Origin of the sequence: Faecalibacter macacae (assembly GCF_003687725.1) — a bacterium.
In the GTDB taxonomy this organism is placed as follows: Bacteria; Bacteroidota; Bacteroidia; order Flavobacteriales; family Weeksellaceae; genus Empedobacter; species Empedobacter macacae.
The window spans coordinates 58,920-174,262 of sequence record NZ_RDOJ01000002.1 but is presented as its reverse complement, the minus strand read 5'-3'; the positions used below and the strand labels follow the sequence as shown (position 1 = coordinate 174,262).

The following is a 115,343-nucleotide window of genomic DNA, read 5'->3' as shown; positions in this document are numbered from 1 at the left end:
TAAAATTAAAAGATATCTGCTTTGGTAAGGTGGGTAAAATAACACAAATACAACATATATATAAGGCTGATAGCTTCCAAGAAAATTGATATGATTAAATACAAATACTTGAGCTAAAGCTAATAATATAATTGTGAAAATATTTATAAAAAAATCCTTATTGTACATTGTTTATAATTGTGTCAGATTTTTCAACTTGTTTGATTTCGATTTTATTAAGATTCGTAACGACGTATGCATGAGATAAATTACCAAAATCTTGTTTTAATTTAACTTGAATTTTTAATTCACCTGTTACGTTGTCATTAGTTTTACTAATTACAGTACCAATCATTAATCCTTCTGGGAATACTGGAGATTTACCATCAGTTTCGATTGTATCTCCTTTGTTTACTTTAATATATTTAGGAATTTCAGTTAGTTGTGCATAACGTGCATCTTTACCATCCCATAATAAAGTACCAAAATATTCATTTCCTTTGATACGTGCATTTACACGAATATCTTTATTTAGCAATGAAATCGCTCTCGAGTAGTTTTGTCCAGCAAAAGTAATAATACCAATTACACCTTTATTGGTAATGATACCATCACCTTTCTCAATACCATTTTTACGACCTTTATCTATCGTGATGTAGTTCTGAGTTTTAGCTAACGAATTATTGATAACATCAGCAGGTATAAATGAAAAAGTTTGTTGATATCCTAAAGAATCAACTTTTGTAAATTTCTTTGTGCGGGCGTCTTTAATACCTAAGTGTACTAAACGTTCACGAAGCATAGCGTTTTCTTCCTGTAATTCTTGATTTGTTGTAGGTAAGTTAACAAAGTTTGTAACAGCAGCTATTTTATCGTTAGTGAAGCCTGTAAAAGATGTACTTGCTTCAGCTAGAATAGTTTCGTGATAGATGTTTTTTCTAAAGACTAAAAACAATGCTATAAATTCCAAAAACACGAAAATAATAAATACACCATTTTTTCTAATAGCATTTAGAATATATTGCATTGCTCTAGATCTTTAAATATTTTTATTTCATTAAGAAAGTAAACTTGTCAATGTTTTTTAAGGCAATTCCTGTACCACGTACAACTGCTCTTAAAGGATCATCAGCTAAGAATACAGGTAATCCTGTTTTTTTAGATATACGTTGATCTAAACCTCTTAACATAGAACCTCCACCGGCCATATAAATACCTGTATTATAAATATCGGCAGCTAACTCTGGCGGAGTTTGAGATAATGTTTCCATAACACCATCTTCAATACGTAAGATAGATTTATCTAACGCACGAGCGATTTCTTTATAATTAACTGTAATTTCTTTTGGTTTACCAGTGATTAAGTCACGCCCTTGTACAGGCATATCTTCTGGTGCGTGCTCTAATTCTTCTACAGCAGCTCCAACTTCAATTTTAACACGTTCAGCAGTACGTTCACCAATGTATAAATTGTGGTGCGTTCTTAAATAGTATGCAATATCATTTGTGAAAACGTCACCAGCAATTTTAACTGATTTATCACAAACAATACCTCCTAAAGCTACAACAGCAATTTCTGTAGTACCACCACCTATATCAATAATCATATTACCTTTTGGTTGTTGGATATCAATTCCAACACCAATTGCAGCTGCCATTGGTTCGTAAATTAAACGAACGTCTTTGGCATTTACTCTAGCACATGAATCTTTTACGGCACGTTTTTCAACCTCAGTAATACCTGAAGGAATACAAATTACCATTCGTAAAGATGGAGAGAATAATTTTCCTTGAATTCCAGGAATTTTTTTAATGAACTCTGTAAGCATAAACTCAGACGCTTCAAAATCTGCAATTACACCATCTTTTAATGGTCTAATAGTTTTAATATCGTCGTGTGTTTTACCTTGCATGTGCTTTGCTTGGTCTCCAACAGCAATAACTTTGTTAGTTCTTCTATGTATAGCAACAATCGATGGGCTGTCAACAACTACTTTATTATTATGAATAATTAATGTGTTAGCAGTACCTAAATCAATTGCAATTTCTTGCGTGAAAAAATCGAATAATCCCATTTTAAGATAAAGATCTGGTATTTATTTAATGAATTACAAAAGTATGATAAAATTTAGTCAAAATAAAAGATAAATATTCATTTTATGACGCTAAACTTTTAGCTAAAGTAAAAAGTTTTCAACAAAAAAAAGGGTTAAAAAATTTTTTAACCCTTTTTTAAGTTTTTAATTAGTTTTTATGTCAAAAGGAAGACGCGCTTGAACTCCTTTTTGTTGATTCATAGTTTTAAGGCTTGAATAGATTTTAGCAGCATCTGTTCCTAATTCTTTTTTGATTTTAGATTCAATATTATTACCTTGAAGTTTATCCATTAATTCTTCAATACTTTCTTTTCTTTTTGGAAATGATTCTGTACTGTATTCTTCAATTTTAGCCAATTTAGCTGCTTCTTTTAACGCATCATTTAATCCACCAAATTCATCAACTAAACCTATTTGTTTAGCACTTGTTCCTGACCATACACGACCGCCACCAATTTTATTTACTTGTTCAAAAGTCATTTTTCTATTTCTTGCAACGTGGTTTACAAATTTTTCATATACTAATACAACAGATCTGTTCATCATTTTTTCTGCATCAGAAGATAATGGATTGAAAATAGATTTTAATTGATCTGCATTAGCATTCGTTTTTACACCATCAGTTGTTATACCTATATTATTAACTAATTCTTTTGCATTTGGAATCATTCCGAATACTCCAATCGAACCTGTAATAGTATTTGGTTGAGCGAAAATTTTGTCAGAATCCTGAGCGATATAATATCCTCCAGAAGCTGCCACATCACCAAAAGAAACTACAATAGGCATTTTAGCTTTTAATCTTCTTAACTCAAATAAAATTTCTTCAGATGCATTAGCGCTTCCCCCAGGAGAATTTACACGTAATACTAATGCTTTAATATTTTTATTTTTCTCGATATCACGTATTGCTTTTACATATGTTTTAGATTGGATTCCATCAAAACCATCACCTTCAGTAATTTCTCCAGAAGCATATAAAACAGCAATCTTATCAGAATTTGAATCTTCAGAGTATGTATTATAGTACTCTTTTATACCAATTGTATGTTTTGCTAAAATTTCTCCATTAGTTTTGTTACTTTTAGCTTTTAAGTTTAATTTTTTGAATAATATATCTTCATATTCAGCTTCATGAATGATTTTATCATAGATTTTATGCTTTAAACCAACTTCAGGAATATATGAATATAGACTATCTGTAATAGTTTGAAAATTTAATGGATTAATTTTTCTTGATTTAGCCATATCATTTGAAATATTCCCCCAAATGTCACCCAATAAAGAGTTTAATTGTAATTTATTTTCGTCAGATAAATCGGTTCTGAAAAAAGGTTCAACAGCACTTTTGAATTCTCCGTATCGAATTACCTGAAAATCTACACCATATTTATCTCCTGCATTTTTGTAGAACATAACTTCTGAACTCATACCTTGTAATAAAGTACCTCCAAGTGGATTTTGATAAACAGAATCTGCCACAGTATTTAAATAATATGATAATTGAGATGCGTTATTAGAGTAGGCGTACACAAATTTTCCAGAAGTTTTAAAATCTTCTAAAGCTTTTCTAATATCACTAGCTTGTGTTAATCCACCATTAAAATTTTCAATTTTTAAACTGATACCTTTTATATTATCATCAGTTTTTGCTTTTTCTATGGCTTGAAGAATGTTTTGTAAATAAAATTTTGTAGGTGTAGATAGATCAAAAAATGAAACTTCGTTATCCATATCACTTTCTAAAATAGCATCTTCGAAGGTCAATTCTAATACAGATCCATCTTTTACAGTCGGACTTGGTGAATTTATAGAAGAAACAATGATTAATAAAAATAATAGTATTCCGAAAATACTTAATGTTGCGATGTTACCTACGATTGTAGATAATACTCTACCTAAAAAACTTTTCATTTGGTCTAAATATGTAATTTTGCCTATATGTCGAATAATATAGTCACTTTGTTACTAGGAACAAACCTAGGAGACAAAAATAATAATTTAGAATTAGCAAAAAGCCTGATTAATAAAGAAGTTGGTGATATTTTAAAATATTCAAATATTTTAGAAAATGAAGCTGTAGGTTTTACAAGTTCTAATAGTTTTCTAAATCAAAAAATTGAAGTTTATACAACTTTATCTCCGATAAAAGTTTTAAAAACTGTGAAAAGTATTGAAAACTTAATGGGAAGAACATATACGCAACCACTGGAAGGCGAAAATTATGTTGATCGCATAATAGATATTGATGTTTTACTTTTTAACAATATATCCTTCTTTAGTAGTGGTTTGATAATTCCTCATCATCAGGTTGTTACAAGGGAGTTTGTAAAAGAATTATTTTTTATTTAAGATTTTATTAGAATATTTTATTATTTTTGTTCTTGAATCCAATTAATTTATTGAGTAAACAATTATACCTATGAAAAAATATCTATTGACTTTTTCATTTTTAAGCTTATTTGCTTCGGCTTTTGGACAGACTGATAGCAATCAAAAGAAGCATTTTACAAATGAAGACAGAAAATTTAATGATTGGTCTCTATCCATTTATGGTGGAGGTAATCTAGTGCAAAATACAGATCTAGTAAGTTGGTCAGATGGCTTTTTTACACCTGGATATGATTTACAATTTTTAGTTAACAAGCAAATAACACATGCATTTGGTTTATCATTACAATATCAATACGGAAGTACTAGACAAAAAGGTTTAGTAGATGATATGTACCTTTCTAATCATTACGGTAATGCATGGGGAAAAACTAAATATCAAGGAATTTCTATTTTGGGAGATTTAAATCTATCTAATTTATGGAGAAGAGTTGATAATACATCTCAATTTAAATGGTCACTTCACGCTTATGCTGGGGTAGGGTTATTAGGATACGAAGCTGAAAGAAACTTTTATAATGGGAGTGGAACGGACTTTATTACTGTAACTGATCAAAAAATTGCTGATAAATCTGTTTATACTCAAGTAGGTGCTGGTCTTCGTCATAAATTATCTAATCGAATCGATTTAGAGCTTAAAGGTATGTACGTTATGACAGGTGATGAAGAGTTTGATGCTTCAGGAAAGCCTGTGCCAGGTTATTGGACTGCTGCAGATACAGAAGAAGGACGTGATGATAATATGTTAACTTTATCTTTAGGTTTACACTTTAAAATTGGGAAACATCCAGAAGCATTACAGTGGTATCCACCAACAGGAGGATCTGGAGTTCTTGGATTAACATCAGATTCTTTATTCGAGTGTGTTGATGCTGATGGAGACGGTGTTTGTGATCAATGGGATAGATGTTTAGATACACCTGCTGGTGTAAGAGTTGATGGATCAGGATGTTCATTAGATTCAGATGGAGATGGTGTTCCAGATTCAGAAGATAAATGTCCTACAATTCCAGGACCTCCAACAAACGGTGGTTGTCCAGAAAAATTAGTTCAAATTTCAGGTGATGAAGTTGCAATGTTAGTTTCTTCTGCATTAGAAGGAGTTGAATTCGATTATGATTCAGATCGTATTCGTGAAGCATCTTACGGAAAATTAAATAACGCTGCTGAAGTATTAAAAGCAAATCCAAACTACAAATTCTACGTAGAAGGACATACAGATGCTGCAGGTGGTGTTGAATATAACCAAAAATTATCTGAAAGACGTGCTGCTTCAGTTATTCGTTTCTTATCGAATAAAGGAGTAAATACTGATAATTTAACACCAGTTGGTAAAGGTAAATCTGAGTTAAAACACGTAGAGTGTAATCCAGTTTCTAACTGTCCAGCATGGAAAAATTTAGAAAACAGACGAGTTATCTTTAAAGAAATTAAATAATATCGTTTTAAAATAATAAAAAAAGCCTGAAGATTTCTTCAGGTTTTTTTTACGATTGTATATTAAAAAAGGGAATCAATTCATTTTGATTCCCTTTTTAGATTATTTATGATTTAATCGGATTATTTCATAAATCCTTCATACCATTTCCATAAAATAATTCCTGTACATACAGAAACATTTAATGAATGTTTAGTACCAGATTGAGGTATTTCGATGCAAGTATCACATTGGTCAATGATAGATTGTTGTACACCATCTACTTCATTACCCATAACAATTGCGTATTTTTGAGAAGAGTCTACTTTAAATTCATTTAATAATACAGAACCTTCAGTTTGTTCAATTGTAACGATTTTGAATCCGTCTTCTTTTAATTTTGCTACTAATTCATTCGAATCTTGTACATATTCCCAATCAACAGAATTTTCAGCTCCAATCGCAGTTTTATGAATTTCTTTGTGTGGAGGTGTAGCTGTAATTCCACATAAATAAATCTTTTCAATTAAGAATGCATCAGAGGTTCTGAAAACAGCACCAACATTGTGCATACTTCTTACATTATCCAATACAACCACAATTGGGTGTTTTTCAATCTCTTTATATTCATCAGCCGAAACACGACCTAATTCGTCTAATTTAAGTTTTCTCATCACTTCGAATTTAATTAACTTAGCCTTTCTAAAAGCATAATAATTGGCAAAAGTAATAAAGAATAAGGAAACTCCTCTAATGAAACAATATAACGATATCAAGGCAAAGTATCCTGATGCGCTTTTATTGTTTAGAGTTGGTGATTTTTATGAGACATTTGGACAAGACGCCGTAAAAAGTTCTCGTATTTTAGATATTGTTTTGACTAAAAGAGCAAATGGTTCTGAAAATAGTGAATTGGCAGGTTTTCCACATCATTCGTTAAACACTTATTTACCTAAACTTGTTAAAGCTGGACTACGAGTTGCAATTTGCGATCAACTAGAAGATCCTAAAACAGTAAAAGGAATTGTTAAACGTGGAGTTACAGAATTAGTTACACCAGGAGTTGCTTTACAAGATGAGGTTTTATCTTCAAAATCGAATAACTTTTTAATGGCTGTTCACCAAGGGGATAAAACTTTTGGTATAGCATTATTAGATGTTTCGACAGGTGAATTTTTAGCTTCGGAAGGTCCGGAAGATCATGTCGCAAAAATTATTCAATCTTTTCGTCCAAGTGAGGTAATTTACCAAAAACGTGTGAAATATAATTTTTCTGATGTTAAGAGTAAATTTTTGTTGGATGATTGGGCTTTTCAATACGATTATGCAATCGATAAATTAACGAGTCTTTTTAAAACTAAAAACTTAAAAGGATTTGGAATCGAAAATTTAAAAGAAGGGATTATTTCTGCTGGTGCCATTTTAGCTTATTTAGATGAAACGCATCATTTCGATATCCAACATATTACATCAATCCAACGACTTAGTCAAGATAGTTTTGTCTGGATGGATCCATTTACGATTCGAAATTTAGAATTGGTTTATTCTCCTCATCCAAAAGGTGTAACACTTTTAAATATTTTAGATGATACATCAACTCCGATGGGTGCTCGTTTACTAAACCGTTGGATGGTGATGGTTTTAAAAGATTTGAAAGCGATTCAAAAGCGTCAAAATATCGTTGAATATTTTTATTCAAATGCAGATATTCGTTATGATTTGCGCGAGAAATTAGGTCAGCTAACTGATTTAGAACGTTTAGCTGGTAAAGTTTCTACAGGTAAAATTACACCTCGCCAATTACAACAATTAGCACAAAGTTTAGAGATTTCTAAGGAAATTAAAGAAATAGCTCTTAATTCTAATATAAAGGAGATTTCAGATTTATTTCTTAAGATTGAAAACATTGAAGCATTAACGCAAAAGATTTTTGATACGTTATCAGACGAGCCACCACATCAAATTGTAAAAGGAAATGTGATTCGTGAAGGTGTTTCAGAAGAGTTAGATCAATTACGTAAGATTCAATTTTCGGGTAAAGATTATTTGGATCAAATGTGTCAGCGTGAAACTGAACGTACAGGAATTTCATCACTAAAGATCGCTTTTAATAATGTTTTTGGATATTATATAGAAGTAAGAAATACACATAAAGATAAAGTTCCGGAAGAATGGATTCGTAAACAAACGTTAGTGAATGCGGAACGTTATATAACGGAAGAATTAAAAGAATATGAAACACAGATTTTAGGTGCTGAGGAAAAAATTTTAGCTATAGAAAATCAGTTGTTTATTGATTTGATTCAAGAAATTATTACTAAATTATTACCTATCCAGCAAACAGCAAAAGCAATTGCATTTTTAGATGTGTTATCGACTTTTGCCGAAATTGCTGAAAAATATTCTTATACAAAACCTACATTAAATGATGGCTTTGATTTAAAAATTAAAGAAGGTCGTCATGCTGTTATCGAGCAACAATTACCTCTTGGAGAACAATATGTTTCTAACAATGTTGAATTGAATCAGATTGATCAACAGATTATTATGATTACAGGACCTAATATGTCTGGTAAATCTGCTTTGTTACGTCAAACAGCGCTTATTGTGTTAATGGCTCAGATAGGAAGTTTTGTTCCTGCTTCATATGCAGAAATTGGTATTATCGACAAAGTATTTACTCGTGTTGGTGCTTCTGATAATATATCTTCTGGTGAATCTACGTTTATGGTCGAAATGAATGAAACTTCTAGTATTTTAAATAATATTTCGGAACGAAGTTTGATTCTGTTGGATGAAATTGGGCGTGGTACTTCAACTTACGATGGAATCTCGATTGCATGGGCTATTGCGGAGTTTTTACACCAAAGTAAAATGAAACCAAAAACATTGTTTGCAACGCATTATCATGAATTAAATGAAATGACAAAATCAATGGAACGAATTAAGAATTTTAATGTAAGTATCAAAGAAACAAAGGATACGATTTTGTTCTTAAGAAAATTAGTTCCAGGAGGAAGTGAACATAGTTTCGGGATTCATGTGGCTAAAATGGCCGGAATGCCAAAAGTAGTTGTTAATCGTGCTAATGATGTTTTAAAGGTTTTAGAGCAATCTAAATCTGATGAAGGATTATCAAACAAAACTGAGAAAATTACGCAAGATAATATGCAATTGAGCTTTTTTCAGTTAGATGATCCAATTTTAGAATCGATTCGTGAGGAAATTATGAATACAGATATTAATACTTTAACACCTGTTGAAGCTTTGATGAAATTAAATGAAATTAAAAAGAAACTAGGAAAATAAATACTATGAAAAAAATATTAATCGCTTTTAGTGCAATTGTTTTAGTATCAGCGTGTACAACCAATGCTGTTACAGGAAGAAAAGGAATCAATTTAGTTTCTAATGCTTCTATTTTTCCACAATCTTTTGCTCAATATAAAGAAGTTATTGGATCTGCAAAAGTTGAAACAGGAACTACTAATGCAAAATTAGTGCAAACAATAGGAGAGCGTATTAAATATGCTGCTGATAAATATTATGCAGAAAAAGGAATTTCTTCTCAATTAGATGGTTATGAGTGGGAATTCAAATTGTTACAAGCAAACGAAATTAATGCATGGTGTATGCCAGGAGGAAAAGTAGCTGTTTATACAGGAATTTTGCCTATTACACAAAATGCAAATGGATTAGCTGTAGTTATGGGACATGAAATTGGTCACGCATTAGCAAATCACTCAGCAGAACAAATGTCTCAACAATACGGAATGAGTGTTTTAGGATCTGTAGTTGGTTCGGCAGCTGGAAATGCATCTTGGGGAACAGCTTTCGAGAAATATTACCCGGTTGTAGGGCAAGTTGGATTATTATCTTACTCTCGAAAAATGGAATTAGATGCTGATTTAACAGGATTATATTTAATGGCAATGGCAGGTTATGATCCATCAGCTGCAATTCCTTTTTGGGAACGTATGTCACAAGCTGGATCTGGTGAGCAAGTTGAGTTTTTAAGTACTCACCCTTCTGATGCAACTAGAATTCAAAAAATAAAAGAAGCTTTACCAACAGCATTACAATATTATAATGCGAGTCCTTATAAAGGAAAATAAGAGGTAATTTATTTATTTATAAAATATTAACGGATTAATTTGATAAATTAATCCGTTTTTTTTATTTTTAAGTTAAACCACAATAAAGTAAAAAATGAATAAACTTCGTATTAATTCATTTTCCGAGTATAAAAAAGCATACAAAGAAAGTGTAGATAATCCTGAGGCTTTTTGGGATCAAATTGCCGAACAATTTGTTTGGAAAAAAAAATGGGACAAAACACTTGAATATGATTTTTCTAAACCAGAGTTTAAATGGTTTCAAGGTGGGAAATTAAATATTACAGAAAATGTTTTAGATCGTCATCTTCAGAAAAATGGAAATAAAACAGCTATTATTTGGGAGCCAAATAATCCATTCGAAGAAACCAGAATTATTACTTATCGCCAATTACATGCTAAAGTATGTCAATTTGCGAATGTTTTAAAAAGAAATGGAGTTCAAAAAGGTGATCGTGTATGTATTTATATGCCAATGATTCCAGAATTAGCAATTGCAATGTTAGCCTGTGCACGTATTGGCGCGGTACATTCAATTGTTTTTGCAGGTTTTTCTTCTTCGGCAATTGCATCTCGTATCAATGATGCACAATGTAAATTAATAGTAACAGCTAACGAAGTTTATCGTGGAGATAAGCCAATCAACTTAAAAGCTATTGTAGATGAAGCATTGAAAGATTGTCCTTCTATTCAAACATGTATTGTTTATCGTCGTGCGATAGAGCCTACAATGATGGTTGGTGGTCGTGATCGTTTTTGGATTGATGAAATGTCTAAAGTTGATGCTAATTGTCCTGCGACAGAAATGGATGCAGAAGATCCTTTATTTATATTATATACTTCAGGTTCGACAGGAAAACCGAAAGGAATGGTGCATACAACGGGAGGATATTTGGTGCAAACAGCTTATTCTTTCGAGAATATTTTCCAAATGGATAAAGATGATATTTATTGGTGTACAGCTGATATTGGTTGGATTACAGGACACTCTTATATCATTTATGGTCCGTTAGCTTGTGGAGCGACTACTGTAATGTTTGAAGGTGTTCCAAGTTATCCAGATTTTGGACGTTTTTGGGAAATTGTTGAAAAATTAAAAGTAACACATTTCTATACTGCTCCAACTGCAATTCGTTCTTTAGCAAAAGAATCTTTAGATTATGTTGTAAAATATGATTTATCAAGTTTAAAAGTTTTAGGATCTGTTGGCGAGCCAATTAATCAAGAGGCTTGGCATTGGTATAATGATTATATAGGAAAAGGAAATTGTCCTATTGTTGATACATGGTGGCAAACAGAAACAGGATCGATTTTAATTTCGCCATTGGCTGGAATCACATCAACTCGTCCTACTTTTGCAACATTACCTTTACCTGGAGTACAACCCGTTTTAATGGATGAAAATGGGAAAGAAATCGAAACTGGAGCAGAAAAAGCTGAAGGACGTTTAGCAATTAAATTTCCTTGGCCGTCGATGGCTCGTACTGTTTATGGAGATCATCAACGATATAAGGACACGTATTTTTCAACTTTTGAAAATGCCTATTTTACAGGTGATGGAGCGTATCGCGATGCGATGGGATATTACAGAATAACTGGTCGAGTAGATGATGTAGTAATTGTTTCAGGTCATAATTTAGGAACTGCACCAATAGAAAATGCGATTAATGAACATGAAGCTGTTGTAGAAAGTGCAGTAGTAGGTTTTCCGCATGATATCAAAGGAAATGCATTGTATGCTTATGTGATTTTGTATGATAATTTTCAACCTTCTGAAGATTTGATAAAACAAATTAAAGAGGAGGTTTCAAAATCGATAGGAGCAATAGCAAAACCAGATAAAATCCAGTTTGTAAAAGGTTTACCTAAGACACGAAGCGGAAAAATAATGCGTCGTATTTTACGTAAAATTGCTGCAGGAGAATCAGATTTTGGTGATATTTCAACATTACTTAATCCTGAAATTGTTCGTGTTATACAGGAAGAAAAAGTATAACAATCGATATAGAATAAATTTCAAACCAAAAAGCATTACTCAATAAGTAATGCTTTTTTGGTTTGATTTTTTGTAATTTAGGAACTTAAACGTTTAGCTAAAACTATATGAACCAAAATTTATCTAAAATTATATTTCTACTGTTATTAATTTGTTGTCAAAATATTTTTGCTCAGAATTTAGAACTCAAAGCTGTAAAAGATAATAAAGGAAGTCGTGTTAGTTTTAAAGAAGTGAAATCAGATTCAAGTTCTTTAGATTTAAATGATTTAGATGCTTTTGATATGGAAAATTATAGAAAGCAGCTTATAAATGAATTAGATTACGAAATTCTTCAAAAAAATATTATTGGTAAATGGAAACTTATTTCTAATGTATCTATTACAGGCGAAGAAAGTTCAATGTATACAATTTCTGAAATGACATTTAATTCAAATAATTCTTGGGAAAATATTTCAGATAAAAAGCACATCTTAAGAGGTAATTGGGAAATTAAGAAAGAAGATTTTGGAAATTTACTGATTACTTTAGATAATTCTCAACCTCTTCCATTCACCAAAAAAATGAAAAAAGACTGGATAAAAATTCATGGTATAGAAGTCTTTAATGAATTATTTAGTGAAGAAAATAGAAAAAAAATTCAACTTCTTGTCCAGGGAATTACAGAGAATAAATTAGTATTAGTAAGTTTTGAACCTTATGAAAATGATAATAATGAAATTACTAATAAATTAATTTATAAGACATATATAAAAGTTTACTAATTATAATTAAAATGCAATTTTTCTCATTGAAACTCTTTCGAGATAGCCATAGTTTGTAGCATTTTTTTTATTTTTGTAGACTTTTTTAGACGGAATGATCAATATCTCACCAATTTTAGAAACATATTTAGATAACCACACCAATCAAGAACCTGAAATTTTATCACGTTTACGTGTTGAAACATATCAATGTACAACACAACCGCACATGATTTCAGGCGAATATCAAGGTCGATTATTAAGTTTGTTATCGAAGATTTTATTTCCTAAAACTATTTTAGAGTTAGGAACTTTTACCGGTTACGCGACACTTTGTTTAGCGGAAGGATTGGTAGATGGTGGAAAAATTATTACAATGGATAAAAATGATGAGTTAGAATATTTATGTCGTAAATATTTTGATGAATCTGATTATGCAGAAAAAATTGATTTTCGTGTAAATGATGCGCGTGAAGAATTAAATACGATTGAACCAAGTACGGTTGATTTAGCTTTTATCGATGCTGATAAAGAATCATATCCCTATTACTTTGAAAAAGTATTAGAACTTCTACGTCCGGGCGGAGTAATGTTAGTTGATAACGTGCTTTGGTACGGTAAAGTGATGATGGAAGAAGAAGATAAAAAAGATCCTTCGACTAAAATCTTAAAAGAATTTAATGACATGTTAACTGCCGACGAACGCGTTGAATCGTTGATTTTACCAATTAGGGATGGTATCACTTTAATACGAAAGAAGTAATGAAGTTTGCAATTTGTCAAGTAAGTGTTTCGCCTTTACGTTCTGCGGCTGCCGATTCTTCGGAAATGGTTTCTCAAGTTCTTTTTGGAGAAAAAGTTGAGGTTTTAGAAGAATTAGAAAAATGGTCAAAAATCAGATTAGCTTATGATGGTTATGAAGGTTGGGTTGATCCTAAACAATTTTTAGAAGTTTCTGAAGAGGAATACAATCAAAATTTAGACGAAAAATTTGCAATTAACGCCTATAATCAAGCTTCTGAAAATGGACTACCTTTCACATTAACTTTAGGTGCTGAATTACGTGCGTTAAAGGAAAATAAAATCAGAATAGGAGAGAAGTGTTTTGAATATTATGGCGTTTATACTTCAACAAAAAAGTCGAAAGAACAATTAGTTGAGCTAGCTAAATTATATTTAAACGTGCCGTATTTGTGGGGAGGAAAATCGACTTTCGGGATTGATTGTTCTGGTTTAACACAACAAGTATATAAATTAGGAGGATATGAATTACCACGAGATGCGTATCAACAAGCTGAGTTAGGTGAAGTTTTAAGTTTTGTAGAAGAAGCTGAACCAGGGGATTTAGCTTTCTTTGATAATGCGGACGGAAAAATTATCCATGTCGGAATTATTTTAGGTGATTATAAAATAATTCATGCTCACGGAAAAGTTAGGATTGATCCTTTCGATTCAAACGGAATATTTAATACTGATTCTCAAAAATATTCTCACAAATTAAGATTTATCAAAAAAGTTATATAAAATAAAAACCACTTCTCTTGAAGTGGTTTTTTTATTTTTCAATACTGGTTTCCCAACCATCATATTCTCCATTATAAGTTTTAGCTAAATTCATTAAATCAATTGTAACATCATTTATACTTTTCCAGTCGATAAAATCACTTCTTGAAATGTTTAATGAATAAGATAAATCTCCTAATTTTTTATCTAAATTTTCAGCAATAATTTTAAAATTATTTGATTTAGCTTTCTTTATAAATTTAGTTCGATCTATTTTCGAATTAAAATAAATCCAATGAAAAACTTCTCTTTCCTTTGATAAATCATCACCTTGTTCTTCGATATAAGTAATCAAATCTAAATTCTGAATCATTTGCATTTCATTTTCATCAGGAAACAAGAAATTTAAATATTGATTCCAATCTTTATCTGTTTGTAAAGATATATCTAAAGTATAATTAGGAATAAAAGAGGATAATTGTTGTTTATTTTTAGCTAAATTGAAATTGAAATTCGTGTAAAAAAATAGATTCTATTCCCATTTCCAGTAGTTCTTCCAGCGTAATAAATTAAATTATCTCTAAATAAAATTTCTAATAATTTATCTTCTAATTTAACTAAATCATCATGTTCATCGAAGCTTGATAAGCCATCTTCTTGTGGTGATTTTAGTTTTATTTTTATCGATAATAATTGATCAGCTTCAGAAACAGGAGCAACTTTCGCTAATTCTAAATCTAAAAAATTAGAGTATAAAAGTTCTTCGTAATTAGAAATATAAAAACTCCAATTTTCTACTTGTTGATTATTTTGAGCAAAACTATTAAGTGATAAAAAACAAGAAAAAAGTAAAATAAAAATCCTCTGATTAATTGATTTCATAAACTACTTTTTCACCTTGTAAAGGTTTTACAGAAGCAATTAAGATTTCGTCTTCCATTGAATTTTGAGTTGTGTATCTAATTCCGATTTCGCAATTTTCATCGTTATTATTAGCATAATTAACTAAAATTGATTTTGAAGAATTAGCAGCTATTGTCTGTACTTCAAAATTCTGACAACCCGTAATGAAAATATTTTTAATTTCAGAATCAAGATTATTTTTCACTACGATTTTAGCTGAATTTAATAAGTTATATCCAATTAAAGTAAATATTGCTAAAACGATTAATGTAATTGCATTCCATATTATTGTAGTACTTTTTTGCTTACTGTCCTGATTTTGTCTTGAAGCAGCTATTAAAGCACTCGTTAAAATTGTAATTGCAATAGCAGCAATTCCTAATCCAAAAAATGCTCCGCCATAAGCGTAACTTGTGTTATATGTGAAATAAAATGCAGCTAAAAAAATTAAACCACTTATAATTGTTCCGATAGCAATTTTTTTTGCTATTCTAACATTGTTACTATACATGTGCATCATAACGCGTATTCTTTTATAAATTCTTTTGTTTTTTCTAATGTAAAATCTTTTTGTTCTTTATGCGGATTATGTCCACAATTTGGAATCAAATAATCAATAACTGTAGCAGAAACATTTTGTTTAATTTTTTCTACTTGTTGCATTGTTCCAAATTCGTCATTTTCGCCCTGAAAAACTAAAACAGGTGTTGTTATATTTCTTATCTCTTTATAGATGTTCCAATCACGGTAGTTAGGTTTTAACCAAGTTTCTATCCATAGTTTAAAAAGCATATCTGTTTTATTACCGTGGTATTTAGTAACTCTTTCTGCTAAATTAGTTGTTTCAAGTGCTTGTTTTGCATCTCTAATTCCTTGTAAAGTCTCTTCTTCAACAAATACGTGCACACCTTCTACAATTGTTGCCAAAATATTATTTGGGTATTTTGCAGCATAATGTAAAGAAATTGTTGCACCATCACTATGACCAAATAAAATGATTTGTGTTAGATTTAGTTTTGTTATGATTTTATTTAATATGTCAGCACCTAATTCTAAATAATTAATAGGTCTTTCTTTAATTGTAAATGGAGATGAGTCGCCATGACCTTCTCTGTCATATATCAAAACATTATAATTAGTGATTTCGCCTAATTTTTCTGGAAAATCTCGCCATAATTTAACAGAACCTAACGAATCGTGTAAAAAGATAATTGTGGGTAAATTTACATCTTTTATGATGCGCTGTATATGGTATGAAAGTCCGTTGATTTCTATAAAATCAGTTTGTAACATCTTTGTTTTTTTGTGGTGATTAAAGATATAAAAAAAGCCTAAATCTTTATCAGATTTAGGCTTTATCTATTTTGAATAAAAATTATTTAATAAAGTTTTCAATAATTTTTAAGGTATCTTTTTTTGCTGCGTCTAAATCATCGTTTAATAAAATGATATCAAATTGCGGAGCTGTTTCCATTTCGATTCCTGCTTTATCAATACGTTGTTTTAATTTATCTTCACTTTCAGTATTGCGAGAAATTAAACGCTCTTTTAAAATTTCTAACGAAGGCGGATTAACAAAAACAGTTAAACACTCATCACCATAGATTTTTTTAATATTTAAAGCACCAACAACATCAATATCAAAAATTACTGAATTTCCGTTTTTAGTAATTCGTTCAACTTCTGATTTTAATGTTCCATAAAAGTTATTAGTATAAACTTCTTCGTACTCTACAAACTCGTCATTTGCAATTTTAGCTTTAAACTCTTCTGGTGTGATATAATAATAATCTTTACCATGTTCTTCACCCTCTCTCTTTTCACGAGTCGTACATGAGATAGAAAATTGGATGTTTTCCATTGTTTCTAAAGCATGTTTTACCAACGTAGTTTTTCCTGCTCCTGAAGGTGCCGAGAATACGATTAATTTTCCTTTAGTCATTTTAGTATTATAAAACGTTTAATGATTGTTCTTTGATTTTTTCTAATTCATCTTTCATCTGAACAACAAGTTTTTGCATATCAGCATGATTAGATTTAGATCCTAACGTATTAATTTCACGACCAATTTCTTGAGAAATGAAACCTAATTTTTTTCCGTTAGATCCTTCTTCATTTATTTGTTGAATAAAGTATTCGCAGTTATTTTTTAAACGAACTTTTTCTTCCGTTACATCTAATTTTTCTAAGAAATATATCATTTCTTGTTCGTAACGATTTTGGTCAATTTCAACTTTTAAGTCTTCTAATTTTTTTCCAAAACGTTCTTTTATTGTAATGATACGCTCGCCTTCGTATTGCTCAACTTCAGTTAATAAACTCATGATATTATTAACGTAGCTTACCAATTCTTTCTCTAAAACATTACCTTCATCATTACGATATTGGTTTAAAGCGTTTACAGCTTCAAGAATTGTATTACGAATTGCATTCCATTCACCTTCAGTTAAATCATCTTGCGAAAAATTCATAACATCTGGCATACGCATAACAACAGGTAATAAGTCAGCTTCTGAAACATCAGGAGTAATTTCTTTGAAATCAGCGATGTATTGTTTGATTAAATCTGCGTTTAATTTTTGAGTTCTTGCAGCTGGATTTAATTCAACTTGCATTGCGAAATCAACCTTTCCACGCTGAATTTTTTCAGAAATTATATTTCTTACTTCTAATTCTTTTTCACGGTAAAAAGAAGGTATTCTTGTGTTTAAGTCTAAAGTTTTACTGTTTAAAGAGCGAATCTCTATAGTAATTTTTTTCTCTGGTAATTCTAAAACAGATTTACCATAACCTGTCATTGATGCGATCATAGAATCGAAATATTATAAGGCGTAAAATTACAATATTTTAACTTATTGTACAGCTTATCTGACTGATTTATCTTACGTCTTAATTAGAGTTAAATAATAGGTAATAAAAAAAGACCTCGAAAGGTCTTTGATAATTTATATTGAATGAATTAAATTTCCATTTTTCCACACATTACACGGTTGCATTTGTCCTTGGTAATAGATGATATTTTGAAATGATGAGGTAGGGAAGCTAATAAAATCAGCTTTTTTACCTTTTGTTAAAATTCCACGATCTGAAAGATTTAAAGCTTTTGCAGCTCTAAAAGTAACAGCGGCTAAAACTTCTGCCATCGATAATTTTTCGAATGTGGCTAAAATTGAAGCTTGTGTTAGTAAATCGCCCATTGGTGCCGAACCAGGATTCCAATCTGAAGCGATAGAGACGCAACAACCTGCATCTAAAAGTTTACGGGCTGGAGAATACTGCATACCTAATCCGATTGATGCGCCTGGTAAAACAGTCGCCACAACATCTGAAAATGCTAATTCATGTATTTCTTTTTCACCAGAAAATTCTAAATGATCGGCACTTAATGCATTGTATTTTATTGCTAATTTACTTCCTCCAGGAGTAAACTGATCGGCATGAACAGTGATTTCAAAACCTTGTTTTTTTGCTTCATTTAAAAAATAATCACCTTCTTCGACTGAAAATGCAGATTGTTCTACGAAAATATCTACTCTGTTTGTTAATTCTTTTTCTTTAATGATTGGAAAAACTTCATTTACCAAAACCTCTAAATATTCTTGATTGGATCCTTCAAAATCTTTGGCTTTCATATGAGCACCAAGAAAAGTCGGAATCAAATCAATTTCGCATTCTTGGTTTGCCAGATTAATTCCTTCTAACATTGTAATTTCACCATCAACAGAAAGTGCATAACCACTTTTTACTTCGGCAGTCGTAGTTCCTTTTTTTGCTAAAATTTCAGCTCTATCTAATGTAATATCTTTTAATTCGTCTGCGGTTTTAGCTCTTGTTTGTGTTACGGTAGACCAAATTCCTCCACCGCTTTCTGCAATTTCTAGATAAGTTTTTCCGTTTAAACGCATTCCGAAGTCTTTGGCTCTATTTCCCCCAAAACAAATATGTGTATGCGAATCTACAAATCCAGGAAGTACAACTTGATCGGTTTCTATGAATTGTATTTCAGCATCAGAATAGTTTGATTTTAAGTTTTCGAAAGTATCAATTTCAAGAATTGAATCATTTTCAATCAATATTCCACCTTCAGCTATAATTTCTAATTGTTCGTCTTTTAAAGCTCCTTTTAATGGTAGATTAGCTAATGTAAGTAATTGTCGGAAAGGTCCAATGATTTTCATTTGTGTTTGTTTTGCGTTTATAGGTTAAAAATACAAATAAAAAACCTGCTTATAAAAGCAGGTTGTGAGATTATTGTGAAACTAAAATAGTTTGAGTTAATATTGGATCTTTTTTTAATTCGTAGTTCGATACAATTTCTGTCGTGTTTATTGAATCATTATTTATTTCTTCATCAATCCTATTAAAAGCGGAAGCTTCTTGTTTAACTTCTTCTTTTGGTTTGTTATCAAATTTATACGTAAATCCGATTCCTAAAGTTTGCTTAACCTGAGTTTTCATAATTTGATTTTCGTCGTATAATAAATTCACAGCAACTTGTGCAGATATAAATTTATTTACTTTAAAATCTAATTGTCCCCAATATGCTATATCCATATTCTGAGGTTTATCTAAATAATTAGCAAAAATACCTAATCGATTATCGTAAGTAATACCTTCCATAATCTGGAATTTATATCTCGCACCTAAATATGCACCTAATTCGAAAAAAGTACTATCTCCGTCATTTTTTAAACCATAATTACCTTTGTATTGTAATTCATCATCTAAAACAAATGTTACACGAGCAGTAATAGGATGGATGTTTACCTGAAAATTGTCGCTTGGTTTGTAATCGACCCCTAATCCAAAACTTAAATATCCTGGCGCCATAAAGTTTGATATTTTCTTTTTGGGATCTAAACTGTAATCATAACCAGAAGTAAATTGTGTCTTGAAATTCATCGCAGCAGCTAAGTACCAGTTCTTTTTAAAATTGTATCCGTAAGATGATGTTAAGTCGATGATATCATTATTTTTGCGAGTTTCTTCTCCTTGGTTTGATTGTACGCCATATCCTAAAATGATACGATTGTCCCAAATATTTTTTCCGTTGGTTAAATTGAATTCGTAATCTACATTTCCGTTTAAGGCTATAGCGTTTACTCCACCAGCCATCCAATTAGAAAAAGCACTTTGAGAAAATAAAAGTGAATTATTTCCTGAAATGAACCACCCTTCGGTACGACCATCAAATTTGTTATCTTTTAAATAACGTTGGCTGTCTGTAGATACTTTTCCGTCTTTTACCGTTTGGCCAAAAAGTAGAGAAGTAGATACAAACGATAAGGTTAATAATATTTTTTTCATAGATAGGGTTGATTTATAGTTCGTCTAATATAGTTTCAGATTTTAGGTAAATTGATGTTTCGTCTACTTCGTCTTTTTCAAATACTTTTTGAAAATGTTTCATATCGATTGGTTTATATATGATTTGAAGTGGCGATTTTTCAAATACTGAAAAAGGTTGTATGATATCTTTTCTGTTATTTTTTTTCTTTTCGTTCTTTTTTGTGCTATCAAATTTATAGGTTAAACCTATTCCTAATGTTTGCTTAAACTGAGTTTTTTTAATTTGATCTTCGTCATAAGCAAGATTTAGAGTAAGTTGCGTAGACATAAAGTTATTAATTTTCATGTTTAAAACACCAGAATAAACTAAATCAATATTTAAAGGCTTGTGCGAGTAGTTAGAAAATAATCCAATATTATTATCGTAGGTAACATTTTCAAAAACTTTAAACTTATATCTTGCGCCTATGTATGCACCAATTTCAAAATAAAGTGCATCTCCATCTTCACGAAGACCATAATTTCCTTTTTTCTGTAAATCTTTATCTAAAACCATAGTTGTTCTAGATGTGATAGGATGAATACTTAAAGACAAATCTGCAGTTGGATTATAATTTGCCCCGACTCCGACTGTTAAATACGCAGGAGCAAATAGGTTTGATTTCTTCGTCTTTGGTGTTGTTCCGAAATCATATCCTGGTGCAAATTGTGAGCGTAAATTAACTGATGAGGTTAAATACCAACTTTTTTTCCATAAATATCCATACGATGAAGTGATGTTAATATTATCTGTAGTTTTTCGTGTTCCGTTCGTTTTATTATCAAGAAAACCATATTCCATAATGATACGATTGTCCCATAAATTTCTTTTTTTACGATAATTTAATTCGTAATCAACTTTAGCAATAAACGAAACCGAATTTTCACCTCCAGCGATCCAATTAGAAAAAGTATTTTGATTGACTGTTAAAGTATTTGTTCCGTAGATTTCCCAACCAGATTTTCTTCCAGTAGTATCAACTTTCGATTTTAGGAACTTTCTACCGTCAATAATTAGATTACCATTTGTATCTAAAAATTGAGCAGAAGTAAAGACTGATATGAAGATGAATAGTATTGAAATTAAGAATCTCATTCAAAAAAAATATCTTTGTTTAAAATCGGAATAATTTCAAACAAAGATATCTAATATTTTTACTTATGGCTTTTAAACACTTAATTATTTTGCCATCCTTTGAACCATTTAACTAAAGTGTTAATCCAATCTTGGCGATCATTAATGCAAGGAATGTAAGTGAATTTTTCTCCTCCAGCTTCTAAGAATTCTTCTTTTCCTTCCATAGAAATTTCTTCTAATGTTTCTAAACAGTCAGCTACAAAGGCTGGTGTACAAACTGCTAGATTTTTAACACCATTGTGTTTAGGGAATAATTCTAAAGTTTCATCAGTGTAAGGACGAATCCAAGGATCTCTTCCTAAACGAGATTGAAAAGATGTGTAATATTTGTCTTCTGGTAATTGTAAATATTCAGCAACTAAACGAGAAGTCTCGATACATTGGTTACGGTAAGTTTCAATAGGTAATCCACTTTTAGTTGCCGCTTTTAATGCTTTTTTGTCGTGACGTTCAGGAATTCCGTGGTAAGAAAATAATAATTTATCGTATCCTTCAGGTAAATTTTCTTTGATAGAATCTCCTAAAACTTTGATATAATCTGGATGATTGTAAAATGCTTTAATAAATTGAATATTTACATCACTAAATTTATTTTTCTGAACTTCTAATACCTTATCTGCAACAGTTTCTGTTGTAGACATAGTGTATTGTGGGTATAATGGAACAACTAATATATCACGAACACCTTGGTCGTATAATTGTTGCATTCCAAATTCGATTGATGGATTTTTGTATCTCATAGCCAACCCAACTGGAATATCCATTTGTTCCTGAACTTTTTGTTGTAAGATTTTTGAATAAACAATTAAAGGAGAACCTTCATCAGTCCAAATTTTCTTGTAAGCTTCTGCCGATTTAATTGGTCTTTTAGGTAAGATAAAAAGCTCGACGATCATTTTACGAATAAGCCATGGAGAGTCAATTACTTTACCGTCCATTAAAAATTCTCGTAAATACGTTCTTACATCTTCAACATTAGTAGAATCTGGCGAACCAAGGTTCACTAATAATATTCCTTTACTCATAATTTATTTTTATCTAAAAAAATATTGCGTTCTTTGTAGATGTAAAATTACGAAGGAATAATTAAATTCTATCGAAAAAGGTTATCATTATAATTTATATCATTATTTATGTCTGATTTATTAAATCCAGATAAAGAATTTTATCCTGATGATGATTTAAACCACGAAAATACCGTTCGTCCCCAAAGTTTTGATGATTTTGCAGGACAAGGACATATTTTAGAAAATTTAGAAGTTTTTGTAAAAGCATCTAAATTACGTGGTGAAGCACTGGATCATGTGTTATTACATGGACCTCCAGGTTTAGGAAAAACAACTTTAGCAAATATTATAGCCAACGAATTGGGTGTTGGAATTAAAATTACTTCGGGTCCAGTTTTAGATAAGCCAAGTGATTTGGCAGGTCTATTAACTAACTTAGAGGAAAATGACGTGCTTTTTATTGACGAGATTCACCGTATGTCACCTGTTATTGAAGAGTATTTATATTCGGCAATGGAGGATTTTAAAATTGATATTATGATTGATTCAGGGCCAAATGCGCGTTCAATTCAGATTGGTTTAAATCCTTTTACTTTAATTGGAGCCACAACTCGATCAGGATTATTAACTGCGCCTTTAAGAGCTCGTTTCGGAATTAATTTCCGTTTTGAATATTATAATGTTGAACTTTTAAGTTCAATTGTTGAGCGTTCTTCAGGTATTTTAGGAGCACCTATTGATTTTGAAGCAGCGATAGAAATTGCAGGTCGTAGCCGTGGTACGCCACGTATTGCAAATGCATTATTACGTCGTACACGAGATTTTGCACAGATTAAAGGGAATGGAATAATCACCAAGGATATTGCAGATTTTAGCTTAAAGGCTTTAAAAGTTGACGATAACGGACTAGATGAAATGGATAATCGAATTTTATCTACTATTATCGAGAAATTTAAAGGTGGTCCGGTAGGTATTACGACTTTAGCAACTGCAGTTGGAGAGAATGGAGGAACATTAGAAGAAGTGTATGAACCTTATTTAATTCAAGAAGGTTATTTAATGCGTACTTCTCGTGGTCGAGTAGCAACAGAAAAAGCATATAAACATTTAGGAATAAATTATCGAGGTCAAAATCCAATGCAAACGGATATTTTTGATTTGTAAATTTGTTCTAAGTTCTAAGTTCTAAGTTCTAAGTTCTAAGTTCTAAGTTCTAAGTTCTAAGTTAACTGTCATTTTGAATTTATTTCAGAATCTCATCAAGTTTGTACTAATGATGAGCTGTTGAAACGAATTCAACATGACTAAAATGTTGTTATTCTGAACTTATCGAAGAATTTTCCTTTTATATTATTGTATTAGTCGGAAAATAAAACTCAAAAATTCAAATTAATAAAAAAAATGCATCTTCCAACAGAAGAACATATCAAAATAGAAAGAACCCAACGCATTAAAGCAAAAGCCGAAGCGTTGGGTTTTATTTCTTGTGGAATTGCCAAAGCTGATTTTTTAGAAGAAGAAGCGCCTCGCTTAGAATCTTGGTTAAAAAATAATTACCAAGGTGAAATGAATTACATGGCGAACCATTTTGATATGCGATTAGATCCTCGTTTGTTGGTTGAAGGTGCAAAATCGGTAATTTCTTTAGCGTACAATTATTACCAAGATTTAAATCGAAATCTAGATTCTTACAAAGTTGCAATGTATGCACAAGGCGAAGATTATCATTTTGTGGTAAAAGAAAAAGTGAGAGAACTTTTAGATTTTATTCAAGATGAGATAGGAGAGGTCGTTGGCCGTGCTTTTACTGATTCAGCTCCGATTATGGAACATGCCTGGGCTACAAAAGCAGGAATTGGTTGGGTTGGAAAAAACTCGTTGACATTATCTAAACAAAAAGGATCATTTTTCTTTTTAGCTGAATTAATTCTTGATTTAGATTTAATGTACGATAACCCAATGGAAACTGACCATTGCGGAAAATGTACTAAATGTATTGATGCATGCCCAACAGAGGCTATTTTACCAAATCTAGTAGTGAATGGAAGTAAATGTATTTCTTATTTTACAATCGAATTGAAAGATCAGATTCCGTCCGAAATGAAGGGGAAATTTGATGATTGGATTTTTGGTTGTGATATTTGCCAAGAAGTTTGTCCTTGGAATCGTTTTTCATTGCCAACAAAGCAGGAACGTTTTATTGGTCATGAAAGCATTAATCAGTTTTCAAAAAATGATTGGGAAGAAATTACAGAAGATGTTTTCCGAGAAATTTTTAAAAAATCGCCCGTTAAACGAACAAAATACGTTGGATTATTACGTAATATAGATTTTGTGAAACAAAATTAAATGATTGGTTTACATTTTGATGTATAAAATGTTAAAATCAAATTACTATGAAAAATATAATCAATCTTTTCGCACTATTGTTTTCAACATTAATTTTTGCACAAGTTTCTACAACACGTATTAATGAATTTCGTTTAGGAATGAAAAAATCAGAGGTAGAAAAAGTTGTTGGAAAATCCATACAATTAAAATTAAATGGAGGTTATCCTACAGAAGCATCTAATTTTGTGTATAAAGGAATTGTTTATGAAGTTTTTTTCTTTAAAGCTTATGATGATAGTGGAAATGAGTTAAATGATTTTGTAATTAATTCAATTAGATCTCGAGATAAAACTCTAAAAACTTTATCAGGTATTTCAATCGGAAGTACTTTTGATGAGGTATTGAATCTTTATAAAAACAATAGTATATCTATTTATAATTCTTGGAACGAAGATGGAACTAGAGATAAAACTACTCGTATGTTTTCTATAAATGATGATGATGCAAGAACTCAATTGATTTTAACATTAAAAGAAGGAAAGGTTATTGAATTCTTTATTAGTTATTTTGAAGGTTGGTAAATTAAAATATAAAATAAAAAAATCCTGACTTTTCGGTCAGGATTTTTTAATTTTAAATATTCTAAGGAATTTACTTCTTTAAATTTTGGCGAACGTCTTAAAAAGTCTTTAAAAAATGCGGTGTGAGAAGCGCCCATTATTATAAATACTCGATCATCTTTAGAAATAGGAACATTATTCATATTCGCAAACATCATCAAATTTCTATTATAGTATTTCGAAGCTTGTTCTGTACCTAAAGGATATCCATTTACAGAAACTGTTGTTAATAAATCGGCATTTATATTGATTAAAGCGTCTAAATATTCTGGCTGATTGTTAAAATAAAGCATTTCTTTTACCGTCATTTTATCCTCATTAATTTGATTGACTTTTTGATTCTGATTAAATAATTCAAAATATTTATTGTAAGTAATCGAATCTTGTTGCTGTTTTAAAACAGCAGGCATTTGGTAAAAATATTCTTGCTGATAATCGATTCCGTAAATTTGTTTCGTACCACTTAATCTACCAACTTCAAAAGCTAATAATTCTATTTCAGAAGGATTATCAAATTTAATTTTAGGATTATTTAAGTAGTTTTGATATTGCGTGGCTAACTTTTTATTGTAATAAGGTTCACGTTCCACTAAAATAATTGTAGGTTTAAATGCAGCAATTTGTTTTGCTAAAGCATGTACTTGCTTGATATTTTCAGAATTATGTTCATCAAATTCAGTTTTATTAGCATCCGAAGTATATCCCATATGAAATGTTCCGATATTTAGAACAGGTATAGCATCGTCAAATTTTGTTTGGAAATTATATTTTGTTTGTCCAAAACCGATTAAACTTATAAAAGTAAAAAATGTGATTAAAATTGTTTTCATTGTTATAATTTTAATCAAAGTTCAGCCAAGATTAATTTTGTAAGGATTTTAATCGACGCAAAGGTTTAAATAATCGACGAATCAGTAAACGAAAGATTACAAATGCTTTTAATTTTACAAAAAACATTAAAATGAAAAATTATTCATTATCCAAAAGAAATGGAATTCTAATAATTATAGCCTTTTGGTTGGTTTATTTTTTGATTGATTTTATAAGTAATGGATTATTAAATTTAAGTAATAAGAAATCTTTTTTTGCTACTTTTTCATTGTTTGTGTATACAATGTATATCGTTCAGCTACTAACGATTTTATTTAATTATTTTGTTTTAGTTCCTAAATTTCTCAAACATATTACCTGGAAAAATATCTTTATTACGGTTTCTTTATCGTTTACATTTTTCATTTTAGTACGTTATTTAATAGAACAAATACTTACAAATATTTTCTTTAATTCAGTTAATTATTACGATTCAACGCCTTTTTTATATTACGTAATAGATAATTTTCATTTTGCAAGTTTTATCGTTTTCTCGTCGTTGTTTTTATGGATTGTCATTCATTTAATTCAAACAATAGAAGCTAATCGAATCATAGAAAAAGAAAAAAAGGATGCAGAAATTAATTTTTTAAAGGCTCAAATCAATCCTCATTTTTTATTTAATACGCTTAATAATATTTATAGTTTAGTGAATTTTAAACCAGATTTAGCTTTAAAATCGATAGAGAATTTAGGTTCGATCATGAGATTTACAACATATGAAACCAATAAAACTAAGATTGAAATTAGAAAAGAAATAGAATATATTGAGCAATATTTAGCGCTAGAAAAAATAAGATTTGGAGAGAAGTTTTTTATTGAAAAATTAGTAAAAATAGATAATGAAAATCAATTGATATATCCATTTTTAATTTCACCTTTAATCGAAAATGCGTTGAAACATGGAGTTGTTAAAGATCAAGATTTTCCAATTATTATTGAAATAAATCAGAATAATAATCAAATAGATATTCGAGTAAAAAATAAAATTAATTCGTATCAAAAAGATACCTTAACCGGAATTGGATTAGATAATTTAAAAAAGCGATTAACGTATTATTTTAAGAATGATTATCAATTTATTATTAATAATGATGACGATTTTTTTGAAGTGAATTTAAAATTTCCCTTGTATGAATAAATTAAAATGTATCATTATAGATGACGAGCCATTAGCAGTTGAACTATTGGAAAACTATGCGAGAGAAAATCAATATTTGGATTTAGTTTTTTCGACAACAGAAGTTTTTGAAGCAATTAATTTTTTAAAATCAACAAAAGTTGATTTGATTTTTACAGATATTCAAATGCCAGATTTAACCGGAATTCAGTTAATGAAAGTGTTAGATCAAACTCAAAAATTTATATTAACAACAGCTTATCCAGATTATGCTTTAGAAAGTTTTAATTATAATGTTATTGATTATTTATTGAAACCAATCTCGAAAGAAAAATTTGATCAATCTGTCATAAAATTTATGGAGTTGTTTTCGATAAAGAAATCAATTGAATCGAATTATATTTTTGTGAAGTCGGATGGAAGGCAGGTTAAATTATTTTTTGATGATATTTTATATATTGAAGGTTTAAAAGATTATTTAAAAATTTATACAAAAACATTTAAAATTTTGGTGCTTGAAACAATGAAAAGCTTTGAAGAAAAATTACCTCAAAATTTTCAACGAATTCACCGTTCATATACAATTAATACCGATTGTATAAATGCTGTGGATGGAAATTCAGTTTATATTTCTGATCAACTTTTACCAATTGGAGAAACTTATCGAAAAGATTTTAAAAAGATATTTTTATAATCAAAAAATCCTGACTTTTCGGTCAGGATTTTTCTATTTTAAATATTTCTTGTTCTTTGAATTAAAACCATATCTGCAAGTGTCATTGCAGCTAAAGCTTCCACGATAGGAACGGCTCTTGGAACTACACAAGGATCGTGACGACCTTTTCCGTGCATTTCTACCATTTCACCTTCACTATTTAATGTAGTTTGCTCTTGCATTAAAGTAGCAACCGGTTTAAAAGCGACTTTAAAATAAATATCCATTCCGTTTGAAACTCCACCTTGGATACCTCCAGAGTGATTTGTTTTTGTTGTTCCATCTGGATTGAATTGATCATTCATTTCAGATCCTTTCATTGCGGTAGAAGCAAAACCTTCACCGTATTCAAAACCTTTAACCGCATTGATTGATAACATTGCTTGTCCTAAACGAGCATGTAATTTATCAAAAATAGGTTCGCCTAATCCAACAGGAACGTTTTGAATAACACAAGTTACTTCACCACCAATTGTATCTCCTTCTTTACGAATTTGCTTAATTTTTTCAATCATTTGTTCGGCAATTCCCAAATCAGGACAACGAACAGCAGTTTCTTCAATTTTAGAGAAATCGTACATAGAATAATCATTATCTAATTTAATTTCTCCAACACCACTTACATAAGCAGTGATTTTTATTTCTGGGATAAAATGTTTTGCAACTGCTCCACCAACTACCCAATTGGCAGTTTCGCGCGCTGAAGTACGTCCACCACCACGATGATCACGAACACCGTATTTTTTAGAATAGGTGTAATCAGCATGTGAAGGACGGTAAACACCTTTTATATGATCGTAATCGTGAGATTTTTGATTGTCGTTTGGAATAATAAAACCAATAGAAGCTCCTGTTGTAAAACCATCCATAATACCAGATAAAAATTGTACGGTATCTGGTTCTTTGCGTTGTGTTACAATTGACGACTGTCCAGGTTTTCTACGGTCTAATTGTTGTTGTATCCACTCAAAATCCAATTCAATTCCGCTTGGTACTCCATCAATTACACCGCCTATAGCAATTCCGTGGCTTTCGCCAAATGTTGAAATTTTAAATAATCTTCCGAAAGAATTCAAATCTATTTTATTTTTCGAATTGGTAAATTACCGCATTGATATTCATCGTTGCTCCAACAGAAGCCATGATGATTTTATCATTTGCGTTAAAATGATGAGGTTGTAATTGTCCTTTTGCAATCAAATCGAACATTGTAGGAACGGTTGCTACAGATGTATTTCCTAAAAACTGAACAGTCATTGGATCTACATTTTCAGGAGCTTTTTTTCCGTATAATTTATATAGACGCTGAATCATTGCATGATCCATTTTTGCATTAGCTTGGTGCAACAAGATTTTATCAATCTCATCAATATCCAAATTGGCTTCGTCTAATAATTCTTTAATTGCTGGTGGTACATTTTTTAATACGAATTCGTATACTTTACGACCTTTCATATTAATATTTTTGATTGATCCTTCGTAATCAGGATTTAATGATTTACCGTTAACTAAGTATGTCATTTCATCACCAGTATAACTTAAAGTAGCATGGGTAAGTACGCCATACTTATGCTCATCTTCTTTTGCTTCTAAAACTACAGCTCCAGCTCCATCTGCAAAAATCATAGCTGAACGATCGTGTGGATCAGAAGCTCGAGACAAAGTATCAGAACCTATTACTAAAACTTTTTTAGCAATTTTAGCTTGTATGAATTGATGTCCTAAAATAAAACTTTCTACCCAACCTGGACAACCAAATGTCATGTCGTAAGGTTTACATTTTAAGTTTTGGATACCTAAATTATGTTTAACTTTAGCAGATATTGAAGGCATAATATCAATTTGTCTTCCAATCGGATCAATATCCCCAAAATTGTGACCTACAATGATGTAATCCAATTCTTCAGGATTAATTCTTGCGTCTTCAATTGCTTTTTTAGCGGCAAATGTTGCAATGTCTGAATTAAGTAAGTCGTCTTCTACATAACGACGTTCTTTAATTTCAGTAATATCTTCAAATTTTTGAGTTATTTCGTGACCTGGTTTTTCTATTTTTTCTCCATTTTCGTCAAAAAATTCATAATTATGAAAGTGTGAATTTTTAATGATACGATTTGGTAAATAGTGTCCTGAACCAGTAATTACAGAATTTATCATAATAATGAATTCAAGTCTTATATTTGAGCAAAGGTAAACAAAACATTAAAATAGAAAATAAAAATATGCCTTAACTCATTTTGAGTTTTACAAAGTAAACGTAATTTAGCAGAATGAAAAAGAATCCGTCATTAATTGGTCTTTTAATGATACTAGCAATTCTAGGTGTAATTGTATTAGTATATAATTTTGTTTTAAGTAAATCTGATGGTTATGTGATTGATAATCCAAGTGATCAAACAATTAGTTTGAAAATTGATGAGAGTGATTATACAATTGCACCACAACAATTTGTACGAATTGATTTAGAAAAAGGAAAACATACGGTAAAGTATGATATCAACGGGAAAAAAGTTGATACGGTAATCCAAGTACATAGAGCGTCAGGATTATTTAACCCAATTCGTCAAGATTATTACGTTTTTACACGTCCTTATGGACACAGAGAAAATGTAGATTCAATTTTTGCGTCAAGAAATATAGCAATCGACGATAAAGCTTATTTAGGATTAATCACGAAAGAGCAAGGATTGTATATCGAAGATTTTTATTATAATTTAGATCAAGATTATCCAAGAATATTTTTGAAAAGTGGAGAGAAGAAGACAGACTTATCTAAGATATTTAATAAAGAAGATTTTAAACAGTTTTATTTCGAAAATTACCAATAAAACATACAATTTAGAAAACTAAAAATGGCAAAACACGATAATGTTACTCCATACGAAGCGTCTGATTTAACAAAGAAAAAACAAGTTGAACAGATGTTTGATAATATTTCTCCGAAATATGATTTATTAAACAGAATTTTATCTGGAGGGATCGATATTCAATGGAGAAAAGATGTAATTAAAATGGTGCAATCTGCAAAACCAGCAACTATTTTAGATATCGCAACTGGTACTGGAGATTTAGCTATTATGATGGCTAAAAATACGAACGCACAAATTACTGGTTTAGATTTATCAGCTGGTATGTTAGAAGTTGGTCGTAAAAAAGTAGAAGCTGAAGGTTTGAACAATCGCGTTACAATGATCCAAGGTGATTCTGAAAATTTACCATTCGAAGATAACTCTTTCGATTGTATTACAGTTTCTTTTGGTGTACGTAATTTTGAGAATTTAGAAAAAGGTTTATCAGAAATTCGTAGAATTTTAAAGCCAGGTGGGACATTTATTATTTTAGAATTTTCTTATCCTACTTCTTTTCCAATGAAGCAATTATATACTTTTTATTCAAAAAATATTTTACCTGCAATTGGGAAATTAATTTCTAAAGATCAGAGCGCTTATACATATTTACCAGACTCTGTTGCTGCATTTCCGCATGGAGAAGAGATGAAAAATATTTTAAAAAATGTAAATTTTACACAACCAATCGATAAAAAACTTACATTTGGAATTGCAAGTATTTATAAAAGTGTAAAATAATATTGCTTGTAATCCGTTGAACACTAACTATGAGAAAGAATTTACTAACTGCAATAGCCTTATCTACAACCACTTTAGTATGTGCACAATTTAGACCTAATTCCGAGCGAGAATGGAATCGTGTAGAGCAAGATGAGAAAAAATTCTCTTTCGGATATTTTTTAGGTACTAATGTTATGTCCTATAAAGTTTCTCCTAAAGCACAAAATAATCATTTACAGAATGGTACTACTGAAGATGATGGGGTTAATAGTAATGGGCTTGTCTATTTAGACCAAGAAAGTAAACCAGGTTTCTCAGTTGGTTTAATAGGTAAATTAAAAATGAATGATTATATAGCTGTTAAAACAGAACCAACCATTCATTTTACACAAAGAACACTTATATTTAATAATATTGAAGTATTATCTAACCAAGATCCTGATGTTCATAAAAGAGAAGTGAAATCTACATATTTAGAAATTCCTTTACTATTGAATTTTTCAGGAGATCGGTGGTTTAATACAAAACCTTATATACAAGGAGGTGTAGCTTATGTTAATAATTTACAATCGAATGAAGATAAAGAAGATGATAACGAATTAGGTGTTTTTAGAACAAATACACATAATTTCAGCTGGCAAGCAGAGATGGGAATCGAAATTTATTTCAAAAGATTTAAATTAACTCCATCAGTTAAAGGATTATTTTTCTTTAATAATGAACTTGTTCCAGATAAAGAAACAACTATTGGATATTCGAATACACTAAATTCGTTACAAACAAGAGCTGTTGTTTTTTCATTGAAATTTGAATAAGAATTATATTTTAAAACCATAAAGAAATAAATTTAATAACCATGAATTTTGAACTTAACGAAGAGCAAGTAATGATCCAACAAGCGGCTCGTGACTTTGCTAAAACAGAATTATTGCCAGGAGTGATTGAGCGTGATGAAACTTCTACTTTCCCTTACGATGCTGTAAAGAAAATGGGTGAGTTAGGATTTTTAGGTATGATGGTTGATCCAAAATACGGTGGTTCAGGTTTAGATAGTGTTTCTTACGTTATAGCGATGGAAGAAATTGCTAAAGTAGACGCTTCTGCCGCAGTTGTAATGTCTGTAAACAATTCGTTGGTTTGTGCCGGAATGGAAAAATATTGTTCAGAAGAACAAAAAGAAAAATATTTAGTGCCATTAGCTACAGGAGAAGTAATAGGAGCTTTCTGTTTATCTGAACCAGATGCAGGATCTGACGCTACATCTCAAAAAACTACAGCTGTAGATATGGGAGATTACTATTTATTAAACGGTACAAAAAACTGGATTACAAATGGAGGTAATGCTTCAACATATTTAGTTATTGCACATACGCACCCAGAAAAAGGTCATAAAGGAATTAATGCTTTCATCGTTGAAAAAGGATGGGAGGGATTCGAAATTGGACCTAAAGAAAATAAAATGGGAATTCGCGGATCTGATACACACTCTTTATTCTTTAATGACGTAAAAGTTCCTAAAGAAAATCGTATTGGTGAAGACGGATTTGGTTTCGCATTCGCTATGAATGTTTTAAATGGTGGACGTATCGGAATTGCATCTCAAGCATTAGGTATTGCACAAGGAGCTTACGAATTAGCATTAGACTATGCTAAAATCCGTAAGGCATTTGGTACAGAAATTATTAATCACCAAGGAGTTTCTTTTAAATTAGCAGATATGGCGACTAATATATCAGCAGCACGTATGTTATGTTACAAAGCAGCTTCTGAAAAAGACGCAGGTCAAGATATTTCTGTTTCAGGAGCGATGGCAAAATTATTTGCTTCTACAACAGCAATGAATGTAACGACTGAAGCCGTACAAATTCACGGTGGAAATGGATATGTTCGTGAATATCATGTAGAACGAATGATGCGTGATGCTAAGATTACTCAGATTTATGAAGGTACTTCAGAAATTCAGAAAATTGTAATTTCGAGAGGAATTGCAAAATAATTTTAAACTGAAATTTATCATATAAAAAGGGATTCTAATTTAGAATCCCTTTTCTGTTTGTATATTTGCCCCTTGGAAAAAATTTATCAAAATCATGAAAATCTTTAGATTCGGACCGAAAGGTCAGGAAAAATCAGGAGTTATTATAAATGACAAGAAGTATGATGTGTCAGCTTCAGGAATTATTTATGATGAAGATTTCTTTGGAAATACTGAAAAACAAACACAATTAGAAAATTATATTACAGAAAACGCTACTCAATTAACTGAAGTTGCTGATGATGTACGTATTGGCACACCATTAACAAGACCAGGTAAAATTGTTTGTGTTGGATTAAACTTTGAAGATCACGTAAAAGAAACTGGTTTAGAACAACAACCAGAGCCTATTATGTTTATCAAAGCAAACCAATCTTTCAATGGGCCACAAGATGGAATTATGCATCCAAATGGTTCTACAAAAATGGACTGGGAAACAGAATTATGTTTAATTATTGGTAAAAAAGCAAACAATGTTTCTGAAGAAGAAGCAATGGATTATGTATATGGTTATGCTTTAATTAATGATATTTCTGAAAGAGCTTTCCAAACTGAAAGAGGTGGGACATGGGATAAAGGAAAAGGATGTGATACTTTTGCACCTGTAGGTCCTTTTATTGCCACAAAAGAAGAAATTGAAGACGTAGATAATTTACGTGTTTGGTTAAAATTAAATGGAGAATTAATGCAAGATGGAAATACGAAAGATTTTATTTATCGTATACCAAAATTAATTTCTTATTTATCTCAATTTATGTCATTCTTACCAGGAGATATTATCTCGACAGGATCTCCAGCAGGATCAGGAATGGGTAAAGAACCACAAATTTGGTTAAAACCAGGAGATGTAATTGAGTATGGAATAGATGGTTTAGGATCTACAACTCAAGAGATTTTACCATTTAGCAAAGATTAATCTTCATTATTCAAATAAAAAGGTTAATTTTGCATTCGAATAATTCGTAATTGGCGTAAAGTGTCTAAAATCTAAAGTTTATTTAGATAGTTCTTTTGTATTTCGAAAGGAAATTGTACATTTGCACCCCGATCGGATTGTCGGTAATTTATAAAATATTAAAAATCAAGATAGTGGACACGTTAAGTTACAAAACTACATCAGCCAACAAAGAAACTGCTCAGAAAGAATGGGTAGTTGTGGACGCATCTGACTTATCATTAGGTCGTTTAGCGTCAGGTGTTGCGAAGCTTATTAGAGGAAAGCACAAAACGAACTTTACTCCTCACGCAGATTGTGGAGATAATGTAATCGTTATTAATGCTGAAAAAATTCAATTAACAGGAGGTAAATGGGATGATAAATTATACATCCGCCACACTGGTTACCCAGGAGGTCAAAGATCTTTAACTGCAAGAGAAGTTTTTGCTAAGGATCCAGCTCGTTTAATTGAAAAATCAGTTAAAGGGATGTTACCAAAAAACAAATTAGGTAGCAAGTTATTAACTAATTTACACGTATTTGTAGGTGCAGAGCACAATCACGAAGCTCAACAACCAAAACAAATCGATATTAACGAATACTTATAATTAATTCCATGGCAATAGTTCATAAAATCGGTCGTAGAAAGACTTCTGTAGCTCGTGTATATTTACAAGAAGGTAATGGAGAAATCTTCATTAACGGACGTGAGTTAGCAAACTACTTCCCAACTGCAGTATTACAATACAAAGTTGAGCAAGCTTTTATCTTAACAGGTACAAAAGATAAATACAATGTAGATATCAAAGTATTTGGTGGAGGTATTACAGGACAAGCTGAAGCAATTCGTTTAGCTATTTCTAGAGCTTTATGTGAAATTGATGCAGATTTCCGTTTAACATTAAAACCAGAAGGGTTATTAACTCGTGATCCTCGTATGGTTGAACGTAAGAAATTCGGTCAGAAGAAAGCACGTAAGAAATTCCAATTCTCTAAACGTTAATTTATTCAATTTATTAAAAAATCCATTTTCCGTTGGTTTAGCATCTAAACAGTTAAGGCGAGATCTGTTCGACCACTTTTCTGTTGCTTGTTGAGATAACGGAATGTAAACTAAAAAAAAGAAAATGGCAAAAGTAAATGTAAAGGACTTATTAAATGCAGGTGTGCATTTTGGTCACTTAACAAGAAAATGGAATCCGGCTATGGCTCCTTATATCTTTATGGAGAAAAACGGAATCCACATCATCGATCTTCACAAAACTGCAGTGAAGTTAGATGAAGCATCTGAAGCTTTAGGAAAAATTGCTGCATCTGGACGTAAAGTTCTTTTCGTTGCAACTAAAAAACAAGCAAAAGATGTTGTAGCTAAGCATGCTGAAGAAATCAACATGCCTTATATTACAGAACGTTGGCCTGGTGGGATGTTAACTAACTTTGTTACTATCCGTAAAGCAGTTAAAAAAATGAACTCAATCGATCGTATGAAAAAAGACGGTACTTTTGAGACACTATCTAAAAAAGAAAGATTACAAGTTGATCGTCAAAGATTATCATTAGAGAAAAACTTAGGTTCTATCGCTGATATGACTCGTTTACCTTCTGCTGTATTCATTGTTGATATTGTACGTGAGCACATCGCGGTTGCTGAAGCTCAAAAATTAGGTATTCCTGTATTTGCTATGGTAGATACTAATACTGACCCTCGTCAAGTGGATTTCCCAATCCCTGCAAATGACGATGCTTCTAAATCAATCGATATCATCTTATCTACTGTAGCTGATTCTATTAAAGCTGGTTTATCTACTCGTAAAGCAGAAAAAGAAAAAGCAAAAGAAGATAAAGGAGCTGAAACAACTGAAGCTTAACATTAACTTGATGATCAATTCATCGATATAATATAAATTGTAGCTCCTACGTCTTTTTGATGTATGAGCTACTTTTGTTTGAAATTCAAAGAAAAAATAATAAATAAAAAATATTACTATGAGCTACAAAGCAACAGCCGCTGAGGTAAGTAAATTAAGAAACGCAACTGGTGCGGGAATGATGGACTCTAAAAAAGCTTTAGAAGAAGCTGCTGGAGATTTTGATAAAGCAGTAGAGATCTTACGTAAGCAAGGTCAAAAAGTTGCGGCTAAAAGAGCTGACCGTGATTCTACAGAAGGTGCAGTTATCGCTAAAGTTAATGGTGACCAAACTAAAGGTATCATCATCGCTTTAAACTGTGAGACTGACTTCGTAGCTAAAAACGAAGCATTCGTAGCTATGGCTAACGAAATTGCTGATTTAGCATTAACAGTTTCTACAAAAGAAGAATTATTAGCTTTACCATACGCTGGAATTACTGTAGGTGAGAAATTAATCGAGCAAACAGGAGTTATCGGTGAGAAAATTGAAGTTGGTACTTACCAAGTTTTAGAAGCAGCTTTAGTTAACGCTTACATCCACGCAGGAAACAAAATTGGTGCTGTAGTTGCTTTATCTGCAAACGTAGAAGGTGCTTCAGAAGTTGCTCGTGACGTTGCTATGCAAGTTGCAGCTATGAATCCAGTAGCTTTAGATGAAACATCTGTTGCTCAATCAGTAATTGATACTGAATTATCTATTGCTCGTGAGACTTTAGCTGCTGAAGGTAAACCAGAAAACATGATCGAAAACATCGCTCAAGGAAAATTACAAAAATTCTTCAAAGAGAATACATTAGTTCACCAAGCTTCTATTAAAGATGGTAAAACTTCTGTTAAAGATGTAGTAAAAGCAGTTAACGCTGATTTATCTGTTACAGGATTTATCCGTTACAGCTTATAATATTTAGATATTATATCTTAATTATATCATAAAGTGGTGCTTTTTTAAGCATCACTTTTTTTATTGGAACGGGTTTTGTATTTGTATAATTAATATAATTTGTTATATTTGTTAGGATTACAGGCTTATGAAAAGAACTTTACTATTTATTACATTATTAACTTTTTCAATATCGGGAGTTAAAGCTCAGCAAAATAGTTTGAGCAATTCTGTTATTGAACAGTCATCAGTGTCAATATATCCGAATCCTGCTACTAGCCAAGTAACGGTTAAATTAGCGCAACCAAATAAGGTATCTTATATTGCTATTTACTCAATTATCGGAAACGAAGTTTTAAATAGAAAAGTAGATCAATCAAGTAACTTTAAATTAAACGTACAAAACTTTAAAAAAGGTAAGTATATTGTACGTATATTCAATGTAGATGGTTCAACAGAATCTATGTCATTAATTAAGAATTAATATTTCAATTGAAATTATATAGTATAAAATGGTAAATTTAGGTTTACCATTTTTTTTGTTCTAAAATTTTTTGTTCAGGATAATAACTTTTATATCATTAATTCTTTTATTGTTTTCATGTCAGAAACAAAACATAAAAGAATCGACTTATTCTTCAGATATTTTAATGACTTTAATAGATTCAGAAATTAATTTATTAAAAAAGTATAAAGATTATGGTGAATATTTTATCGTGATACAATCCAAAGATTTATTATATGTTTTAAATGAATCTTCAGTAGAAGGTTTAGATTTATATTATAAAAAATTAGGTTGTTATTTGAATAATGAACAAAGAGTATATTTTTAAAGAGATACAATCCTAAAATTGATTTATCGTCATATTATCAATATAACGTAGATAATTGTAATATAAATTATAGGATTTTTGCCTATGGAGAAATTCTAGATGATAAGTATGCATTGGGTTCAATTTATAAAGTAAAAAAAGATGGTTTACATTTTGTAAAACGAGGAAATATTTATGAAGAAAAACGTAAGGATAAAATTTTTTGGTTTCGAAAATTTAGAATGAAAGAGCCTAAACCTGAACCTTCAATTAGAGAGAATTTAGAACAATAAAAAAAGCTGTCAAATTTTGACAGCTTTAATTTTATAGCATATAATCAAATTACTTTTTGATTACTTTCTTTGTTACAATTCTTCCATCTTCTAAATGAATAACTAAAATATAAACCCCAGCAGGATATTGAGCAATACTGAATTTATTTTTTAAATCTGACTGAATTAACATTCCTTCAATATTATAAAGGTTTGCCGATTTAAATTGTTTAGCATTAATATTTACAAAATCAGAAGTTGGATTAGGAGTTACTTCAACCGTAATTTCTTCTTGTACATAGTTTGTTGTATTTAAGAAGTCACCCCAAGTATTATTAGCTACTTCTCCACCCCAAGCCAAAGTTGCTAAATATGGGTTGTCAATGAATGGATTTCTATTTCCTTGAACTTCAGAGATAACTTCGTTACGAACCAATTCGTATTCTGAAGGCGGATCCATAGCATTCCATTTTAAGAATAAATCAGGCATATTTGGATTAGCGGTATTAGTACTATTCCAAGCAACAGAATTTGCACTAGCTAATGTTCCAATAGCATCATTAGGTTCATTATATCTTATGTGCATGTACATAATTATACGCGCAACATCACCAATCCATTCATCTCCTGGGTAAAATCCAGAACCAACAAGTGCAGCATTACCGTTAGAATCGGTATAAGGATAATTACTTCTAGAACTATTCATTTGGCGATCTACAGCTCTTAAATTGTGTGCATCCGTACCAGGTCCACGAGGACTTGTACTCATTCTAGGAACAGCTAATGATTGTGGGTAAACATGTTCTCTTTCCCAGCGACCTATACAACTACCACAATTTCCTGTATTTCTTAGATCGATACTTCTAGTACGATCATTTTTAGGATCATTATCTGTATCATTATTTCCATAAATCAATAATACAGTTGTTGAATCTGCAGGATTTAAATCAGATTGCAACAAGGTATTCCAAACGCCTGGTGTATAATTTATTAATGTAGTGTGTTTAGCAATTGTTAAATCTGATAATTCAGATTCAATATCTTCTCTTATAGAGAAATTAACACCATCATAATAAGAAGGAATTTGTGCAATACCTATAAAGGGTAGTAAAAAGAATAAAAGTTTTTTCATTAATTAATTTTTAAAGCATCCAAAAATAACCAATTATAAACTGCTTTAAGCATATTATAATTAAGTATTAAATGTTAAAATATCCTTAATGAATAAATTCTATATATTTTATTCTAATGTTTTAGTGAATTGTTTTGGTGTAATTCCGTATTTCTTTTTAAATGCAGCTATGAAGTGTGATGGATTTTCATAGCCAAGTTCAAATGCTATTTCTTTAACTTTTAGTTCTCCTTCTTCTAAGCGTGCTTTGGCAATTTCTAATTTTTTATCCAAGATTAATCCATAAACTGTATTGTTATACAATTTTTTAAATCCATCTTTTAATAAATATTCGGAAATAGAATAACGTTGTACGATTTCTTTGATAGATGGTGGATTAGTAAGGTTTTCAAGCAGCATATTCCTTATTTCTTTTATTTTCTTAGCCTGCACAACATTTGATATAAATGGATTCTGTTCCGTTTCTTCTATTGTAGGACTTGAAAAATACAAAGTAAATAACTCGTACATTTTTCCAATTAAATATAATCGTTCAAACTGAGGAGCCATATTATTTTCTTCAATTTGATTTAAAGCTAATTGAATTTGAGGTGTAGAAATTTTCTCTTGATAAAACTGTTTCAGGTTGATATTTGATATAAAATTATCCTGAATTCCATGTTCAGCAAATAGTTGATATAATTTTTCAATGGATAAAACCACAATACAAACTTTACTATCTGCATGTATATTTAAACTTAATGGTAAATCTAAAGATGGATAATAAAATAGAAAACTACGTCCTTCGGTTAAATTGATTTTATAAATACCATTATTAAAATTAAATGTAAGTGAACCCTTTGTACAAAAGTAAAATTGTATATATCGCTTATCAATTCCTTTCAAAATCGTATCAGTGGCTGCTGTATTATTGTCTAATAGAGCGATATATACATCCTGAGAAACTTTATATTCTTTTATTATACTTTTATGGGTATTTTTTATATTCATGGTATTTAATGAGATTAGTCATAAAATCGAGTAATAATTTTAGGAAATCACTCTTAATAATGGATTTAGCTCAAATTTAAGTATTAATTTATAATAATTCTAAAAAAGCATAAATTAATTTTTAGCGTTATTTTTTTCTTTTATAGGTATTTTCTGTTCTATGTTTTAGAGTATTTTTGTATCAGTTTTTACAGAGAATGACAATTAGAGGAAATAAAGAGGAACAAAAATTTTACGTTATCGGAATTAGCTACGAAAAAGCTGATGCCGTAACACGTGGTAAATATACGTTTTTTCCAGAGCAGGTAGAAGCATTTACAAAAGATTCTCAAGCCAATGGTCTTGATAATTTCTTTGTTGTATCAACTTGTAATCGTACAGAGTTTTATGGTTTTGCAGATAGCGAAGACCAAATGGTAGAACAATACTGTAAGTTTACAGAAGGTAATGCGAATGAATTCCGTCAGTTTATGATGGTAAAAGAAGGTGAGGAAGCAATTTCTCATTTATTCCGAGTTTCATCAGGATTAGAAAGTCAAATTTTAGGAGATTTTGATATTATTGGTCAAATTAAAATTTGGTTTGTGCGCTTCAAAAAAATGGGAGCATCTAATGCCTTTTTAGAAAGATTAGTAAATACTGCTATTCAAATTTCTAAAAAAGTAAAGAATGAAACATTCTTAAGTAACGGATCAGCATCTGTTGCTTACTCTGCTGTAAATTTCATTCAACAAACTCAACCAGATTTAACTGATAAAAACATCTTACTTTACGGTATTGGTAAAATTGGGCGTAATACATGTGCTAACTTAGTTAAGCAATATCCTACAACTAATATCACTTTAATCAATCGTACAAAAGCGAAAGCAGAAGCGATTGCATTAAAACACCATGTAAAAGTAAAAGATCATTCTGAACTTCAAGAAGAATTAAAAAATACGGATATCTTAATTGTAGCAACTGGTGCGTCTGTGCACACAATTACAGAAGATATGATTCCTTACGATAAACAGCTTACAATTATTGATATGTCTGTTCCAGAAAACGTAGTTCATACATTAGCATCACGTGAGTCGATTCAATTAGTGAATGTCGATGGACTTTCGAAAATGGTAGATGATACAATCGCTCAGCGCCGTAATGCGGTGCCTGAAGCGATTGCCATTATCGATGAATATTCTAAGGATTTCTACGAATGGTTAGAAAATCGTGAATTTGTTCCAGCAATTCAATTATTTAAAAATAGATTAGATTTCTTACAGCAACACGAATTAAATAACCTTAGAAAAGATAATATCGAGGTATCTGAACAAGAAATCATGTTAACAAACAAGTTAATGCAAAAGATTACAAATCAATTTGCATCATTCTTGATTGAAAACCGTGATGATTCTAAAGAAACAATCGAGTTAATCGAGAAAATGTTTCATTTAAAACAAGCTTAATACAAGATGAAAACGATAAAAATTGGTACTCGTCAAAGTCCTTTAGCACTTTGGCAAGCCAATAAAGTTGCTTCGTTATTAGAGGCAAAAGGATGTGCAACAGAAATTGTTCCTGTAACTTCAGAAGGAGACGATAACTTAAAACAACCAATTTATTCTTTAGGATTAACAGGTGTTTTTACTCGTTCTTTAGATATTGCTTTATTAAATGATAAAGTAGATATCGCTGTACATTCATTAAAAGATGTTCCTACTGTTTTACCAGAAGGTTTAGAATTAATTGCTTATCCAGAGCGTGCAAATTCTAACGATATTTTGGTTTATAAATCAGAAGAAATCTTCAATAAAGAAAACCGTACAATAGCTACAGGTTCTTTACGTCGTAAAGCTTTCTGGAATCATAAATATCCACAAGATACAGTTGTTGATTTAAGAGGTAACGTGCAATTACGTTTACAAAAATTAATTGATAACAATTGGGACGGAGCTGTTTTTGCTTTCGCAGGATTAGATCGTTCTGAAATTTTAGAAGAATTAAAGGAAAAAAATCTTCATTATAAAATTATCGATTGGATGGTGGCAGCACCTTCGCAAGGAATTTTAGGAATTGTTGCAAAACAAGGTTTTGAAATGCCAAGCTTAAACGATGAAGAATGTGAATTATTCGCTACTGTAGAACGTCAATTCTTAAATGTTTTAGAAGGAGGTTGTACTGCGCCAATTGGAGCTTTAGTAGAGAAGAAAGACGAAAATACATATACTTTTAAAGGAGCAGTTTTATCGATTGATGGACAGGAAATGTTAACAATCGAAAATGAATTCCAAAAAGGAGAATACTTAAATAAAGGACGTGAATTTGCTGAAGAATTAATAGCAAAAGGAGCGGCTGAAATGATTACAAAAATTAAACAAGAAATAGGACAACGTTAATGATACAATCCGTATTGTTTACAAAAGAGATTAATAAAGAATGGTTGATGGAACAATTAGGAACTAAAGTTCAGATTGATTGTCGACCAACTTTAGCGATTGAACTATCAGACGAAAGTTTAATTCAAAATCAAATCAATCCAAATTGTAAACGATTTATCATTACAAGTCAAAATTCAGTAAGAGCGATTCAAAATATAGAATTGGATGGTGATTTCTATGTAGTAGGTAAGAAAACTGCAGCAAAACTGAGAGAATTAAATTTCAATGTGGTTTTAGAAACGGATTATGCGAAAGATTTAGCACCCGAACTTCTAAAAATTGAAGCTGATAAGAGTTGGAACTTTTTCTGTGGAAATACACGTCGAGATTTATTGGTTGATGAATTAACAAAGAATAATCACACAGTAAACGAGATTATTACTTATCAATCGTCACCAGTTTTTTATGAAGTAGAACAAGACTATGATGCATATGTGTTTTTTAGTCCTTTATCGTTCCAAAGCTTTGTTAAAAACAATTCAATTCCAACAAATTCAACTATTTTTACAGTTGGAAAAACAACGACTGCTGAAGTCGAAAAAGTGTATACAAATCACAACATTATTACCGCAGATATTCCATTGGTAGATGTTGTTGTTAACAATATAAAACATTGCATTAATGATTAAAAATGATTTGCTTTTAAGAGCATTAAGAGGAGAAGAAGTAGAGCGTCCACCAGTATGGATGATGCGTCAAGCTGGTCGTTACTTACCAGAATTTATCGAATTAAGAGATAAATACGACTTCTTTACACGTTGCCAAACGCCAGAATTAGCAGCAGAAATTACTGTTCAGCCAATTCGTCGTTTTCCATTAGATGCGGCTATTATCTTTTCTGATATTTTAGTTGTTCCTCAAGCAATGGGAATGGATTTCGAAATGAGACCAGGGGTAGGACCATGGTTAGAGAAACCAATTCGTACATTACAAGACGTAGAAAATATTCCAGTAGTAGATGTTGAAGAAGAATTAGGATACGTATACGCTGCAATGGATTTAACTAAAAAAGAATTAGACAATAATATTCCATTAATCGGATTTGCAGGATCTCCTTGGACAATCTTATGCTACGCAGTAGAAGGACAAGGGTCTAAATCTTTCGATAAAGCAAAATCTTTCTGTTTCAAGAACCCAATTGCGGCTCATATGTTATTAGAAAAGATTACACAAACTACGATTGATTACTTATTAAAGAAAGTAGAACACGGAGCTAATGTAATTCAGATTTTTGATTCATGGGGAGGAATGTTATCTCCAGCAGATTACGATGAATTCTCTTGGAAATACATTGAAAGAATTGTGAACGAACTTTCTAAAGTAGTTCCGGTTACAGTTTTTGCAAAAGGATGTTGGTTTGCTTTAGAGAAAATGGCAGATTCTAAAGCTTCAGCTTTAGGAGTTGATTGGACAATTACTCCAGAATTAGCTCGTCAATTTACAGGAAACAAGAAAACGTTACAAGGTAACTTTGATCCAGCTCGTTTATTATCTCCACCAGAGAAAATTCAAGAATTAGTAGTTGATATGATTGACCGTTTTGGTACACAAAAATACATCGCTAATTTAGGCCACGGAATTTTACCAAATGTACCTGTAGAAAATGCACAAGCATTTATCGAAGCAGTAGTAAATTACAAGAAATAATATTCATATTTTTCGATATATTGTTAAAGAGCTCATAATTGAGCTCTTTTTTTATGTATTTAACAAAATATTGATAATAAATCCTTTCATAGTCAAGTAAAATTACTATATTTTAGCTTTAAATAATATTACAACATAATTCTCAAAATGAAAAAGCATATATACATAGCAGCAATCTTAGGAACAGCGCTATTTTTCCAATCGTGTGATAATTCTAAGAATGGAGGTACAACAGAATCACCAACAAATATGGGAGATTCTATCGTTGAGGTTGATACATTAAAAGTCGTGGAAAAATTAGGAAGCCCGACTGATGTAAAAGCTGATCCAGGTATATATCAAATTAAAACATTGAAATATGCATACGATGAATTAAATCAATACATCGATGCTAAGACAATGGAAACGCATTATGGTAAACATTATTTAGGATACATTAATAATTTAAATACAGCTTTAAAAGAGGCTAATAATAACGAAAGTAATATCGTTAAGTTGTTAAAGAGCGAAGAAGCGATGAAAAATAATGCAATTCGTAATAATGCAGGTGGATATTATAATCACTTATTGTATTTTGATATTATGTCGCCAAATCCTGTACAATTAGACGAAAAGAGTGCTTTATTAGCTAAGATTAATGAAACTTTTGGTTCTTTAGACGAATTAAAATCAAAATTAAAAGAAGCAGCTACTAAAAGATTTGGATCTGGATGGGCTTGGTTGATTGTTAAAGAAGATGGTACTTTAGCAGTAACTTCAACTCCAAATCAAGATAATCCATTAATGTCTGTGGTAGAAGAGAAGGGTACTCCTATTTTAGGAATTGATGTATGGGAACATGCTTATTACTTAAAATATAAAAACTTAAGAGCAGATTATGTTGATGCTTTCTTTAGTGTTTTAGATTGGAAAGAAGTAGAAAATAACTACAGTAAAGTAGCAAAATAAAATAATAATATTTATATGTTTTTTAAAGCGATTTCAATTTTGAAGTCGTTTTTTTTTATACTTTAAATTCGTATAACGAAAGTATATGGTATAAAAAAAAATCCCCAATCAAATGATTGAGGATTTTGAAGTATGTTGAATAATAAATTATTCTTCAGTTTGTGCTTCTTCAGTAGCAACTTCTTCTTTAGCTTGTTTTTTCTTATCCATTGCGTAGATAGGATTGTCAAAGTTAAAGATAGAACCTTCTTCTTTGTTAGCGTTAGCTGCTTTTTGAGCATCTAATTTAGCCATCTCAGCTCTAGTTTTAGCTGCTTCTTCAGCTGCTTTGATAGAATCTGCATCTGGAACAATTGCGAAATCGAAATCAACTTCAACAGTTCTGTGGAAACGTACTTTAGCAGTATATTTTCCTAGACGTTTAATAGTGTTTCCAGGGATTTTGATGTTTTTCTTCTCAATCTCAACACCAGCTTTAACTAATGCTTCAGCTAAGTTAGCATTGTTAACAGATCCAAATAATTTGTCTCCGTTTCCAACTTTAGCTTCTAAATTAATTACTAAACCTTCTAATTTAGCAGATTTAGCTGTTGCATCAGCGATTAATGCAGCTTCTTCAGCTTTACGAGCTTCTAAAACTTCATTTAATGCTGTTACGTTTTTAGGAGTAGCTACAGTAGCTAAACCACGTGGAATTAAAAAGTTACGAGCGTATCCAGGTTTTACTGAAACAATTTCGAATTCAAAACCTAAACCATCTACATCTTGTTTTAAAATTACGTTCATGATAAAATTTCTTTTAGGTTTTTAATTATTTTAATTGGTCACCGATAAATGGCATTAATGCTAAGTGACGTGCTCTTTTAATAGCTTTAGAAACTTTTCTTTGGTATTTTAAAGAAGTTCCTGTGTAACGACGAGGTAAGATTTTACCTTGCTCGTTTACGAATTGTAATAAGAAATCAGCGTCTTTGTAGTCAACGTATTTGATTCCGAATTTTTTGAAACGACAGTATTTTGTGTTAGATTGTGTTTCAATATCTAATGGAGATAAGTAACGGATTTCTGATTCGCTACCTCCTGCTGCTTTTTTTGCTAAATCGTCGATTGCCATAGCTTTGATTACTTGTTAGAGTTAGACTTTAATTTTGTTCTACGCTTTTCAGCCCATTCGATACCGTGTTTGTCTAATTTCACAGTTAAGAAACGGATAACACGCTCATCACGCTTGTAAGCAACCTCTAATTGAGATACTAAGTCAGCATTTTCAGATTTAAACTCTACTAAGTGGTAGAATCCATTTCTTTTGTTCTGAATTGGGTAAGCTAATTTTTTTAGTCCCCAATTTTCAGCAGCAACGATTTCACCTCCGTTAGAAGTAACGAAATCATTGAATTTATTAACTGCTTCCTCTACCTGAGAGTCAGATAGAACGGGAGTTAAAATGAAAACAGTTTCGTAATTTGTCATTTTAAAATTGTTTTATTATGATTAATACTTTTTTTACGAGGTGCAAATATAAGAACATTTATTTGAATTATCTTAATATTGATTAAAATTTTATATAGCAATATTTTATAATCTATTTGTGTTTAAACATTTTTTAAATAGATAATTTTTTATAAAAAAAAATATCAAATGCTTGTTTTTATTAAAAACTATGTTACTTTTGTGTCTATAAAAGGCTAATGGCTTTTTCATAGGTTTAGGTTGGTTAAGGTTAAAGCCCTCACTTTTGTGAGGGCTTTCCTTTTTTATATATCTTAAAATGTGCTTAGAATTAATATTTAAACTGATTATATATAAAAAAAAGAGAGTGAATATATTCACTCTCTTTCTTTTATTGATTTACTTTTAGTTTAAAATAATTGGTAAGATAATCCCCAAAAGATTGGTAAATTAAATAAACCATTATTTCTACCATAGCTTGGTATGACTAAAGGATCTATATCTTCTTGTTTTTTACTTCCAATATATACCGCTGGGTGAATGGAGAAATCTGCGTATAATTTTTTGTGTAATTGTAAGCGACCTCCAATAACAACTTCAACCCAATATGAGCTTACAGAAGCTTTTTCTTTAGAACCTTCTCCAATCATTTGATTTGTATAAATGTCCTTGATAGGATATAAATCAATTTTTTGGTTATATGCTGAATAAGCTAATCGCCCACCAACATAAAATCCATTTTCAGGATTTTCAGACTCTTGAGTAAAAAAATAGTTAACACCAACTTTTCCGAAGAAACCATCAACGTTTACATCCCAATGATTTTCTTTAAAAGTATTCTTTTCAAAACCAAATTCAGCTATTGCATGTATTTTTGGTTTAATTTGATAACTAACAAAAGCTTGACCACCTTGTTTATCCGAGAAAATTGATTGTGCAGGAGTAGATAAATCGACTCCAATATATAGATGTCCTGGATTTTTTATTTTAACAATACTATCTTTTGCTATTGTATCTTGACCAAAAGCAAAATTAATAGCTACGAGGTTCAGCAAAAATGTTAAGATTAGTTGACGTTGCATCATCTATAGTTGTATTAACGATTTCTAAATTTTGTATCCAATTGTTTGATGTTGTAAATGTAGCATCTTTAAAAAATACTCCAAATCCACACGCTTTAGAATTGTATTTATTATCTATTTGATAATTTACATAAATTATATCTTGCGGTGCTTGATGTGTTGTAACAACAGTATCATTTCCGTTAATAAATTTAGTTTTGTAAGTAGATCCTTGTTCCAAGATATATTTTATAGTACGATTTTCTGTAGTTAAAATTGGTAAATTTAATACAGTTAAATCCTTTTCATTACTTCCTGATTCGATTAAAAGCGTATCATTTACATAAGCTTTATAGAAAATAGTATCTTCTAAATCTGTATCAGAATTTGGATAATACATCTTTAATGTTACAAACGGAGCTTCTTCCGCTAAACAGATATCATCAGGCTCGCAGCTTGTAAGTGTAAACACTCCAAGTGCAAGACCTAATGTAGTTATATTTTTAATGTAATTACAATTCATTTGGATAATGAGTGGTTTTAAATTCTCTCTAAAACTACGATATTTTCTACGTGATGTGTTTGTGGGAACATATCAACTGGCTGAACTTTAACAATTTTGTATTGATCTTTCATCAATTCTAAATCACGAGCCTGAGTTGCAGAATTACAAGAAACGTAAACAACACGCTTAGGATTCATGAATAAAATGTTTTCAACTACTTTTTTGTGCATACCATCACGAGGTGGATCAGTAATGATTACATCTGGAATACCGTGTTGTTCGATGAATTCTTGGTTTAATACATCTTTCATATCACCACAGTAAAAATCACAGTTTGTAATTCCGTTACGCTCTGCAGCAGCTTTAGCAGCTTCAATAGCTTCTGGAACGGATTCAATACCAACTACTTTTTTTACTTTTTTCGAAACGAATTGTGCAATTGTACCAGTACCAGTATATAAATCGTAAACTAATTCATTTCCTTCTAATCCTGCAAAGTCACGCGTAATTTTGTATAACTCATATGCTTGCGCTGGATTTGTTTGGTAGAATGATTTTGGACCAATTTTGAAGTTTAAATCCTCCATTTGTTCCATGATGTGATCTTCTCCAGCAAAAACTTGAATGTCTAAATCGTAAACAGAATCGTTTTGTTTTGGATTGATTGCATATAATAAAGAAGTAATTTCTGGGAACTTATCTTTTAAGTTCTGTAAAAATGCTTCTCTGTTTTCTTTTTCTTCACGGTAGAATTGAACTAATACCATTAATTCTCCGTTTTGAGAAGTACGAATCATTAAAGTACGTAATAAACCTTCTTGATTTTTTAAATCAAAGAAATCTAAATTATGTTCTAAAGCAAAACGTTTAGCTTCTACACGGATTGCATTAGATGGGTCACGTTGTAAGTGACATTTTGTTACATCTAAAACTTTTGACCATGCACCTGGTATATGGAATCCAACGACGTCGCGATCATCAAAATCTTTCCCAGATTGTATTTCTTCTAATGTTAACCAACGTGCATTAGAAAAAGTAAATTCTAATTTATTTCTGTAAAAATATTGTTCTTTAGAACCAACAATATAATCAGTTTCGTTTTCGATATCTTTAAATCCACCGATGCGAACTAAATTGTTTACAACTTCGTCGTGTTTAAATTTCAATTGAGCATCATAGCTCATATCTTGCCATTTACAACCACCACAAACTCCAAAATGCTCACATTGTGGTTCAACTCTATATTCAGATTTTTTATGGAAAGCTACCGCTTGTCCTTCTAAATAACTACTTTTTTTCTTTAAAACGTGTACATCTACAACATCCCCAGGAATAGCACCTTTAATTAAAACTGTTTTTCCTTCCTCTGTTTTTCCAACAGAAACACCTTTCGCACCTGCGCGTAAAACTTCGATGTTATTTAAGATGATTTTTTGTTTCACTTTTCTTCCCATGCTGCAAAGATAATGATGTAATTGAAATATTGAATCAATAAAAAAATAGAATCAATTTATATAATGTTTATGAAATAAAATAGTTAAAATATTGATATTCAATATTGGAATAAAATTAATATTGTATTTTAGATAAAATTAAATACTTAATATTATGAAATACACTTTATTACTTGGGATTTTTTTATGTTTTAATTCGTTGATAGAAGCACAATATGTAGAGCCAGAAAAAAAGGATAAAGAAGCTATGTTGAAAAAACAAAATGAAAAAATTATTTATCCTAAACAACAATTTGATTCAATAGCTGCAAAAAATATGTTAGCGATGGGTAAAGGTAAAATTAAAGGGGTCGCTTTTACTAGAGCAAGAGAAAATAAAAATTTTGGATTAAAAACGGGAGAGAAAATTTTCGCAAATAAAATAAAAGTTATTTTGTTCCCAGTAACGCCTTATTTTGAAGAGTATTATGCTTTATGGAAAGATAAATCAAAAAACAATCCAAAAAAGAATACGTATGTTTTAATGAGTAATGATGCGACTCGTTATCGTTTAGAATCGATCACAAATAGTAGTGGCGAATTTACTTTTCCTGATATGAAACCAGGGAAATATTATATTTATGGAACATTAGGTTATACGACAACTTATACAGGAAATCAATATACAGGAAGTGGTTATAATGGTTACGGAGGTCGTACAGATTATTACACGCCTTATGAATATTATAAAGATAGTAGTGAATTTCTTGAATTATTTGTTGAAGTAAAATCGGACGGAGAAGTTGTAAATGTAAAATTGAGATAATCAAATTATAAATAAAAAATCCACTTTACTCGTAAAGTGGATTTTTTATTTGAAATTTATTCTTCTAATAATTTCTTTATATCTTCAATAACCATTGTAACATCTGGATGATAAGTTCCGTTTAAGGAAGGGTTAACACCAGCTGCATCAGTATAATTTAAGCCAGAATAATATAATTTAGGAATTCCATGTCCATTAACTCGCGAACGTATTTTTCCTTGTTTATCAACCAATGCAAATTGACCACTGTGGTCTAAACTTTTAGCATCATCTTTTGCATCACCCAAATAAATATTAAACTTTTTGCTTACTTCTTGGATATAATCACGTTCAGCAGTTAACATATACCAATTCGGAGATTTAGCCTGAATTTGTTTATAATGTTGTAGTAAACGTTCAGGTGTATCACGTTTAGGGTCAATTGTTATCGAAACAATACCAAATTGTGGATCGTTGATTGAATCCTCGATAATCCTAAGGTTCTGTTTCATTACTGGGCAAATTGTAGGACAACTTGTAAAGAAAAATTCAACTAAGTAAACTTTTCCTAACATGTCTCGTTCCGTAAATTTTTCACCGTATTGATTGGTCATCTCAAAACTAGGAACATCCATTATTTTAACTAAATCACTTTCAGATTTGGACTTGTTCCAAAAAATAAAACCAATAACAAGAGCAATTATCGCAATTACTCCAATCAGTTGTTTATTCATTAATATATTGTTCTGGATTTTCTAAGAATTTTTCTTTACACATTGTGTTACAAAAACCATATGTTTTTCCTTTATAGTCTGCTGTGTCTTTTAAATGATCTGCAGTTGTCATTCCACAAATAGGATCTAATTCATTTACAACTTCTACATTTAAAGCATTACCAGCCGACATTTCATTATGTGTTTCTTCAACAACATGTACTTCAACTTCATTTTCAGTTTTAGCTTCTTTAGAGCAAGAGATTGCTACGATAGATAAAGTGATAACTGATAATATTTTAATTATTTTCATTTGTCAAATGTTTTAGAATTTGATGCAAATTTATGAGCTATTTATGGATAAAAAAATGATTTACTACATTCTGAATCAAAACATTTCTTAAATTCTTACAAATGATTATTCACTCTCAAAAAGTTTAAGTAAATTTAATTGAAGTAAAACCAATTTAAATGATAAAGAATAATGGCCGAATTTGATTTAAAGGATTTAGAAACAATTAGTAATAAACAACAAGTTATTGACTTTTTAGTTGAACATGATATAATTAAAGAAAAGAAATTTAGAAAACAATTAGAGTATGATAAATTGGTAGCCGAATTACAAGTAGAATTGGTTCGTTTACAATCATATGTTGTAGATAATATTAAGCGTGTACTTGTAATTTTAGAAGGTCGTGATGCGGCTGGGAAAGGAGGAACAATTTCTCGTGTTACGCAGAATATGAATCCAAAAAAGTATAGAGTAGAGGCTTTGCCTAAACCAACGGCAATAGAATCTGGGCAATGGTATTTTCAGCGATATTTTAAGAAATTACCTAATGAAGGTGAAATCGTTTTCTTTGATCGTTCTTGGTACAATCGCGCGGTAGTTGAACCAATTTTTGGTTTTTGTACTGATGAACAATATGACAAGTTTATGAAACAAGTTAATGAAGTTGAACATTTACTGATTGAAGATGGAATCGAAATCATCAAAATTTATTTATCTATATCAAAAGAAGAACAAGCTGCAAGATTAGAAGAACGCAGAACAGATCCTCTTAAACAATGGAAATTAGGAAGCTTAGACAAACAAGCACAAGAAAAATGGGACGATTACACGAAATATATTAGTTTACTATTTGAGAAAACAGGTACGAAAGAAAATCCTTGGATTGAAATTAAAACTGACAGTAAAAAAGAAGCTCGCTTAGCGATGATGAGGTATTTATTATGCAATATTAAAGGCTTTGATCCAAAAGGAACAACAGCAGATGATGAAGTAATTATAAAATACGAATAATTATGTTTAAGATTTTAGCACGATTTAACACAGTAATTGAAGCTGATATTATTAAATTATTATTAGAATCTGAAGGGATTGAAAGTACAGTTCTTGACGAGAATCTTTCTTATACCATAGGTTCCACCTTTTCGCAAGGTATTCGCTTGCAAGTGAAGGATGAAGATTACGAAAAGGCTTTAAAAATTTACAGAAAAAGTCAAGATTTTCACGACAATGATTTGGATTGTTAATAAAAATAATTAATTTTGCATTCGCATTGCTCAACCTCTGGCGAAAGACGTTTAAGTTGGTCAATCTAAATAAATTCGATTATTACAATGGAAAATTTAGTTAAATACGTACAAGAGAAATACGTAGCTAAAAAAGAGTTCCCAGCTTTCGCAGCAGGTGATACTATTACAGTTTATCAAGAAATTACAGAGGGTGGAAAAACTCGTGTTCAGTTCTTCAAAGGTGTTGTTATCCAAAGAAGAGGTCAAGGAACAACTGAGACTTTCACAATCCGTAAAATGTCTGGAGATGTTGGTGTAGAGCGTATCTTCCCAATCAACATGCCAGCTTTACAAAAAATTGAAGTTAACAAGAAAGGTAAAGTTCGTAGAGCTCGTATCTTCTACTTTAGAGCATTACGTGGTAAAAAAGCACGTATCAAAGACGCTTCTTACAAATAGTAGTTACTTTCTTGAAAAGTATAAAAGCCGTTCGATTAGTCGAGCGGTTTTTTTTATACAAAATATTTGGGCGTTCGGGCGGGCTTTTCGTTACAATCTTTGCTTTGTCAGCAAAGGATTTTCACTGCAATTCCTAACGCGTCAAACAAAAAAGAGCAAGTTGTAAAACTTGCTCTTTTTTGTTTAGCCTAATCACTATGGCTTAACTTTTATTGTTCCTAATAATTTAGGTAAAACTGTATTTTCAAACTCTAGTTTAGCTTCATCTAATAAAACACTATAATCGTGATATCTGTTAGAGAAATGACCTAAAACTAATTTACCAACTTCTGCATCTCTGGCAATAATACCAGCCTCTTTCGCAGTTGTATGACCTGTGTAATTTGCTAAATCTTTTGCTTCGTGTAAGAAAGTACTTTCATGATACAATAAATCAACACCTTTAATAATCGGAATAATGTTACGTTTATATTTCGTGTCCGAACAGTAAGCGTAGCTTAAAGCACGTGGACCATCAAAAGTTAAATCTTCATTGTCGATAATTGTACCATCTTCCATCACGTAATCACGTCCATTTTTTAGATTTTGATAATCGCAAATTTCAATTTCTTGATATTGTTCAATCGCATCCATGTTTAGTTTACGTTGTTTTGGTTTTTCTCTAAAAAGATAACCATTGGTGTAAATTCTGTGGTTTAATGGAATTGAAAATACTTCGACTTTATCATCTTCAAAAACTAATACAGATTCTTTTCCTGATAATTCGTTAAAAACAATATCGTAGCTACAATTAGATTCAGTTAATCGTAATTGTGTCATAATAAATTCCTCGATACCTTTTGGACCATGAATATTTAAAGGAGTATCGCGACCTAATAATTGTAAAGTAGAAATTAAACCAACTAAACCAAAAACGTGATCGCCGTGTAAGTGCGAAATGAAAATGTTATTAATTCGGTTAAATTTAGCTTTAGCTTTTCTTAATTGTACTTGTGTTCCTTCGCCACAATCAATTAAAAAGTACCGTTCAGCAATGTTTAATAATTGGGCAGTAGGATGTGAAAACGCTGTGGGGACAGCAGAATTAAATCCTAAAATTGTTACTTCTAAACTCAATTTTATGCTATTTTAGTTAAGAATTCGTTTAATTGTTCAACAGCACGACCACGGTGGCTCATGCTATTTTTTTCTTCGGCAGTCATTTGTGCAAAAGATTTAGTGTGTCCTTCTGGAATAAAAATTGGATCGTATCCAAAACCATCAGCTCCTAAAATTTCTTCAGAAATTGTTCCATTTACACGACCTTCGAAGAAATATTCTTTTCCATCTAAAATTAAACAGAAAACAGCAATAAAATACGCTTTTCTATTTTCGTTTCCTTTTAATTCTTCTAAAACTTTAGCAATATTGTCTTCAGATTTTCCGGTTCCAGCATAACGAGCTGAATAAACACCAGGCGCGCCGTTTAATCCTTCGATCACTAAACCAGAATCATCAGCAAAAACATTAACTCCTGTTTTTTGGAAAATTGTTTGCGATTTAATTGTCGCATTTTCTATAAATGTTGTTCCTGTTTCTTCAATTTCGTCGTGAAAATTAATTTCAGTTAAAGATTTAAATTGAAGGTTTTGAGGAAGCATTTGTTTTACTTCTTCTAATTTATGTTGATTATGTGTGGCGAAAATTAATTCCATTGTTGTTAAAGTTTTTTTGAGTGATACGATATAAGATAAAGCTTAGTACGATTGCGAAAGCTGTGAAAATACCTATTGATACAAAGTCTGTCGTATCAAAAATATTTTCGTTCATCGAGTTATCTTGCATCATGATAAAATAGGATAAACTATTGTTTAGCGCATGTAATATAATTGGCAATGCTAAAGATTTTGTACGGTAATAGACATAACCAAAAATGGCTCCTAATAAACCAGCACCTACAAATTGCCATGGATTTAGATGAGCTGAACCAAAGATAAGTCCACTAATCGCAATAGCTACAATTGGGGTAACTTTGGCATTTAGCATTCCACGAAGAATAATACCACGAAAGATAACTTCTTCGAAAATAGGAGCAAAAATACAAACCATTAAAAATCCTGCTAATTTATAGTTTAATAACATTTCGAAAGATGATTCGAATTGTTTATAAAGCTCTTCTAAAGGACCGTCAGTTGGTATTAGAGTTGTGAAGTATTCACAAAGTGGTAAAAATCCAATCCAGATAAAAACAGCTAAAACCATTTCAGTTATTGAAACTTTATGTTTTATTTCTGCAATAATTGGTTGTGCGTTTGTTTTTAAAATAGCTAACAAAGCTCCAATTGCAGTGCAAATACCAACTAAGAAACTAAGTGGTAGTAATACATGGTTAAGAATTGGATAAAAAAATGCTGGTAGCTGTATAATTCCACCAATTATTTGCATTGTAAAAACAGCTATTATACTATAAAAAACAGCTTTTACAATTCCGAATGAAAATGGATTAGAATCTGTTATTTTTAAATTATCTGTATTATTCATGGTGGTATGGTTTACCCTGCAATATACTAAATCCGCGGTAGATTTGTTCAGTTAAAAATAAACGAACCATTTGGTGAGTAAAGGTCATATTAGATAACGACATTTTCTTATTCCCTCGCTGATAAACAGGCTCGTCGAAACCATAAGGTCCCCCAATAACAAAAACCAAATTCTTAACAGATTGATTCATGTAATTCTGAATATCTTGTGCAAATTGCATAGAAGTTGGTTGTTTACCTTTCTCGTCCATAATGATTACAAAATCAGTATTTTGGATTTTTGATAAAATTTGCTCACCTTCTTTCTGTTTCTGTTGAATTTCAGAAAGATTCTTTCTATTTTTAAGATCAGGAATTTCAATTCGTTGATAATTGATATGAGAAGGTAAACGATTTTCATACTTTTGTAAAAGTAACTCGATTGCTTTTTCGTCTGTTTTACCAATGCAGATTGTTGTAATATTCATGGATGAAATAATTCTAAGTACAAAAATATGAGCATTATCCAAACTTTTAAAACTTATTCGGGATATAATTCAATTAAAAGTTGGACAGGTACAACAATGATTAATTCTGAAGCAGAGATTACGGTCTACGATTTCTTAAAGGTTTTTTGGATTCGTGTGATGAAAGGAAACTTTCCTTTACGTTCAGCAGCAGTGTCTTGGATTATTTTTTTTAGTTTATTTCCGTTCCTTTTATTCTTATTTAGTGTATTACCTCATATTCCATATTATATAGAAATCAAGAAATTATTATTTACGCAGTTTTTACCACAAATTTTACCACATCAGATATCAACAGAAGTGATTTCTTACATAGAAAAGACAACTGAAAGTCAAGGAAAGAAAAAAGTAGATTGGTATTTAATTTTGATAACAATTTTTATGTCGTCTAATGGAGTGCAGGGAATCATTAATTCGTTTAATGTTTCTTACCAAAATGTATATGTGAAAAGGAGAAATTCAAGATCGAGAATAATATCAATTGTCTTGACTTTATTTTTTACAGTTTTTATTGTGCTACAAGTAGCTTTGGCCTATTATACTTCTGTAATTTGGAAATTTATTACGAATGTAGAATTCTTATCAGTGTTAGGTAATTTTTCTTATCTGATAAATTATTTTTCGGTTTTCATGTTCTATTTTATATCCATGTGTATGTTATATACATTTGGACCAAATCATAAAAAAACGAAAAGTACTGTAATTCCAGGAGCAGTATTAACTTCAGTTTTATTCTTATTAACTGTAATTGGTTTTAATCTTTATTTACAAAAATTTACAAATATAGATTTGTTATACGGTTCGTTGGGATTAGTGATGATTATGATGATTTTTGTTTACATCAATGTTATATTGATGCTGATTGGATACGAATTAAATATGTCTATTACGTATGCAAAAAACTACAAAGAGGTTTATTCTTTGAGTAATTCTAATGTAATTGATTTAAAAAAATAAGAAGATTATTTTTTATCGTGAGGATTTAATTTATAACCGCAAGTTTTACAGTATTTAGAGCCATCTAAATGATAATCGTCTGCACAATGTGGACAAACTTCTGTATTTTTTGGGATATCATCTTTTGCTGCTTTATTCATTTCCATCGTTACAATTCCGGTCGGAACTGCGATAATTCCATAACCAATAATCATTACGACAGAAGCCAAAAATTGCCCTAAAGTGGTAACAGGAGCCACATCACCATAACCTACAGTTGTTAAAGTAACAATCGCCCAATAAATACTAATCGGTATACTTGTGAAACCAGATTCAGGATGATTTCTTTCTACCATGTACATGATAGATCCGATTACAACCACAATTAATAAAACGAATGAAAGGAAAGCGATAATTTTTTCGCGACTTTGTAATAATGCAATTACCAATACATTTCTTCCGCGTGTAAATTGTGTTAAACCAAAAATTCTGAAAACACGTAATAAACGTAAAATTCGGATACTTGATAAAAATTTACTACCTGGATAAATTAATCCAATAAAGAATGGTAAAATAGCTAACAAATCAATAATTCCGTAAAAGCTAAAAATATATTTCCAATGTTTTTTGGTACAGTAAATTCGGAGTAAATATTCAAGAGTAAAAATAGCAGTTAACATCCATTCTAAAGCCACTAAAGTTTTGTGGTAGCGTGCATTTATAGAAGGAATGGATTCTAACATAACCAATCCCACACTTGCTAAAATTAGAAAAAGTAAAATGATATTGAATAATTTTCCTATACGGGTATTCGTTTCGAAAATTATATCAAATATTTTATGTTTTAAACGATTCTCTTCGTCTTCTGAAAGGTTTAAAAAAGGAATACGTTTTTTTAGCATCGGTTAGGGATTTGTAAATTGCTAAAATAGAAAAAATATTGATTGTAAAGGTGGATTTTGTGATGGTTGACGTTATGCTATATACAATGAATTTCATTAGCTTTATAAAAAATAGATAAGTATGAACATTCTGTTGACAGGAGGAAGTGGATTAATTGGTGATGAATTGGCTAAAAAGTTAATTGATAGAGGACATAATGTTCGGATATTAACTAGAGATTCTGATTTGAATCATCCCTACTATCAATGGAGTAAAAATAAGATTAACGAAAAGGTTTTTGAAGATTTAGACGGAATTATTCATTTGGCTGGTGCACCATTAATGAAGAGTTGGAGTTCTAAATACAAGAAAGAAATCATAGATAGTCGTGTAGAAACAGCTAACTTATTGTTGAAATATATAAAAGATTTAAATGTGAATTTGAAATTCTTTATTTCAGCTTCAGGATCTAGTTATTATGGTCAGAAATATTCAGATCTTATTTTTGAAGAATCAGCCAAAGCAGGAAATGATTTTTTAGCTGAGGTTTGTGTTTTATGGGAAAAAGCTGCTGAAAAATTTACGGAAGTAAATGCAAGAGTTGTTTGTATTAGAACACCTTTAGTTTTAGCAAAAAATGCAGATTCATTTAAATTAATGAAAATGCCTACACAAATTGGTTTAGGAGCTTGTTTAGGAAAAGGAACGCAATGGTCGCCTTGGATTCATATTGATGATTTATGTGAAATATACATTAAAGCAGTTGAAGATGAGATAATGCAAGGGAGTTATAATGCTACAGTTTCAGAGCATATCAATCATCAAGAATTTATGGAGAAATTAGCTTTTCATTTAGGTCATAAAATTCATTTACCCAATATTCCGGAAACTTTAGTTAAAATTGGAATGGGAGAGAAGGCTTGTTTAATTTTAGAGGGTGCAAGATTAAATAACAAAAAGATTATAGCTGCTGGCTTCAAGTTTAGATTTGAAACGTTAGATCAAGCATTAAAAAATATAGTATAAAAAAGCGTCAACCTTTTGGTTGACGCTTTTTAGTTATTTCTTTTCTAACAAAGATTTATAAATTAAACCTCCAACAATTGCACCGGCAATTGGAGCAGCCCAAAATAGCCAAAGCTGTGGAATATAATCTCCACCAACAAAAATAGCTTGAGAGGTAGATCGAGCAGGATTTACAGAAGTATTTGTTATTGGAATAGAAATTAGGTGAATTAAAGTTAGCGCTAATCCAATAGCAACACCAGCAAATTTTCCGTTTGCGTATTTATCTGTTGCTCCTAAAATAATGATTAAGAAAAATGCTGTTAATACAAACTCTGCTAAGAAAGCAGCAGTCGCATTATAACCATCTGGAGATAAAGTTCCATAACCATTTGCTGCGAAACTTCCAGCAGTATTTGGGTCGATAACAAAACCTGCTTTTCCTGTACAAATTACATATAAAACAGCTGCAGCAGCAATTGCTCCAACACATTGAGAAGCAATGTAAGGCACAAGTTCTTTTGCTTCAAATCTTCCACTAGCAAATAATCCAATAGAAACGGCAGGATTAAAATGTCCACCAGAAATATGACCAACAGCATAAGCCATTGTTAATACAGTAAGACCAAAAGCTAATGAAACACCTACGAATCCGATTCCTAAATCGGGAATTCCAGCAGCAAATAAGGCACTTCCACATCCTCCAAACACTAACCAAAATGTTCCAAAGAATTCAGCTAAATAATTTCTCATAATTAGATTGATTTTTATAGTCTATTAAATGTAATTTTTTATTATTAATTATTCAATTATAAATAGTTATATTTTTTTGTAAAATTTTAGAAAGCTGATATTTATTTGATTATAAGATTATATCGGTTTATTGTATTAAATTTGATTCATACAAAAAAGACATGAAATTTAATTACTACTTACTACTATCACTAACTTTTTTAACGACTCCTACTTTTGCACAAAAATCACTTTCAGGATTTGAAAAATTAACTTCAACACAATTAGATCTAACTTCTGTATCATTCGATAAGGATGCTACCGCAGTTATTTTAGACGAAAATGGATATTTAGATGTTAACGGAGGCGGACATCAATTGGTAACGAAAAGAAGAATTAAAATCTTAGATGAAAAAGCCATAGATGAAGGAAATATTGATTTGATGTATTATGCAAAAAATAATATAGAGAATATTAAAAATGTAAAAGCACAATCAATTAATCTTGTTAATGGAGAATATGTAAGTACGCCTATTTCGGATAAAGATATTTTTGAGGTTGATGTTAATCAATATTATAAAGCTGTTCGTTTTGCTGTTCCAAATGTACGTGTAGGTACAATTATAGAATATCAATATACTTTAAATAGTCAACAATTATATAACATTGATGCATGGCAATTTCAGCATGAATTTCCTACTTTACAAAGTAATTTTAAGTTGAAAATTAATACCAATGCAGATTTTACAAATTTATCCGTAGGGCAACAATTAACGGATAAATATAAAGGTCGTAAAAATGTTGACACTTGGGTTTTGCATAATATTCCAAGTTATAATGGTTTTCAATATGTTTACAACCGTAAAAATGTTTTAGAAAGTATTCGTTTACAATTGTCAGGTTATCTTTCAGACACAGGTTTTAAAAGTACAATTGGTAAGTGGAATGATTTAAAAAAGGAAGTAAAAGAAAGTTACTCTCGTTTACTGAATAATGTTGCAGTAAAAAATTATGCTGAAACAATTCCAAATGGTCAAACAGAAAAAGAAACGTTAGATAATGTTATTACTAAGTTTAAGAATGATTTTAAATGGAATGGATTCAAAGGAATTTATCCAAGTAAAACTCAGAAAGAAATTTTAGATTCTCGTTCATCAAATCTTGCGGATATGAATATTTTATTGAATAGTATTCTTAATGCAAAAGGAATAAAGTCTGAATTAGTGTTATTGTCTTCTCGTAGTAATGGTAAGTTAATTACATCGTTTCCGTATTTAGATCAATTTGATTATGTAGTTAATTCAGTTCAGTTAAATCAAGGATCTTTATATGTTATCAATGCTGTAGAAATTCCTAAAAATACATACAAGTTTACTCCTTTAAATTTATTTAACGATTATGGTTTTATGTTAGATAAAGGAACAGATGAAAACTTTGTAGCATTTAATCAATTTGTTTCAGAAAACGAAGTTGAGTTTAAATACACTTTTAAAGAAGGTAACATTCAAGAGCAACGAAGAGATAGATTTTCTGGATATTTTTATGATGAAGACGAAAAAGATTCTAAAGATTTAGTAAATCGTTATGTAAAATCTCCGATTCATATCCCAAGTGATGAGGAAGGTAAAGAGATAAAGTTTTTAGAAGATAAATATTTTGTAAATAATGTTTCTAAAATGCCTATAAATGGAGGAGGTTTTATTCCATTAGAAAATCCATTAGCACCGTTTATCAATTCATATACTTTCACAGAAACAAACCGAAAAAATAAAATAGAATTCAATTTCCCTTATTATTTTAAAGTTTTGATTACTGTTGATCTTCCAGAAGATTACGAAGTGATTAAATCTGAAGATTTTAAAAAAGTTATAAAAACAAATGACAATTTAATTTATTCACAAACGTATGCAACAGCCGGTAATAAATTACAGATTTTATATGAATTCTATTTAGGTCAAGCTGTTTATCCGGCTGAAGATTATAAAATATTAAAAAAGCATTTTGAATCAGTTCAACAAGAAGCAGCGAAGCAAATTTCATTAAAGAAGAAATAATATTGAAAACACTAATTTGATATACTAATGAATTTTAAACAATTTTTCTGTCTCATATTTTTGATCTCTATTTCAAGTTTTGCTCAAAAATCATTATCAGGATTTCCGACATTAACAGCTCAGCAGTTAGAGCTAAAATCTGTATCATTTGAAAAGGATGCGCAAGCTGTAATTTTAGACGAAACCGGATATATGAATGTATTTCGTGGTGGCTATCAATTAACGGTTAAAAGAAGAATCAAGATATTAGACGAAAAGGCTTTCGATTACGGTAATATAGAATTAAGTTATTATGCTAAAAATAATACAGAAAAAATAACAAGAATTAGCGCGCAAACAATTAATAATAATTCAGGAGAATATGTGAACTCTGTGGTTGATTCTAAAGATATTTTTGATGTAAAAAATGGCGACGATTATAATGTCGTTCGATTTGCTTTTCCGAATGTAAAAGTTGGTTCAATTCTAGAATATCAATACACGCTTTCAAGTCAAAATATCTATTCAGCAGAACCTTGGTATTTCCAACATGATTTTCCAACTTTATATAGCAAATACGAAACGAAAGTAGAACTTTATGGTTTACATACTAAGTTGTTGTTAGGAAAAAGACTTCAGTCAAAATATAGTAATATTGATAAAAAGGCTTATTTATTTGAATTAACAAATATACCAAGTGTAAAAGAATTGAAGTATGTATATAATGCAAATAAAGTTTCTGAAAGTATTCGTTTACAGTTCACTAAATATGATACATATCCTGAGTTTCGTAAAGATTTTGAAAAATATAATTTATTAAATGAAAGCGAATTTGCTGTAAAGAATTATGCAAAGAAAATTCCGGACGGTGCCACGGAAATGGAAACTTTAAAAAACACATTTAATCAGTTTAAGAAAGATTTTAGATGGAATAATTATAGAGGAATTATTTCGGTTAATGCACAACGTGTAACATTAAATTCAAAAGAGGGTAATTTAGCTGATTTAAATATATTATTGAATGATATTTTAAAACAAAAAGGATTTAAAACGAACTTAATTTTATTAACATCAAGAATTCATGGTAAAGTTTTACCCTCAATTCCATATGTTGATCATTTTGATTATTTAGTTAATTATATTGAATTAAAAAATGGAGAAAGCTTTGTTATTAATGCAGTAGATATTCCAGAAAATGATTTCCGTTTTGCTAATCTAAATTTGTATAATGATAAAGCGTATTTATTAGATGAATCGAAAAATGGGAAGTTTGTAGTGATCAATCAAATTTTATCAGAGAACTTTGTAGATTTTAAGTATAATTTCAGAAACGGAACAATTAGCGAAAGCAGAAAAGATGTATTTAATGGATTCTTTTATGATAAAAACGAAAAGGATTCAAAGAAATTAGTTTCTCGCTATTTAGAAGATCCAATTCAAGTTCAGAATGATGAAAAAAGCTCACCAATTAATTTTGTTAATAATCGTTATGTTGTAGGTCATAATGCTAAAATTCCTTTTTCAGCAGCGAATACATTTTATGTAATTGAAAATCCATTAGAAAAATTTATATCCTCGTATGTTTTTGATGAAACAGATAGGAAAGTCCCTGTTGAATTTAATTTTCCTTATTATTTTAAAGTAAATATTCATGTTGAGGTTCCTGATGGATTTGATATCATTAAGTCTGATAATTTTGATCAAACAATTAATCCAAATTCAGATTTAGTTTATTCTCAACGACAAAAATTAACAGGTAATAATTTAATTATTTCCTATGAATTATATTTAGGTAAAGCAGTTTTTCAGACAAGTGATTATGAAGTTTTGAAACAATTTTTTGAATCAGTTCAACAAGAAGCAGCGAAGCAAATTTCATTAAAGAAGAAATAATATTGAATAAAAAATCCTCCGAAATTTCGGAGGATTTTTTTTATTCGTTTATCACTAAAAGATTACAACCACGCACATCTGAATGATCAAATCTTCCTAAAATTTCAAATTGATTTTCACTGACTTTTTTACCTAAGTCATCGGTTGCAATAAAACTACACGAATTTACATTAGCCAAGTCAATCACATTTACTCCACCAGTTTTTCCAATTCCAACATATTTAAATGGATCTTCAGTTTCACGAATCATCATTCGCATCCAATTTGGTGTTTTAAACGTTAAATCACCACGAGAATACCCTTGACTTAATAATTCAGTCATTCCATATTCCGAATGGATTTCATCCGTCCCAAAACCTTCTTTTAAAATTGTGTGTAATTCTTCGCGCGTAATTTCTTTTTTACGACCTTTCATTCCGCCAGTTTCCATTACAATGGTGTTTTTTAAATCCATTTTGTAATTGTCTACAAAGTCTAACAAAGCAAAAGAAACTCCGATTAAAAGAGCTTTTTTACCTGTTTTTTCGTGCGCAACTAGATTATCATATAACTCTTGATGATTGTATAAATAGAATCCATTTTCAGGGCGACCAGATTTTTCAATCCAATATTCAACCATATCAATTAAAGAAGATCCAGTTCTTTCTAAATAAGAAGGAAGTAAAGCGAAAATAGTATAATCCGAAAGTGGACCATAAAATTGCTCAAAGCATTTTTCTAAACTATAATGATACAAAGCCAAATCCGTTACCATATGTCGGCTCGTAGCCATACCAGTAGTTCCGGAGCTAGTAAAAGTTTTCTCCACAGGATTATTTCCTGTGATGATATCAAATTGTTTAAAAAATTTAATAGGTAAAAACGGAATGTTTTCAAGTTCTGAAACCGAATCAATATCAATTTTTAGATTTTCGACAAACGATTTATAAATAGGATTATTTATCGCTTGATGTCTAAAAACTTCTAATGTTTTGATTTTAAAATCTTCTTCAGATTGAATTGAAAATATACTTTTAGCTTCTTGCATGCAGCAAAATTACAAACATTTCAGGATTTAAAAACTATTGCTGATTTAGTTTTACAATCGTTTTATTTGCTCGATATAAATGATCTCCTAATTGCTCGTAATGTTGTATTAATTCTTTATAATACATCGCACTTAGGGCATTTAGATTTTCTTTATCAATTGTTCTTAATAAATTATTATCAGCGTCTTTATAAGTTGAATTGATTGTTTTTTCGATATTTTCAGCTTCTTTGATTGATAATTCTAAATCATTATCGTTCAAATTTTGATTTAAAACAGTTGTGGCTTGGTCTAAACTTGATTGTAAACTAACTAAATAATCACGCATTTTAGGTGTAAAGTAACTATTAGTTAATCTTCGTTTTCTGTGTATAACGGCTATTTTAATTGCAATATCGCCAACACTTTCTAAGTGGTGCGAAAGTGTAATTAACTGGTGTAACTCTAATCTATTTTCGTTTGGTAAATCAAGACTTGAAATGTCATTTATAAAATCGTTTACTTCAATTTCTAAATCATCACCTTCTTTTTCTAATTGATATATTCTTTCACGGAAAATTATCATTTTATCTTCGTCACTTTCCGTAATCATTCGGCCTAAAGTATGTACAATTTGGCGAGCAGTTCCGGCTAAATTAATCATTTTTTTATTCGCTTCGTTTCTGTATAAATCAGAATTTGTTCCGAATGGAATAGAGAAGAATTCAACTTTTTTATCTGTAGTAATCTTTTTCTTCATTAATAATTGATGAGAATAAGATGTGATTTTATTGATAAATGGAAAGAATAGAATAACACCTATTATATTAACTATAATATCAAATGTAATTATAGTAACACTTATATTATCTGTATAATTTGAGATTTGTTTCAATAGTATCCCTCCTATAAAGAAGAATAGAACAGCACAAACTGTATTAAAGAAGCTGTGAAATAAGGCAACCAACTTGGTTTGATAATTCCCAATAACAGCAACTAAATGTGCCGTAAGTGTAGTTCCGATGTTAGCACCTAAAACCATCATTGCTGCCAACTCAATCGGTAAACCTTTTTCAGCAAGTAATATCGCTATTGTAATTGTAGCAGCAGAAAAATGAACAAAAATGGTAAGTAATAAACCTATTAATATAAAAATTAGCTTTGTTAGAATTCCGAAATTCTGTAGATCTACAATTAAATGTTGAATAATTCTTTCGTCAAAGGCTGGAATAAATTCTTTTATAAAATGGATAGATATAAATAATAATGCTAAAGAAAAGAATATACCACCTAATTTTCTTCTGAATTTAATTTTGGATAGATAAAAAGGTAATGAGATAAATAATAAAGGTAAAGCAATCATTAAAAAATCAAACTTTAAACCTAAGTAAACTAACCAAAGTGTAAGAGTGGTTCCGATATTAGCACCTAATATTAATCCAAAAGCCTTTTTTAAATTAATTAAACCAGCATTTATAAAACCAAGAATACATACAGAAGCAGCTGATGACGACTGAATTGCTGTTGTAAACAATGTACCTGCAACGATAGATGAGGTATTATTATAGGTAATTTGGTTTAAAGTTCGCTTGAAATTAGATCCAGATAACGCTTGTAAATTCTCACTAAGGTATTTTATGGCGAAAATAAACAGTGATATTGCTCCTAAAATCTGTAATATTTGGATAAGAATGTGCATTTAAGTTTTAATAGTTCACAAAAATAATGCTTCTATTGTAAACTAAATATTATGTTTTCTCTAATTTTCCATTTTAATCGAAAAAAAAAGTTTAATTTATTTTAAAATGTAAAAAATTGATAATCAAAATAAATGCTAAAAACTTTGAAAAAAGTTTATTTTTTTTCTTGAAAACATTTGCGAGATTCAAATTCTCGCCATAATATTGCACCACGAAAGAGATACAACAGTGCTTAACACACGAACGTAGCGTCTTTCAGAATTTGAAATTAAAATCAAATATTTTTTTTGCCGATGTAGCTCAGTTGGCCAGAGCAGCTGATTTGTAATCAGCAGGTCGTGGGTTCGAATCCCTCCATCGGCTCCAAAGAAAATAAAGAATAATAGTCGGGGAGATACTCAAGCGGCCAACGAGGACGGACTGTAAATCCGTTGGGTAACCTTCGCAGGTTCGAATCCTGCTCTCCCCACTAAAATTGCCGATGTAGCTCAGTTGGCCAGAGCAGCTGATTTGTAATCAGCAGGTCGTGGGTTCGAATCCCTCCATCGGCTCAAATTCTTTGAAGAAAAATATTATTTTATTGGGGAGATACTCAAGCGGCCAACGAGGACGGACTGTAAATCCGTTGGGTAACCTTCGCAGGTTCGAATCCTGCTCTCCCCACTAAATTGCCGATGTAGCTCAGTTGGCCAGAGCAGCTGATTTGTAATCAGCAGGTCGTGGGTTCGAATCCCTCCATCGGCTCAAATTCTTTGAAGAAAAATATTATTTTATTGGGGAGATACTCAAGCGGCCAACGAGGACGGACTGTAAATCCGTTGGGTAACCTTCGCAGGTTCGAATCCTGCTCTCCCCACTAAATTGCCGATGTAGCTCAGTTGGCCAGAGCAGCTGATTTGTAATCAGCAGGTCGTGGGTTCGAATCCCTCCATCGGCTCATAAGTTAAAGAAGTATAATTATTATACTTCTTTTTTTTATCTATTTATTTTACTAAAAAACTCTCTGTTTTTTATCTTTTACGGTTCTTGTGAAAGATTTAACCAGAAATTATTAATGTGTGCATCAAGAAAAAAAAGCCCTTTTTTAAGGACTTTTTATTTGATGATGTTTTTGATTATCTCTATTGAATAGATATTTGAAATCTTTTCAGTAAATTTCATAAAATCTATTGTTGAGTGTTGATCTGCTTCGTCTGAAATTGTTCTAATCACGATAAAAGGAATTCCGAATTCATAACATACTTGCGCTACAGCAGCTCCTTCCATCTCTACACACTTTGTGTCAGGTAAATTACTTAATAGATTGTTTTTTTGTTCAGAATCTTTAAAAAATTGATCTCCAGAAGCGATTAAACCTAAGTGTAATTTTGGATGATGTATATTAAATTGATCCAAATCCTCTGTGTCGATTACTTGATGTAAATATGAATTTTCTAAAATATGCTGAATTGAATTTTCTCCAAGTTTCAAAAATTCTGAATCTGTTTTGAAATGAGATTTTCCAATTAATGGAATTTCAAATTGAGGAAATAGAGGAGTAGCGTCCATATCGTGTTGGACTAATTCAGTCCCTAAAACAATATCACCAATTTTTAAATCAGAAGCAATTCCGCCAGCAACACCAGTGAAAATTAATTCAGTAATATTAAATTTTAAGATTAATGTAGAAACTGTAGCTGCTGCTGCAACTTTGCCAATGCGAGAATATACTACGACAACATCTTGGTTGTTAATTGTACCTGTATAGTAAATACGCTTACCAAAACGATGTTCTTTTTTATTTTGTAATAGGTTTACAACTCCGTTTATTTCTTCAGGAAGTGCACCCATTATACCAATAATGCGTTGAGCCATAAATTTATTTGAAAGTTATTTTCTGTATTTATAGATAGAACAGTACACCTCATATATCAATATAAAAGGAAGACAAACGATAATTAGTAAAGTGTTTAAAATATGTTTTATCATGTTGCAAAGTTAATTGATTCTTTTTAAAAATATTTATTTAGCAATAAGTTGATAAAAATCAATACACGCATTAGTTCGCCAATTTGTAACTTCGTGCATCTTATAGATTGATATGAAAAAAATAGCGATAGTATTAGGAGTTGTTTGTTTAACGACTTTTAGTTGTACAGAAAATAAAGTAGAAGAAAACGTAAACAAACCAATAGAGGAAGTTGTTGTAACGCAGGAGGAGCCATCTGATATTGTTGATGGAGTAGTAAAAAATTCTGTTGTAAAATGGATTGGTTTTAAAACTACAGAGAAATTAGCTGTAAATGGAACTTTTGATGCAGTGCAAGTGACAGATACAAAAGAAGGAACAACACCAGAACAAGTTTTAGAAGGAGCTAAGGTTAGAGTAGTTGTGTCGTCTATTAACTCTGGAGCTGAGGATCGTGATGGGAAACTGAAAATGATCTTATTCGGTGCAATGGAAAATACAGCTGACATTTACGGTGTGATTAACTTTAAAGGAGGAAAAACGTACATTACATTTACATTAAATAATGTATCTAAAGAATACGAAGTAGCTTCTAAATTTGAGAATAACGTATTTACAATTAACACAACTGTAGATTTAGCTAACTTTAATGCGAACGCAGCTGTAGAAGCTTTAAATACAGCTTGTGGAGATTTACACAAAGGAGCGGATGGTGTTACTAAAACGTGGTCTGAAGTAGAAATTGAAGGGTCAATTGAATTTTCGGAAGAGTTTGGGAAATAATTTTCTTGTATTATAAAATAGAACAAATAAAAAAGCTGCAGGATTTTCCTACAGCTTTTTTTGCGCTTTCAATTTAGATTAAGAGGTGAAACAAAACCAGTTAACTAATTTTCTTCTTGATTTCTTAATATTATCTAAAATAATCAAAAAATTTAGTTAACAACAATAAATTGATTATTTTTTTGATAAAAGTTTAAAAATACATCTGAAAATTATTAATTTGAAAATACTATAAATTGATTTTCAATTAGTTTAATGCTTAACATCAAATCAAAAAAATAGCGTAATCAATAACATGATTACGCTAAATATATTATCCTTTGAATAATTCGTTTAAATTAGTTCCTCCGAAACTTCCAGAACTCATCATTAAAAATACTTTATTCGTTTTATCTAAAGTTTCAATGTAGTTCTTTAATTCTTCTGAAGAAGTGAAAACTAAAATAGAATCATCTCCAAAAGCTTTTTTAATATCTTCAGGCGAAATCATTTCCATTCGTTTAATTTTTAAAGCTTCAGGATCGTAATTTACAATCTTGATATCTGCTTTATCTAATGCTCCTTTGTACTGAACTAAAAATTCAGGATTTAAAGAAGAGTAGGTGTGGATTTCTAAACATCCAACAACTTCTTTTTCCTTGTATTGTGCTTTAACTGCGTTAGTAACAGAAGTAACTTTACTTGGTGCGTGTGCAAAATCTTTATACGCAACAAAATCCTTTGTACGATTGATTAATTCTAATCGTTTTGAAGCTCCTTTAAAAGATTGGATTGCTTCGTTAAAATCATCATCCATCATACCTAATTGTTTACAAATTGCACGAGCACCTTCTAGATTCATTAAGTTGTGATCACCAAAAACTTCTAATGGAATTGGGCCTTCTTCTGTTTCTAAATAGGTAATTCCGTTGTCTATAGAATGAGCTGGAATATTGTATGAGAATTTCTTTAATGCACGTTCAGTATTTTCTACAACATTTACAACTTCAGTATCAGTTTCGTTGTAAATTAAAGCTCCACCGTTTACAATACTATCTATAAATTTAGAAAATTGTTCTTTGTAAGAATTAAACGTAGGGAAAACGTTAATATGATCCCAAGCAATTCCAGAAATTAAAGCAATATTTGGCTGATATAATAAGAATTTTGAACGACGATCTAAGGCTGATGATAAATATTCATCACCTTCCATAATCATAAATTCGTTATCCTCGGTTAATTTAACCATTACATCAAATCCTTCTAATTGTGCACCAACCATGTAGTCAACATCGATTCCGTGGTAGTGTAAACAGTGTAAAACCATTGATGTAATTGTAGTTTTTCCATGAGAACCACCAATTACTACACGCGTTTTATCTTTTGATTGTTCGTATAAATATTCTGGATACGAATAAATTTTAATTCCTAATTCTTGCGCACGTAACATTTCAGGATTGTCAGCATGTGCGTGCATTCCTAAAATTACAGCATCTAAATCTTCAGTAATTTTTTCTGGAAACCAACCTAACTCATTTGGTAAAATACCACGTTGTTCTAAACGAGTTTTAGAAGGTTCAAAAATAGCATCATCAGATCCTGTTACTTGGTATCCTTTTTCGTGTAAGGCAATTGCTAAATTGTGCATTGCGCTACCACCAATTGCAATAAAATGTACTTTTTTCATTTGTATAAAAGCGGTGGAAATTATTCTTGTGTTTTTTCTTTTTCCGATTCATTTAAAGTTGCGATTTCTTCATCTTCGTCAAAATCGTCATCTTCATTTAAATAATCATCAAGAGATTTATTTTTAATTTTTTCTAAAATTTCTTCGATTGGACGAACTTTGTTGAATTCTGGAGATTGTTCTATCGAATCCATAATTCTTTTCATGATTTCATCTGAAGATTCTTTTTCAAAATCGAAAATTAAAGGATCTTTAAATGTCATTGTTGCGTTAATTCCTCTTTTCTTAATTTTTAAACCTTTTTTATCGAATGCACGACGGAAACCATCGATAACAACCGGAATAACAATTGGATTATTTTTACGAATTAAGTGAGCAGTACCACGACGACCAGGAGCAAAAGCTTTTGTTGTTCCTTGAGGAAAGGTTACAACCCAACCGTTTTGTAATGCTTTATCGATGTTATTTACTTCTCTTAAATCAACCTTACGATTAACGTCTTGACCTTTTGCACGCCAAGTTCTTTTTACAGTAACAGCACCAGTGTAAGCAAATAACTTTGTAAGTACATTGTCTTTCATTGTTTCTTCGGCAGCTACGTAGTAAAAGTCAATCTTTGGATTTAATAAATAAACAGGGTTTTTTATTGTGTCAATAAAACCATTTTTTACGCTACAAAATACGTGATACATTGCAAAAACATCAGCAAAATAAGTTTGATGATTTGATACAAATAATACGTTTTGTGATGGTAAATCAACTAATTTTTCAGTTCCAGAAACTTTAAGTTTATTGAAACCGTTATATCTGTTATATGTGAAAGATCCTAATAAGAAAATTAAAGAGCGTTTTAGGAAATATAAATGTCCGAAAGCGTCTCTATAAAAGGATTTTTTATTTGATTTTTGTGCCAATTTTCAAGCTTTTAATTAATTATTAAGATGATATTTTATAACATCTTTAAACTCTTCAAGAATCATTGCAGTAGCTCCCCAAATGTATTCTTCGTCTCCAATATTATATCCAGGAATATCTACTTTGTGTCCAGAGAATTCTTTAATAAAAGATTCAGGCTCAGCATCTAAAAATGCTTCTAAATCTAAAGGAATTACATATTCTACTTCGGCTTCGTCTGGTACAAAATTTGGTTGGCCATGATGAATCGCAATGAATGGATATACTAAGAAATTACTTGGTGGAATAAAAATTTCAGTTAATTGTTTTATTACTTCGATATCTTCATCAAAAACACCAAGTTCTTCAACAGTTTCTCTTACAGCTGTTAAATCTAAAGAAATATCAGTTTCTTCGAATTGTCCTCCTGGTAAAGAAAATTGATTAGAATGTGCGCCATCATAAGAAACACGCATAGTTACAGGAAATTCGATATCTCCTAATTCATTTTCGAATAATAAAATCATTACCGATGCTACACGAGGATTAGTACGTTTAATCATTTCAATATCGTACTTTTCTCTGTAAGGTGGAGAAAGTTTTTCGTGAGAATCCCAACCTGGTAATTCTTCAACAGATTCCGATAATATATATTTAAGTTCTTCTAAATTCAAAACTAATTTTTAAGTCAAATTATATCCAAAGGTAATTAAATTACTCCAAACGCTTCGAAAGTAAAGGCAATAAAAAATCCTACAGTAATAGATGTAGGATTTAATTTGTTTTTTGTTGTCTATTCCTCAATCACTTTAACTTTATCAACGGTCGATTTTCCAAACGAATTTTCTAAAGTATAGGGTGCATTATTTATCAATAATTCAATTTTTAAAGTGTCCGTACTATTATATTCTTGAGAGTTAATATCAGAAAAATAAATGTTACGAATTAGATTTCCACCCGATAGAATGGTGTTTTTTAAGATTATATCATTGGTTCCCATCGTCATTTCTTTCAATTGATGATCTCCAACAATTTCTTTTCCATTTAAAGATAAAACAGTTTTTATAATCTCTATACGGATATGTTTAGAACTGTTATTTTGGAAAGTAGTTAATATATCTAATTTGTTTTTTCTTTTTGTAATTGATGAAATATCAAACGTATAATCGTCTTGAAAGTTAACTTTCCCTTTTTCAGTTTTCGAAATTTGTATGTAAGTTACTTTGGGAGATTTAATTTCATTTTCCTGAATTGTAATTTCAACATTCTTTTTTGCTTGTGATTTTAGAAAAATAAATCCTATTATAAATAAGATAAGAATAGAGATTATAATTGCAATTGTATTCATGCTTCAAAATTACGAATATTTAATTATTGAATAGAATTTATGAAGATTGAAAATAAGTAATTAATTTGCTAAACTAGTTTAGCAATAAATGTATAATGTTTTTTTAAGTTGTCTATTAATTTCTAATGTAATTGTAATAATACATACGTAGATATACATGTATTTACAAGTAAGTTTTTTTTAAAAATCACTTAATTTTAAGTAATTAAAAGTAATTAAAATCAGTTTATAAATATTTAAAACTATTATTGTCTAATAGATTATTGTAATATTTTTGCCAATTATTAAATAATTAAATTGAAAAGAGGAATTTTATTGAAAATTTTAATGCTTTTATGCATGAATTTAACATTTGGACAAAATGTTATTAAATCATACAAGTCATTTTATGAAAGTAGTATTCATAAATATTCCGATGAGAGTTATAAGTTAGTACAATTAGGAGATTCTTTGTATAATAATTCGATTAATGATGAGCAGAAAATTTATTCTTTAATAACATCTGGAATAGGATATTATAATTTAAAAAATTATGGAAACTCATTAAAAGTCTCTAAAAAAGCAGATTCAATAGCTAGAAAAAATGGAATAAATGAACAGGAATTAAGAACAAGCTTATTACTTTATAATATTTATTCTAATAGTGAATATAATTCATATTCAGATATTGAGAAACAAAGAATTTATACATTATTATCAAAGAGAAAAAATGATAAGATTTATAGGAATGTCATAAAGGCGATTAATTTAAATATACCTTATATTGATTTAAAATCTTCAGATTATGTTAAAATAAAAGAAGAATTAAAAAAAGAAATTACTTTTTATAAGGACGAAAATGTTGATAATAAAACAATTTTCAATCACTTAAATTCTTTATTAAGATTAGCAAATTTATATAGACAAGATAAGGATTATGATAATGCTAAAAATTATTATAATTATTCGAAATTAATATGCGATAAAAAAGGTATTTCTGATGAATTAATAGATTTAAAAATTTATTTTGGTTTAGGGGAAATAGCCTTATATGAAGGAGATTTTCAATTATCTAATGATTATTTAAGTAAATCATTAGAAATAGCAAAATTAAAAGACTATAAGGGATCTATAGAAATAATAAATTCTAAGTTAGCTATTTTAGAAGATCAACGAATTGAAGAAGTTAATAAGAATGAACATTTAAATACGGATTCGGTTAAATCTCAAAATATAGTTTCTAATTATTCAAAATATTACTATTTTATTACTCTTATATTTTTACTAATTTTATTTATATCTTTTTATTTATTTAAACAGAAAAAGAAAAATCAAAAAAAATATTTTGAGAATATAATTGAAAATTTGAATAAAGATAATTTATATAATTCAGCTTTTGAATCTCAGAAATTGGATAATGAATTCCTAGAAATATTAAAAAAAATTGAAGATGACAAAGAGTTCTTAAATCATAATTTGTCTTTAGCTTCTGTTGCTTTTAAAAATAAAGTTTCTTCAAGTAAATTAGAGGATGCTATAAAGAAATATAAAAACAGAAATTTTGAAGATTACATAAGTTATTTAAAAATTTATAATATTATTAATAAATTAAATAATAACCCTGATTTATTAGAATATGATATTAATAGGATAAGTGAAATAGCTGGTTTTTATTCTAAAATGGAGTTTATAACAATGTTTAAAAGAGAAACAAATTTATCTCCATCAGAGTTTATTAATTTATTACAAAAAACAGTAAAAAAATAGTTGTATAAAAAAAGCATGAATCAATCGATTCACGCTTTTTACATTTATATTGAAATCGTTTGATTAGAAACGATCTGCATTCATTACTTTGTTCCAAGCAGCTACGAAATCCTTAACGAATTTATCTTTAGCATCTTCAGAAGCGTAAACTTCAGCAATAGATCTTAATTCAGAGTTAGAACCGAATACTAAGTCGTTACGAGTACCTGTGTATTTCGCAGCTCCAGTTTTACGATCAGAACCTAAATAAGTTTCCTTAGAGTGATCCATTGCTTTCCACTGTGTAGACATGTCTAATAAGTTTACAAAGAAATCATTCGTTAACTGACCTGGACGATCTGTGAAAATTCCGTGATTAGATCCGTTGTAGTTGATGTTAATTGCACGTAAACCACCAAATAATACAACTAATTCAGGAACGTTAAGTGTTAATAATTGAGCTTTGTCAATTAATAACTCTTCAGTAGAAACTGCGTAGTTGTTGTATTTACGGTAATTTCTGAATCCATCAGCAACTGGTTCTAACCATTTGATTGAATCAACATCAGTTTGTTCTTGTGTTGCATCTGTACGACCAGGAGTAAATGGAACAGTAATATCGTGACCAGCATCTTTAGCTGCTTTTTCGATACCTACAGCACCACCTAATACGATTAAATCTGCAATAGATACATTTTTACCAGATTTAGCTTTTAAATCTTCGTATGCAGTTAAAACTTTGTTTAATTGTACTGGGTTGTTAACTTCCCAATTTCTCATAGGCTCTAAACGGATACGAGAACCATTAGCACCACCACGTTTGTCTGATCCACGGAAAGTAGAAGCAGAAGCCCATGCAGTAGATACTAATTCTGAAACTGATAATCCTAATCCTAAGATTTGTTCTTTTAATTCAGCAACATCACTATCAGAGATTACTTCACCTTCGTGCTTAGGAATTGGATCTTGCCATACAAATTCTTGCGTAGGAACATCTGGTCCTAAGTAACGCTCACGTGGTCCCATGTCACGATGAGTTAATTTGAACCAAGCTTTACGGAAAGCTTCTTCAAATTGATCTGGATTTTCTAAGAAACGACGTCCAATTTTTTCATATTCAGGATCAAAACGTAATGCTAAATCCGAAGTTAACATAGTTGGGCGTAATTTTTTGTTTGGATCGTGTGCATGAGGAATAATTTCACCAACATCTTTAGCTACCCATTGGTGGGCACCAGCTGGAGATTTAGTTAATTCCCATTCAAATCCAAATAAGTATGATAAGAATAAGTTTGACCATTCTGTTGGTTTAGATGTCCATGTAACTTCTAATCCAGAAGTAATCGTGTCACCACCTTTACCTGTTCCGTAAGAGTTATGCCATCCCAAACCTTGAGCTTCTAAATCTGCAGCTTCAATATCAGCGCCAACGTGATCTGCAGAAGCAGCACCGTGTGTTTTACCGAAAGTATGTCCACCTGCAATTAAAGCTAAAGTTTCTTCGTCATTCATAGCCATACGTGCAAACGTATCACGAATATCTTTTGCTGAAGCTAATGGGTCAGGATTTCCATCTGGTCCTTCTGGGTTTACATAGATTAATCCCATCTGAACAGCTGCTAAAGGATTTTCTAAATCACGAGTAGCATGTTGATCGTTATTTGAATCTTCAGAAATGATTACATCTTCACCTTCAACTCCGGTAGATCCACCTTTTCCATATCGTTCATCACCTGCTAACCAAGTTTTTTCGTTACCCCAATAAACATCTTGATTTGGTTCCCAAACGTCAGCACGTCCACCAGCAAAACCTAAAGTTTTGAATCCCATCGATTCTAAAGCCATATTTCCTGTTAAGATCATTAAATCAGCCCAAGAAATTTTTTGTCCGTATTTTTGTTTGATAGGCCATAATAAACGACGTGCTTTATCTAAAGAAACGTTATCTGGCCATGAATTTAATGGAGCAAAACGTTGTTGTCCTTCTCCAGCACCACCACGACCGTCTTGAACACGGTATGTACCTGCACTGTGCCAAGCCATACGGATAAATAAAGGTCCATAGTGTCCAAAATCTGCAGGCCACCAATCCTGAGAATCAGTCATTAAAGATTTTAAATCAGCCTTTAATGCTTCTAAATCTAATTTTTTAAATTCTTCTGCATAATCAAAATCTACACCCATTGGGTTGACTTTAGTATCGTGTTGTTTTAAAATATTAAGGTTCAATTGGTTTGGCCACCAATCTCTATTTTGAGTCCCACGTCCAGCTGCATTGTTTTGTGCTACGCTACCATTGTGGAAAGGGCATTTACTGATGTCTCCTCCTTGATTTTCCATATTCATATTGTTTATTATTGTTTTTTTAAATTTGTGTAATATTCATAAAGATATGAATACAATTTCTGATTATAAAATTGTATTGTTTTATTTAAGAATAATTTATAATTATAGTAATAGTGTAATAACGTGATATTAAATTATTTGTATTATTGAATGAAAATGTAATTTAAAATGAGAAAAATTTAACATAAAGAATCCTTTATTGATAAGGGTTCTGTGTGTTTTTAAAGAATAATACTTGAATAAAAAAGATTTATTAAAACTTAGATTTGATTTTGAATACATTTGCTTCTCTTAACCTAAAAATTCAGAATATTAAAATCATTAATGAGAAAAATATTTTTGAATATATTCCGATGGGACATCCAATTCGTCCTCAGAATACAGCTATTTTATTTGTTAAAAAAGGGTGTGTGTTATTAAAGGAACATGTAAGTGTACATTCTTTAGAATCGAATTCGATCATCATCATTGATACAAATAGGGTATATGAGGTACTTGAGGCAAGCGATGAGATAGAAATTTTACTTTTGGTATATGAGCGTTCTTTTTTAGATAAAATAGCTTTAAAACTGAATAAGATTAAAGTGTATGATAGTTTGAAAAAACAATTGAAGCGTATTTTTAATATTTCTTCTTCTGAAATGGACATTATTTTTACGAATTTGAAATTGTTGGATTTTTATCTTCAAGAGAAAAAAGACATTACATACATTAAAGAAATAGTTGAGCATTTATTTATGATTGTGCTTTATCATATTGTTAGTGTAGTGGAAGAGAATAATGAAGATGTTACAGAGATGACAAGAAATCAACAAATAGTAAATGATTTTATTTTGTTGGTCTCAGATTATTATTTACAAACGAAATCTGTTCAGTTTTACGCTGATAAACTACATATTACAAGTCGATATCTAAGTAGTGTAGTAAAATTAGAAACGAATAAAACACCTAATGATTTTATTACTGAGTTTATATTAAATGAGGCAAAAGCACAACTTTCAACCACAAATAAAGCCGTAAAAGTGATTGCAAGAGATTTACAGTTTAGTGATCAGTATTCATTTTCACATTTCTTTAAAAAACATTTAAAATTAACTCCATTACAATATAGAAAGCAGTTTAAAGATTAAAATATTACTTTTAAACATCTTTTGATGAATTTTAAGCATTTTTAAAACTTAATTTCATTTCTACATTTGCTTTGAAAATAAAATGAGGTATATTCTTTATTTTATTTAGATAATCTAGTTTATCTTTTTTGATAGTTTAGTTATTTTGAGATAATAATTTTCGAATTTTTCCACTAAAAGTAATAGCAATTTGTTTTTACTTAGAAAATTTTAATCAAGAAATAGAATAAAAAAAACCAGAGATTTTCTCTGGTTTTTTTAGTTTAAAATTGGTTAAGTTTAATTTTACGTAAATAGATTAAGGTTTGTTTATTGTATTTGTAATTGTTGAATAATTGCCTCTAATCGAACAATTTTTTCTTCTAAATTTTCGATTTTGTTAGTTAAATCAGTTATATCAACATTGTTGTAATTTTTTGCTGACATGCTATGTGATTTTTTAATTACACCATCTTGATCAATAACCAATACACTTCCGTTTCCTTCTTTGATATTTTGTATACGAATAGGGTCTAAACCAGCGCTAGGTTTAATATCTAATTTGTACAAAGGTTCAGGAACTCCGATACCAATAAAGGCTGAATTGTCTGTATATAATTCACCTTCAATTAATATATTTTTACCGAAAATAGCATTACCTATATTCATAACGTTACTTAATTCTTTCAATAAATTTTCTTGTGTTGGTAAGCTAGCTTTTGCTTGATTTAATATACTAAATGTAGCTTTAGAACCAATAAAAATATTATTGTTTCCAATTACATTAATTCCTGCATAATTTCCGATTGCTGTATTGTGATTTCCTTTAGTACCATCAGCACTAAAAGTCGAAGCTAAAGCAGCATGACCAATAGCTGTATTGTAATTACCTATATTTCCGGAAATTAAATAATTATTATTGTTAAAACCTTCAAGGGCAGAAGCTCCAATAGCAGTATTATAATCTCCTTTTTTAATAAATTGAGCTGAGGACATACCTAATGAAGTGACATTAAATCCTTGTTCTAATCTTCTTGTAGAGTTTACACCAATTACTGTATTATTCATAGCAGGTCTATAAGCGTTATTGATATTATCTTTATCTGTATTATGTTGTAGAGCTCCAAATCCAATTGCTATACTATTAGAACTTGTAGTATTACGTTGTAAAGTTTTTACACCAATAGCAATATTATTACTTCCAGTTGTATTTGTTATTAATGTTTCAGCACCAATTGCAACATTTCCATTTCCACCGTTGTTATTTGTTAAAGAATGATTTCCTATTGCAATAAGATTATTATTTTGAACACTTGTGCCATTAATATTTATTTTTTTAGAAAATGAACCTTTTCCGAATGATATATTGTTTGAATTAATAATTCCTACATATTCATTGTTAGCTTTTAATGCTAAATCCTCATTATTAATAGATCCTAAAAAGTTTCCGCTTTCTAGTTTTCCTAAAGAAGTTGTTTGAAATGCTATGCCATTTAAATCTGTTAATTCCGTCCCATTTATAGTAAGTAATGGTGAAATTAGAGTAGAATTGCTATATAAATTTGGATTAATTTCGTTTCCTGAAATTTTCCAGTCAGTGATGTCATTATTTTTTAATGTTTGCCATAAAACACCATCAAAATAATAATATCCTTCTGTAATTATGTTTGCAACCTGTGAAGTTGAGGTGCTTGTTAAGGTAGAGTTAGTTACGTAAACTAATGCACCAGTTTGCTCATTGGTATAAGTTTTAACATTTAATTCTTCTTTTGTTAATCGAGGAGCGATAATACCATCTAAAATTTCATTTTTTTCAGATTTTTGAACATCTAAAGTTGATTTAGGGTTTTCTGTGTTTATCCCTACTTGTGCATTAGAAATAGTCAGTGTGAAAATAGTAGTTAATAAAGTTAAAGAATTTTTCATTGATTAGATTAGAGTTTAATATTTATTGCAAATATCAATGACAATAACTAACGAAAAAATCAATGTATTGTTTGTATTCCGGAATATGAATGATTTTTTAAAAATAAATAATTCGATTTAAATTATTTAACTAAAAGTAGTATAGTTGTTTAGGTTTTTTTATTTAAGGAATTAACAATTGTTATTTTAGAATATTAATATGTTTGATTCAGTAAAGAAAATCACTTATTTTAATATAAAATCTGTTAACTAATATTGTATTAATTGAAATAAATGTTTTAAAAAATAAAAATCCAGAGATATTTATTTCTTTGGATTTTTATTTTGTTATTATGAATAAAGTCAAAACAGAATTACTATTTAGATACTGTTTTCTAATTTATTTACATACTCTAATAGCTCCTCTGGTTTTTTATTAGCAGTATATATAGGGTAGTGGTAATTGTCTAGTTTTTGTAATAAAGATATTAAAACAATTTTTTCTTTATCTGTTAAATCACCAGTTACAATATTAGTTGCATTTCTAATATTCGCCATATTTTCTTCAAGGATTTTTTTACCTTCTGTAGTTATAGAAATTAATTTTTGTCTTTTATCTATTTCATCATCAATTTGATCTATCCAACCTTTTGCAATTAAACGATTAATAATTTGCATTCCAGGAGATTTTTCATGAATATTTTTCTTAATCAAATCCATTTTAGTCATTGCTCCAAATGCATTTAAATTAATTAAATAGATGAAATCTTCTTGTGAAACGAATTCAGTATTCTGTATTACTGATTTTGAGTAAGTTTTGGCATATCTATTTAGGTGGACAATTAAGGTGTTAATGATGCTATTCATTGAACGGCCTTTTTCTTTACCATCCCAAGAAACAAATTGAGTAGGTTCCTCTAATAACCAAGATTTATATGATTCAAAGTCAATATCTTCAATGGACTCCTTTTTACAATGTTCATCGTATTTTTCTAAACTATAAATAATGTCTTTTAATAAAGTGTATTTCATATTTTATTATTCATTTTATATACAAAATTAGTATTATATAGTAATAAAATAACAAACTCTAAAAATTTTATTTTGTAAGGTTTTTTATTGATACTTGATGCTCAATACAATTGTGCGGGAGCAAGTTATTTTTTAATTTAAAAACCTTTACCGTTATAAGATAGTAATTTTATTACCTCATTGTGTATTGCTTCATATTTCAGATTTTCTATTTTTATCTGCATTCAGTTTTCTGAATCCAATGCTTTTTGTCTTGCTCCAGGACCAGCTGATATTCTTTCTATGATACGAGAATCATATTTAAACTTAAAATCCTCAATCATTAAATTTTCCGATAAGATACATATTTAGAGTATAACCTTAATATAAAGTTAAAAATTATTTAGATTTAGTTTAAATAATGATAACAATTATTAAATTTTAGTTGGACTAATTCTAAATAACAATTTAGTTTTGCGCAACTATTTAAAACTTTAAAATGAAACTTTACAAAATTTCAATTGTTTTAGCATGTTTACTTTTTTCAAATTTAACTAACGCTCAACAGATTGATACTAATAGCCATGCTTATACAATCCAATCAAACATAACTCTTAAATTGTTAAATAAAGATAAAAGTTTGCCTATTGTAGATGCTAAAGTGATTATAAAAGAACTTGGATTAGAGGCATTTTCAGATGAAACTGGTAATGTTTTATTTCAAAGTATTCCGCAAAGAAATTTTACAATTATTGTAGAACATGGTGATTATATTATACCTGAATTTATAATAGATGCTAGCCAACAAAACCATTTATTTGAATTTTCTGCAAATCAATTAAATTTAGGTGAAGTTGTACTATTAGGTAAAGAAAGTAATAGTAATGGAACAACTTCTACAGTAATAAACCGTAAAGCTATTGAACATTTACAAGCAACAAGCTTACAAGAAGTATTACAATTGGTACCAGGAAATATGGTAACAAATCCTAATTTCAATAATGCAAATCAAGCAAGTATTCGTCAATATAGTACAGATAAGTTAGGATCTTTAGGAACTTCTGTTATTGTTAATGGTACATCATTATAAAATAATGCCAATTTACAAGTTACAAATTCTGCAACAGCTGGTACAAATGCCTCATTTTCTACATCAAGTGGTGGTGGTGCTGATTTACGCCAAATAAATGCAGATAATATTGAAAGTGTTGAGGTTATACGTGGTATTCCATCGGTTGAATATGGTGATTTATATTCAGGAGCTATAATTGTACAGACCAAAGCACGTAAAGAACCATTACAATTAAAAGCACGTTTTAATCCAACAGTTACTCAGTTTTGGGGAGGGAAAGGATTTGATTTAGGAACTGATGCTGGAAGTTTATATGTTGATTTAGATTACACAAAAAGTAACGATAAAGAAACAAATAAATACCAAAATTATACAAGAACAACTGGTACTGTCCAATATACAAATCGATTTGGTGTTAAGAAAAATTGGCGATCAAATTCGACTCTAGCATTCACATATGCACGTGATTTGTATGATATGGATCCTGATATGGCATATGATCAAACTAAGAATGATGCTAAAGAACGCTATATACGATTTACCACAAATGGAGTTGTTGATTTTGATAAGAAATTTTCAAGAACTTTTAAATATAATGCTTCTATAAATTATGGAATGCAAATAGGATATCAACAAACGTATTATGATGCTGATGTAACTGCAGAATCTTATGCAATCACAAACGGAACAAATGAAGTAAGCTATTTGCCATCTTCTTATTTAAGTAGAATGTGGGTTGAAGGAAATCCTTTAAATACGGCTGTTAAGGTTTCAAATCAATTTTATTTTTTAACTGGTAAAGTTAATCACTCAATTTTAACAGGTTTAGATTGGTTAATGGATGCAAATTACGGAGATGGAAAAACTTTTACTAGACCACCACGTAATACTAATGGTTCGGCTTACAGAACACGTGCATTTAGTGATATACCAGCAATGCATCAATTAGGAGGGTATGTACAAGACCATTTAAGTACTGATTTAGGTACAAATAAATTGAATATTATAGCTGGACTTAGATACGATTTAGTACAACCGTTTGATTCTTCTTATGATTTACAATCAATTAGTTCACGTATAAATGCTGCATTTCGAATGGAAAATGGATTAACAATTTTCAATTAAAAAATCAAATTGCATTTAATTATGGTGTGCAGATTTTAAAAGATAATCAACCATCATGGGCAGCAGGAGCAGGATTAACTTATAATTATGATGGTCAACAATATCCTACAACTTTCACAAGAATGGAATATGAAGATTATATTATAAATGCACAGGTTAAAAAATGGTTCAACATGAACAATTCTAATTTATCTCTTGGATTTAATACAGCTTTAAAATTTGTTGGCGATAATTTATTACGTCATCAAGAAAATCCGTCTTTTACAAATTTTGTTTCTCGTAATATTTTGAATCCAAATTTTGCTTATCAAAACACAAATTATTGGGCAAATCAATTAGAAGTGCAATATACTTTACCAGCATTTAAAAAAACGAATGCTCAATTATATTTTAAAACTAACTATCAAAATATCTCTTCAACTGAAACAATGTTAGATTCAGCAAAAGGACTATCAAACAATTACTTCAATTTTACGATTGGATTAATCAACTAAAATGAAAAGAAACATCAGAAATTTAGCGTTAGGAGTTACATTATTAGTAGCTCCTTTCGTGCTTGGACAAAGTTCTCAATCATCATTTGCAATTGTGATTGATCAATACCATGGGAATCATTTAAATACAGAGTTAGAAGCATATAAATTAGCTTTAGAAAAAGAAGGATTAAATGTATTTATATTAAAAAATGATTGGAAAAATCCAGACCAAATTCGTACAGAATTAAAGCAATTGTATACCAATAATAAGTTAGAGGGTACAATTCTTATTGGTAATATTCCTGTTCCAATGATCCGTGATGCGCAGCATTTAACATCTACTTTTAAGATGCCACAAGACATGGATTGGATTGAATCTTCTGTACCTTCGGATCGTTTTTATGATGATTTTGATTTGCAGTTTAATTTTATAAAACAAGATGAAAAAAAATCAAACTTATATTATTATCAATTAGATGCTAAAAGTCCTCAGTATATACAAATGGATATATATTCAGGTCGTTTAAAACCTCCTACAGCAAAAAAGGAAGAAAGTGTAGCTTATATTCGTTCGTATTTACAAAAAGTAATTGCACAAAAATCTGAAATTAATCCTTTAAATAATATCACAACTTATACTGCAGAAGGCTATAATTCTAACGCTTTAAATAGCTGGAGTAGTGTTTTATTTGGATTTAAAAATCAATTTAAAGGTTTGTTTCAATCATCTAATCAAATAAAATTTTCAAGTTATAATAATAAAAATTTTATGAAAGCGTATTGGATGACTCAATTAGCTCGTCCAGAGGTTGATTATGCATATTTTAACGGTCATGGTTTGCCAGATTATCAAATAGTGAGTGCAAATCCAGTTGGATCAAATCCGAGTGTGTCCATGGAAAATGTTTCTCGTTATGTGCGTTCACAAAAGCGAAAAGCAAAAGAAGGGAACAAAGATTTAAACGAACAAAAACAAAATTTACAAAATCAATTAGGTTTAAATGATAAATGGTTTGAAAATGTTTTTGATAAAGAAGTGATTCTTCAAGATTCTATTTATCAAGAAAATTTAACTATAAGTTTAGCAGATTTAAAAGATTGGAATGTTAATGCAAAATTAGTGTATTTGGATTCTTGTTTAAATGGTTCTTTTCAATTAGATGAATATATTGCAGGATATTATCCGTTTTCTAAAGGTAATAATATTGCAACATTTGCTAATTCTGTTGGTGTATTACAAGATTTATGGGCTAATGAAATGATGGGATTAATACAGAACGGAACTCGAGTTGGCCAAATTTTAAAACACTCGGCCTATTTAGAAACGCACATTTTTGGAGATCCGACTTTTAGTTTCACGGCAGAAAATCAATTGGCTTGGAATAAAGAACTTGCACATAATACAAACGAAAAATATTGGAAAAGTTTGTTAGATCATCCGATAGCTGATGTGCAAGCAATTGCTCTAAGAAAACTTGCACAATACTACCCAAATCAATCAACATCAAAAATTGTTTCTGATAAATTTTATCAAAGTCAAGACGAAGTAGTTCGTACTGAAGCGTATTTAATTTTAAAGCGATTAAAACCTACAAATTGGCATCAAATAATTGTAGATGCTTCTAAAGATAATTATGAATATCTACGTCGTATATCAGTTTATGATATGGGAGAAATTGGATCTGAAGAATTTATACAACCATTAATAGCCTTATATTTTGAAGATAGAATGTCTAATCGTACTTCGTTTAATATAGAAAGAATGTTAGATTTTTTTGAACGTGATAAAGTATTAATGTCTTTTGATCGTGAAGTAAAAAATCATCCTATTTTTGATAAGGAGTTTATTACAGAAATGCGTCAAAAAATTGCGAAAGGAACTTTTATAGCACGCTATTTCGATCAATTACGTGATGGTACTTTACCAGAAAAAGATGTTAAGTTTACTTTAGGTGTTTTACGTGCATATCGTTTGCATCCTTATATTCCTGATGTTATACAATTCTTAAAAACACACCCAAATAATGAAAAGCAAACAATTTTAACTTTAGAAGCTTTATCATGGTTTAAAGATTCGCACCAAAAATCAATAATAAAGTCATATTGTAAGCAAATATTAGTTGATAATACATCATCTGATGAAATAAAATACCAAGCACAACGTACACTTTCAATTTTAAATTAAACTACTCATGAGAAAATATTTTTTAATCTTATCTACTTTAACTTTTTCTACTGTTTTTACAACAGCGCAAGAGATAATTAAACCTAATGTTAAAACTAAAACATCGTTTGCAATTGTAGTTGATAACTTAACGTATCAACAAACGAAAGAAGAAATTAAAGCTTATCAAAAAAGTATAGAAAAAGATGGTTTAGGTACCTATATTATTCAACATAATTGGAAAAATCCTGATGAAATAAAATCAATTTTATTTCAGTTATATCAAGATAAAAAACAACCCTTAGAAGGAGCTGTATTCGTTGGTAATATACCAATAGCAATGGTTCGTGGTGGTCAAGTAATGACTTCAGCTTTCAAATATCCTGAATCATCTAAGTGGGAAAATTCTTCAGTTGCATCTGATCGTTTTTATGATGATTTTGATTTGAAATTTGATTATTTAAAACAAGATGAATATAAAAATCGTCAAAATATTCATTATTATCAATTTAAAGCAGATAGTCCACATTATATCGAAATGGATATTTACACAGGACGTATAAAACCAGCTGTTACTGGGGAAGTAGATAATTCTGTTGAACAAATTAAATCTTATTTAACTAAATTGGTGAAAATTCGTGAAGAAAATAATCCATTAAATCATTTGATTGCTTCAACTGGTCATGGGTATAATTCAAATTCTTCTATCAGCTGGGGGAATGAGTTATTAGCTTTTAGAACTTCTTTCCCAAAATTGTTTCAACAAGGGAATACAATCAAGTTTTTAAATTATCGAAATTCAACGTTTTTAAAGAATAATTTGCTGACAGAATTGTATAGAGATAATTTAGATTTTGCTTATATGACAGGTCATGGAACGGTGGATTTACAATTATTAAACGGATATCCTGATACATCATCTCCTCAATTATCAATGGTAAATGTTGGGCGTTACATACGTTCTAAAATGAGAAATGCAAAAGATGCTGGCCGAGATTTAGAAAAAACGAAAACTGATTTTCAAAATTCATTAGGTTTAAATGATAAATGGTTTGATGATGCTTTTGATGCTAATACTATAAACGAAGATTCTATATTTAATCAAAATATGGATATTCATGCCGAAGATTTAAAAGGAGTAAATGTTCGTGTTGCATATCTTAATTCATGTTTAACTGGTTCTTTTCATAAGAAGAATTATATAGCAGCATCTTATCCTTTTTCTGAAGGTAAAAATATTGTTGCATTTGCTAACACAGTTGGTGTATTACAAGATTTATGGGGTACGCAATTGTTAGGTATTTTACAACATGGTGCTAGAACAGGTCATCTTTTAAAGAAAACGGCTTTTTTAGAAACACATATTTTAGGAGATCCAACATATCATTTTACTGCATCTACTGCTAAAGAATATAATTCATTGTTTTCAAAACAAAAGACATCATCAAAAGAGTGGAAAAATTTATTGAAGGTGAATGATGCAGATTTACAATCATATGCAATTACTGAATTAGCTAAAACAGAACCAGAAAATGTTTTCTCAAAACAGTTAGTTGAAATTTTTCAAACCTCTCCATTTGATAATGTACGTACGCAGGCTTATTATCAATTAAGAACATATAATAACGAAGATTTTATAGCTATTTTACCTTTAGCACTTACAGATAATAACGAATATATTAAACGTAAAGCGTTGTATGATATTAGTGATATAGATGGAAATAGATATTTAGAAGAATTAATTAATGCTTATATTAATGATCAAGAATTAGCTCGAATTCAATATAGAATTAATTGGAATTTTCAATTTATAGATCATGCCAAAGCAATTCAACTTCTTAAAGAAAAATTAGAAGGGAATAACCAAATTTATAATTCAAATGAATTGTTAGCAGAAGCAGTTCGTAAATTAGAATACGAGCAAAATAAATTATCTCGTAAAATTGTTGATTTAACAAAAGAAGGAATTACGGAAAAGGAACTAAATAGCGAATTAAGAACTTTACGTTTATATCGTTATCAATCAATGTTACCTTATGTAATTGCAATTCTTAAAGACAAATCTAAACCAACTTCAAATCGTGTTAATGCGGCAGAAGTAATAAGTTGGTTTGGACTTTCAACTAAAGGTAACCAAATCATAGATCAATTAAATGAGATTGTAAAAACTGAATCAAACGAAGAAGTTATTTATCAAATTAATAAAACAAAGCAGATTATGAAAGATGCTTCTAAACGCCAATTTTAAATAATTATATGAAGACGATTAAGAAATTCTTTGTAAGAAATACATCTATTGTAATATTAACTACAGCATTTTTAACAAGCTGTAAAATAACTTATACATCTTCAAAACCACAAACAAAAGTCCAAAATGAAGTTGTATCTAATACAAATCCTCTTTCAGCTGAAACATCAGTACTAATTGATTCTATTTTGCAAAAAGGTCTTGACCGTGAAGCTTTATATACCTTAATATCAGATATAAAGCCTATTAGTAGTTTGTCAATGTATACATTTCCAATTGCTAATACTGATAGTTTAGCTTATATATCTGGAAAAGCATTTGATGAGGTTGAGAATCAAAAATATTTGGATCAAATTAAAAATATACAAGACGGATTTAATCAATTAAATATTCCAGATTTAAAATTCTTTGTTTTACCATATAAGTCAAATAATAAAAAAGAAAAAAATATACAACTTTATGTAGCAAGAGAAAGTGCAGTAAATAGAGTATTACGAGAGCATAAGCACTTTTTTGGTCAATTTGGTTGGGTAGAAGGTGTAAATCCAGAAATACTAATAACAGCAAATGAATACGGCTTTAAATACGATCGTTTGCGTGGATTTGGGTATTTATTTGGTTACCCTTCTCATGCAGTAGATTTTTATACTGAAGCGGAATATAGTAATGAGAAAAAAAATGAATTTGTAAAAAGAAAATTTTTCCAAATACCTACTTATGAGCGAGAGAGTGGATATTTTGTCTATGCTTATCCTGATAATTATGTTCCTAAAAAAGAAGTAGATTCAGTATTATATCATAAGTCAGTAGAAGTTTTAGATCATTATAAATCAATACGACATAAATTTAAAAATGATGATGGATCGATTAATGCTCTGAAATTAATAGTTTCTGAAAATTTTAAAAAATAAAAAGAAAAGGCTTCCTATTAGGAAGCCTTTATTATTAATGTTTATGTTCTATTGGCGGGGTAATCATTATGTGTGCTTTGTAAGTTCCTTCGTCCATTAACCAAGGCATTCCAAGATTATTTGGTTGATTTGATAAACCTAAATCACTAGCTTTTGCACCAGATACGTAGATTACATATCTTCTTTTTGCATCGCTCATTTCACCAGTTGTTTGATCTAAATTGGCTAAAGTACCCCAATAACCATACATAGTTGTAGGTGCTTTAGGTATAGAGAATTTACGTTCTTCATATTCTTTTGCACGTATATCATTTCTTTGATTTCTTTTTCCTTCTTTTATTAATTCGCGACCACGCGCCATTAATGGTTCTAAAGAATCTGGATAACAGTAAGAAGCGTAATAGTTTGGCATTTTATAATCTGGTGCTAGGCAAATAAAATTACTTGTACCGTTTTTAATTCAACAACATCACCTTTTTCGTTGTATCCTAAAACTTTAGCATCTCCGCGGACATTTTCTGGTGCTGCCAATAAAGCTATTTTTACCTGAACATCAGCTGGAAGTATTACTGGTTCTGTTTTTTTATTTTGTGCCATAGCTATAGAAGTTCCTAAAGCTAAAAAAGCTAAAATTTGAGTTTTCATGAGTAAGTTTTAATTCATTCAAATATATTAAGACTAAATCTAAATAAAAACAATTAATATTTTTTATTTAAATGTATTTCTTTCAAATACACTTCCAACTCTTTCTAAATGTTAATTGATGAAGTAATTTTAATACACAAAAAAAGCCTCGAAGAGTAAACTTCAAGGCTTCTTAGCGGAGAGTGAGGGATTCGAACCCCCGGAGGTATGACCCTCAACAGTTTTCAAGACTGCCGCATTCGACCACTCTGCCAACTCTCCAGTTGTGTTAAACGTGGTCTATTACGTTTTCTCTGATGCAAATATACACCCATTTAATCGGGTTTTGCAAGCGTTTTAGTAACTTTTTTTTAAACTTTTCTTTAACTAAAACAAAGTCAGAGAAATAAATTTTAAAATAATTTAATATTCCTTTTCCGTAAGGTATTTCCAGAAGCGTTTTGGTAATAATTGTACGTGTAATTTGGTGTTTTTACGCGCCGGAATATTCGCAGATTTAAAATAACCTTTCCATAAATCCTGGTATTGTTGCTCGGTCGGTTCGTACGATTTTACGATGGAATGATTTTGTTTAGGAGCAAAATCAAGATGAATTGGTATTACTTTTTCTTCATCTTTCGAATACAAAAGACCTGTTTTTCTCACCAAATCATAGATAATCCAATTTTGATCTGCATATCTATTTTTAAAATGATTTAAGATTAAAGGTAAAATATGGTATTTCGGTTCGATGGTTGAATAAAATGTTCCATCAGGAAATTGTTCAAAACGAATAAAAGCTTCAAAATGATGTTTCTCACGATTAACCTTTCTATACATTTGTGCTAAATATAAAACATCCTCATTTCCAAAATTAGATTCTACATTCTGATTAGAATCAATCACGTATCGAGCAAAATCAAATAAATGTTGAAATGCTTCCTTTTGTTCAGATAAAAAAGTACAATAAAATCTTTTCCAACCTTGTTTGCTCAATTTGGTTTTCAATTTAGTTCGAACTCGCTTCGCTTTATCAGGATCAGAGATGACTTCGTGCACTTCATCAAACATTGAAGGTTGAAAATCCTTTTCATTCCAAACCTTTACTTTTCGAGGTTTTCTGACATAATAATCAAAAATTAAAGTCATCAAACCATCAAAACTTCCATCAAATACATAATTTTCCATTAGCCAAATAATACCAACTGATTCGGATCGTTCTTTAAATATTTACTCTGAGAATTACTTAAAATCTTACTCTTAATTTGCGTCGGAAGCAATTCTAAACGTTGGTATTGATCATCTTCGCAACGCATAAAATAACGAGCTCTGTTGTATGCAATTCCAAAACTTTTTAATTGATACGTTCTAATTTTACCAAATTTTCTTGCTGCCATTATTTTTTTAACAGAACGCACACCTACTCCAGGAATACGCAAAATCATGTGGTAATCTGCGGTATTGATGTCAACCGGAAAATGATGTAAATTACGTAAAGCATAACTTAATTTTGGATCGATATCTGTGTCTAAATGTGGATTAGTTTCATTCAAAATTTCATGTACATCAAATTGATAAAAACGCATTAACCAATCGGTTTGATACAATCTGTTTTCGCGTAATAACGGCGGTTGCGAACCAATTGATGGTAAAAGTGAATCGTTATGATTAATTGGAATAAAACCTGAATAGTACACACGTTTTAAATTGTAATCATTGTAATATTGATTAGCAATAGACATTATCTGAAAATCATTTTCGGGAGTTGCGCCAATTACCATTTGTGTAGATTGTCCTGCAGGAGCAAACTTCGGAACTGATTTAATTAACTTCTTTTCGTTCTTTAATTGAATGATTTTATTATTCACGAAACCAAGCGGTTTCTGTACATCTGCATGCGATTTTTCAGGAGCGACTAACTTTAATCCTTCTTCGGTAGGCATTTCAAGATTAATAGATAAACGATCGGCATACAAACCAGCTTCAGTTAACAATTCTTCACTTGCACCTGGAATTGATTTTAAATGAATATAACCATTAAAACGATGTTCTAATCGAAGTTTCTTCGCAATTCGAACCAAACGTTCCATAGTGAAATCTGCATTCTTAAAGATTCCTGAACTTAAAAATAATCCTTCGATGTAATTTCTGCGGTAAAAATTAATCGTTAAATCTACAACTTCTTCAACTGTAAATGCAGCGCGTTGTACATCGTTACTTTTTCGCGAAACACAAAAAGCACAATCGTAAATGCAATGATTGGTTAAAAGAATTTTTAATAGAGAAACACATCGGCCATCTTCTGTATAGGTATGACAAATTCCTGACGCTTTAGAATCGCCTAAACCTTTGTTATTATTTTTTCTGTTTCCACCGCTAGAAGAGCAGGAAACATCATACTTTGCAGCATCCGCAAGTATATTCAACTTTTCACTAACACGATCAAAATTCATTGTTGAAATTTTTTTGCATTGCAAAATTCAAGTTTCATTCTGCCAAGTAGTGTCGTGATAAATGTTAAATTTTATAGAATTGATTCATAAAAATATAGCATAAAAAAAGCTCGAACTTAGAAGTTCGAGCTTTTGAATATATATTGTTCTGAAATTAGAATTTCTTAACAGCTGTAGTTTTTCCGTGATAGAATAAAACGGTCCAATTTTCTTTTTTCATTTGCTCTTGCCAAATGCGACGAGAATCTTGAGCATCTTTACCATTAACATCATTTTTGAATGAGCAATCGTATTTTAAATAACTTAATTGTGGTAAATTATCTGCTCCGTAAAAAACTGTATCATCTTCATCTGAAATCCAGAAAACCATTTGATGTGGAACGTGACCACCAACTTTTTCAAAACGAATGTTTTTAGTGATTTGACCTGAATCCTCACGTAAATAGTTTACTTGTGGATGGTATTGTAAACCTTTGATAATGTTATAATCATAAGATTGATGACCTTCTAAAGCCATTGTATACATCATTTCGTCTTCATGAATGTAAATTTTAGCATTCGGAAAGTAAGTTTCTAATTTATTTTCGACCATGCGTCCAATACCACCAATATGATCTTTGTGTAAGTGCGAAATTAAAACACGAGAAACTGCAGTAGCATAGAATCCAACTTCTTCGATTCTTTCTACCAACTGAGATTTACCATCTTGGTGTAATCCAAATCCTGCATCAATTAAAATTAATTCATCACCAACATGAACTAAAAAAGGACGAACCGTTAAAACATAACCATTAGCTTCATCAACTAAGTCTAAATTCTCTATGTAATTAAATTCTTTAGTATTGTTTACTTGGTATTGTACTTCTCTTAACGGATAAATTTTAATCATTCTTACTATTTTACGACAAAATGAGTGCAAAAGTACGGCTGAAAATTAAAATAATTCATAAAATTGATTGAAATATTCTATTATAACTTAAATTTTATTAATCATAATAAGTGTGTATTTAGCTTTTATCTATTGTTACATTCCGTGTAATTTATAGCCTTTTTTAAGGAAAATTATCCATAAAGTAATACTAAAAGAAACACCAATAAAAGTGATCCATCCAAGTCCTTGTACATAATTAGTCCACCCTAAGGTACCTAACATCATTCCTATAGCTCCTAAAGCTGTTCCGGAAAAATTCATAACTGATGAAACGCCACCAGAATTCATTTCTTTTTGGCCTAATAAAATATTTGATGAAAATGATCTTAAAAAACCATTACTAAATGTAATTGGAGCAAAAGAAAGTAAAAATAGATAGGGCGAAATTTTACCAATAGTTAAGATTAAAAATCCAGCAATTAAAACTGTTGCAAATGTAATTTGTACAATTTGATTAGGTAATAAATGTTTTCTTACTAATAAATATACATTAGGACCTACTAAAAGTATCATTGAATTGACAGCAAAAAATAAACTGTATTCGGTTTCTGAAAGGTTAAACCATTCGATATAGATATAAGAACTAATAGCAAGAAACGACATGTAAATAAGCGACATTCCGTACATTGATAATAAAAATGTAATGAATGGCTTATTGATTAATATGTCTTTTAATGATAAAACAGAAGTAAATATATTTCCTTTTAATCGGTCTTTTTTATCAAGTGTTTCTGTGACAAATAAACTTATAATAAATGAAAATAAAGCAGAGGCTGCTAATACATCAAATGTAACTTGCCAAGAATAATATTTTAAAATTTGAGCACCAATTAATGGCGCAACAGTAGGAGCGAAAGCACCAAGCATTTGTAATAATGCGATAATTCCTGGTCTGTCTTCGTCCGTAAAACTATCTTTTACCATGGCTGTAGAAACAGCAATCATTCCTCCAGCTCCAATAGCTTGTGTAACTCTAAAAAAGATTAACATCTCTACGGAAGTAGAAAATGAACAGAATAAGGAAGATAATCCATAAATGAAAATCCCTGAAAGTAAAACTGGTTTTCTACCTATTTTATCGCTTAATGGACCTATAAATAACATTCCAATTGCAAAACTGATAAAGAAACCAACTAAGGTGTAGTTTAATATATTTGATGTTGTATTAAATTCTTTTAGTAGAGTAGGGAATGCAGATAGATATAAATCTGTAGACATTGGACCAGTCATATTTAAAAGAAAAATTAAAAATATAAGTCCTTTTCGGCCTAGTTTATATTGTGGTTTTATGAGTTGTTTGGTCATTAGGTAAAAGTAATGTTTTCTTCATTTTTGTGTATAAAAAAACCTCTCAAATTTATGAGAGGTAATATTTTAGATAAGAATAAGAAATTAAGCTTCTTCCTCTTCTTCGTCTTCTAACATTGTATGATAAACGTGGTTTACGTCTTCATCTTCGTCAAATTTCTCTAATAACTTTTCGATATCAGCTTTTTGTTCTTCTGTTAATTCTTTAGTTGTTTGAGGAATTCTTTCAAACTCAGAAGAAATAATTGAATAACCACCTTCTTCTAAGGATTTGAAGATTGTTCCATAATTTTCAAATGGAGCAATTAAAACAATTCCATCTTCGTCTTCGAAAACTTCTTCAACTCCAAAATCAATCATCTCGAATTCTAATTCTTCCATATCGAATCCTTCAGGTTTTTGAATTTTGAAGTTACAAATATGGTCAAACATAAACTCTACAGAACCTTGTGTTCCTAATTGACCGTTACATTTACTGAAATAAGAACGAACATTAGCAACTGTACGGTTGTTGTTGTCTGTTGAAGTTTCAACGATAATAGCAATACCGTGTGGTCCGTAACCTTCAAAAAGTACTTCTTTATAGTTTTCAGTATTTTTGTCAGATGCTTTCTTAATCGCGCGTTCAATGTTATCTTTTGGCATATTAGCCGCTTTCGCATTTTGGATAACTGCACGTAATTGAGAATTTGAACTAGGATCTGGTCCACCAGCTTTTACAGCCATTACGATGTCCTTACCAATTCTTGTAAACGCTTTAGACATTGCAGCCCAACGTTTCATTTTACGCCCTTTTCTAAATTCAAAAGCTCTTCCCATTGATTAATATTTTGTTGATGCAAATTTATTGTTTTGATAAAAAAAATCAAAGAATAATAGAATTGATTTTCATAAATTGATTTTATTGATAATTAGATTCATATTCAATCAAATTTATTGATAATATTTATTATGATTACTGATTAAGATTTTCATCAATCATAATTAATCTCAATTAGATTTTCACGTTTTTAAAAAATTAAAAAGAATTGATATGATTCAGATGCCTGTAAATAAAAGAGAAGAACTTGTTTATACGATTATGATGGCCTTTTTTAATGACAACTTATAATGTAATGAAACACGAAGGATTTACTTTTGAAGCTTTACAGAAAGCATGGTTGATTTTTCCGATTACTTATATAATCGCAATGATAGTCGAATGGTTTTTTGTAGGAAAAACTGCAATTGCGTTGATTCATAAATTTGTAAAAGAAGAAGATCCTTTACCTAAAAAGATTTTAATTTCAGCATTATGTTTTGTAACACAAATGGTATTAATTATGTCTACGATTTGTTCTTTATTATTTACAGAATTTAATAGTGATTGGGTTATGAATTGGTTAGCTTCAATTCCTAAAAACTTTGCAATGGCTTATCCATTACAAGTTATTATTGCAGGTCCGTTAGTAGGAATTACATTCAGAAAATTATTTCCAGTCGATACAATTATCTAAGTGAAATAATTGCTTTATTATAAAATTAAAAAAGGCGAAAACTTCTAGTTTTCGCCTTTTTTGTATGTAAGAATTATTCTTATTTTAAACCGTGATATTTTAACATTGGATCAACTGAAGCTTCCTTTCCGCGGAATTTTTTATACATTTCTGTATAATCTTCAGAGTTACCACGAGAGAATACTTTATCTCTTAAAATTTGACCGTTTTCACGAGTCATTCCTCCGTTTTCTTTTAACCATTCAAACGCATCGTGGTCTAACATTTCAGCCCATAAATACGCATAGTATCCAGCAGCATATCCACCACCAAATACGTGATTAAAGAAAGTAGAACCGTAACGAGGCGGAACTGATTTGATTGCTGTATTATTTTTAACTAAAGCATCTGCTTCAAATTTAGCAGCATCAGTAATTTTCTGATCAGCACCGATTGTATGCCAAGACATATCTAAAGCAGAAGCCGATAAAATTTCAGTTAAAGCATATCCTTTATTAAAGTTTTTCGCTTTTTCCATTTTAGCGATTAACGCATCAGGCATAACTTCTCCTGTTTTGTAGTGTTTCGCGTAATTCTTTAAAACTTCTGGATAAGTTGCAAAATGCTCGTGGAATTGAGATGGGAACTCAACAAAATCACGTGCTACATTTGTACCAGATAAAGATGGATATTTTTGAGTAGCGAATAATCCGTGTAATGCGTGACCAAATTCGTGGAACATTGTAATTGCATCGTCAAAAGTAATTAACGTTGGCTGTCCTTCTGGTGCTTTTGTGTAGTTACATACGTTATAAATTACAGGTTTTTGGTTTAATAAAGTCGATTGCTCAACAATATTACTCATCCAAGCTCCACCTTGTTTAGAATCACGTTTAAAGAAATCAACATAGAATAAACCGATTGGAGTTTTGTCTTCGTTGAATAATTCGTACACACGTACATCTTTGTTCCAAGTTGGGATATCTTTACGCTCAACATACGTCATTCCGTACATTTTGTTCGCCATAAAGAAAATTCCGTTTTCTAAAATTGACCAAACTTCTAAGTAAGGTTTGATTTCGTTTTCGTCTAAATCATATTTTGCTTTACGTATTTTTTCAGAATAGAAATTCCAGTCAGCTGCAGATAATTCGTAAGGAACTTCTTCTTGATTGATTAAATTCTGAATTTCTTCTGCTTCTTTTTCAGCCATTTTAGTAGAAACTGAAATCATATCACCTAAGAATTCATTTACAGCTTCTGGAGTTTTAGCCATTTGAGATTGTAATGACCATTGTGCATAATTTTCGTAACCTAAAAGTTTAGCTTTTTCTGCACGTTTGTTCGCAATATCTAAAATTGTTTGGCGTGTATCATTTGTATCTCCTTTAGAAGTACGATTCCATGATGCGTCAAATAATTTTTGACGAGTTTCCTTCTTTACTAAATTTTGTAATTCTGGTTGTTGTGTTGTGCTTAACAAAGAGATTTTGTACGTTCCGTCTTCTTGTTTTAAAGCATCTAAATCTTGCTGAGATAATCCTTCTAACTCTTCTTTTGTTAAAGTGATTCCACCAGATTTAGTTGCATTTAATAATTGTGTACCGAATTTTGTGTTTAAAGAAGCAATTTCTTCATTGATTTTCTTTAATTTTTCTTTTTCAGCTTCTGGTAAATCAGCACCAGCTAAAACAAATTTATTATAATATGTTTCTAATAATCGAGCTGATTCTGAATCTAAATTTAAGGCATCTTTTTGTTCGTAGATTTTCTTAACACGAGCAAATAAATCTCCATTTAAGTAAATTGCATCACTATGAGCGGCAAATTTAGGAGCTAATTCTTCTTCTAAAGCTTGTAATTCTTCGTTTGTTTCAGTTCCTGTTAATACATTAAATGAGGATGAAACACGACCTAATAATTGACCAGTTTTTTCTAATTCAACTAAAGTGTTTTCAAAACTTGGTGCTTCTGTATTTGAAGTGATTTTACCAATTTCCTCAATTTGTTGACGCATACCTTCTAATAAAGCAGGTTTAAAGTCGGCTGTTTTAACTTTGCTAAAATCTGTTGTTCCGTAAGGTAATTCACTTGCGGCAAAAAAATAATTACTCTCGTCCCAAGTACCATTTTCAGATTTTGAACAAGAATTCATTAGGATTGCTGAGCCCATCAACATTCCAAAAAATAATTTCTTTTTAAACATTATATTAATTCTTTGGGTTAAAATTAGTTTTTTTAATTGAAATTGATTTTAAAAGAGTGAAAATTCTTAAAGATTAGCTTGTTTTCAAATTGATTTTTTTACAAAAATTACATATTATTTTAAGTTATAATTAGAATTAGCACTTTAAAATTGTATATTTTTTATGTAAATAATTAAAATTATTTAATATATTCATATATAGTTTATTAATTAATAACTTATATTGTATTTTTTATAGGTCAAGTAATTAATAATTACATTTAGATGAGTATCTTGTTTTTTATATAAGATTAGAAACTAATTGTATTGAATTTATCTATTAAGTTTTAATAGGTTATTTAGTCTAATATCAATAATTTGCAAAAATCTAACTAAGTAAAATAATAATGCACAAGAATATAGAAAATGAAAAGTGGAATGAGCTTTTTCAAAATCAAAGTTCAAAAGTAAATGAACAAGTAGATCCTCATCAGCCAGAATTAATTGAAAGTTATTTTTTTATATACGATTGCGTTCAAAACGAAATTGTGTTTGTTAATAATGCATTTGCTACTCTAACAGGCTATGATGATAAGACGTTTAATTTAGATCATTTAATAAAGATTATTCATACTGATGATTTAGATTATTTCTTTAAATGTGAAGAAAGAGATTTGTTATTTACAAATAATTTATCTTTCAATCAACATTTTCAGTATTTGTTCACATATACTTATAGAATTATAGCTAAAAATGGAACAATAATGACAATGCAGCAACAATGCCAAGCAATTGAGGTTACAAATCAAGGGCATTTAAGTAAAACTTTAGTAATACATAAACGCATTGACGATTATGACGTTAGACCTATAAATGATCATAAAGCTTTTGATAAAGCAAGAGGAATTTATTTAGATTCTGATAATTGTTATAATTTATCTAAACGTGAAGTTGAAATATTGTCGTTGATAAAAGAAGGTCTAAATAGTAATGAGATTTCTGATAAATTAAATATTAGTAAGTACACGATTGATACACATCGTAAGAATATTTTAAATAAAACAAATTCAACTAATTTTATTGAATTGATTCATAAACTTAGTTTTGCAAAATTCTAATAAAAAAAAGCTACTAAATTTAGTAGCTTTTTTTATTCAGTTAATTCTCTTGTAAGCCATCCACTTTTTCTAGCAGTTACAATTGCATAAGGTGTTATCCAAAATAATCCAAACATATAGAATATGCTATAGACATAAGCAAATAAAGCTTCTTTTGTTTTATATTTTTTTGCATAAAAAATCATTTGAATACTAGAAAAGATTAGAATTCCAGAAAAGCTAGTCGCTATAAATAGAATAGGATTAAGAAATGTGAAAATAATCACACTAATAAAAATAGGAATAGCAACTATAATATTCAACCACTGCATTAAAAGTAAAATTCTAGTACCAGATTTTGTTCCAGTTCTGAAATTTTTGAAAGCAAACTTGCTCATCATAATATTTTCTCTGACATTACTTCTTTCCCATCTGATGAACATCTTATAAAGATTTTTGTATTTCTCAGGAGTATTTGTATAAACTATTGCATTTTTTTGAAATAATACATTATACCCTTGTTTTAAAATCATATTAGTTAACGCTCTATCTTCTCCTATTGCACTAGGTTGTCCTAGAAAAGTTTGATTTATCCATGAATCTAGACAATTTAATACAGCCTCTCTTTTATATGCTGCTAATGCTCCAGGCGTGCATAAAACAGATCCTAAGCTACTTTGTGCAGAACGGACAAACTCAAAACTAAATGCAAAACTAACGTTTAGCATCTTAGGAATTATTCCGTTTTTTTTATTTAAAACTTTTACATTACCAGCTACAGCGCCGCAATTGTCATTTGTAATAAAAGGACTCACTATGTTCCTAATTGTTTTATCATTTACAATAGAGTCGCTGTCAACAGTAATAAATATTTCACCTTTCCCAGTTGTGAATCCCCAATGTAATGCATGTCTTTTCCCCATATTTTTAGGTTGCTTATGTATAGATAAACGATCACCTAAAATTAATTTAGCTTCTTTAATCCAATTCCAAGTATCATCTTTACTACCATCATCAATAGCAAGTATTTCGAGTTTTTCTGTTGGATAATCGCTGTCGGCTAAACTTAATAAGGTATTAAAAACCAATTTTCCTTCATTATATGCAGGAACTATTACTGTACATGTAGGTAAGTTTTCTGATGGAATGTCTTTAACAGCTTTATATTTAGTATATAAGTAGAAAAGATATAGAATAAAGCTAAGTTTGGTTATAAGCAATATGATCCCTAAATAATTAAAAGTAGCACCCCACCATGTTTGAATTTTTTTCGTATGCCAGATTTCTATTTCTTTATTAAAAAATATAATAAAAAATATAGAAATTAACATTAATATTATGGTAGATGAAATTAAGAAATAATCCTTTTTATTGATGTTAGATTCATAAATACTATCGATAAATTTTTTACGTATTACTTTATTTTTATTGAGTTCGGAGCTTGTGTTAAGATTGACTTTATTGGATAAATTATGCATGAATATATATTTACTAAAAAGATTGAGGCTTTATTCAATAACTATTCCGATTGTATATATATCATTTTTTTTAACTTTAAGTTAACTGTTAATGATTCTTCAATTTTATAAATCATAATTAAGTAAATATTATAATTTATAATCACTCTATTTAGTGAAATGTAATATTATTATATCTGATAATTTTTGAATTAAATCTATTAAAAAACAGTAGAAATTGATTAAATAATAACAAAAAGAGATAAAGTTTATATTTATCTAAACCTTAAAGAATTCTTAAAATATAATATTCGAAAAATATCAGGTTTTTAGACATAATATGTTAGTTTTTTCAAATTAATATTTTTAAATTTGCACTTCACTTTTAAAGAGGTGAATTTAGTTTTTAAAGTTTACAACATTTGTATAGCTCATAATAAGGTTGAGCGTCTCTACGGCAGACCGTAAAAAATTGCCACTACAAATTTTTTTTATTTTTTTAATCGAAGTTTTGAACCCTTCAAGAAAAAATAAAAAGTAGTTTGTTGATGTAGTCGTACACATGTTGAAACACAAAGAAGCCAATACAACACACAAACACACCAATGAACAAAAGACTATTCATTCAGAAGAAATTAAATTTTGACGTTATCAGTCAGAATACTACAATAGAGTTAAAAAACCTTGTACCTACAATTGTGTGCAAGGTTTTTGTTATTTATGATCTATTCGGAATCACTGAAGAGCAGATGCAATTAACTCAGAATAATGTATTTGCAGATCCTGTAACTGACATTATTTATACTGATTTGAATGAAGTCTTAGACAATTCATTTCCGCAAACACAAAACTATTTCGCAACAGAATTTTTACCAGGACAATACAATCAACGCGACGATTCTGCTGAACAATGTTTAGTATTAATGAACGTAGAAGGCGTTACTGTAAAGTCAGGACTACTTTATGTATTCAATGATATTAGTTCAGAAGAATTACAAAAAGTACAAGATTACTTAATTAATCCAATCGAATCTCGAGTTAAAGATTTAAATAAACTAGAGATTGGTGTTAATCCAGAAGCGACAGAAGTTCCAATTATTGATGGATTTACTACAGCTGATGAAGCAGGATTAAAAGAAATCTACAATCAATACGGTTTATCGATGGAAATGGATGACTTACTATTTATCCAAGACCACTTCAAATCAATCAACCGTAACCCTACAGACACAGAATTAAAAGTGTTAGATACATACTGGTCAGATCACTGTCGTCACACTACTTTCGAGACAGAAATTACAGATGTACAATTTAATTCTCAATTCAACGAAACAATTCAACGCACTTACGACTATTATTTACAAATCCGAGAGGAGTTAGGAATTACGAAGCCAATTCGTATGATGGACTTAGCAACGATTATGGGTAAATATTTATCGCGTACAGGTGTGGTTAAAAATATTGACGTTTCTGAAGAAATCAATGCTTGTTCTATCGTTGTTCCAATTACTATTGATGGAGTAGAAGAAGATTGGTTACTACAATTCAAAAATGAAACACACAATCACCCAACAGAGGTAGAGCCATACGGAGGTGCTTCAACATGTGTGGGTGGTGCAATCCGCGATCCTTTAAGTGGACGTTCTTACGTTTTCCAAGCAATGCGTATTACGGGAGCTGCAAATCCTTTAGAAAAAATTGAAGATACGTTACCAGGTAAATTACCACAACGTAAAATTTCGAAAGAAGCAGCAAATGGATACAGCTCTTATGGAAATCAAATTGGTTTAGCTACGACTTTTGTTAAAGAGATTTACGACGAAGGATACAAAGCAAAACGTATGGAAGTAGGTTTTGTAGCTGGAGCAGTTAAAAAAGAATACGTTCGCCGTGAAGAGCCAGTTGCTGGAGATAAAATCATCTTATTAGGTGGTGCAACAGGTCGTGATGGAGTAGGTGGAGCTTCAGGTTCTTCTAAAACTCATGACGGATTAAAATTAGACGATTTATCGGCTGAAGTACAAAAAGGAAATGCAATCGTTGAACGTAAAATTCAACGTTTATTCCGTAATCCAGAAGTTTTAGCATTAATTAAAAAATGTAACGATTTCGGAGCTGGAGGTGTTTCTGTAGCAATCGGAGAAATTGCTCGTGGAATCAATGTTGATTTAGACAGAGTTCCATTAAAATATGCAGGTCTTAACGGAACTGAATTAGCTATCTCTGAATCGCAAGAGCGTATGGCTGTTGCTGTTGAAGCGAAAGATGTGGAGAAATTCATCGCTTTAGCAAAAACAGAAAACTTAGATGCAACTTGTGTTGCTGAAGTTACTGCAGATGATACAATGACTTTAGTTTGGAAAGGAACTAAAATTGTTGAGTTAGATCGTAAATTCTTAGATACAAACGGTGTTCGTAAACAAGCGCAAGTTGAGGTTACGAACGGTGAAAATATAAATCCTTTTGAAAATAAACCTTTTAATAAAGAAGCGTTTATTGAAATGATGCAAGAGTTAAATCACGCATCACAAAAAGGTATGGTAGAAATGTTTGATAATAACGTTGGACGTTCTACTATTTTAAATGCTTTTGGTGGTCAATTTATGGATACGCCAGAAGATGTTTCTGTACAAAAATTCCCAACAGATGGTTTTACAACTGCTGTTTCTGTAGCATCTTACGGATTTAGTCCAGTAGTTTCTCGTTGGTCTAACTACCACGGAGGTTACTTCGCAGTAGTAGATTCAATGACAAAAATTGTTGCTGCTGGAGCGAAATACGAAGATATTCGTTTAACTTTTCAAGAGTATTTTGAGAAATTAAGAGACGAAGCTACACGTTGGGGAAAACCATTTGCTGCAATTTTAGGAACAATTGAAGCACAACGCCAATTCGGAATTCCTGCAATTGGAGGTAAAGATTCAATGTCGGGTTCATATCAAGATATTGATGTTCCACCAACTTTAATTTCGTTTGCAGTTGCTCCATCAACTGATGATAAAATTGTTTCAGGAACTTTTGCTCAAACAACTTCTAAAATTTCAGTTTTCATTCCAACACAAAACGAAGATTATTTATTAGATGCTGATATTGTAAAAGATATTTTCAATTTTATTTCTTCATTAGATCGTACAAATGTACAAGCTATGATGACAGTAAAGTTTGGAGGAATCGCTGAAACTTTAGCGAATATGGCTTTTGGTAATGAAATCGGATTTACAATTAACACAGATTTAGATCTTGCAAAATATTACCCAGGAGCAATCATCATCGAACATACAAATGATTTAGAAGTTCCTGCTTCAATCCAAGGAAACTATAAAGATTTAGGAACAACACAAGCAGAAAAATCTTTTGTAATCAATGGTGAAACAATCAACTTAGTTGAATTAAAACAACAATGGAAAAATACATTCCATTCGTTATTCCCATATAAATCAAAGGCAGAAGGTACAATTGAAGATCAAACTTTAGTTGCAAATGAACTAATTGCAAAAGCTAAAGTTAAGATAGAAAATCCTCGAGTTTTCATTCCGATTTTCCCAGGTACAAATTCTGAATATGATTCTGCGAAAGCTTTCAGAAGAGAAGGAGCAGTAGTTTCTTCAATTCCTTTCAAAAATTTATCTACACAAGATGTAGAAGATTCAGTTGATGCTTTTGTAAATGAAATTAACCAAGCAAATATTTTATTTGTTCCAGGTGGATTCTCTGCAGCAGATGAGCCAGACGGATCAGGTAAATTTATCGCAACGGTTTTACGTAACGAAAAAATTAAAGATGCGATTCATAATTTATTAGATCGCGATGGTTTAGTTTTAGGAATTTGTAACGGATTCCAAGGTTTAATTAAATCAGGATTATTACCTTACGGTAGAATCCAAACGTTAGAAGAGGATACACCAACTTTAACGTTTAACGAAATTGGTCGTCACATTACGCAATTAGCTAAAGTTAGAGTTAATAAATCTCATTCTCCTTGGTTACAAGGTATGGAAGGACAAGAATATTGGATTCCATTCTCGCACGGAGAAGGTCGTTTTGTTGCTAACGAAATTGAGTTACAAAAGTTGATTAATAATGGACAAATCGCAACACAATTCGTAACTTTAGACAGTAAATTAGCAGGTGAAATGCCATACAATCCAAATGGATCTACATTCGCTGTAGAAGGTATTGTTTCTCCTTGTGGTAAGGTTTACGGAAGAATGGGACACCCAGAACGTTACGAAGAAGGTTTATATAAAAATATTCCAGGCGTAAGCTACATGAACATCTTTAAAAATGCGGTAGCGTATTTTAGAGGAGAATAATATTGAGAAGTTTGTCATTCTGAGTTTATCGAAGAATCTAAAAAGATTTTTTAATACAGAATGATCATTGAAATAAAAAGGTTGAGTCATCCTGAACTTGTTTCAGGATCTCATCCAAAGTGAGAAAAATGATGAGAAGCTGAAATAAATTAAACTTGACAATATTGTCATTCTGAGCTTGTCGAAGAATTTTCTAATTAAAATTTCGTCACTTCGAGTGATTTTCGTTTCGTAAGAAAAAGAAAATCGTATCGAGAAGTTAGAAGAGATTTAGAATTGTCTAAGTTCTCGATATAATAAAAAAACTTTTACAAGTATTTTAATCACTCGAACTGACGATTGACAATTGAAATAAAAAGGTTGAGTCATCCTGAACTCGTTTCAGGATCTCATCTTAAAAGTAAAGAGATGATGAGAAGCTGAAATAAATTCAGCTTGACATTTTAGTCTAAGTACTAACATCTAATATCTCACTACTAAAAAAACAAACAACAAACATATACTGCTCAGACTTGTCAGAGCGAATCGATTTCAATCTTGAACCAATTGAAATTATCTGATTATTAACCTTGAACAAGTTTTTAATCTAAAACATTAAATCAGTTGTCCTGAACAAACAATTGATTTTAAAATACACAACCGATTAAAAACCCTGAACACGTTTTTAGTCAAACACATTACAAACACGAAGTGGACTTTTCATTTCAAACAAAACAAAAAAAAAACAACAACAAGAACAACAACGATGAGCTTAACAAAACAAGAATTCATTTACGAGGGGAAAGCTAAACAAGTTTACGCTACAGAAGAAGCTGATAAAGTAATCGTATACTACAAAGACGATGCGACAGCATTTAACGCTCAAAAACGTGGAACAGTTGAAGATAAAGGAGAAATGAACAACAAAATTTCAACTTTAATTTTTAACTACTTAATCGAAAAAGGGATTCCAACTCACTTCATCGAGCAATTAAATGATCGTGAGCAATTAGTAAAAAAAGTAACAATTATTCCAATCGAAATGGTTGTTCGTAATTACGTTGCAGGATCAATGGCTCAACGTTTAGGATTAGAAGAAGGAGGGAAATCTCCTGTAACAATCTTTGATATTTGCTACAAAAAAGACGAATTAGGAGATCCATTAATCAATGATCACCACGCTGTTTTATTAGGTGCTGCTACTTACGATGAGTTAAAAGAATTATATGCAATCACTGATGATATCAATGAAGCATTAAAAGAATTATTCTTAAAAGCAGGATTAATCTTAGCAGATTTTAAAATCGAGTTTGGTAAAGATTTGGATGGAAACATCATTTTAGCTGACGAGATTTCACCAGATACATGTCGTTTATGGGATGTAGAAACTGGAAAAAAATTAGACAAGGACCGTTTCCGTCGTGACTTAGGTGATGTATCTGAGGCTTATCACGAAGTGTACAACCGTCTTTCTGAAGTTTTAAAATAATCTTTTTTATAATCTGAAATGATTACTAAAAAATCATATAAAAGTCAATTAAAAGCACAGTATTTAACTGAGTTTTACGAACGTAATATTCTAAAAAAATACGCTGCTGATTCAGTTGATTCGGTGAATGAAGAATGCGGTGTATTCGGAATTTATTCGCCAACCAATATTAATACATATTCTATAACACAATTCGGTTTATTTGCATTGCAACACCGAGGACAAGAGGCTTGTGGAGTTTCTTTCTTGAAAGATGGTAACATCAAAACAGTTAAGAAAGCAGGTCTTGTTTTAGATGTATTTAAAACAATGGAAGATCAAATCGAAGATTATCAAGGAAATGCAGCTATCGGACATACGCGATATACAACTGCAGGAGATGGAAGTCGTCGTAATATTCAGCCATTATACACGTATAATATCTACGGGAAACCACACTTTTCTATTGCGCATAACGGTAATTTAATTGAGGTTGATGGATTACGTAAAGAATTAGAAGCAGAAGGTTTACCTTTTTTAGCAACATCTGATACAGAAGTTCTTTTACGTTCGATTCAAAAATTTTCTCATTTAGATATCCAAGAGGCTATCCAAAAAGGAACGGAGAAAATAAAAGGAGCTTATTCGGTATTAATTTTAGCGAATAATCAAATGGCTGCTTTCCGTGATCCTAACGGTATTCGTCCGTTATGTTTAGGGAAATTAGGTGATGCGTATGTTTTTAGTTCTGAAACATGTGCTTTAGATGCTGTTGGAGCAGAATTTATCCGAGATGTAGAACCAGGAGAAATCGTTGTTGTAAATCAAGATGGTTTAAAATCTTATTCATTAAATCAACCATCTCAAAAGAATATTTGTGCATTTGAGTACATTTATTTTGCTCGTCCTGACTCGAACATTGAAGGAAATGAAATTTATGATTTACGTGTCGAATCTGGCCGAAAATTATATGAACAATCTCCAGTTGAAGCCGATTTAGTAATTGGTGTACCAGATTCTGGTATTCCGTCTGCAATTGGTTATGCAGAAGCATCAGGAATCCCTTACGAACCGATATTAGTTAAAAACAGATACATGTCGCGTTCTTTCATCGTTCCTTCACAGGAAATGCGTGAACGTATCGTGAACTTAAAATTGAATCCAATTGCAAATCGTATCAAAGGAAAACGATTAGTTGTTTTAGATGATTCAATTGTACGTGGTACTACTTCTAAATTATTAATTAAGATTTTAAAAGAAGCAGGAGCAAAAGAAATTCATTTCCGTTCAGCTTCACCACCAATTATTGCACCTTGTTATTTAGGAATTGATATGCCTACTAAAGCAGATTTAATTTCGGGTAACAAAACAATTAAAGAAGTAGAAGAATATTTAGATGTAGATTCGTTAGATTTCTTATCAGTAGATAATTTAGCAGATTTATTAGGAAGTAGAAATCACTGTTTTGGATGTTTTACAGAGAAATATCCAGTAAATTTTAGCAATCAAACTCAAGAAGAATCAACTTCTTGTTGTTAGGCTTAATGATAAATTTTGAATGATGAATTATGGCGAATGTTTTAAAAGAGAAAACTTTTGATTTTGCGGTAAAAATTGTTCAATTATCAAAAGATTTACAAAGTAAGAATGAATTTATTTTAAGCAAACAAGTTTTACGAAGTGGAACTGCAATAGGAGCTTTAGTAAGAGAATCTCAAAATGCTGAAAGCACGAAAGATTTTATTCATAAATTATCTATAGCTCAAAAAGAATGTGATGAAACACTTTATTGGTTAGAATTGTTGAATGAAACAGATTTAATTAATAAAGAAGTATTTGAAAAATTACATTCGAATTGCGAGGAAATTTTGAAAATATTAAAAAGTATTATTTTAACATCTAAGCGTAAATTAAATTCATAATTAATCATTCTTAAATCATAATTACAATGAGCAATACATATAAACAAGCTGGGGTAGACAAAGAAGAAGGTTACCAAACAGTATCAAAAATTAAACAAGCTGTTGCAGAAACGCACAATGAAAATGTTTTAAACGGAATCGGAAGTTTTGGAGCTTTCTACCAATTAGGTGGTTACAAAAATCCAGTTTTAGTTTCAGGAACAGATGGTGTTGGAACAAAATTAAGAGTTGCATTAGACTCTAAAGTTTATGATACAGTAGGAATCGACTGTTTTGCAATGTGTGCTAACGATATTTTATGTCACGGTGCAAAACCTTTATTTTTCTTAGATTATTTAGCTTGTGGAAAATTAGATTCTGATGTTGCTGCAGAAATTGTTTCAGGAATTGCGAAAGCTTGTAAAGAAACAGGAACGGCTTTAATCGGTGGTGAAACTGCTGAAATGCCAGGAATGTACAAAGTAGGTGACTATGATGTTGCAGGTTTTTGTGTTGGAGTGGTAGAACGTGATGAAATTATCGACGGTTCTAAAATCAAAGCTGGACAAGCAATTATTGCTTTACCTGCAAGTGGATTCCACTCAAATGGATTTTCTTTAATTCGTAAAATCTTCCCAGATTTCAACGAAGATTTTGAAGGAAAACCATTATTCGAAACATTATTAGTTCCGACAAGATTATATCAAAACGACATCTTTGCAATTAAAGATGCAGGTATCGAAATGTCAGGAATTGCTCATATTACAGGAGGTGGATTATACGAAAATGTACCACGTATCATTAACGATGGTTTATGTGCTGTGATTGAGAAATCAAAAATTAATGTACCAACTGTTATGCAAGAATTAGCAAAACGCGGAAATATTGCAGAGGACGAAATGTTTGGAACATTTAATATGGGTGTTGGTATGGTTGTTATCGTTGACCAAGCTGATGCTGAAAAAGTAGTGAATATTATTGACGGAAGTGCCGTAATTGGAGAAATTCAAGAAGGTTCTGACAAAATTATATTGAAATAGTAGATTAAATAGTTTAAGAAAGTCGGATAAGTTAATTCTTATCCGGCTTTTTTGTTTTGATCTAATACTGATATTGGCATATTTGTTTTACAATATTTACACGTAACACTTTCTCCTGTTTTATTAATTGGAATGATTGGAATAAAGAAAAGTGAAATATAATTACGAAACTGCCGATGAATAAATTGCCTTTGTTGTTGGCAAATTGGACAGTGAAAGAGTCCTTCTTCCACTGTTTTTCCTCTTTCTGAAACTCCTCCGATAAAAATCATGATGCAATCCTTTTTTCAAATTTAAGCAAATTTAAGATTCATTTTTATTATTTGTATCTTTACATTTTATTATCAATTCAATTAATTCACGCAATAAATTATGCAACAATCAAAGGCTTTAGCAATTTTAAAATCTGGTCGAAATGTCTTTTTAACAGGTTCTGCTGGTGCCGGAAAAACCTACGTATTAAATCAATATATTAATTATTTAAAACAACACGGAATCGCAGTTGCTACAACAGCTTCTACAGGGATTGCTGCAACGCACATGAATGGGCAAACTATACATTCTTGGGCTGGAATTGGTATTAAAGATTATGTTTCAGATCGATATTTAGCTTCACTTCGTGATAAAAAATATTTTCGTGATAAGATGGACAAAGTAAAAGTCTTGATTATTGATGAAATCTCTATGTTGCACCGAAATCAATTGGATGCAGTAGATTATGTTTTGAAATTTTTTAAACAAAATGATGAGCCTTTTGGTGGAGTTCAAGTAATTTTTTCTGGAGATTTTTTCCAGTTGCCTCCAATTGGTGAAGAGTGGGAAGAGTCACGCGATAAGTTTTGTTTCATGTCAGATGCTTGGGTGCAATCCAAAGTTCATATTTGTTATTTAACAGAGCAATATCGTCAAACAAATAATGAATTAAATGATATTCTGAATGAAATTCGTTCAGGTATGATTTCTGATAGAACAGTTAATTTATTAGAATCAAGAATAGAATATTTCCCTGACGAAATTGATTCTCAAACTCGTTTATATACACATAATATGGATGTTGACCGAATTAATAAAGGTCAATTACATAATATAGATTCTACAACCAAAATCTTTGAAGCGAAAGTTGCTGGAAATCCTGCTTTGGTTGAGGTTTTAAAAAAATCAGTTTTAGCTGAAGAAAATTTAGAGCTTAAAATCGGAGCAAAAGTAATGTTTGTTCGTAATAATTTTGATGTTGGTTTTGTAAACGGAACTTTAGGAAATGTAACAGGATATACAGATAAAGACGAACCGATTATTAAATCTTTAGATGGCGAATTTTATATTGCAAAACCAGAAACTTGGGCAATTGAGGACGAAGGCGGAAAAGCGTTAGCGTCATTTACGCAAGTTCCTTTGCGTTTGGCTTGGGCAATTACGATTCATAAATCACAAGGAATGACTTTAGATTCTGCTTTTATTGATTTATCTAAAGCTTTTGAAAAAGGTCAAGGATATGTTGCGCTTTCCCGTTTACGAGATTTAAATTCATTAACACTTCATGGTCTAAATCAAACTGCTTTAGAAATTGATTCTTTAGCTATGAAAGCTGATCGTCGTTTTCAAGAATTGTCGAATATGATTGATGAAAAATTAGATGAAAAAGAATTGCAAGATTCTTGGGCTTCTTTTATTCGTTATTCAGGTGGAACATTTGATAAAAAACAAATTGCTAAAAATATAGAAAAGAATAAAAATTCAGATAAGGTTAAAAAAAAATCGACAGTAGAAATTACTTTAGAATACGTGAGAGAAGGGCTTTCTTTGGAAGAAATTTCAGAGAAACGTGGCTTAACTTCTTCAGCTATTGTCGATCATATTGGAAAGATTAAAGAAATAGAACCAGATTTAGATTATTCAAAATATAAACCTTCAGATAAAATTATTGACATGGTTCGATTAGCTTATTCTGAAATTGAGTTTGAGGAAAATAAAGTTTTAAAACCTATTTACGATTATTTAAATGGAGAAATAGGTTATGAGGATATTAAAAAAGCATTGTTATTCATCGAATAACGATGCTTTTTGTTTTTACTGCATATGTTGTTTTTTAATTTAAAATCTTAAGACTATTAGGTTTGAATTGTCATGTTTACTGACAAAATTACTTGATTTTGTTAAAGGAATAATTGTTGTTAAATTAATAGTGTGAAGAGATTCGCAACTAAGGATATCATCCTAAAATATTAAATTATGACAATAGAAAACAATTCAGTAGTTTCTGTAAACTACTCATTACATACCATTGAAGCTAATGGTGAGAAAGTATTTGTAGAGAAATCAAATGCAGAAGAGCCATTAACATTTTTATTCGGAGCGGGAATGATGATTCCTAAATTTGAAACTGAATTAAACGGATTAACTGTTGGTGACAAAAAATCTTTTGTAATTACTCCAGAAGAAGGATACGGAGAACGTAATCCAGAAGCTATTGCTCAATTACCTTTAGAAATGTTCAAAGAATCAGGTTTACCACCTGTTGGAGCAGTTTTACCTTTAAGCGATGATGCAGGAAATCAATTTCGTGCAATTGTAATTGAAGTTACTGAAGAAGCAGTTATTGCTGATTTAAATGCACCAATGGCAGGGAAAACATTAGAATTCGAAGTAGAAATTTTAAATGTACGTCCAGCAACAGAAGAAGAATTAGCTCACGGTCACGCTCATGGAGTAGACGGTACAGCAACTCACTAAATATTTGTATTTATCCATATAAAAGAGCTATTCCGACAACGGAATAGCTCTTTTATTTTGATGTTAATTTAATTAATGATTTAACTATTAAATTAGATTAAATCTGTATTATTTTTTGATAGTACATCGAACTAAAATCGTATCTTTGTAAAGCACAAATTACACACAAACACAAACAATGAAAATAGCAATATTTGTTTCTGGTGGAGGAACAAATCTTCAAAATATAATCGATGAGGTAGAATCTGGTTATTTGCAAAACGTAGAAATTTCTATGGTGATGACTGACCGTGATTGTTACGCTATTGAGAGGTCTTTGGATAAGGATATTAGAACTTATGTATTAGATCGTAAATCATTTTCAGAAGATGCAGAGCATAACTTAATTGATGAAGAGATTGATTTAATTGTTTTAGCTGGTTTTTTAACTATTTTATCTCCAGAATTTACTGCTAAATGGGGATCTAAAATGATTAATATTCATCCATCACTTTTACCAAAATTTGGAGGAAAAGGTATGTATGGAAAGAAAGTACATAAAGCCGTTTTAGAAGCGAATGAATCCGTTTCGGGAGCGACTGTACATTATGTAACTGCGGGTGTGGACGAAGGTGAAATTATCACACAAGGAACATTCGAAATTGAACAAGGAGATCAAGTAGCAGATTTACAACGAAAGGTTGCAGAAGTAGAAAAAGTAATTCTTATCGAAGCAATTAAGAAAATCAGCGAATCTTAAAAATATAATGGCCTCAAGGACACGTGTCTTTGGGGCTTTTTCATTTTCCGACAAAATAAAACAAACAATAAACTTTAAAAACTAAATACAAAATGCAAAAACAAGCGCTAATCAGTGTTTCGGATAAGTCAAACTTATTAGAATTTGCAACATTCTTGGTTAACCAAGGATACAAAATTTTATCAACTGGAGGAACTTACAAACATCTTCAAGATAATGGAATTGAAGTAACTGAAGTGAAAGATGCTACAGGTTTTCCAGAGATTTTAGATGGTCGTGTAAAATCTTTACACCCAGCAATTCATGGTGGTATCATGGCGCGTCGTTCAGACGAAAAGCACATGGCTACGATTGCTGAACATGGAATTAATCCAATTGATATTGTTATCGTAAACTTATATCCATTTTTCGAAAAGATGAACACTGGTTTATCTGAAGCTGAAATGATTGAGTTTATCGATATAGGTGGTCCATCAATGTTACGTTCTTCTGCTAAGAATTTTTATGATGTAACAGTTGTTACTGACGTAAATGATTACCAAAAAGTAATGGACGAAATTATAGAGAACGGATCTACATCTTTAGAAACTCGTAAATTATGCGCTGGTAAAGTTTTCAACTTAACTGCTGCTTATGATGCTGCGATTTCATCGTACATTTTAGGTGAAGATTTCCCTCAGTTTTTAGAGTCTTCTTATGAGAAAGTAATGGATTTACGTTACGGAGAAAATCCACATCAAAAAGCTGCTTACTACGTTGATAAAACGAAAAATGGAGCAATGAAAGATTTCGAATATTTACAAGGAAAAGAACTTTCTTTCAATAATATTCGTGACATGGATTTAGCTTATAAAGTTGTAGCAGAATTTGAAGAAACTACATGTTGTGCGGTTAAACATTCAACGCCTTGTGGTGTTGCAATTGGTGAAACAGTTGTAGATGCTTACCAAAAAGCTTACGAATGTGATCCAATGTCTATCTTCGGTGGAATCATTGCTTTTAACAAAGAAGTTGATGGTAAAACTGCAGTAGAATTAAATAAAATTTTCTTAGAAATTGTAATTGCTCCTGCATTTACTGATGAAGCTTTAGAAATTTTTAAAGCAAAGAAAAACGTTCGAATAATTAAAGTAAACAATCCTGTTTCAGATAAGGTAACTTATGTTAAAGTTGATGGTGGTTTGATTGTTCAATCATCAGATAATCAATTTTCAACAGATTTAAAAGTTGTAACTGAAGTTCAGCCAACTGAAAAACAAATGACAGATTTAGTTTTTGCTCAAAAAATTGTTAAATGGGTAAAATCTAATGCAATTGTAGTTGCTACAAATGGTCAAGCTTACGGAATTGGTGGTGGACAAACAAATCGTATTTGGGCGGCTCAACAAGCAATTGAAAGAGCAAAAGAAAATGTTCAAGATGAATTAGTTTTAGCATCAGATGCATTTTTCCCTTTCCGTGATGTAGTAGATTTTGCTGCAGAAAACGGAATTACAGCTATCATTCAGCCAGGTGGATCTATCAAAGATGAGGATTCTATCACAGCTTGTAACGAACACGGAATTCCGATGGTTGTTACAGGAATGAGACATTTTATGCATTAATTAAGAGTTATGAGTTTGGAGTTATGAGTTTTGAGAATTAATTCATAACTTCAAATTAACATTAATTTGTGAGAGACGATAAAATATAAAGAACTTAAAATTTAGAATTTAGCAATTGAGATTCTAAAAGAAATTTATCAAATATCAACTCAGTTTCCAGAAAACGAGAAATATGGATTAACATCACAAATTAAGAGAGCCTCTATTTCATTAGTTTCTAATATAGCAGAAGGAGCAGTTAGGAATTCAAACCAACAATTTGTTCAATTCTTATCTATTTCAAATGGTTCTGCATACGAAATTGAAGCTCAACTTATCATTGCGAAAGAATT

At 30.4% G+C, this 115,343-nt stretch carries 110 protein-coding genes, 8 tRNA genes, 2 pseudogenes and 1 riboswitch (2 of these 121 cut by a window edge); of the genes and pseudogenes, 65 read left to right on the top strand and 55 right to left on the bottom strand.

What is annotated here, in order from left to right; translation table 11 throughout:
• The 4 genes from mreD to sppA form a co-directional block, all read right to left on the bottom strand.
• A protein-coding gene (gene mreD / locus EAH69_RS02160) for a rod shape-determining protein MreD (RefSeq protein ID WP_121933551.1) crosses the window boundary here: on the bottom strand, window positions 1-168 show its 5' portion. 348 nt of this gene lie to the left of the window's left edge; 168 of the gene's 516 nt are visible here — the first part of the coding sequence; its start codon is at window positions 166-168; its stop codon lies beyond the left edge, outside the window.
• The gene (gene mreC, locus EAH69_RS02155; protein WP_121933550.1) at window positions 158-1,006 is read right to left on the bottom strand and encodes a rod shape-determining protein MreC; all 849 of its coding nucleotides are present in this window, start codon (window positions 1,004-1,006) and stop codon (window positions 158-160) included. The genes mreD and mreC overlap by 11 nt, the downstream gene beginning before the upstream one ends.
• A gap of 22 nt (window positions 1,007-1,028) precedes the next feature.
• On the bottom strand, window positions 1,029-2,054 hold the full coding sequence (locus EAH69_RS02150) for a rod shape-determining protein (protein ID WP_121933549.1): 1,026 nt from the start codon (window positions 2,052-2,054) through the stop codon (window positions 1,029-1,031).
• Between the two features lie 165 nt (window positions 2,055-2,219).
• Complete coding sequence (gene sppA, locus EAH69_RS02145) at window positions 2,220-3,989, bottom strand: signal peptide peptidase SppA (protein ID WP_121933548.1); 1,770 nt, start codon at window positions 3,987-3,989, stop codon at window positions 2,220-2,222.
• A gap of 27 nt (window positions 3,990-4,016) precedes the next feature.
• Between sppA and folK the strand changes: the two genes are divergently transcribed.
• Both folK and EAH69_RS02135 read left to right on the top strand, forming a co-directional pair.
• A complete protein-coding gene (gene folK / locus EAH69_RS02140; RefSeq protein ID WP_121933547.1) occupies window positions 4,017-4,427 on the top strand; it encodes a 2-amino-4-hydroxy-6-hydroxymethyldihydropteridine diphosphokinase in 411 nt (136 codons plus the stop codon).
• Window positions 4,428-4,497: 70 nt separating this feature from the next.
• Window positions 4,498-5,904 (top strand): OmpA family protein, encoded by a 1,407-nt coding sequence (locus tag EAH69_RS02135; RefSeq protein ID WP_121933546.1) that lies wholly within the window; start codon window positions 4,498-4,500, stop codon window positions 5,902-5,904.
• A gap of 122 nt (window positions 5,905-6,026) precedes the next feature.
• Here the strand turns inward: EAH69_RS02135 and EAH69_RS02130 are convergent, their stop codons facing one another.
• Window positions 6,027-6,557 carry an RNA methyltransferase gene (locus EAH69_RS02130; protein WP_121933624.1) on the bottom strand — a complete coding sequence of 177 codons (531 nt, stop codon included), beginning with the start codon at window positions 6,555-6,557 and terminating at the stop codon, window positions 6,027-6,029.
• Between the two features lie 79 nt (window positions 6,558-6,636).
• Here EAH69_RS02130 and mutS point away from each other — a divergent pair, with 79 nt between their 5' ends.
• The 6 genes from mutS to EAH69_RS02100 all read left to right on the top strand — a co-directional run bounded on the left by mutS (window position 6,637) and on the right by EAH69_RS02100 (window position 14,261).
• Window positions 6,637-9,192, top strand: a complete 2,556-nt coding sequence (mutS, locus tag EAH69_RS02125; RefSeq protein WP_121933545.1) for a DNA mismatch repair protein MutS — start codon at window positions 6,637-6,639, stop codon at window positions 9,190-9,192.
• A gap of 5 nt (window positions 9,193-9,197) precedes the next feature.
• The gene (locus EAH69_RS02120) at window positions 9,198-9,998 is read left to right on the top strand and encodes a M48 family metallopeptidase (RefSeq protein WP_121933544.1); all 801 of its coding nucleotides are present in this window, start codon (window positions 9,198-9,200) and stop codon (window positions 9,996-9,998) included.
• A gap of 94 nt (window positions 9,999-10,092) precedes the next feature.
• Entirely contained in the window at window positions 10,093-11,994 is a 1,902-nt protein-coding gene (acs, locus tag EAH69_RS02115) for an acetate--CoA ligase (protein ID WP_121933543.1), read from the top strand.
• A gap of 107 nt (window positions 11,995-12,101) precedes the next feature.
• Window positions 12,102-12,758, top strand: a complete 657-nt coding sequence (locus EAH69_RS02110) for a hypothetical protein (RefSeq protein ID WP_121933542.1) — start codon at window positions 12,102-12,104, stop codon at window positions 12,756-12,758.
• Between the two features lie 94 nt (window positions 12,759-12,852).
• Window positions 12,853-13,500, top strand: coding sequence for an O-methyltransferase (locus EAH69_RS02105; RefSeq protein WP_121933541.1), 648 nt, complete (start codon window positions 12,853-12,855; stop codon window positions 13,498-13,500).
• Window positions 13,500-14,261, top strand: a complete 762-nt coding sequence (locus tag EAH69_RS02100; protein WP_121933540.1) for a C40 family peptidase — start codon at window positions 13,500-13,502, stop codon at window positions 14,259-14,261. The genes EAH69_RS02105 and EAH69_RS02100 overlap by 1 nt, the downstream gene beginning before the upstream one ends.
• Before the next feature lie 31 nt (window positions 14,262-14,292).
• Here EAH69_RS02100 and EAH69_RS02095 read toward each other — a convergent pair whose 3' ends face one another.
• From EAH69_RS02095 to hemH, 10 genes and pseudogenes are all read right to left on the bottom strand, one after another.
• Window positions 14,293-14,613, bottom strand: coding sequence for a ribonuclease E inhibitor RraB (locus tag EAH69_RS02095; RefSeq protein ID WP_230466667.1), 321 nt, complete (start codon window positions 14,611-14,613; stop codon window positions 14,293-14,295).
• 81 nt (window positions 14,614-14,694) lie between these two features.
• Window positions 14,695-15,122 (bottom strand): annotated as a pseudogene (locus tag EAH69_RS02090) (DUF695 domain-containing protein); the annotation flags it as partial.
• The gene (locus EAH69_RS02085; protein WP_147439067.1) at window positions 15,109-15,663 is read right to left on the bottom strand and encodes a hypothetical protein; all 555 of its coding nucleotides are present in this window, start codon (window positions 15,661-15,663) and stop codon (window positions 15,109-15,111) included. The pseudogene EAH69_RS02090 and the gene EAH69_RS02085, both read right to left, overlap by 14 nt.
• On the bottom strand, window positions 15,660-16,436 hold the full coding sequence (locus EAH69_RS02080; protein WP_121933536.1) for an alpha/beta fold hydrolase: 777 nt from the start codon (window positions 16,434-16,436) through the stop codon (window positions 15,660-15,662). The genes EAH69_RS02085 and EAH69_RS02080 overlap by 4 nt, the downstream gene beginning before the upstream one ends.
• 82 nt (window positions 16,437-16,518) lie before the next feature.
• A complete protein-coding gene (gene gmk, locus EAH69_RS02075; protein WP_121933535.1) occupies window positions 16,519-17,085 on the bottom strand; it encodes a guanylate kinase in 567 nt (188 codons plus the stop codon).
• A gap of 7 nt (window positions 17,086-17,092) precedes the next feature.
• A complete protein-coding gene (locus EAH69_RS02070) occupies window positions 17,093-17,953 on the bottom strand; it encodes a YicC/YloC family endoribonuclease (RefSeq protein ID WP_230466666.1) in 861 nt (286 codons plus the stop codon).
• 135 nt (window positions 17,954-18,088) lie between these two features.
• Window positions 18,089-19,321, bottom strand: coding sequence for an imidazolonepropionase (gene hutI, locus EAH69_RS02065; RefSeq protein WP_121933534.1), 1,233 nt, complete (start codon window positions 19,319-19,321; stop codon window positions 18,089-18,091).
• A gap of 70 nt (window positions 19,322-19,391) precedes the next feature.
• Window positions 19,392-20,450 carry a DUF3078 domain-containing protein gene (locus EAH69_RS02060; RefSeq protein WP_121933533.1) on the bottom strand — a complete coding sequence of 353 codons (1,059 nt, stop codon included), beginning with the start codon at window positions 20,448-20,450 and terminating at the stop codon, window positions 19,392-19,394.
• Between the two features lie 13 nt (window positions 20,451-20,463).
• Complete coding sequence (locus EAH69_RS02055) at window positions 20,464-21,567, bottom strand: DUF3078 domain-containing protein (RefSeq protein WP_121933532.1); 1,104 nt, start codon at window positions 21,565-21,567, stop codon at window positions 20,464-20,466.
• An 80-nt stretch (window positions 21,568-21,647) separates the two neighbouring features.
• Window positions 21,648-22,634, bottom strand: coding sequence for a ferrochelatase (hemH, locus tag EAH69_RS02050; RefSeq protein WP_121933531.1), 987 nt, complete (start codon window positions 22,632-22,634; stop codon window positions 21,648-21,650).
• A 108-nt stretch (window positions 22,635-22,742) separates the two neighbouring features.
• On the opposite strand from hemH, the gene ruvB reads away from it, so the two are divergent.
• The 3 genes from ruvB (at window position 22,743) to EAH69_RS02035 (ending at window position 25,528) form a co-directional block, all read left to right on the top strand.
• A complete protein-coding gene (ruvB, locus tag EAH69_RS02045) occupies window positions 22,743-23,780 on the top strand; it encodes a Holliday junction branch migration DNA helicase RuvB (RefSeq protein ID WP_121933530.1) in 1,038 nt (345 codons plus the stop codon).
• Window positions 23,781-24,017: 237 nt separating this feature from the next.
• Window positions 24,018-24,965, top strand: coding sequence for a tRNA epoxyqueuosine(34) reductase QueG (gene queG / locus EAH69_RS02040; protein WP_121933529.1), 948 nt, complete (start codon window positions 24,018-24,020; stop codon window positions 24,963-24,965).
• A 47-nt stretch (window positions 24,966-25,012) separates the two neighbouring features.
• Complete coding sequence (locus EAH69_RS02035) at window positions 25,013-25,528, top strand: hypothetical protein (RefSeq protein WP_121933528.1); 516 nt, start codon at window positions 25,013-25,015, stop codon at window positions 25,526-25,528.
• Here the strand turns inward: EAH69_RS02035 and EAH69_RS02030 are convergent.
• Window positions 25,510-26,397 carry a DUF5694 domain-containing protein gene (locus tag EAH69_RS02030; RefSeq protein WP_230466665.1) on the bottom strand — a complete coding sequence of 296 codons (888 nt, stop codon included), beginning with the start codon at window positions 26,395-26,397 and terminating at the stop codon, window positions 25,510-25,512. The two genes, EAH69_RS02035 and EAH69_RS02030, sit on opposite strands and share 19 nt — an antisense overlap.
• A gap of 131 nt (window positions 26,398-26,528) precedes the next feature.
• Here EAH69_RS02030 and EAH69_RS02025 point away from each other — a divergent pair, with 131 nt between their 5' ends.
• Both EAH69_RS02025 and EAH69_RS02020 read left to right on the top strand, forming a co-directional pair.
• The gene (locus EAH69_RS02025; RefSeq protein ID WP_121933527.1) at window positions 26,529-27,578 is read left to right on the top strand and encodes a sensor histidine kinase; all 1,050 of its coding nucleotides are present in this window, start codon (window positions 26,529-26,531) and stop codon (window positions 27,576-27,578) included.
• Window positions 27,571-28,251, top strand: a complete 681-nt coding sequence (locus EAH69_RS02020; protein WP_121933526.1) for a LytR/AlgR family response regulator transcription factor — start codon at window positions 27,571-27,573, stop codon at window positions 28,249-28,251. The genes EAH69_RS02025 and EAH69_RS02020 overlap by 8 nt, the downstream gene beginning before the upstream one ends.
• A 38-nt stretch (window positions 28,252-28,289) precedes the next feature.
• Here EAH69_RS02020 and aroC read toward each other — a convergent pair whose 3' ends face one another.
• Window positions 28,290-29,348 carry a chorismate synthase gene (gene aroC, locus EAH69_RS02015; protein ID WP_394338557.1) on the bottom strand — a complete coding sequence of 353 codons (1,059 nt, stop codon included), beginning with the start codon at window positions 29,346-29,348 and terminating at the stop codon, window positions 28,290-28,292.
• 7 nt (window positions 29,349-29,355) lie between these two features.
• Entirely contained in the window at window positions 29,356-30,429 is a 1,074-nt protein-coding gene (locus tag EAH69_RS02010) for a 3-oxoacyl-ACP synthase III family protein (protein WP_121933524.1), read from the bottom strand.
• Window positions 30,430-30,542: 113 nt separating this feature from the next.
• Here EAH69_RS02010 and EAH69_RS02005 point away from each other — a divergent pair, with 113 nt between their 5' ends.
• From EAH69_RS02005 to EAH69_RS01955, 11 genes are all read left to right on the top strand, one after another.
• The gene (locus EAH69_RS02005) at window positions 30,543-31,100 is read left to right on the top strand and encodes a hypothetical protein (protein ID WP_121933523.1); all 558 of its coding nucleotides are present in this window, start codon (window positions 30,543-30,545) and stop codon (window positions 31,098-31,100) included.
• Window positions 31,101-31,124: 24 nt separating this feature from the next.
• Window positions 31,125-31,859 (top strand): bifunctional demethylmenaquinone methyltransferase/2-methoxy-6-polyprenyl-1,4-benzoquinol methylase UbiE, encoded by a 735-nt coding sequence (gene ubiE / locus EAH69_RS02000; RefSeq protein WP_121933522.1) that lies wholly within the window; start codon window positions 31,125-31,127, stop codon window positions 31,857-31,859.
• Window positions 31,860-31,888: 29 nt separating this feature from the next.
• Window positions 31,889-32,656, top strand: a complete 768-nt coding sequence (porT, locus tag EAH69_RS01995; RefSeq protein ID WP_121933521.1) for a type IX secretion/gliding motility protein PorT/SprT — start codon at window positions 31,889-31,891, stop codon at window positions 32,654-32,656.
• A 41-nt stretch (window positions 32,657-32,697) separates the two neighbouring features.
• Window positions 32,698-33,837: an acyl-CoA dehydrogenase gene (locus tag EAH69_RS01990; RefSeq protein ID WP_121933520.1), complete on the top strand. Its 1,140-nt coding sequence runs from the start codon at window positions 32,698-32,700 to the stop codon at window positions 33,835-33,837.
• Window positions 33,838-33,931: 94 nt separating this feature from the next.
• Window positions 33,932-34,792, top strand: coding sequence for a fumarylacetoacetate hydrolase family protein (locus tag EAH69_RS01985; protein WP_121933519.1), 861 nt, complete (start codon window positions 33,932-33,934; stop codon window positions 34,790-34,792).
• A 173-nt stretch (window positions 34,793-34,965) separates the two neighbouring features.
• A complete protein-coding gene (gene rplM, locus EAH69_RS01980; RefSeq protein WP_121933622.1) occupies window positions 34,966-35,421 on the top strand; it encodes a 50S ribosomal protein L13 in 456 nt (151 codons plus the stop codon).
• 8 nt (window positions 35,422-35,429) lie between these two features.
• The gene (gene rpsI, locus EAH69_RS01975; protein WP_121933518.1) at window positions 35,430-35,816 is read left to right on the top strand and encodes a 30S ribosomal protein S9; all 387 of its coding nucleotides are present in this window, start codon (window positions 35,430-35,432) and stop codon (window positions 35,814-35,816) included.
• Between the two features lie 124 nt (window positions 35,817-35,940).
• Window positions 35,941-36,681 (top strand): 30S ribosomal protein S2, encoded by a 741-nt coding sequence (gene rpsB / locus EAH69_RS01970; protein ID WP_121933517.1) that lies wholly within the window; start codon window positions 35,941-35,943, stop codon window positions 36,679-36,681.
• 118 nt (window positions 36,682-36,799) lie between these two features.
• Complete coding sequence (gene tsf / locus EAH69_RS01965; protein WP_121933516.1) at window positions 36,800-37,624, top strand: translation elongation factor Ts; 825 nt, start codon at window positions 36,800-36,802, stop codon at window positions 37,622-37,624.
• A gap of 229 nt (window positions 37,625-37,853) precedes the next feature.
• Window positions 37,854-38,087, top strand: coding sequence for a T9SS type A sorting domain-containing protein (locus tag EAH69_RS01960; RefSeq protein WP_230466664.1), 234 nt, complete (start codon window positions 37,854-37,856; stop codon window positions 38,085-38,087).
• A gap of 166 nt (window positions 38,088-38,253) precedes the next feature.
• Complete coding sequence (locus EAH69_RS01955) at window positions 38,254-38,436, top strand: hypothetical protein (protein WP_147439066.1); 183 nt, start codon at window positions 38,254-38,256, stop codon at window positions 38,434-38,436.
• Between the two features lie 321 nt (window positions 38,437-38,757).
• Here EAH69_RS01955 and EAH69_RS01950 read toward each other — a convergent pair whose 3' ends face one another.
• Both EAH69_RS01950 and EAH69_RS01945 read right to left on the bottom strand, forming a co-directional pair.
• Window positions 38,758-39,819, bottom strand: a complete 1,062-nt coding sequence (locus tag EAH69_RS01950) for an endonuclease (protein ID WP_121933513.1) — start codon at window positions 39,817-39,819, stop codon at window positions 38,758-38,760.
• A gap of 108 nt (window positions 39,820-39,927) precedes the next feature.
• Entirely contained in the window at window positions 39,928-40,809 is an 882-nt protein-coding gene (locus EAH69_RS01945; protein WP_121933512.1) for a helix-turn-helix transcriptional regulator, read from the bottom strand.
• Between the two features lie 197 nt (window positions 40,810-41,006).
• Here EAH69_RS01945 and hemA point away from each other — a divergent pair, with 197 nt between their 5' ends.
• The 5 genes from hemA (at window position 41,007) to EAH69_RS01920 (ending at window position 45,821) form a co-directional block, all read left to right on the top strand.
• Complete coding sequence (gene hemA, locus EAH69_RS01940; protein ID WP_121933511.1) at window positions 41,007-42,254, top strand: glutamyl-tRNA reductase; 1,248 nt, start codon at window positions 41,007-41,009, stop codon at window positions 42,252-42,254.
• Window positions 42,255-42,260: 6 nt separating this feature from the next.
• A complete protein-coding gene (hemC, locus tag EAH69_RS01935; protein ID WP_121933510.1) occupies window positions 42,261-43,184 on the top strand; it encodes a hydroxymethylbilane synthase in 924 nt (307 codons plus the stop codon).
• Window positions 43,184-43,855: a uroporphyrinogen-III synthase gene (locus EAH69_RS01930; RefSeq protein ID WP_121933509.1), complete on the top strand. Its 672-nt coding sequence runs from the start codon at window positions 43,184-43,186 to the stop codon at window positions 43,853-43,855. Before hemC ends, EAH69_RS01930 begins: the two co-directional genes overlap by 1 nt.
• Window positions 43,848-44,873, top strand: coding sequence for a uroporphyrinogen decarboxylase (gene hemE, locus EAH69_RS01925; protein WP_121933508.1), 1,026 nt, complete (start codon window positions 43,848-43,850; stop codon window positions 44,871-44,873). Before EAH69_RS01930 ends, hemE begins: the two co-directional genes overlap by 8 nt.
• 147 nt (window positions 44,874-45,020) lie before the next feature.
• Complete coding sequence (locus EAH69_RS01920; RefSeq protein ID WP_121933507.1) at window positions 45,021-45,821, top strand: superoxide dismutase; 801 nt, start codon at window positions 45,021-45,023, stop codon at window positions 45,819-45,821.
• Window positions 45,822-46,109: 288 nt separating this feature from the next.
• On the opposite strand, the pseudogene rplI reads toward EAH69_RS01920, so the two are convergent.
• The 6 genes and pseudogenes from rplI to rlmD form a co-directional block, all read right to left on the bottom strand.
• A pseudogene (gene rplI / locus EAH69_RS01915) lies at window positions 46,110-46,607 on the bottom strand (50S ribosomal protein L9); the annotation flags it as partial.
• Window positions 46,608-46,632: 25 nt separating this feature from the next.
• Window positions 46,633-46,935 (bottom strand): 30S ribosomal protein S18, encoded by a 303-nt coding sequence (gene rpsR, locus EAH69_RS01910; protein WP_121933505.1) that lies wholly within the window; start codon window positions 46,933-46,935, stop codon window positions 46,633-46,635.
• Window positions 46,936-46,943: 8 nt separating this feature from the next.
• Entirely contained in the window at window positions 46,944-47,291 is a 348-nt protein-coding gene (gene rpsF, locus EAH69_RS01905; protein ID WP_121933504.1) for a 30S ribosomal protein S6, read from the bottom strand.
• Between the two features lie 389 nt (window positions 47,292-47,680).
• Window positions 47,681-48,355, bottom strand: a complete 675-nt coding sequence (locus EAH69_RS01900; protein ID WP_147439065.1) for a DUF6048 family protein — start codon at window positions 48,353-48,355, stop codon at window positions 47,681-47,683.
• Window positions 48,303-48,854, bottom strand: coding sequence for a DUF6452 family protein (locus EAH69_RS01895; protein WP_121933502.1), 552 nt, complete (start codon window positions 48,852-48,854; stop codon window positions 48,303-48,305). The genes EAH69_RS01900 and EAH69_RS01895 overlap by 53 nt, the downstream gene beginning before the upstream one ends.
• Before the next feature lie 17 nt (window positions 48,855-48,871).
• A complete protein-coding gene (rlmD, locus tag EAH69_RS01890; protein WP_121933501.1) occupies window positions 48,872-50,290 on the bottom strand; it encodes a 23S rRNA (uracil(1939)-C(5))-methyltransferase RlmD in 1,419 nt (472 codons plus the stop codon).
• Window positions 50,291-50,444: 154 nt separating this feature from the next.
• Between rlmD and EAH69_RS01885 the strand changes: the two genes are divergently transcribed.
• Complete coding sequence (locus EAH69_RS01885) at window positions 50,445-51,095, top strand: carboxypeptidase-like regulatory domain-containing protein (protein ID WP_121933500.1); 651 nt, start codon at window positions 50,445-50,447, stop codon at window positions 51,093-51,095.
• Between the two features lie 56 nt (window positions 51,096-51,151).
• Here the strand turns inward: EAH69_RS01885 and EAH69_RS01880 are convergent, their stop codons facing one another.
• Both EAH69_RS01880 and EAH69_RS01875 read right to left on the bottom strand, forming a co-directional pair.
• Entirely contained in the window at window positions 51,152-51,808 is a 657-nt protein-coding gene (locus tag EAH69_RS01880) for an SCO family protein (RefSeq protein WP_121933499.1), read from the bottom strand.
• On the bottom strand, window positions 51,801-52,100 hold the full coding sequence (locus EAH69_RS01875; protein WP_121933498.1) for a YHS domain-containing protein: 300 nt from the start codon (window positions 52,098-52,100) through the stop codon (window positions 51,801-51,803). The genes EAH69_RS01880 and EAH69_RS01875 overlap by 8 nt, the downstream gene beginning before the upstream one ends.
• A 171-nt stretch (window positions 52,101-52,271) precedes the next feature.
• Here EAH69_RS01875 and ppk2 point away from each other — a divergent pair, with 171 nt between their 5' ends.
• The 3 genes from ppk2 to rplS all read left to right on the top strand — a co-directional run bounded on the left by ppk2 (window position 52,272) and on the right by rplS (window position 53,764).
• Window positions 52,272-53,090 (top strand): polyphosphate kinase 2, encoded by an 819-nt coding sequence (ppk2, locus tag EAH69_RS01870; RefSeq protein WP_121933497.1) that lies wholly within the window; start codon window positions 52,272-52,274, stop codon window positions 53,088-53,090.
• Between the two features lie 2 nt (window positions 53,091-53,092).
• Window positions 53,093-53,323: a putative signal transducing protein gene (locus EAH69_RS01865; RefSeq protein ID WP_121933496.1), complete on the top strand. Its 231-nt coding sequence runs from the start codon at window positions 53,093-53,095 to the stop codon at window positions 53,321-53,323.
• Window positions 53,324-53,410: 87 nt separating this feature from the next.
• Window positions 53,411-53,764 carry a 50S ribosomal protein L19 gene (gene rplS, locus EAH69_RS01860; RefSeq protein WP_121933495.1) on the top strand — a complete coding sequence of 118 codons (354 nt, stop codon included), beginning with the start codon at window positions 53,411-53,413 and terminating at the stop codon, window positions 53,762-53,764.
• A 195-nt stretch (window positions 53,765-53,959) separates the two neighbouring features.
• Here rplS and EAH69_RS01855 read toward each other — a convergent pair whose 3' ends face one another.
• The 4 genes from EAH69_RS01855 to rlmH are packed head-to-tail and all read right to left on the bottom strand — an operon-like array spanning window position 53,960 to window position 56,750.
• Entirely contained in the window at window positions 53,960-54,880 is a 921-nt protein-coding gene (locus tag EAH69_RS01855; RefSeq protein WP_121933494.1) for a ribonuclease Z, read from the bottom strand.
• Between the two features lie 2 nt (window positions 54,881-54,882).
• Window positions 54,883-55,458: an RdgB/HAM1 family non-canonical purine NTP pyrophosphatase gene (rdgB, locus tag EAH69_RS01850; protein ID WP_121933493.1), complete on the bottom strand. Its 576-nt coding sequence runs from the start codon at window positions 55,456-55,458 to the stop codon at window positions 54,883-54,885.
• Entirely contained in the window at window positions 55,433-56,284 is an 852-nt protein-coding gene (locus EAH69_RS01845; protein ID WP_121933492.1) for a CPBP family intramembrane glutamic endopeptidase, read from the bottom strand. Before EAH69_RS01845 ends, rdgB begins: the two co-directional genes overlap by 26 nt.
• Window positions 56,277-56,750 (bottom strand): 23S rRNA (pseudouridine(1915)-N(3))-methyltransferase RlmH, encoded by a 474-nt coding sequence (rlmH, locus tag EAH69_RS01840; RefSeq protein ID WP_121933491.1) that lies wholly within the window; start codon window positions 56,748-56,750, stop codon window positions 56,277-56,279. The genes EAH69_RS01845 and rlmH overlap by 8 nt, the downstream gene beginning before the upstream one ends.
• 27 nt (window positions 56,751-56,777) lie before the next feature.
• Here rlmH and EAH69_RS01835 point away from each other — a divergent pair, with 27 nt between their 5' ends.
• The gene (locus EAH69_RS01835; protein ID WP_121933490.1) at window positions 56,778-57,746 is read left to right on the top strand and encodes a YihY/virulence factor BrkB family protein; all 969 of its coding nucleotides are present in this window, start codon (window positions 56,778-56,780) and stop codon (window positions 57,744-57,746) included.
• Window positions 57,747-57,751: 5 nt separating this feature from the next.
• On the opposite strand, the gene EAH69_RS01830 is transcribed toward EAH69_RS01835, so the two are convergent.
• On the bottom strand, window positions 57,752-58,627 hold the full coding sequence (locus EAH69_RS01830) for an ion transporter (protein ID WP_121933489.1): 876 nt from the start codon (window positions 58,625-58,627) through the stop codon (window positions 57,752-57,754).
• Between the two features lie 121 nt (window positions 58,628-58,748).
• Here EAH69_RS01830 and EAH69_RS01825 point away from each other — a divergent pair, with 121 nt between their 5' ends.
• Window positions 58,749-59,633 (top strand): TIGR01777 family oxidoreductase, encoded by an 885-nt coding sequence (locus tag EAH69_RS01825; RefSeq protein WP_121933488.1) that lies wholly within the window; start codon window positions 58,749-58,751, stop codon window positions 59,631-59,633.
• 33 nt (window positions 59,634-59,666) lie between these two features.
• Here EAH69_RS01825 and aqpZ read toward each other — a convergent pair whose 3' ends face one another.
• The gene (aqpZ, locus tag EAH69_RS01820) at window positions 59,667-60,365 is read right to left on the bottom strand and encodes an aquaporin Z (RefSeq protein ID WP_121933487.1); all 699 of its coding nucleotides are present in this window, start codon (window positions 60,363-60,365) and stop codon (window positions 59,667-59,669) included.
• Window positions 60,366-60,526: 161 nt separating this feature from the next.
• Here aqpZ and EAH69_RS01815 point away from each other — a divergent pair, with 161 nt between their 5' ends.
• The gene (locus EAH69_RS01815; RefSeq protein WP_121933486.1) at window positions 60,527-62,398 is read left to right on the top strand and encodes a DUF3857 domain-containing protein; all 1,872 of its coding nucleotides are present in this window, start codon (window positions 60,527-60,529) and stop codon (window positions 62,396-62,398) included.
• 27 nt (window positions 62,399-62,425) lie between these two features.
• Complete coding sequence (locus EAH69_RS01810) at window positions 62,426-64,270, top strand: DUF3857 domain-containing protein (protein WP_121933485.1); 1,845 nt, start codon at window positions 62,426-62,428, stop codon at window positions 64,268-64,270.
• A gap of 40 nt (window positions 64,271-64,310) precedes the next feature.
• Here the strand turns inward: EAH69_RS01810 and EAH69_RS01805 are convergent, their stop codons facing one another.
• Window positions 64,311-65,297, bottom strand: coding sequence for a LuxE/PaaK family acyltransferase (locus tag EAH69_RS01805; protein ID WP_121933484.1), 987 nt, complete (start codon window positions 65,295-65,297; stop codon window positions 64,311-64,313).
• 34 nt (window positions 65,298-65,331) lie between these two features.
• Window positions 65,332-66,975 (bottom strand): Na/Pi cotransporter family protein, encoded by a 1,644-nt coding sequence (locus tag EAH69_RS01800; RefSeq protein WP_121933483.1) that lies wholly within the window; start codon window positions 66,973-66,975, stop codon window positions 65,332-65,334.
• A 290-nt stretch (window positions 66,976-67,265) separates the two neighbouring features.
• Between EAH69_RS01800 and EAH69_RS01795 the strand changes: the two genes are divergently transcribed.
• The 7 genes from EAH69_RS01795 (at window position 67,266) to EAH69_RS01765 (ending at window position 67,913) form a co-directional block, all read left to right on the top strand.
• Window positions 67,266-67,342, top strand: a tRNA-Thr gene (locus tag EAH69_RS01795).
• Between the two features lie 22 nt (window positions 67,343-67,364).
• A tRNA-Tyr gene (locus tag EAH69_RS01790) sits at window positions 67,365-67,445 on the top strand.
• Between the two features lie 8 nt (window positions 67,446-67,453).
• Window positions 67,454-67,527: transfer RNA gene (locus EAH69_RS01785), tRNA-Thr, on the top strand.
• Window positions 67,528-67,558: 31 nt separating this feature from the next.
• Window positions 67,559-67,639, top strand: a tRNA-Tyr gene (locus EAH69_RS01780).
• Window positions 67,640-67,646: 7 nt separating this feature from the next.
• Window positions 67,647-67,720, top strand: a tRNA-Thr gene (locus EAH69_RS01775).
• A gap of 31 nt (window positions 67,721-67,751) precedes the next feature.
• Window positions 67,752-67,832 (top strand) — tRNA-Tyr (locus EAH69_RS01770).
• 7 nt (window positions 67,833-67,839) lie between these two features.
• A tRNA-Thr gene (locus tag EAH69_RS01765) sits at window positions 67,840-67,913 on the top strand.
• 158 nt (window positions 67,914-68,071) lie between these two features.
• On the opposite strand, the gene EAH69_RS01760 is transcribed toward EAH69_RS01765, so the two are convergent.
• Window positions 68,072-68,830 (bottom strand): 5'-methylthioadenosine/adenosylhomocysteine nucleosidase, encoded by a 759-nt coding sequence (locus EAH69_RS01760; RefSeq protein WP_121933482.1) that lies wholly within the window; start codon window positions 68,828-68,830, stop codon window positions 68,072-68,074.
• A 226-nt stretch (window positions 68,831-69,056) separates the two neighbouring features.
• Here EAH69_RS01760 and EAH69_RS01755 point away from each other — a divergent pair, with 226 nt between their 5' ends.
• Window positions 69,057-69,707, top strand: coding sequence for a YceI family protein (locus tag EAH69_RS01755; RefSeq protein WP_121933481.1), 651 nt, complete (start codon window positions 69,057-69,059; stop codon window positions 69,705-69,707).
• 313 nt (window positions 69,708-70,020) lie between these two features.
• Here the strand turns inward: EAH69_RS01755 and EAH69_RS01750 are convergent, their stop codons facing one another.
• The 4 genes from EAH69_RS01750 to EAH69_RS01735 form a co-directional block, all read right to left on the bottom strand.
• Window positions 70,021-71,373 (bottom strand): UDP-N-acetylmuramate--L-alanine ligase, encoded by a 1,353-nt coding sequence (locus tag EAH69_RS01750; protein ID WP_121933480.1) that lies wholly within the window; start codon window positions 71,371-71,373, stop codon window positions 70,021-70,023.
• A 20-nt stretch (window positions 71,374-71,393) separates the two neighbouring features.
• Complete coding sequence (locus EAH69_RS01745) at window positions 71,394-72,287, bottom strand: lysophospholipid acyltransferase family protein (protein WP_121933479.1); 894 nt, start codon at window positions 72,285-72,287, stop codon at window positions 71,394-71,396.
• A gap of 15 nt (window positions 72,288-72,302) precedes the next feature.
• Complete coding sequence (locus tag EAH69_RS01740; protein WP_121933478.1) at window positions 72,303-72,941, bottom strand: NUDIX hydrolase; 639 nt, start codon at window positions 72,939-72,941, stop codon at window positions 72,303-72,305.
• A 119-nt stretch (window positions 72,942-73,060) separates the two neighbouring features.
• A complete protein-coding gene (locus tag EAH69_RS01735; protein WP_121933477.1) occupies window positions 73,061-73,615 on the bottom strand; it encodes a hypothetical protein in 555 nt (184 codons plus the stop codon).
• 339 nt (window positions 73,616-73,954) lie between these two features.
• Here EAH69_RS01735 and EAH69_RS01730 point away from each other — a divergent pair, with 339 nt between their 5' ends.
• A complete protein-coding gene (locus tag EAH69_RS01730; protein ID WP_230466663.1) occupies window positions 73,955-75,361 on the top strand; it encodes a tetratricopeptide repeat protein in 1,407 nt (468 codons plus the stop codon).
• Between the two features lie 63 nt (window positions 75,362-75,424).
• Here the strand turns inward: EAH69_RS01730 and katG are convergent, their stop codons facing one another.
• A complete protein-coding gene (gene katG / locus EAH69_RS01725) occupies window positions 75,425-77,680 on the bottom strand; it encodes a catalase/peroxidase HPI (RefSeq protein ID WP_121933621.1) in 2,256 nt (751 codons plus the stop codon).
• A 278-nt stretch (window positions 77,681-77,958) separates the two neighbouring features.
• On the opposite strand from katG, the gene EAH69_RS01720 reads away from it, so the two are divergent.
• Window positions 77,959-78,816 carry a helix-turn-helix domain-containing protein gene (locus tag EAH69_RS01720; protein ID WP_121933475.1) on the top strand — a complete coding sequence of 286 codons (858 nt, stop codon included), beginning with the start codon at window positions 77,959-77,961 and terminating at the stop codon, window positions 78,814-78,816.
• A 309-nt stretch (window positions 78,817-79,125) separates the two neighbouring features.
• On the opposite strand, the gene EAH69_RS01715 is transcribed toward EAH69_RS01720, so the two are convergent.
• Complete coding sequence (locus tag EAH69_RS01715) at window positions 79,126-80,721, bottom strand: autotransporter outer membrane beta-barrel domain-containing protein (protein WP_121933474.1); 1,596 nt, start codon at window positions 80,719-80,721, stop codon at window positions 79,126-79,128.
• Window positions 80,722-81,081: 360 nt separating this feature from the next.
• On the bottom strand, window positions 81,082-81,732 hold the full coding sequence (locus tag EAH69_RS01710) for a MarR family winged helix-turn-helix transcriptional regulator (protein ID WP_121933473.1): 651 nt from the start codon (window positions 81,730-81,732) through the stop codon (window positions 81,082-81,084).
• 478 nt (window positions 81,733-82,210) lie between these two features.
• Here EAH69_RS01710 and EAH69_RS01705 point away from each other — a divergent pair, with 478 nt between their 5' ends.
• The 6 genes from EAH69_RS01705 (at window position 82,211) to EAH69_RS01675 (ending at window position 89,707) form a co-directional block, all read left to right on the top strand.
• On the top strand, window positions 82,211-82,801 hold the full coding sequence (locus EAH69_RS01705; protein WP_121933472.1) for a TonB-dependent receptor plug domain-containing protein: 591 nt from the start codon (window positions 82,211-82,213) through the stop codon (window positions 82,799-82,801).
• 459 nt (window positions 82,802-83,260) lie between these two features.
• Window positions 83,261-83,908, top strand: a complete 648-nt coding sequence (locus EAH69_RS13890) for a hypothetical protein (protein WP_230466677.1) — start codon at window positions 83,261-83,263, stop codon at window positions 83,906-83,908.
• Window positions 83,872-84,402 (top strand): DUF6850 family outer membrane beta-barrel protein, encoded by a 531-nt coding sequence (locus EAH69_RS01690; RefSeq protein ID WP_394338558.1) that lies wholly within the window; start codon window positions 83,872-83,874, stop codon window positions 84,400-84,402. Before EAH69_RS13890 ends, EAH69_RS01690 begins: the two co-directional genes overlap by 37 nt.
• A gap of 1 nt (window position 84,403) precedes the next feature.
• Entirely contained in the window at window positions 84,404-86,569 is a 2,166-nt protein-coding gene (locus tag EAH69_RS01685) for a HEAT repeat domain-containing protein (RefSeq protein ID WP_121933469.1), read from the top strand.
• Window positions 86,570-86,576: 7 nt separating this feature from the next.
• Complete coding sequence (locus EAH69_RS01680; RefSeq protein ID WP_121933468.1) at window positions 86,577-88,796, top strand: HEAT repeat domain-containing protein; 2,220 nt, start codon at window positions 86,577-86,579, stop codon at window positions 88,794-88,796.
• An 8-nt stretch (window positions 88,797-88,804) separates the two neighbouring features.
• Window positions 88,805-89,707, top strand: a complete 903-nt coding sequence (locus tag EAH69_RS01675) for a hypothetical protein (RefSeq protein ID WP_121933467.1) — start codon at window positions 88,805-88,807, stop codon at window positions 89,705-89,707.
• A 34-nt stretch (window positions 89,708-89,741) separates the two neighbouring features.
• Here the strand turns inward: EAH69_RS01675 and EAH69_RS13885 are convergent, their stop codons facing one another.
• The 8 genes from EAH69_RS13885 to EAH69_RS01640 all read right to left on the bottom strand — a co-directional run bounded on the left by EAH69_RS13885 (window position 89,742) and on the right by EAH69_RS01640 (window position 95,842).
• Entirely contained in the window at window positions 89,742-90,119 is a 378-nt protein-coding gene (locus EAH69_RS13885) for a hypothetical protein (RefSeq protein WP_230466662.1), read from the bottom strand.
• A 14-nt stretch (window positions 90,120-90,133) separates the two neighbouring features.
• A complete protein-coding gene (locus EAH69_RS13880) occupies window positions 90,134-90,352 on the bottom strand; it encodes a hypothetical protein (protein ID WP_230466661.1) in 219 nt (72 codons plus the stop codon).
• Window positions 90,353-90,528: 176 nt separating this feature from the next.
• Window positions 90,529-90,613: transfer RNA gene (locus EAH69_RS01665), tRNA-Ser, on the bottom strand.
• A 141-nt stretch (window positions 90,614-90,754) separates the two neighbouring features.
• Window positions 90,755-91,519: a TIGR03915 family putative DNA repair protein gene (locus EAH69_RS01660; protein ID WP_121933466.1), complete on the bottom strand. Its 765-nt coding sequence runs from the start codon at window positions 91,517-91,519 to the stop codon at window positions 90,755-90,757.
• Entirely contained in the window at window positions 91,519-92,784 is a 1,266-nt protein-coding gene (locus EAH69_RS01655; RefSeq protein WP_121933465.1) for a putative DNA modification/repair radical SAM protein, read from the bottom strand. The genes EAH69_RS01660 and EAH69_RS01655 overlap by 1 nt, the downstream gene beginning before the upstream one ends.
• A gap of 154 nt (window positions 92,785-92,938) precedes the next feature.
• Entirely contained in the window at window positions 92,939-93,673 is a 735-nt protein-coding gene (locus EAH69_RS01650) for an MBL fold metallo-hydrolase (RefSeq protein ID WP_121933464.1), read from the bottom strand.
• Window positions 93,674-93,808: 135 nt separating this feature from the next.
• Window positions 93,809-95,020 carry an MFS transporter gene (locus tag EAH69_RS01645; protein ID WP_121933463.1) on the bottom strand — a complete coding sequence of 404 codons (1,212 nt, stop codon included), beginning with the start codon at window positions 95,018-95,020 and terminating at the stop codon, window positions 93,809-93,811.
• Between the two features lie 87 nt (window positions 95,021-95,107).
• Window positions 95,108-95,842: a YebC/PmpR family DNA-binding transcriptional regulator gene (locus EAH69_RS01640; RefSeq protein WP_121933462.1), complete on the bottom strand. Its 735-nt coding sequence runs from the start codon at window positions 95,840-95,842 to the stop codon at window positions 95,108-95,110.
• Window positions 95,843-96,138: 296 nt separating this feature from the next.
• On the opposite strand from EAH69_RS01640, the gene EAH69_RS01635 reads away from it, so the two are divergent.
• Window positions 96,139-96,519 carry a DUF2798 domain-containing protein gene (locus EAH69_RS01635; RefSeq protein ID WP_230466660.1) on the top strand — a complete coding sequence of 127 codons (381 nt, stop codon included), beginning with the start codon at window positions 96,139-96,141 and terminating at the stop codon, window positions 96,517-96,519.
• Window positions 96,520-96,598: 79 nt separating this feature from the next.
• Here the strand turns inward: EAH69_RS01635 and EAH69_RS01630 are convergent, their stop codons facing one another.
• Entirely contained in the window at window positions 96,599-98,704 is a 2,106-nt protein-coding gene (locus tag EAH69_RS01630) for a M3 family metallopeptidase (protein WP_121933460.1), read from the bottom strand.
• Between the two features lie 386 nt (window positions 98,705-99,090).
• Between EAH69_RS01630 and EAH69_RS01625 the strand changes: the two genes are divergently transcribed.
• A complete protein-coding gene (locus EAH69_RS01625) occupies window positions 99,091-99,801 on the top strand; it encodes a LuxR C-terminal-related transcriptional regulator (RefSeq protein WP_121933459.1) in 711 nt (236 codons plus the stop codon).
• 32 nt (window positions 99,802-99,833) lie between these two features.
• On the opposite strand, the gene EAH69_RS01620 is transcribed toward EAH69_RS01625, so the two are convergent.
• Window positions 99,834-101,258 carry a glycosyltransferase gene (locus EAH69_RS01620; RefSeq protein ID WP_121933458.1) on the bottom strand — a complete coding sequence of 475 codons (1,425 nt, stop codon included), beginning with the start codon at window positions 101,256-101,258 and terminating at the stop codon, window positions 99,834-99,836.
• 381 nt (window positions 101,259-101,639) lie between these two features.
• Window positions 101,640-101,738: riboswitch (purine riboswitch) on the top strand.
• 104 nt (window positions 101,739-101,842) lie between these two features.
• Between EAH69_RS01620 and EAH69_RS01615 the strand changes: the two genes are divergently transcribed.
• From EAH69_RS01615 to purM, 5 genes are all read left to right on the top strand, one after another.
• A complete protein-coding gene (locus tag EAH69_RS01615; RefSeq protein WP_121933457.1) occupies window positions 101,843-105,550 on the top strand; it encodes a phosphoribosylformylglycinamidine synthase in 3,708 nt (1,235 codons plus the stop codon).
• Between the two features lie 745 nt (window positions 105,551-106,295).
• Window positions 106,296-107,018, top strand: a complete 723-nt coding sequence (gene purC, locus EAH69_RS01610) for a phosphoribosylaminoimidazolesuccinocarboxamide synthase (RefSeq protein WP_121933456.1) — start codon at window positions 106,296-106,298, stop codon at window positions 107,016-107,018.
• 18 nt (window positions 107,019-107,036) lie between these two features.
• On the top strand, window positions 107,037-108,536 hold the full coding sequence (purF, locus tag EAH69_RS01605) for an amidophosphoribosyltransferase (RefSeq protein ID WP_121933455.1): 1,500 nt from the start codon (window positions 107,037-107,039) through the stop codon (window positions 108,534-108,536).
• Between the two features lie 29 nt (window positions 108,537-108,565).
• Window positions 108,566-108,919, top strand: a complete 354-nt coding sequence (locus tag EAH69_RS01600; protein ID WP_121933454.1) for a four helix bundle protein — start codon at window positions 108,566-108,568, stop codon at window positions 108,917-108,919.
• Between the two features lie 26 nt (window positions 108,920-108,945).
• Entirely contained in the window at window positions 108,946-109,938 is a 993-nt protein-coding gene (gene purM / locus EAH69_RS01595) for a phosphoribosylformylglycinamidine cyclo-ligase (RefSeq protein WP_121933453.1), read from the top strand.
• Between the two features lie 38 nt (window positions 109,939-109,976).
• On the opposite strand, the gene EAH69_RS01590 is transcribed toward purM, so the two are convergent.
• Window positions 109,977-110,210: a zinc-ribbon domain-containing protein gene (locus EAH69_RS01590; protein ID WP_121933452.1), complete on the bottom strand. Its 234-nt coding sequence runs from the start codon at window positions 110,208-110,210 to the stop codon at window positions 109,977-109,979.
• A 100-nt stretch (window positions 110,211-110,310) separates the two neighbouring features.
• Between EAH69_RS01590 and EAH69_RS01585 the strand changes: the two genes are divergently transcribed.
• The 5 genes from EAH69_RS01585 to EAH69_RS01565 form a co-directional block, all read left to right on the top strand.
• Entirely contained in the window at window positions 110,311-111,990 is a 1,680-nt protein-coding gene (locus EAH69_RS01585) for an AAA family ATPase (RefSeq protein ID WP_121933451.1), read from the top strand.
• 177 nt (window positions 111,991-112,167) lie between these two features.
• Entirely contained in the window at window positions 112,168-112,668 is a 501-nt protein-coding gene (locus tag EAH69_RS01580; RefSeq protein ID WP_121933450.1) for an FKBP-type peptidyl-prolyl cis-trans isomerase, read from the top strand.
• Between the two features lie 178 nt (window positions 112,669-112,846).
• Window positions 112,847-113,407 carry a phosphoribosylglycinamide formyltransferase gene (purN, locus tag EAH69_RS01575; RefSeq protein ID WP_121933449.1) on the top strand — a complete coding sequence of 187 codons (561 nt, stop codon included), beginning with the start codon at window positions 112,847-112,849 and terminating at the stop codon, window positions 113,405-113,407.
• 92 nt (window positions 113,408-113,499) lie between these two features.
• Entirely contained in the window at window positions 113,500-115,011 is a 1,512-nt protein-coding gene (gene purH / locus EAH69_RS01570) for a bifunctional phosphoribosylaminoimidazolecarboxamide formyltransferase/IMP cyclohydrolase (protein WP_121933448.1), read from the top strand.
• A 114-nt stretch (window positions 115,012-115,125) separates the two neighbouring features.
• Window positions 115,126-115,343, top strand: the 5' portion of a protein-coding gene (locus EAH69_RS01565) for a four helix bundle protein (RefSeq protein ID WP_317124728.1). 106 nt of this gene lie beyond the right edge of the window; 218 of the gene's 324 nt are visible here — the first part of the coding sequence; the start codon lies at window positions 115,126-115,128; its stop codon lies beyond the right edge, outside the window.

Excerpts from the sequence above, each read along its gene's own strand:
- mreC (WP_121933550.1), bottom strand. The coding sequence starts at position 1,006 with ATGCAATATATTCTAAATGCTATTAGAAAAAATGGTGTATTTATTATT.
- EAH69_RS02150 (WP_121933549.1), bottom strand. The coding sequence starts at position 2,054 with ATGGGATTATTCGATTTTTTCACGCAAGAAATTGCAATTGATTTAGGT.
- sppA (WP_121933548.1), bottom strand. The coding sequence starts at position 3,989 with ATGAAAAGTTTTTTAGGTAGAGTATTATCTACAATCGTAGGTAACATC.
- folK (WP_121933547.1), top strand. The coding sequence starts at position 4,017 with ATGTCGAATAATATAGTCACTTTGTTACTAGGAACAAACCTAGGAGAC.
- EAH69_RS02135 (WP_121933546.1), top strand. The coding sequence starts at position 4,498 with ATGAAAAAATATCTATTGACTTTTTCATTTTTAAGCTTATTTGCTTCG.
- EAH69_RS02130 (WP_121933624.1), bottom strand. The coding sequence starts at position 6,557 with ATGAGAAAACTTAAATTAGACGAATTAGGTCGTGTTTCGGCTGATGAA.
- mutS (WP_121933545.1), top strand. The coding sequence starts at position 6,637 with ATGAAACAATATAACGATATCAAGGCAAAGTATCCTGATGCGCTTTTA.
- EAH69_RS02120 (WP_121933544.1), top strand. The coding sequence starts at position 9,198 with ATGAAAAAAATATTAATCGCTTTTAGTGCAATTGTTTTAGTATCAGCG.
- acs (WP_121933543.1), top strand. The coding sequence starts at position 10,093 with ATGAATAAACTTCGTATTAATTCATTTTCCGAGTATAAAAAAGCATAC.
- EAH69_RS02110 (WP_121933542.1), top strand. The coding sequence starts at position 12,102 with ATGAACCAAAATTTATCTAAAATTATATTTCTACTGTTATTAATTTGT.
- EAH69_RS02105 (WP_121933541.1), top strand. The coding sequence starts at position 12,853 with ATGATCAATATCTCACCAATTTTAGAAACATATTTAGATAACCACACC.
- EAH69_RS02100 (WP_121933540.1), top strand. The coding sequence starts at position 13,500 with ATGAAGTTTGCAATTTGTCAAGTAAGTGTTTCGCCTTTACGTTCTGCG.
- EAH69_RS02095 (WP_230466667.1), bottom strand. The coding sequence starts at position 14,613 with ATGATTCAGAATTTAGATTTGATTACTTATATCGAAGAACAAGGTGAT.
- EAH69_RS02085 (WP_147439067.1), bottom strand. The coding sequence starts at position 15,663 with ATGATGCACATGTATAGTAACAATGTTAGAATAGCAAAAAAAATTGCT.
- EAH69_RS02080 (WP_121933536.1), bottom strand. The coding sequence starts at position 16,436 with ATGTTACAAACTGATTTTATAGAAATCAACGGACTTTCATACCATATA.
- gmk (WP_121933535.1), bottom strand. The coding sequence starts at position 17,085 with ATGACTAAAGGAAAATTAATCGTATTCTCGGCACCTTCAGGAGCAGGA.
- EAH69_RS02070 (WP_230466666.1), bottom strand. The coding sequence starts at position 17,953 with ATGATCGCATCAATGACAGGTTATGGTAAATCTGTTTTAGAATTACCA.
- hutI (WP_121933534.1), bottom strand. The coding sequence starts at position 19,321 with ATGAAAATCATTGGACCTTTCCGACAATTACTTACATTAGCTAATCTA.
- EAH69_RS02060 (WP_121933533.1), bottom strand. The coding sequence starts at position 20,450 with ATGAAAAAAATATTATTAACCTTATCGTTTGTATCTACTTCTCTACTT.
- EAH69_RS02055 (WP_121933532.1), bottom strand. The coding sequence starts at position 21,567 with ATGAGATTCTTAATTTCAATACTATTCATCTTCATATCAGTCTTTACT.
- hemH (WP_121933531.1), bottom strand. The coding sequence starts at position 22,634 with ATGAGTAAAGGAATATTATTAGTGAACCTTGGTTCGCCAGATTCTACT.
- ruvB (WP_121933530.1), top strand. The coding sequence starts at position 22,743 with ATGTCTGATTTATTAAATCCAGATAAAGAATTTTATCCTGATGATGAT.
- queG (WP_121933529.1), top strand. The coding sequence starts at position 24,018 with ATGCATCTTCCAACAGAAGAACATATCAAAATAGAAAGAACCCAACGC.
- EAH69_RS02035 (WP_121933528.1), top strand. The coding sequence starts at position 25,013 with ATGAAAAATATAATCAATCTTTTCGCACTATTGTTTTCAACATTAATT.
- EAH69_RS02030 (WP_230466665.1), bottom strand. The coding sequence starts at position 26,397 with ATGAAAACAATTTTAATCACATTTTTTACTTTTATAAGTTTAATCGGT.
- EAH69_RS02025 (WP_121933527.1), top strand. The coding sequence starts at position 26,529 with ATGAAAAATTATTCATTATCCAAAAGAAATGGAATTCTAATAATTATA.
- EAH69_RS02020 (WP_121933526.1), top strand. The coding sequence starts at position 27,571 with ATGAATAAATTAAAATGTATCATTATAGATGACGAGCCATTAGCAGTT.
- EAH69_RS02010 (WP_121933524.1), bottom strand. The coding sequence starts at position 30,429 with ATGATAAATTCTGTAATTACTGGTTCAGGACACTATTTACCAAATCGT.
- EAH69_RS02005 (WP_121933523.1), top strand. The coding sequence starts at position 30,543 with ATGAAAAAGAATCCGTCATTAATTGGTCTTTTAATGATACTAGCAATT.
- ubiE (WP_121933522.1), top strand. The coding sequence starts at position 31,125 with ATGGCAAAACACGATAATGTTACTCCATACGAAGCGTCTGATTTAACA.
- porT (WP_121933521.1), top strand. The coding sequence starts at position 31,889 with ATGAGAAAGAATTTACTAACTGCAATAGCCTTATCTACAACCACTTTA.
- EAH69_RS01990 (WP_121933520.1), top strand. The coding sequence starts at position 32,698 with ATGAATTTTGAACTTAACGAAGAGCAAGTAATGATCCAACAAGCGGCT.
- EAH69_RS01985 (WP_121933519.1), top strand. The coding sequence starts at position 33,932 with ATGAAAATCTTTAGATTCGGACCGAAAGGTCAGGAAAAATCAGGAGTT.
- rpsI (WP_121933518.1), top strand. The coding sequence starts at position 35,430 with ATGGCAATAGTTCATAAAATCGGTCGTAGAAAGACTTCTGTAGCTCGT.
- rpsB (WP_121933517.1), top strand. The coding sequence starts at position 35,941 with ATGGCAAAAGTAAATGTAAAGGACTTATTAAATGCAGGTGTGCATTTT.
- tsf (WP_121933516.1), top strand. The coding sequence starts at position 36,800 with ATGAGCTACAAAGCAACAGCCGCTGAGGTAAGTAAATTAAGAAACGCA.
- EAH69_RS01955 (WP_147439066.1), top strand. The coding sequence starts at position 38,254 with ATGACTTTAATAGATTCAGAAATTAATTTATTAAAAAAGTATAAAGAT.
- EAH69_RS01950 (WP_121933513.1), bottom strand. The coding sequence starts at position 39,819 with ATGAAAAAACTTTTATTCTTTTTACTACCCTTTATAGGTATTGCACAA.
- EAH69_RS01945 (WP_121933512.1), bottom strand. The coding sequence starts at position 40,809 with ATGAATATAAAAAATACCCATAAAAGTATAATAAAAGAATATAAAGTT.
- hemA (WP_121933511.1), top strand. The coding sequence starts at position 41,007 with ATGACAATTAGAGGAAATAAAGAGGAACAAAAATTTTACGTTATCGGA.
- hemC (WP_121933510.1), top strand. The coding sequence starts at position 42,261 with ATGAAAACGATAAAAATTGGTACTCGTCAAAGTCCTTTAGCACTTTGG.
- EAH69_RS01930 (WP_121933509.1), top strand. The coding sequence starts at position 43,184 with ATGATACAATCCGTATTGTTTACAAAAGAGATTAATAAAGAATGGTTG.
- hemE (WP_121933508.1), top strand. The coding sequence starts at position 43,848 with ATGATTAAAAATGATTTGCTTTTAAGAGCATTAAGAGGAGAAGAAGTA.
- EAH69_RS01920 (WP_121933507.1), top strand. The coding sequence starts at position 45,021 with ATGAAAAAGCATATATACATAGCAGCAATCTTAGGAACAGCGCTATTT.
- rpsR (WP_121933505.1), bottom strand. The coding sequence starts at position 46,935 with ATGGCAATCGACGATTTAGCAAAAAAAGCAGCAGGAGGTAGCGAATCA.
- rpsF (WP_121933504.1), bottom strand. The coding sequence starts at position 47,291 with ATGACAAATTACGAAACTGTTTTCATTTTAACTCCCGTTCTATCTGAC.
- EAH69_RS01900 (WP_147439065.1), bottom strand. The coding sequence starts at position 48,355 with ATGATGCAACGTCAACTAATCTTAACATTTTTGCTGAACCTCGTAGCT.
- EAH69_RS01895 (WP_121933502.1), bottom strand. The coding sequence starts at position 48,854 with ATGAATTGTAATTACATTAAAAATATAACTACATTAGGTCTTGCACTT.
- rlmD (WP_121933501.1), bottom strand. The coding sequence starts at position 50,290 with ATGGGAAGAAAAGTGAAACAAAAAATCATCTTAAATAACATCGAAGTT.
- EAH69_RS01885 (WP_121933500.1), top strand. The coding sequence starts at position 50,445 with ATGAAATACACTTTATTACTTGGGATTTTTTTATGTTTTAATTCGTTG.
- EAH69_RS01880 (WP_121933499.1), bottom strand. The coding sequence starts at position 51,808 with ATGAATAAACAACTGATTGGAGTAATTGCGATAATTGCTCTTGTTATT.
- EAH69_RS01875 (WP_121933498.1), bottom strand. The coding sequence starts at position 52,100 with ATGAAAATAATTAAAATATTATCAGTTATCACTTTATCTATCGTAGCA.
- ppk2 (WP_121933497.1), top strand. The coding sequence starts at position 52,272 with ATGGCCGAATTTGATTTAAAGGATTTAGAAACAATTAGTAATAAACAA.
- EAH69_RS01865 (WP_121933496.1), top strand. The coding sequence starts at position 53,093 with ATGTTTAAGATTTTAGCACGATTTAACACAGTAATTGAAGCTGATATT.
- rplS (WP_121933495.1), top strand. The coding sequence starts at position 53,411 with ATGGAAAATTTAGTTAAATACGTACAAGAGAAATACGTAGCTAAAAAA.
- rdgB (WP_121933493.1), bottom strand. The coding sequence starts at position 55,458 with ATGGAATTAATTTTCGCCACACATAATCAACATAAATTAGAAGAAGTA.
- EAH69_RS01845 (WP_121933492.1), bottom strand. The coding sequence starts at position 56,284 with ATGAATAATACAGATAATTTAAAAATAACAGATTCTAATCCATTTTCA.
- rlmH (WP_121933491.1), bottom strand. The coding sequence starts at position 56,750 with ATGAATATTACAACAATCTGCATTGGTAAAACAGACGAAAAAGCAATC.
- EAH69_RS01835 (WP_121933490.1), top strand. The coding sequence starts at position 56,778 with ATGAGCATTATCCAAACTTTTAAAACTTATTCGGGATATAATTCAATT.
- EAH69_RS01830 (WP_121933489.1), bottom strand. The coding sequence starts at position 58,627 with ATGCTAAAAAAACGTATTCCTTTTTTAAACCTTTCAGAAGACGAAGAG.
- EAH69_RS01825 (WP_121933488.1), top strand. The coding sequence starts at position 58,749 with ATGAACATTCTGTTGACAGGAGGAAGTGGATTAATTGGTGATGAATTG.
- aqpZ (WP_121933487.1), bottom strand. The coding sequence starts at position 60,365 with ATGAGAAATTATTTAGCTGAATTCTTTGGAACATTTTGGTTAGTGTTT.
- EAH69_RS01815 (WP_121933486.1), top strand. The coding sequence starts at position 60,527 with ATGAAATTTAATTACTACTTACTACTATCACTAACTTTTTTAACGACT.
- EAH69_RS01810 (WP_121933485.1), top strand. The coding sequence starts at position 62,426 with ATGAATTTTAAACAATTTTTCTGTCTCATATTTTTGATCTCTATTTCA.
- EAH69_RS01805 (WP_121933484.1), bottom strand. The coding sequence starts at position 65,297 with ATGCAAGAAGCTAAAAGTATATTTTCAATTCAATCTGAAGAAGATTTT.
- EAH69_RS01800 (WP_121933483.1), bottom strand. The coding sequence starts at position 66,975 with ATGCACATTCTTATCCAAATATTACAGATTTTAGGAGCAATATCACTG.
- EAH69_RS01760 (WP_121933482.1), bottom strand. The coding sequence starts at position 68,830 with ATGGCTCAACGCATTATTGGTATAATGGGTGCACTTCCTGAAGAAATA.
- EAH69_RS01755 (WP_121933481.1), top strand. The coding sequence starts at position 69,057 with ATGAAAAAAATAGCGATAGTATTAGGAGTTGTTTGTTTAACGACTTTT.
- EAH69_RS01750 (WP_121933480.1), bottom strand. The coding sequence starts at position 71,373 with ATGAAAAAAGTACATTTTATTGCAATTGGTGGTAGCGCAATGCACAAT.
- EAH69_RS01735 (WP_121933477.1), bottom strand. The coding sequence starts at position 73,615 with ATGAATACAATTGCAATTATAATCTCTATTCTTATCTTATTTATAATA.
- EAH69_RS01730 (WP_230466663.1), top strand. The coding sequence starts at position 73,955 with ATGAATTTAACATTTGGACAAAATGTTATTAAATCATACAAGTCATTT.
- katG (WP_121933621.1), bottom strand. The coding sequence starts at position 77,680 with ATGGAAAATCAAGGAGGAGACATCAGTAAATGCCCTTTCCACAATGGT.
- EAH69_RS01715 (WP_121933474.1), bottom strand. The coding sequence starts at position 80,721 with ATGAAAAATTCTTTAACTTTATTAACTACTATTTTCACACTGACTATT.
- EAH69_RS01710 (WP_121933473.1), bottom strand. The coding sequence starts at position 81,732 with ATGAAATACACTTTATTAAAAGACATTATTTATAGTTTAGAAAAATAC.
- EAH69_RS01705 (WP_121933472.1), top strand. The coding sequence starts at position 82,211 with ATGAAACTTTACAAAATTTCAATTGTTTTAGCATGTTTACTTTTTTCA.
- EAH69_RS13890 (WP_230466677.1), top strand. The coding sequence starts at position 83,261 with ATGGATCCTGATATGGCATATGATCAAACTAAGAATGATGCTAAAGAA.
- EAH69_RS01685 (WP_121933469.1), top strand. The coding sequence starts at position 84,404 with ATGAAAAGAAACATCAGAAATTTAGCGTTAGGAGTTACATTATTAGTA.
- EAH69_RS01680 (WP_121933468.1), top strand. The coding sequence starts at position 86,577 with ATGAGAAAATATTTTTTAATCTTATCTACTTTAACTTTTTCTACTGTT.
- EAH69_RS01675 (WP_121933467.1), top strand. The coding sequence starts at position 88,805 with ATGAAGACGATTAAGAAATTCTTTGTAAGAAATACATCTATTGTAATA.
- EAH69_RS13885 (WP_230466662.1), bottom strand. The coding sequence starts at position 90,119 with ATGCCAAACTATTACGCTTCTTACTGTTATCCAGATTCTTTAGAACCA.
- EAH69_RS13880 (WP_230466661.1), bottom strand. The coding sequence starts at position 90,352 with ATGAAAACTCAAATTTTAGCTTTTTTAGCTTTAGGAACTTCTATAGCT.
- EAH69_RS01660 (WP_121933466.1), bottom strand. The coding sequence starts at position 91,519 with ATGGAAAATTATGTATTTGATGGAAGTTTTGATGGTTTGATGACTTTA.
- EAH69_RS01655 (WP_121933465.1), bottom strand. The coding sequence starts at position 92,784 with ATGAATTTTGATCGTGTTAGTGAAAAGTTGAATATACTTGCGGATGCT.
- EAH69_RS01650 (WP_121933464.1), bottom strand. The coding sequence starts at position 93,673 with ATGATTAAAATTTATCCGTTAAGAGAAGTACAATACCAAGTAAACAAT.
- EAH69_RS01645 (WP_121933463.1), bottom strand. The coding sequence starts at position 95,020 with ATGACCAAACAACTCATAAAACCACAATATAAACTAGGCCGAAAAGGA.
- EAH69_RS01640 (WP_121933462.1), bottom strand. The coding sequence starts at position 95,842 with ATGGGAAGAGCTTTTGAATTTAGAAAAGGGCGTAAAATGAAACGTTGG.
- EAH69_RS01635 (WP_230466660.1), top strand. The coding sequence starts at position 96,139 with ATGAAACACGAAGGATTTACTTTTGAAGCTTTACAGAAAGCATGGTTG.
- EAH69_RS01630 (WP_121933460.1), bottom strand. The coding sequence starts at position 98,704 with ATGTTTAAAAAGAAATTATTTTTTGGAATGTTGATGGGCTCAGCAATC.
- EAH69_RS01625 (WP_121933459.1), top strand. The coding sequence starts at position 99,091 with ATGCACAAGAATATAGAAAATGAAAAGTGGAATGAGCTTTTTCAAAAT.
- EAH69_RS01620 (WP_121933458.1), bottom strand. The coding sequence starts at position 101,258 with ATGCATAATTTATCCAATAAAGTCAATCTTAACACAAGCTCCGAACTC.
- EAH69_RS01615 (WP_121933457.1), top strand. The coding sequence starts at position 101,843 with ATGAACAAAAGACTATTCATTCAGAAGAAATTAAATTTTGACGTTATC.
- purC (WP_121933456.1), top strand. The coding sequence starts at position 106,296 with ATGAGCTTAACAAAACAAGAATTCATTTACGAGGGGAAAGCTAAACAA.
- purF (WP_121933455.1), top strand. The coding sequence starts at position 107,037 with ATGATTACTAAAAAATCATATAAAAGTCAATTAAAAGCACAGTATTTA.
- EAH69_RS01600 (WP_121933454.1), top strand. The coding sequence starts at position 108,566 with ATGGCGAATGTTTTAAAAGAGAAAACTTTTGATTTTGCGGTAAAAATT.
- purM (WP_121933453.1), top strand. The coding sequence starts at position 108,946 with ATGAGCAATACATATAAACAAGCTGGGGTAGACAAAGAAGAAGGTTAC.
- EAH69_RS01590 (WP_121933452.1), bottom strand. The coding sequence starts at position 110,210 with ATGATTTTTATCGGAGGAGTTTCAGAAAGAGGAAAAACAGTGGAAGAA.
- EAH69_RS01585 (WP_121933451.1), top strand. The coding sequence starts at position 110,311 with ATGCAACAATCAAAGGCTTTAGCAATTTTAAAATCTGGTCGAAATGTC.
- EAH69_RS01580 (WP_121933450.1), top strand. The coding sequence starts at position 112,168 with ATGACAATAGAAAACAATTCAGTAGTTTCTGTAAACTACTCATTACAT.
- purN (WP_121933449.1), top strand. The coding sequence starts at position 112,847 with ATGAAAATAGCAATATTTGTTTCTGGTGGAGGAACAAATCTTCAAAAT.
- purH (WP_121933448.1), top strand. The coding sequence starts at position 113,500 with ATGCAAAAACAAGCGCTAATCAGTGTTTCGGATAAGTCAAACTTATTA.